At 72.7% G+C, this 114,960-nt stretch carries 93 protein-coding genes, 1 tRNA gene, 1 rRNA gene and 1 riboswitch (1 of these 96 only partly in view); of the genes, 66 read left to right on the forward strand and 29 right to left on the reverse strand.

Features of this window, described 5'->3' with window-relative positions:
* From rrf to IE295_RS00010, 3 genes are all read left to right on the forward strand, one after another.
* Positions 1-66 (forward strand): 5S ribosomal RNA (gene rrf, locus IE295_RS34620); the annotation flags it as partial.
* Positions 67-184: 118 nt separating this feature from the next.
* Positions 185-880 (forward strand): DegT/DnrJ/EryC1/StrS family aminotransferase, encoded by a 696-nt coding sequence (locus tag IE295_RS00005; RefSeq protein ID WP_190061298.1) that lies wholly within the window; start codon positions 185-187, stop codon positions 878-880.
* 48 nt (positions 881-928) lie between these two features.
* Positions 929-1,004 (forward strand) — tRNA-Thr (locus IE295_RS00010).
* Between the two features lie 45 nt (positions 1,005-1,049).
* Here IE295_RS00010 and IE295_RS00015 read toward each other — a convergent pair.
* A complete protein-coding gene (locus tag IE295_RS00015; protein WP_224322920.1) occupies positions 1,050-3,707 on the reverse strand; it encodes a SpoIIE family protein phosphatase in 2,658 nt (885 codons plus the stop codon).
* Positions 3,708-3,920: 213 nt separating this feature from the next.
* Here IE295_RS00015 and IE295_RS00020 point away from each other — a divergent pair, with 213 nt between their 5' ends.
* The 11 genes from IE295_RS00020 to IE295_RS00070 all read left to right on the forward strand — a co-directional run bounded on the left by IE295_RS00020 (position 3,921) and on the right by IE295_RS00070 (position 18,762).
* Positions 3,921-9,404 carry a HAMP domain-containing protein gene (locus IE295_RS00020; RefSeq protein WP_190061299.1) on the forward strand — a complete coding sequence of 1,828 codons (5,484 nt, stop codon included), beginning with the start codon at positions 3,921-3,923 and terminating at the stop codon, positions 9,402-9,404.
* A gap of 274 nt (positions 9,405-9,678) precedes the next feature.
* Positions 9,679-10,365 carry a response regulator gene (locus tag IE295_RS00025; protein ID WP_190061300.1) on the forward strand — a complete coding sequence of 229 codons (687 nt, stop codon included), beginning with the start codon at positions 9,679-9,681 and terminating at the stop codon, positions 10,363-10,365.
* A 116-nt stretch (positions 10,366-10,481) separates the two neighbouring features.
* Positions 10,482-13,220 carry a DNA translocase FtsK gene (locus tag IE295_RS00030; protein WP_190061301.1) on the forward strand — a complete coding sequence of 913 codons (2,739 nt, stop codon included), beginning with the start codon at positions 10,482-10,484 and terminating at the stop codon, positions 13,218-13,220.
* A 199-nt stretch (positions 13,221-13,419) separates the two neighbouring features.
* The gene (locus IE295_RS00035; protein ID WP_372478784.1) at positions 13,420-14,277 is read left to right on the forward strand and encodes a helix-turn-helix domain-containing protein; all 858 of its coding nucleotides are present in this window, start codon (positions 13,420-13,422) and stop codon (positions 14,275-14,277) included.
* A gap of 115 nt (positions 14,278-14,392) precedes the next feature.
* Positions 14,393-15,907, forward strand: a complete 1,515-nt coding sequence (gene rimO, locus IE295_RS00040; RefSeq protein WP_190061303.1) for a 30S ribosomal protein S12 methylthiotransferase RimO — start codon at positions 14,393-14,395, stop codon at positions 15,905-15,907.
* Positions 15,904-16,530, forward strand: a complete 627-nt coding sequence (gene pgsA / locus IE295_RS00045) for a CDP-diacylglycerol--glycerol-3-phosphate 3-phosphatidyltransferase (RefSeq protein WP_190061304.1) — start codon at positions 15,904-15,906, stop codon at positions 16,528-16,530. The genes rimO and pgsA overlap by 4 nt, the downstream gene beginning before the upstream one ends.
* Entirely contained in the window at positions 16,527-17,051 is a 525-nt protein-coding gene (locus tag IE295_RS00050) for a CinA family protein (RefSeq protein ID WP_372478785.1), read from the forward strand. Before pgsA ends, IE295_RS00050 begins: the two co-directional genes overlap by 4 nt.
* A 109-nt stretch (positions 17,052-17,160) precedes the next feature.
* Complete coding sequence (locus IE295_RS00055) at positions 17,161-17,544, forward strand: helix-turn-helix domain-containing protein (RefSeq protein ID WP_086566431.1); 384 nt, start codon at positions 17,161-17,163, stop codon at positions 17,542-17,544.
* A gap of 265 nt (positions 17,545-17,809) precedes the next feature.
* A complete protein-coding gene (locus IE295_RS00060) occupies positions 17,810-18,280 on the forward strand; it encodes a Dps family protein (RefSeq protein WP_190061305.1) in 471 nt (156 codons plus the stop codon).
* 11 nt (positions 18,281-18,291) lie between these two features.
* A complete protein-coding gene (locus IE295_RS00065; RefSeq protein ID WP_190061306.1) occupies positions 18,292-18,504 on the forward strand; it encodes a hypothetical protein in 213 nt (70 codons plus the stop codon).
* Positions 18,505-18,525: 21 nt separating this feature from the next.
* Entirely contained in the window at positions 18,526-18,762 is a 237-nt protein-coding gene (locus IE295_RS00070; RefSeq protein WP_190061307.1) for a hypothetical protein, read from the forward strand.
* Between the two features lie 62 nt (positions 18,763-18,824).
* Here IE295_RS00070 and IE295_RS00075 read toward each other — a convergent pair whose 3' ends face one another.
* The 3 genes from IE295_RS00075 to IE295_RS00085 are packed head-to-tail and all read right to left on the reverse strand — an operon-like array spanning position 18,825 to position 25,404.
* The gene (locus IE295_RS00075) at positions 18,825-19,628 is read right to left on the reverse strand and encodes a DNA-formamidopyrimidine glycosylase family protein (protein WP_190061308.1); all 804 of its coding nucleotides are present in this window, start codon (positions 19,626-19,628) and stop codon (positions 18,825-18,827) included.
* 42 nt (positions 19,629-19,670) lie between these two features.
* Positions 19,671-24,428: an ATP-dependent helicase gene (locus tag IE295_RS00080; protein WP_190061309.1), complete on the reverse strand. Its 4,758-nt coding sequence runs from the start codon at positions 24,426-24,428 to the stop codon at positions 19,671-19,673.
* Positions 24,429-24,474: 46 nt separating this feature from the next.
* Positions 24,475-25,404 (reverse strand): hypothetical protein, encoded by a 930-nt coding sequence (locus IE295_RS00085; RefSeq protein WP_190061310.1) that lies wholly within the window; start codon positions 25,402-25,404, stop codon positions 24,475-24,477.
* Positions 25,405-25,485: 81 nt separating this feature from the next.
* Between IE295_RS00085 and IE295_RS00090 the strand changes: the two genes are divergently transcribed.
* From IE295_RS00090 to recX, 4 genes are all read left to right on the forward strand, one after another.
* Positions 25,486-25,680, forward strand: coding sequence for a DUF3046 domain-containing protein (locus IE295_RS00090; protein ID WP_086566421.1), 195 nt, complete (start codon positions 25,486-25,488; stop codon positions 25,678-25,680).
* A gap of 88 nt (positions 25,681-25,768) precedes the next feature.
* Entirely contained in the window at positions 25,769-26,971 is a 1,203-nt protein-coding gene (locus IE295_RS00095; protein ID WP_224322922.1) for an AI-2E family transporter, read from the forward strand.
* A gap of 198 nt (positions 26,972-27,169) precedes the next feature.
* Positions 27,170-28,264 carry a recombinase RecA gene (gene recA, locus IE295_RS00100; RefSeq protein WP_190061311.1) on the forward strand — a complete coding sequence of 365 codons (1,095 nt, stop codon included), beginning with the start codon at positions 27,170-27,172 and terminating at the stop codon, positions 28,262-28,264.
* 2 nt (positions 28,265-28,266) lie between these two features.
* Entirely contained in the window at positions 28,267-28,875 is a 609-nt protein-coding gene (recX, locus tag IE295_RS00105; protein WP_190061312.1) for a recombination regulator RecX, read from the forward strand.
* On the opposite strand, the gene IE295_RS00110 is transcribed toward recX, so the two are convergent.
* From IE295_RS00110 to IE295_RS00140, 8 genes are all read right to left on the reverse strand, one after another.
* Positions 28,857-29,279, reverse strand: a complete 423-nt coding sequence (locus IE295_RS00110) for a rhodanese-like domain-containing protein (RefSeq protein ID WP_190061313.1) — start codon at positions 29,277-29,279, stop codon at positions 28,857-28,859. The genes recX and IE295_RS00110 overlap by 19 nt on opposite strands.
* Complete coding sequence (locus IE295_RS00115) at positions 29,276-29,815, reverse strand: cupin domain-containing protein (RefSeq protein WP_190061314.1); 540 nt, start codon at positions 29,813-29,815, stop codon at positions 29,276-29,278. The genes IE295_RS00110 and IE295_RS00115 overlap by 4 nt, the downstream gene beginning before the upstream one ends.
* A gap of 84 nt (positions 29,816-29,899) precedes the next feature.
* Entirely contained in the window at positions 29,900-29,986 is an 87-nt protein-coding gene (locus tag IE295_RS34355; RefSeq protein WP_372478799.1) for a putative leader peptide, read from the reverse strand.
* 32 nt (positions 29,987-30,018) lie between these two features.
* Positions 30,019-31,803, reverse strand: a complete 1,785-nt coding sequence (locus tag IE295_RS00120) for an FAD-dependent oxidoreductase (RefSeq protein ID WP_190061315.1) — start codon at positions 31,801-31,803, stop codon at positions 30,019-30,021.
* Between the two features lie 262 nt (positions 31,804-32,065).
* On the reverse strand, positions 32,066-32,935 hold the full coding sequence (locus IE295_RS00125; protein WP_190061316.1) for an amino acid ABC transporter permease: 870 nt from the start codon (positions 32,933-32,935) through the stop codon (positions 32,066-32,068).
* Positions 32,932-33,582 (reverse strand): amino acid ABC transporter permease, encoded by a 651-nt coding sequence (locus tag IE295_RS00130; RefSeq protein ID WP_190061317.1) that lies wholly within the window; start codon positions 33,580-33,582, stop codon positions 32,932-32,934. The genes IE295_RS00125 and IE295_RS00130 overlap by 4 nt, the downstream gene beginning before the upstream one ends.
* A gap of 49 nt (positions 33,583-33,631) precedes the next feature.
* The gene (locus tag IE295_RS00135; protein ID WP_190061318.1) at positions 33,632-34,552 is read right to left on the reverse strand and encodes a glutamate ABC transporter substrate-binding protein; all 921 of its coding nucleotides are present in this window, start codon (positions 34,550-34,552) and stop codon (positions 33,632-33,634) included.
* 153 nt (positions 34,553-34,705) lie between these two features.
* Positions 34,706-35,482 carry an amino acid ABC transporter ATP-binding protein gene (locus IE295_RS00140; protein ID WP_190061319.1) on the reverse strand — a complete coding sequence of 259 codons (777 nt, stop codon included), beginning with the start codon at positions 35,480-35,482 and terminating at the stop codon, positions 34,706-34,708.
* A 258-nt stretch (positions 35,483-35,740) separates the two neighbouring features.
* Here IE295_RS00140 and IE295_RS00145 point away from each other — a divergent pair, with 258 nt between their 5' ends.
* Both IE295_RS00145 and IE295_RS00150 read left to right on the forward strand, forming a co-directional pair.
* A complete protein-coding gene (locus tag IE295_RS00145; protein WP_190061320.1) occupies positions 35,741-36,439 on the forward strand; it encodes a response regulator transcription factor in 699 nt (232 codons plus the stop codon).
* Positions 36,440-36,451: 12 nt separating this feature from the next.
* Positions 36,452-37,861: a sensor histidine kinase gene (locus IE295_RS00150; protein WP_190061321.1), complete on the forward strand. Its 1,410-nt coding sequence runs from the start codon at positions 36,452-36,454 to the stop codon at positions 37,859-37,861.
* Positions 37,862-37,891: 30 nt separating this feature from the next.
* On the opposite strand, the gene IE295_RS00155 is transcribed toward IE295_RS00150, so the two are convergent.
* Positions 37,892-38,893 carry a TAXI family TRAP transporter solute-binding subunit gene (locus IE295_RS00155; RefSeq protein WP_190061322.1) on the reverse strand — a complete coding sequence of 334 codons (1,002 nt, stop codon included), beginning with the start codon at positions 38,891-38,893 and terminating at the stop codon, positions 37,892-37,894.
* A 78-nt stretch (positions 38,894-38,971) separates the two neighbouring features.
* Here IE295_RS00155 and miaB point away from each other — a divergent pair, with 78 nt between their 5' ends.
* Both miaB and IE295_RS00165 read left to right on the forward strand, forming a co-directional pair.
* Positions 38,972-40,498, forward strand: a complete 1,527-nt coding sequence (gene miaB / locus IE295_RS00160) for a tRNA (N6-isopentenyl adenosine(37)-C2)-methylthiotransferase MiaB (protein ID WP_190061323.1) — start codon at positions 38,972-38,974, stop codon at positions 40,496-40,498.
* A gap of 62 nt (positions 40,499-40,560) precedes the next feature.
* The gene (locus IE295_RS00165) at positions 40,561-41,283 is read left to right on the forward strand and encodes a class III extradiol dioxygenase subunit B-like domain-containing protein (RefSeq protein WP_190061324.1); all 723 of its coding nucleotides are present in this window, start codon (positions 40,561-40,563) and stop codon (positions 41,281-41,283) included.
* A gap of 79 nt (positions 41,284-41,362) precedes the next feature.
* On the opposite strand, the gene IE295_RS00170 is transcribed toward IE295_RS00165, so the two are convergent.
* Positions 41,363-41,605: an antitoxin gene (locus IE295_RS00170; RefSeq protein WP_190061325.1), complete on the reverse strand. Its 243-nt coding sequence runs from the start codon at positions 41,603-41,605 to the stop codon at positions 41,363-41,365.
* A 31-nt stretch (positions 41,606-41,636) separates the two neighbouring features.
* Positions 41,637-41,879 carry a hypothetical protein gene (locus tag IE295_RS00175; RefSeq protein ID WP_086566393.1) on the reverse strand — a complete coding sequence of 81 codons (243 nt, stop codon included), beginning with the start codon at positions 41,877-41,879 and terminating at the stop codon, positions 41,637-41,639.
* Positions 41,880-42,062: 183 nt separating this feature from the next.
* Here IE295_RS00175 and miaA point away from each other — a divergent pair, with 183 nt between their 5' ends.
* The 6 genes from miaA to hflX all read left to right on the forward strand — a co-directional run bounded on the left by miaA (position 42,063) and on the right by hflX (position 50,163).
* The gene (gene miaA / locus IE295_RS00180; protein WP_190061326.1) at positions 42,063-43,001 is read left to right on the forward strand and encodes a tRNA (adenosine(37)-N6)-dimethylallyltransferase MiaA; all 939 of its coding nucleotides are present in this window, start codon (positions 42,063-42,065) and stop codon (positions 42,999-43,001) included.
* A gap of 107 nt (positions 43,002-43,108) precedes the next feature.
* Positions 43,109-43,585 carry a hypothetical protein gene (locus IE295_RS00185; protein WP_190062331.1) on the forward strand — a complete coding sequence of 159 codons (477 nt, stop codon included), beginning with the start codon at positions 43,109-43,111 and terminating at the stop codon, positions 43,583-43,585.
* A gap of 54 nt (positions 43,586-43,639) precedes the next feature.
* A complete protein-coding gene (gene dapF / locus IE295_RS00190) occupies positions 43,640-44,530 on the forward strand; it encodes a diaminopimelate epimerase (protein WP_190061327.1) in 891 nt (296 codons plus the stop codon).
* A 222-nt stretch (positions 44,531-44,752) separates the two neighbouring features.
* Positions 44,753-46,885 carry a RelA/SpoT family protein gene (locus IE295_RS00195; RefSeq protein WP_190061328.1) on the forward strand — a complete coding sequence of 711 codons (2,133 nt, stop codon included), beginning with the start codon at positions 44,753-44,755 and terminating at the stop codon, positions 46,883-46,885.
* Positions 46,886-47,044: 159 nt separating this feature from the next.
* Positions 47,045-48,523: a M1 family metallopeptidase gene (locus tag IE295_RS00200; protein ID WP_190061329.1), complete on the forward strand. Its 1,479-nt coding sequence runs from the start codon at positions 47,045-47,047 to the stop codon at positions 48,521-48,523.
* A 137-nt stretch (positions 48,524-48,660) separates the two neighbouring features.
* Positions 48,661-50,163, forward strand: a complete 1,503-nt coding sequence (gene hflX / locus IE295_RS00205) for a GTPase HflX (protein ID WP_190061330.1) — start codon at positions 48,661-48,663, stop codon at positions 50,161-50,163.
* An 82-nt stretch (positions 50,164-50,245) separates the two neighbouring features.
* Here the strand turns inward: hflX and IE295_RS00210 are convergent, their stop codons facing one another.
* Positions 50,246-51,451: a trypsin-like serine peptidase gene (locus IE295_RS00210; RefSeq protein ID WP_190061331.1), complete on the reverse strand. Its 1,206-nt coding sequence runs from the start codon at positions 51,449-51,451 to the stop codon at positions 50,246-50,248.
* Positions 51,452-51,711: 260 nt separating this feature from the next.
* On the opposite strand from IE295_RS00210, the gene IE295_RS00215 reads away from it, so the two are divergent.
* The 4 genes from IE295_RS00215 to IE295_RS00230 all read left to right on the forward strand — a co-directional run bounded on the left by IE295_RS00215 (position 51,712) and on the right by IE295_RS00230 (position 58,112).
* Entirely contained in the window at positions 51,712-53,244 is a 1,533-nt protein-coding gene (locus tag IE295_RS00215; RefSeq protein WP_190061332.1) for a diaminobutyrate--2-oxoglutarate transaminase family protein, read from the forward strand.
* Positions 53,241-55,160 carry an IucA/IucC family protein gene (locus IE295_RS00220; RefSeq protein WP_190061333.1) on the forward strand — a complete coding sequence of 640 codons (1,920 nt, stop codon included), beginning with the start codon at positions 53,241-53,243 and terminating at the stop codon, positions 55,158-55,160. Before IE295_RS00215 ends, IE295_RS00220 begins: the two co-directional genes overlap by 4 nt.
* Positions 55,161-55,166: 6 nt before the next feature.
* Complete coding sequence (locus tag IE295_RS00225; protein WP_372478786.1) at positions 55,167-56,003, forward strand: GNAT family N-acetyltransferase; 837 nt, start codon at positions 55,167-55,169, stop codon at positions 56,001-56,003.
* A gap of 132 nt (positions 56,004-56,135) precedes the next feature.
* Positions 56,136-58,112 carry an ATP-dependent DNA helicase gene (locus IE295_RS00230; protein ID WP_190061334.1) on the forward strand — a complete coding sequence of 659 codons (1,977 nt, stop codon included), beginning with the start codon at positions 56,136-56,138 and terminating at the stop codon, positions 58,110-58,112.
* Between the two features lie 88 nt (positions 58,113-58,200).
* Here IE295_RS00230 and lexA read toward each other — a convergent pair whose 3' ends face one another.
* A complete protein-coding gene (gene lexA, locus IE295_RS00235) occupies positions 58,201-58,986 on the reverse strand; it encodes a transcriptional repressor LexA (protein WP_086570154.1) in 786 nt (261 codons plus the stop codon).
* Between the two features lie 648 nt (positions 58,987-59,634).
* Here lexA and nrdR point away from each other — a divergent pair.
* Both nrdR and IE295_RS00245 read left to right on the forward strand, forming a co-directional pair.
* A complete protein-coding gene (gene nrdR, locus IE295_RS00240) occupies positions 59,635-60,174 on the forward strand; it encodes a transcriptional regulator NrdR (RefSeq protein ID WP_190061335.1) in 540 nt (179 codons plus the stop codon).
* Between the two features lie 113 nt (positions 60,175-60,287).
* The gene (locus IE295_RS00245) at positions 60,288-63,164 is read left to right on the forward strand and encodes a vitamin B12-dependent ribonucleotide reductase (RefSeq protein ID WP_190061336.1); all 2,877 of its coding nucleotides are present in this window, start codon (positions 60,288-60,290) and stop codon (positions 63,162-63,164) included.
* A 50-nt stretch (positions 63,165-63,214) separates the two neighbouring features.
* Here the strand turns inward: IE295_RS00245 and IE295_RS00250 are convergent, their stop codons facing one another.
* Positions 63,215-63,589: a MerR family transcriptional regulator gene (locus IE295_RS00250; RefSeq protein WP_190061337.1), complete on the reverse strand. Its 375-nt coding sequence runs from the start codon at positions 63,587-63,589 to the stop codon at positions 63,215-63,217.
* Between the two features lie 101 nt (positions 63,590-63,690).
* On the opposite strand from IE295_RS00250, the gene IE295_RS00255 reads away from it, so the two are divergent.
* The gene (locus tag IE295_RS00255; protein ID WP_190061338.1) at positions 63,691-64,476 is read left to right on the forward strand and encodes an amidohydrolase family protein; all 786 of its coding nucleotides are present in this window, start codon (positions 63,691-63,693) and stop codon (positions 64,474-64,476) included.
* Between the two features lie 144 nt (positions 64,477-64,620).
* Positions 64,621-65,226 (forward strand): YdbC family protein, encoded by a 606-nt coding sequence (locus IE295_RS00260; protein WP_190061339.1) that lies wholly within the window; start codon positions 64,621-64,623, stop codon positions 65,224-65,226.
* 114 nt (positions 65,227-65,340) lie between these two features.
* On the opposite strand, the gene IE295_RS00265 is transcribed toward IE295_RS00260, so the two are convergent.
* On the reverse strand, positions 65,341-65,967 hold the full coding sequence (locus IE295_RS00265; protein WP_372478787.1) for a TetR/AcrR family transcriptional regulator: 627 nt from the start codon (positions 65,965-65,967) through the stop codon (positions 65,341-65,343).
* A gap of 132 nt (positions 65,968-66,099) precedes the next feature.
* Between IE295_RS00265 and IE295_RS00270 the strand changes: the two genes are divergently transcribed.
* The 5 genes from IE295_RS00270 to IE295_RS00290 all read left to right on the forward strand — a co-directional run bounded on the left by IE295_RS00270 (position 66,100) and on the right by IE295_RS00290 (position 70,766).
* Complete coding sequence (locus IE295_RS00270) at positions 66,100-67,731, forward strand: ABC-F family ATP-binding cassette domain-containing protein (RefSeq protein WP_190061341.1); 1,632 nt, start codon at positions 66,100-66,102, stop codon at positions 67,729-67,731.
* A gap of 34 nt (positions 67,732-67,765) precedes the next feature.
* Positions 67,766-68,425 (forward strand): histidine phosphatase family protein, encoded by a 660-nt coding sequence (locus IE295_RS00275; protein ID WP_190061342.1) that lies wholly within the window; start codon positions 67,766-67,768, stop codon positions 68,423-68,425.
* A gap of 11 nt (positions 68,426-68,436) precedes the next feature.
* Entirely contained in the window at positions 68,437-69,330 is an 894-nt protein-coding gene (locus tag IE295_RS00280; protein ID WP_190061343.1) for an ADP-ribosylglycohydrolase family protein, read from the forward strand.
* Between the two features lie 78 nt (positions 69,331-69,408).
* Entirely contained in the window at positions 69,409-70,110 is a 702-nt protein-coding gene (rnhB, locus tag IE295_RS00285; protein WP_190061344.1) for a ribonuclease HII, read from the forward strand.
* A 59-nt stretch (positions 70,111-70,169) separates the two neighbouring features.
* Positions 70,170-70,766, forward strand: a complete 597-nt coding sequence (locus IE295_RS00290; RefSeq protein WP_190061345.1) for a hypothetical protein — start codon at positions 70,170-70,172, stop codon at positions 70,764-70,766.
* Between the two features lie 61 nt (positions 70,767-70,827).
* Here IE295_RS00290 and IE295_RS00295 read toward each other — a convergent pair whose 3' ends face one another.
* Together IE295_RS00295 and IE295_RS00300 are read right to left on the reverse strand one after the other, a co-directional pair.
* Positions 70,828-71,406: a hypothetical protein gene (locus IE295_RS00295; RefSeq protein ID WP_190061346.1), complete on the reverse strand. Its 579-nt coding sequence runs from the start codon at positions 71,404-71,406 to the stop codon at positions 70,828-70,830.
* Between the two features lie 224 nt (positions 71,407-71,630).
* On the reverse strand, positions 71,631-73,796 hold the full coding sequence (locus tag IE295_RS00300; protein ID WP_190061347.1) for a RecQ family ATP-dependent DNA helicase: 2,166 nt from the start codon (positions 73,794-73,796) through the stop codon (positions 71,631-71,633).
* Positions 73,797-73,955: 159 nt separating this feature from the next.
* On the opposite strand from IE295_RS00300, the gene IE295_RS00305 reads away from it, so the two are divergent.
* The 7 genes from IE295_RS00305 to IE295_RS00335 all read left to right on the forward strand — a co-directional run bounded on the left by IE295_RS00305 (position 73,956) and on the right by IE295_RS00335 (position 84,504).
* Entirely contained in the window at positions 73,956-75,401 is a 1,446-nt protein-coding gene (locus IE295_RS00305; RefSeq protein ID WP_190061348.1) for a DUF4192 domain-containing protein, read from the forward strand.
* Positions 75,402-75,511: 110 nt separating this feature from the next.
* Positions 75,512-77,548, forward strand: coding sequence for a glycogen debranching N-terminal domain-containing protein (locus IE295_RS00310; protein WP_190061349.1), 2,037 nt, complete (start codon positions 75,512-75,514; stop codon positions 77,546-77,548).
* Positions 77,549-77,637: 89 nt separating this feature from the next.
* Positions 77,638-78,399, forward strand: a complete 762-nt coding sequence (locus IE295_RS00315; protein ID WP_190061350.1) for an NUDIX hydrolase — start codon at positions 77,638-77,640, stop codon at positions 78,397-78,399.
* Positions 78,400-78,535: 136 nt separating this feature from the next.
* Positions 78,536-80,332 carry an ABC transporter ATP-binding protein gene (locus IE295_RS00320; RefSeq protein ID WP_190061351.1) on the forward strand — a complete coding sequence of 599 codons (1,797 nt, stop codon included), beginning with the start codon at positions 78,536-78,538 and terminating at the stop codon, positions 80,330-80,332.
* 175 nt (positions 80,333-80,507) lie between these two features.
* Positions 80,508-81,446 (forward strand): FadR/GntR family transcriptional regulator, encoded by a 939-nt coding sequence (locus IE295_RS00325; protein WP_308013096.1) that lies wholly within the window; start codon positions 80,508-80,510, stop codon positions 81,444-81,446.
* Between the two features lie 385 nt (positions 81,447-81,831).
* Positions 81,832-83,394, forward strand: coding sequence for an RNA polymerase sigma factor (locus tag IE295_RS00330; protein ID WP_268255676.1), 1,563 nt, complete (start codon positions 81,832-81,834; stop codon positions 83,392-83,394).
* A 171-nt stretch (positions 83,395-83,565) separates the two neighbouring features.
* The gene (locus IE295_RS00335) at positions 83,566-84,504 is read left to right on the forward strand and encodes a S1 family peptidase (protein WP_190061354.1); all 939 of its coding nucleotides are present in this window, start codon (positions 83,566-83,568) and stop codon (positions 84,502-84,504) included.
* A gap of 151 nt (positions 84,505-84,655) precedes the next feature.
* Here IE295_RS00335 and IE295_RS00340 read toward each other — a convergent pair whose 3' ends face one another.
* Positions 84,656-84,886 (reverse strand): DUF7455 domain-containing protein, encoded by a 231-nt coding sequence (locus tag IE295_RS00340; RefSeq protein ID WP_071961820.1) that lies wholly within the window; start codon positions 84,884-84,886, stop codon positions 84,656-84,658.
* A 433-nt stretch (positions 84,887-85,319) separates the two neighbouring features.
* Between IE295_RS00340 and IE295_RS00345 the strand changes: the two genes are divergently transcribed.
* From IE295_RS00345 to IE295_RS00360, 4 genes are all read left to right on the forward strand, one after another.
* Positions 85,320-87,440: a DNA gyrase/topoisomerase IV subunit B gene (locus IE295_RS00345; RefSeq protein ID WP_190061355.1), complete on the forward strand. Its 2,121-nt coding sequence runs from the start codon at positions 85,320-85,322 to the stop codon at positions 87,438-87,440.
* A 149-nt stretch (positions 87,441-87,589) separates the two neighbouring features.
* Positions 87,590-88,054 (forward strand): DUF485 domain-containing protein, encoded by a 465-nt coding sequence (locus tag IE295_RS00350; protein ID WP_224322926.1) that lies wholly within the window; start codon positions 87,590-87,592, stop codon positions 88,052-88,054.
* Complete coding sequence (locus tag IE295_RS00355; RefSeq protein ID WP_190061357.1) at positions 88,051-89,646, forward strand: monocarboxylic acid transporter; 1,596 nt, start codon at positions 88,051-88,053, stop codon at positions 89,644-89,646. Before IE295_RS00350 ends, IE295_RS00355 begins: the two co-directional genes overlap by 4 nt.
* 125 nt (positions 89,647-89,771) lie before the next feature.
* Positions 89,772-90,029 carry a hypothetical protein gene (locus tag IE295_RS00360; protein WP_190061358.1) on the forward strand — a complete coding sequence of 86 codons (258 nt, stop codon included), beginning with the start codon at positions 89,772-89,774 and terminating at the stop codon, positions 90,027-90,029.
* Positions 90,030-90,032: 3 nt separating this feature from the next.
* On the opposite strand, the gene IE295_RS00365 is transcribed toward IE295_RS00360, so the two are convergent.
* Both IE295_RS00365 and IE295_RS00370 read right to left on the reverse strand, forming a co-directional pair.
* Entirely contained in the window at positions 90,033-90,713 is a 681-nt protein-coding gene (locus IE295_RS00365; RefSeq protein WP_190061359.1) for a response regulator, read from the reverse strand.
* Entirely contained in the window at positions 90,710-92,341 is a 1,632-nt protein-coding gene (locus IE295_RS00370; RefSeq protein WP_190061360.1) for a sensor histidine kinase, read from the reverse strand. Before IE295_RS00370 ends, IE295_RS00365 begins: the two co-directional genes overlap by 4 nt.
* Positions 92,342-92,638: 297 nt before the next feature.
* Here IE295_RS00370 and IE295_RS00375 point away from each other — a divergent pair, with 297 nt between their 5' ends.
* The 3 genes from IE295_RS00375 (at position 92,639) to IE295_RS00385 (ending at position 95,493) form a co-directional block, all read left to right on the forward strand.
* The gene (locus tag IE295_RS00375; protein ID WP_190061361.1) at positions 92,639-93,493 is read left to right on the forward strand and encodes an ABC transporter ATP-binding protein; all 855 of its coding nucleotides are present in this window, start codon (positions 92,639-92,641) and stop codon (positions 93,491-93,493) included.
* The gene (locus tag IE295_RS00380; protein WP_190061362.1) at positions 93,483-94,352 is read left to right on the forward strand and encodes an ABC transporter permease; all 870 of its coding nucleotides are present in this window, start codon (positions 93,483-93,485) and stop codon (positions 94,350-94,352) included. The genes IE295_RS00375 and IE295_RS00380 overlap by 11 nt, the downstream gene beginning before the upstream one ends.
* Before the next feature lie 76 nt (positions 94,353-94,428).
* Positions 94,429-95,493, forward strand: coding sequence for an ABC transporter substrate-binding protein (locus IE295_RS00385; RefSeq protein WP_372478788.1), 1,065 nt, complete (start codon positions 94,429-94,431; stop codon positions 95,491-95,493).
* Between the two features lie 18 nt (positions 95,494-95,511).
* Here the strand turns inward: IE295_RS00385 and IE295_RS00390 are convergent, their stop codons facing one another.
* Positions 95,512-96,423, reverse strand: coding sequence for a ferredoxin family protein (locus tag IE295_RS00390; RefSeq protein WP_190061364.1), 912 nt, complete (start codon positions 96,421-96,423; stop codon positions 95,512-95,514).
* Positions 96,424-96,568: 145 nt separating this feature from the next.
* Between IE295_RS00390 and IE295_RS00395 the strand changes: the two genes are divergently transcribed.
* Positions 96,569-97,615 carry a CobW family GTP-binding protein gene (locus IE295_RS00395; RefSeq protein WP_190061365.1) on the forward strand — a complete coding sequence of 349 codons (1,047 nt, stop codon included), beginning with the start codon at positions 96,569-96,571 and terminating at the stop codon, positions 97,613-97,615.
* Positions 97,616-97,737: 122 nt separating this feature from the next.
* Here the strand turns inward: IE295_RS00395 and IE295_RS00400 are convergent, their stop codons facing one another.
* Positions 97,738-100,194, reverse strand: coding sequence for a DNA gyrase/topoisomerase IV subunit A (locus IE295_RS00400; RefSeq protein ID WP_190061366.1), 2,457 nt, complete (start codon positions 100,192-100,194; stop codon positions 97,738-97,740).
* A gap of 222 nt (positions 100,195-100,416) precedes the next feature.
* On the opposite strand from IE295_RS00400, the gene IE295_RS00405 reads away from it, so the two are divergent.
* The 4 genes from IE295_RS00405 to IE295_RS00420 all read left to right on the forward strand — a co-directional run bounded on the left by IE295_RS00405 (position 100,417) and on the right by IE295_RS00420 (position 105,374).
* Entirely contained in the window at positions 100,417-101,766 is a 1,350-nt protein-coding gene (locus IE295_RS00405; protein WP_190062333.1) for a M16 family metallopeptidase, read from the forward strand.
* Between the two features lie 41 nt (positions 101,767-101,807).
* Complete coding sequence (locus IE295_RS00410; RefSeq protein ID WP_190062334.1) at positions 101,808-103,175, forward strand: M16 family metallopeptidase; 1,368 nt, start codon at positions 101,808-101,810, stop codon at positions 103,173-103,175.
* Positions 103,176-103,480: 305 nt separating this feature from the next.
* Positions 103,481-103,633: riboswitch (cyclic di-AMP (ydaO/yuaA leader) on the forward strand.
* A gap of 12 nt (positions 103,634-103,645) precedes the next feature.
* The gene (locus tag IE295_RS00415; RefSeq protein ID WP_190061367.1) at positions 103,646-104,431 is read left to right on the forward strand and encodes a M23 family metallopeptidase; all 786 of its coding nucleotides are present in this window, start codon (positions 103,646-103,648) and stop codon (positions 104,429-104,431) included.
* A 223-nt stretch (positions 104,432-104,654) separates the two neighbouring features.
* Positions 104,655-105,374 carry a GntR family transcriptional regulator gene (locus tag IE295_RS00420; RefSeq protein ID WP_190062335.1) on the forward strand — a complete coding sequence of 240 codons (720 nt, stop codon included), beginning with the start codon at positions 104,655-104,657 and terminating at the stop codon, positions 105,372-105,374.
* Positions 105,375-105,525: 151 nt separating this feature from the next.
* On the opposite strand, the gene IE295_RS00425 is transcribed toward IE295_RS00420, so the two are convergent.
* Entirely contained in the window at positions 105,526-105,807 is a 282-nt protein-coding gene (locus IE295_RS00425; protein WP_190061368.1) for an HPr family phosphocarrier protein, read from the reverse strand.
* Between the two features lie 153 nt (positions 105,808-105,960).
* Here IE295_RS00425 and IE295_RS00430 point away from each other — a divergent pair, with 153 nt between their 5' ends.
* The 4 genes from IE295_RS00430 (at position 105,961) to IE295_RS00445 (ending at position 111,311) form a co-directional block, all read left to right on the forward strand.
* Positions 105,961-108,729 (forward strand): bifunctional acetate--CoA ligase family protein/GNAT family N-acetyltransferase, encoded by a 2,769-nt coding sequence (locus IE295_RS00430; RefSeq protein WP_190061369.1) that lies wholly within the window; start codon positions 105,961-105,963, stop codon positions 108,727-108,729.
* Between the two features lie 79 nt (positions 108,730-108,808).
* Entirely contained in the window at positions 108,809-109,396 is a 588-nt protein-coding gene (locus IE295_RS00435) for a DUF5998 family protein (RefSeq protein WP_190061370.1), read from the forward strand.
* Entirely contained in the window at positions 109,396-110,604 is a 1,209-nt protein-coding gene (locus tag IE295_RS00440) for an alkaline phosphatase family protein (protein ID WP_190061371.1), read from the forward strand. The genes IE295_RS00435 and IE295_RS00440 overlap by 1 nt, the downstream gene beginning before the upstream one ends.
* A gap of 47 nt (positions 110,605-110,651) precedes the next feature.
* Positions 110,652-111,311: a thymidine kinase gene (locus IE295_RS00445; RefSeq protein ID WP_190061372.1), complete on the forward strand. Its 660-nt coding sequence runs from the start codon at positions 110,652-110,654 to the stop codon at positions 111,309-111,311.
* 21 nt (positions 111,312-111,332) lie between these two features.
* Here the strand turns inward: IE295_RS00445 and IE295_RS00450 are convergent, their stop codons facing one another.
* A complete protein-coding gene (locus IE295_RS00450) occupies positions 111,333-112,130 on the reverse strand; it encodes a VOC family protein (protein WP_190061373.1) in 798 nt (265 codons plus the stop codon).
* Between the two features lie 193 nt (positions 112,131-112,323).
* On the opposite strand from IE295_RS00450, the gene IE295_RS00455 reads away from it, so the two are divergent.
* Positions 112,324-113,163 (forward strand): sulfurtransferase, encoded by an 840-nt coding sequence (locus tag IE295_RS00455; RefSeq protein ID WP_190061374.1) that lies wholly within the window; start codon positions 112,324-112,326, stop codon positions 113,161-113,163.
* 58 nt (positions 113,164-113,221) lie between these two features.
* Here IE295_RS00455 and sepH read toward each other — a convergent pair whose 3' ends face one another.
* A complete protein-coding gene (gene sepH, locus IE295_RS00460) occupies positions 113,222-114,313 on the reverse strand; it encodes a septation protein SepH (protein WP_190061375.1) in 1,092 nt (363 codons plus the stop codon).
* A 360-nt stretch (positions 114,314-114,673) separates the two neighbouring features.
* On the opposite strand from sepH, the gene IE295_RS00465 reads away from it, so the two are divergent.
* Positions 114,674-114,960, forward strand: partial view of a hypothetical protein gene (locus IE295_RS00465; RefSeq protein ID WP_190061376.1) — the 5' end (the start) only. It continues 715 nt past the right edge of the window; the window shows 287 of its 1,002 coding nt (coding positions 1-287); the start codon lies at positions 114,674-114,676; its stop codon lies off the right edge, out of view.

Here is a 114,960-nt window from a genome sequence, read left to right on the forward strand (position 1 = left end):
GCTAAGCCTTTCAGCGCCGATGGTACTGCAGGGGGGACCCTGTGGGAGAGTAGGACGCCGCCGAACTAATATTAAAAAAAGCTCTGACGTGTGAACCTCGGTTCACGCGTCAGAGCTTTTTTGTTTTCACGATGAACTGTGCGGTGTCATGCGGCGTTAACGTCGCGCGGGCACCATCCGCGGCATGGGGACTGAAGAGCGGCTGGCAGCCGCAGGGGTGGGGCCCGGGGACGAGGTCGTCGTGCCGTCGTACGGGCCGGCCGCGGTCGCGGAGGCGGTTCGCGCAGTGGGGGCGCTGCCCGTCTTCGCCGACATCGATCCGGGCAGTTACTGCCTCGACCCGGCCTCGGTGGCCGGCGCCCTGACGCCACGTACCGCCGCCGTCGTGCCCGTACACCTCTTCGGTCACCCTGCCGACCTGATCGCCCTGCGGCTCGTCGCCGACGCCCACGGTGTGCTCCTCGTCGAGCCCACGGATGCCGCCGGCCTCACTCGTACGGACGCGGAGACGTCCCGGCGTCGGGCCAACGCCGCGTACCTCACCTCTCGTCTGACCGGCGTCCTCACGCCCGTGATCGCCGCTGAGGTGGGGCATCGCTACGACTCCTACGTCGTGCGTGTCCCCGGCAACGGCCGGCCGGACCGGGACGCCTTCGCGCGTGCTCTCCGCGCTCGTGGGGTGCGGTGCCGCGTGCCCGTACAGACGCCCGTGCACCGCATGCCGCCCTTTCGCCGGGAGTTGTGGCTTCCGGAGACCGAGCGGGCCGCCGACGAATGCCTTGCCCTGCCCGTGGACGCGGAGATGACGCGGCGGGACCTGCAGCGGCTGGTGTCGGCGTGCAACGCTCTGGGCGGACTCGTTCCCCTTGCCGCGGCCTAGGTGGTCAAAAGCCCGTACGAACATCGGGTATGCTTTATCTCGTTGCCGGCCCCAATAGCTCAGTCGGCAGAGCGTCTCCATGGTAAGGAGAAGGTCAACGGTTCGATTCCGTTTTGGGGCTCCATCACAAGAAGGCCCCCGCCATTCGGCGGGGGCCTTCTTGCTGTCGTCACTCCTGCGGTTCGGGCACGCGCATCGCGAGGATGGCCATGTCGTCCGAGGCCGGTTCGGCGGCGAAACGTTCGACCGCGCGCAGGATCCGCGCGGCGACGGCGCCCGCCGTGAGGCCCGTACACGTCGTCAGGACGTCCGTCAGGCCGTCGTCGCCCAGCATGCGCGTACCCTCGCGGCGCTCGGTGACGCCGTCGGTGACGCACAGCAGGACGTCGCCGGGGTCCAGCGTGACCGTCTGCTCGTACAGCTCGAGGTCCTCCATGACGCCCAGCAGCGGTTGCGGATCGGCCGCGGGCTCGACGGTGCCGTCCTGGCGCAGGCGCAGCGGGAGCGGATGGCCGGCGCAGACGACCTTCAGGAGGGCGCTGCCGTCGGGCTGGGGCCACAGTTCGCCGTAGAGGAGCGTGAGGAAGCGGCTGCGGGCGCCCTCGTCGAGGATGGCCGCGTTCAGCCGCTGCAGCACTGCCGGGCCCCCGAAGCCCTCGCGGGCCAGCAGGCGCAGGGCGTGGCGGGCCAGGCCGGTGACGGCGGCGGCCTCCGGTCCCGTGCCGCAGACGTCGCCGATCGCGAAGCCGTACGCGCCGTCGCGGATGGGGAAGAGGTCGTAGAAGTCGCCGCCGACCTCGTTGCCCTCGCCCGCCGCGCGGTAGATGACCTCGACCTCCACGCCGGGGACGTCCGGCAGTTCGGGCGGGAGGAGGCTGCGCTGGAGGCTCTGGCTGATGGCGGTGCGCTCGCTGTAGAGCCGGGCGTTGTCCAGCGCGAGCGCGGCCCGGCGGGAGAGGTCCTCGGCGAGTTCCAGGATCTCCTGGCGGAAGTGGTCGTCGGTGGGCTTGCCGAGCGTGAGCATGCCGATGACGCGGTTGCGGGCGACGAGCGGCAGGACGACCGTCTCCCCGCCGACCGCGGCCGCCGTGGCGAGTGAGGTGCCGGGGGCCGGCATGTTTCCCGTGGTGTCGGCGAGGCCGAGGCTGCGCAGTGAGGTGCGCAGGGCGGCGGAGTGGGCGGCCTCGGTGGGGGCGGTCCAGACGCGGGCGCCGGGAGTGGGGACCGGTTCGGGCGGGGCGACCTTGGCCAGCAGGGCCTTGAGGCCGTCGATGCGGTCCTCGTCCTCGTGCAGGACGTAGGAGAGCTCGGGCTCCGAGGACTGGTCGGCGATGGTGTAGACGGCGCACCAGGCGGCGAGGGTGGGGACGGTCATCTGGGCCATGAGGGCCAGCGTCTGGTCCCGGTCGAGGGTTCCGGCGAGCAGGTCGGAGGCCTCGACGAGGAAGGAGAGCGAGCCGCGGCGGAGGCGTTCCAGCTCGCCGAGGCGGGCGGATTCGACGGCCAGGGCGATGCGGTCGGCGGCGAACTGCAGGCGCAGGGCTTCTTCGTTGCCGTAGCGCCGGGGCGATTCGGCGGCGACGCCGAGCGAGCCGGTGAGGCGGCCCTCGACCTTGAGGGGCACGGTGACGACCGAGCGCATGCCGGTGTCGTTGAGGAGGGGCACGGCGCCGGGGACGGCGGCGAGGTCGTCGTGGACGGCGGGCATCCGGGCGGAGCCGTAGCGTCCGGTGCCCGCCTCGACGGGGACGCGGGCGAAGCGCTGGCGGGTGGAGGGCAGGCCGGTGGAGGCGCGGACCTCCAGTTCCGTCTCGTCGTCGGTGGCGAGCAGCAGATAGGCGGAGTCGCCGTCGAGCATGTCGCGGGCGCGTTCGACGGTGCGCTGGAGCAGTCCGTCGAGGTCGTCGGGGGCGGGGGAGCCGATGAAGACCTCGAAGGGGTCGGCGGAGGTGCCGCGGTCGCCGGTGCCCGAGTCGCCGGCGGAGGAGCGGGGCGGGCTCTGCAGGACGGCGCGCTCCTCGTCCCGTACGAGCAGGCAGACGGTCGAGGGGGCGCCCGCGGTGTCGCGGACGCGCAGGTGGGAGGCGTAGACGGGGATGACGCGGCCGTCGGCGCCCCTTATGCCGTAGGAGCCCTCCCAGCGGGAGAGGCGCAGGGCCTCGGCGATGCCGGTGGAGGTGCCGGGGGTGTGGGGCCAGGCGGCGAGGTCGGTCAGGGGCTTGCCGAGGATCTGGTCGTGGGTGAAGCCGAAGAGTTCGTGGGCGTCGTCGTTCCAGGCGGTGATGGCCCCGGTGTGGTCGATCTGGACGACGGCGACGCGGACGCGGGTGTCGGCGAGCGGGAGCGCCTCGGCGGGGAGGGCGGGGCCGGCGGAGCGGGTGCCGGCCGGGCGGTCGGGCAGGTCGAGGCGGAACCACACGGTCTTCGCGGTGGCGGTGTACTCGACGCCCCAGCGGGAGGCGATGGCCGCGCACAGGAGCAGGCCGCGGCCGCCCTCGCGGTCGACGCTGCCGAACTGGCGTCCGGGTTCCTGCAGCGGAACTTCGCGTTCGGGGTAGCGGTCCGCAACCTCCACGCGCACGCCGGTGTTCATACGTACGCAGAGCACGTCCGCATGAGTGCCTGCGTGGACGACGGCATTGGTGACGAGTTCGCTGGTCAGGACGACGGCATCGTCGATGATGTCGGGGAAGCCCCAGCCCTGGAGGGTGTCCCGGACGAAGGCCCGGGCGGCGGCGACCGAGCGTCCGACCGGCTCGAAGGTGGCGGCTGCCCGCGCGGTGATCACAGGTCTCCTCGTGTACGTCTCGGCGATCTGCTCACGCATGTGCAGCGCCCCTCCATTGCCCTGGCCGGATGCCAGGTTACTTACCTCCGCCAGGTCTGCGGATGGCGGTGCACAGGGATTCCACCTTGCGGGGTGCGGGTGGACCGTGTGCGATGCTGCCGACTGTTATGGCCTGGTAGGGCCGGGGTGAAACACTGGGAAAGCTCGAAGCGGAAGCCCGGCGAGGATGATCGACCCAGCGGGAGGGACACGGTGGAGTCTGGCGCAGCGGCGCGGGGCGCAAGCACGCGCGCGAAGGGCGGACGGTCCCGGCCCAATGGCACCACGGAGGTGGACGCCGCGGCGCTGAACCGGTTGCTGTCGGCGCTCGAGGCGATGCGCGACGGAAACTTCCGTAAGCGCCTGACGGTCTCCGGCGACGGCGTGATGGCCGAGATCGCCGCGGTGTTCAACGAGGTGGCGGACCGGAATCTGCAGCTGACCGGTGAGCTGGCCCGGGTGCGGCGGGTGGTCGGCCGTGAGGGGAAACTCACGGAGCGCCTGGAGGTCGGTGCCTGCGAGGGCGCCTGGGCGGCGGCCATCGACGCGTCGAACGCCCTGGTGGACGACCTGGTGCGGCCGGTGTCCGAGGTGGGCCGGGTGCTGTCGGCGGTGGCCGAGGGCGACCTGGAGCAGCGGATGGACCTGCGCTCCCAGGGCGCGGACGGCGCGGCGCATCCGCTGCGGGGCGAGTTCCTGAAGGTCGGGCGTACGGTCAACGGCCTGGTGGACCAGCTCTCGGCGTTCACCGACGAGGTGACCCGGGTGGCCAGCGAGGTGGGCACCGAGGGCAAGCTCGGCGGGCAGGCCCGGGTACGCGGAATGTCCGGTTCGTGGAAGGACCTCACGGACTCCGTCAACACCATGGCGTCCCGGCTGACCGCCCAGGTGCGTGACATCGCGCTGGTGACGACCGCGGTCGCCAAGGGCGACCTCTCCCGCAAGGTCACGGTCCATGTGGCCGGCGAGATGCTGGAGCTGAAGAACACCGTCAATACGATGGTCGACCAGCTGTCCTCCTTCGCCTCCGAGGTCACCCGCGTGGCCCGGGAGGTGGGCACGGAGGGCGAGCTGGGCGGCCAGGCGCAGGTGCCGGGGGTCGCCGGGGTCTGGAAGGACCTCACCGACTCGGTCAACCTCATGGCCGGCAACCTCACGGCCCAGGTGCGCGGCATCGCGCAGGTGACGACGGCCGTCGCGAACGGCGACCTGTCGCAGAAGGTCACGGTGACGGCGCGCGGCGAGGTCGCGCAGCTGGCCGAGACGATCAACCAGATGACGGAGACGCTGCGCACCTTCGCCGACGAGGTCACCCGGGTGGCCAACGAGGTGGGTGCCGAGGGCAGGCTGGGCGGTCAGGCGGCGGTGCCGGGGGCCGCGGGTACGTGGAAGGACCTCACCGACTCGGTGAACACGGCCTTCCGCAACCTCACCGGCCAGGTGCGGGACATCGCGCAGGTGACCACGGCGGTGGCCAACGGCGATCTGGGCCAGAAGGTGACCGTCGACGTCTCCGGCGAGATGCTGGAGCTGAAGAACACCGTGAACGGCATGGTGGACCAGCTCCAGTCCTTCGGTGCCGAAGTGACGCGCGTGGCGCGGGAGATCGGTGTCGAGGGCGAGCTCGGCGGTCAGGCGGCGGTGCCGGGGGCCGCGGGTACGTGGAAGGACCTCACCGACTCGGTGAACACCGCCTTCCGCAACCTCACCGGCCAGGTCCGCAACATCGCGCAGGTGACGACGGCCGTCGCGAACGGCGACCTCTCGCAGAAGGTCACCGTCGATGTCTCGGGCGAGATGCTGCAGTTGAAGAACACCGTCAACACGATGGTGGACCAGCTGTCGTCCTTCGCCGACCAGGTCACCAGGATGGCGCGGGACGTGGGCACGGAGGGCCGGCTGGGCGGCCAGGCGCGTGTGGACGGCGTCAGCGGCACCTGGAAGGAGCTGACCGACTCCGTCAACTTCATGGCGGGCAACCTCACTTCCCAGGTGCGGCAGATCGCCCAGGTGACCACGGCGGTGGCGCGCGGCGACCTGTCGCAGAAGATCGACGTCGATGCCCGGGGCGAGATCCTGGAGCTGAAGAACACCATCAACACGATGGTCGACCAGCTCTCCGCCTTCGCCGAGCAGGTCACGCGGGTGGCCCGCGAGGTCGGCACCGACGGCCGGCTCGGCGGCCAGGCGCAGGTCCCGGGCGTGGCGGGCGTATGGCGTGACCTGACGGACTCGGTCAACGGCATGGCGGGCAACCTGACCGCTCAGGTCCGCAACATCGCCCAGGTCGCCACGGCGGTGGCGCGCGGTGATCTGTCGCAGAAGATCGACGTGGACGCCCGGGGCGAGATCCTGGAGCTGAAGAACACCATCAACACCATGGTCGACCAGCTGTCCTCGTTCGCCGACCAGGTCACGCGGGTGGCCCGGGAGGTGGGCACTGAGGGCATCCTGGGCGGCCAGGCGGAGGTCCAGGGGGTCTCCGGCACCTGGAAGGACCTCACGCAGTCGGTCAACTTCATGGCCAACAACCTGACGTCGCAGGTGCGCAACATCGCCGAGGTGACCACGGCGGTCGCCAAGGGCGACCTCTCGAAGAAGATCACCGTCGACGCCAAGGGCGAGATCCTCGAGCTCGTCACCACCGTGAACACGATGGTCGACCAGCTGTCGGACTTCGCCGAGCAGGTCACCCGCGTCGCCCGTGAGGTGGGCACCGAGGGCCAGCTGGGCGGCCAGGCGCGGGTGCGCGACGTCACCGGCATCTGGAAGGACCTCAGCGACAACGTCAACCTGATGGCCAACAACCTGACCAGCCAGGTCCGCAACATCTCGCAGGTCGCCGGCGCGGTCGCCAACGGCGACCTCACCAAGAAGGTCACCGTCGAGGCGCGCGGCGAGGTCGCCCAGCTCGCCGACACCGTCAACACGATGGTCACCACCCTGTCGTCCTTCGCCGACGAGGTCACGCGCGTGGCCCGCGAGGTCGGCACCGACGGCATCCTGGGCGGTCAGGCGCGGGTGCCCGGCGTGAGCGGTACGTGGAAGGACCTCACCGAGTCGGTGAACTCGATGGCGTCCAACCTGACGGGCCAGGTCCGCAACATCGCCATGGTGACCACCGCCATCGCGCAGGGCGACCTCACCAAGAAGATCGACATCGATGCGCGGGGCGAGATCCTCCAGCTGAAGACGACCATCAACACGATGGTCGACCAGCTGTCCTCCTTCGCCGACCAGGTCACCCGCGTCGCCCGCGAGGTGGGCACCGAGGGCCAGCTCGGCGGCCAGGCGCGGGTGCGCGACGTCGACGGCACCTGGCGCGACCTGACGGAGTCGGTCAACGAGATGGCCGGCAACCTCACCCGCCAGGTGCGGGCCATCGCCGAGGTCGCCACGGCCGTGACCCGGGGCGACCTGAACCTCAAGATCGACGTCGACGCGGCCGGCGAGATCCTGGAGCTCCAGGACAACATCAACACGATGATCGCCAACCTCCGCGAGACCACCCTGGCCAACAAGGAGCAGGACTGGCTCAAGGGCAACCTCGCCCGGATCTCCGGCCTGATGCAGGGCCGCCGCGACCTGCAGGACGTGGCGGGGCTCATCATGAGCGAGCTCACCCCCGTCGTCTCCGCGCAGCACGGCGCGTTCTTCCTGGCGATGCCCACGGACCCGCAGGAGGCCGAGCGCGACGAGGACGCCTACGAGCTGCGGATGCTCGGCTCGTACGGCTACTCGATGGGCGCCATGCCCACCTCCTTCCGCCCGGGCGAGTCGCTCATCGGAACGGCGGCCAAGGAGAAGCGGACGATCCTGGTGGAGAACGTCCCGCCGGGCTATCTGAAGATCGCCTCCGGGCTGGGCGAGGCCCCGCCCGCCCATGTGATCGTGCTGCCGGTGCTGTTCGAGGGCCAGGTCCTGGGCGTGATCGAGCTGGCGTCCTTCCAGCCGTTCGCCCAGATCCAGAAGGACTTCCTCAGCCAGATCGCCGAGATGATCGGCACCAGCGTCAACACCATCAGCGTGAACACCAAGACCGAGGTGCTGCTCAAGCAGTCGCAGGAGCTGACCGAGCAGCTGCGCGAGCGGTCGGCCGAGCTGGAGAACCGGCAGAAGGCCCTGGAGATCTCCAACGCCGAGCTGGAGGAGAAGTCCGAACGCCTGGCCCGGCAGAACCGCGACATCGAGGTCAAGAACACCGAGATCGAAGAGGCCCGCCAGGTGCTGGAGGAGCGCGCCGAGCAGCTCGCGGTCTCCATGCGCTACAAGTCCGAGTTCCTGGCCAACATGTCGCACGAGCTGCGCACCCCGCTCAACTCGCTGCTGATCCTGGCCAAGCTCCTCGCCGACAACGCCGACGGCAACCTCTCACCGAAGCAGGTCGAGTTCGCCGACACCATCCACGGCGCGGGCTCGGACCTGCTGCAGCTGATCAACGACATCCTGGACCTGTCCAAGGTCGAGGCGGGCAAGATGGACGTCAGCCCGAGCAGGATCGCGCTGGTCCAGCTCGTGGACTACGTGGAGGCCACGTTCCGGCCGCTGACGGCGGAGAAGGGCCTGGACTTCTCGGTGCGGGTCTCGCCGGAGCTCCCGGCCACGCTCCACACCGACGAGCAGCGGCTGCTGCAGGTGCTGCGCAACCTGCTGTCGAACGCGGTGAAGTTCACCGACACGGGCGCCGTCGAGCTGGTCATCCGCCCGGCCGGCGCGGACGTGCCGGACACCATCCGGGAGCAGCTGCTGGAGGCCGGTTCGCTGCGCGACGCGGACGGCGAGATGATCGCCTTCTCCGTCACCGACACCGGCATCGGCATCGCCGCCAGCAAGATGCGGGTCATCTTCGAGGCGTTCAAGCAGGCGGACGGCACCACCAGCCGCAAGTACGGCGGTACGGGCCTGGGGCTGTCCATCAGCCGGGAGATCGCGCGGCTGCTGGGCGGTGAGATCGACGCGGCAAGCGAGCCGGGCCGGGGCTCGACGTTCACGCTCTACCTGCCGCTCAACCCGGGCGAGCTGCCGCCGCAGGCGTACCCGCAGCCGGAGTCCGACGGCACCGTCGCCGGCCTCGCGGCGGAGCCGGGCCGGCCCGAGATCGAGAGCTCGCCCGCACGGCAGGCCGCGGGGCTCGTCCTGCGCCGCCGCAGGGCCGCGCAGGCGGCCGGGCAGGCCCAGGCGCTGGCCGGGGCCGCCGCCGGCGAGGGCCCGGTCCCGGGCGCGCGGACGTCCCGTACGGGCGCCGCGCCGCACGAGCCGTGGCTGACCGGCGCCCACACCGGCGCGGGGGAGCCCGCGGAGACCGGTTTCAGCGGCACGTTCCACGGCGAGAAGGTGCTGATCGTCGACGACGACATCCGCAACGTCTTCGCCCTCACCAGCGTGCTGGAACAGCACGGGCTGTCGGTGCTCTACGCGGAGAACGGCCGCGAGGGGATCGAGGTGCTGGAGCAGCACGACGACGTCGTGGTGGTCCTGATGGACATCATGATGCCGGAGATGGACGGTTACGCCACGACGGCCGCGATCCGCCGGATGCCGCAGTTCGCGGGGCTGCCCATCATCGCGCTGACGGCGAAGGCGATGAAGGGGGACCGGGAGAAGAGCATCGATGCCGGAGCGTCCGACTATGTCACGAAACCAGTCGATACAGACCATCTTCTGACGGTGATGGAGCAGTGGATGCGCGCAGAGTGACGGAATCTCGTTCACTATTTGACGATCTGCTGACGGAGTGTGGCCGAGGACGTGTGGGGCACCGGTATTCGGGGAACCTTCTGGTCTCCCACCACGTTTCTGCTACGTGCACAGTGACATCGCGGTGACAGGGTGTGGTGACGGCCGGGGTGCGGCTACCATGACCGGCACAAGGACGGGCGGCGCAAGGGAGTCGTCCCCTGGGGCGGCGCCCGGTACTTCCCCCGGCTCTTCGAGCTGGGGAGACCCCAAGCCGGGACGAGGAGGACGGGGCATGGTGCAGAAGGCCAAGATCCTCCTGGTCGATGACCGGCCGGAAAATCTGCTGGCGCTGGAGGCCATCCTCTCGGCGCTCGATCAGACACTGGTGCGGGCATCGTCAGGGGAGGAAGCGCTCAAGGCGCTGCTGACGGACGACTTCGCGGTGATCCTGCTGGACGTTCAGATGCCCGGCATGGACGGCTTCGAGACCGCCGCGCACATCAAGCGGCGGGAGCGGACCCGGGACATCCCGATCATCTTCCTCACCGCCATCAACCACGGTCCCCACCACACCTTCCGCGGCTACGCGGCCGGCGCGGTGGACTACATCTCCAAGCCCTTCGACCCGTGGGTGCTGCGCGCCAAGGTCTCGGTCTTCGTCGAGCTGTACATGAAGAACTGCCAGCTGCGCGAGCAGGCCTCCCTGTTGCGCCTGCAGCTGGAGAGCGGCCAGTCCGGCCGCGGCGGGGCGATAGAACCCCAGGAGCCGGCCGGCCTGCTCGCGGAGCTCTCCGCGCGGCTCGCCGCCGTCGAGGAGCAGGCCGAGGCGCTCTCCAAACAGCTGGACGAGTCCGCCGACGCCGCCGCGGTCGCCACCGCCGCCCATCTGGAGCGCAAGCTCACCGGGCTGCGGCGGGCCCTGGACGCCCTGGAGCCCGGCACCGGCAGCGGCGCGAGCCCGCTCCCCGCGCCGAACTGACCCGTAGCCCCGCCCCTTGACGTCGTGTCACCCGTGTCACCACAGCATCACGACACGAATGGGTGAACGACCGGCCGCACGTGTACCGCAGGGCGGACACCGGTAATCTCGGCACCATGGCCTCACGTACGTCCGGCAAGGGTTCCCAGAGCACGGCGGGCAACTCGAAGCAGCGCGCCGGACGTCCCGGGGGCGCCGCCAAGAAGGCGCCCGCCAAGGCACCCGCGAAGTCACCCGCCAAGAAGGCGCCCGCCAAGTCCGCGGCCCGCCCGCCCGCGCGCAAGGCGGCCGCCAGGAAGCCCGCCGCCAAGGCGGCGCCCAAGCGGCCCGGCGGCGCCCGCCGCGTCGGAGCCGGGCTGGCGCACGGCGCCGGCGCGCTGTTCCGTGGCGTCGGCCGCGGCGCCAAGGGACTGGACCCGGCCCACCGCAAGGACGGCCTCGCCCTGCTGCTGCTCGGCGCGGCGCTCGTCGTCGCCGCCGGCACCTGGTCGACCCTCGACGGCCCGGTGGGCGACCTCATAAGACTGCTCGTCACCGGCGCGTTCGGCCGCCTCGACCTGGTCGTGCCCGTACTGCTCGGTGTCATCGCCCTGAGGCTCTTCCGCCACCCCGAGCGGCCCGAGGCCAACGGACGGATCGTCATCGGTCTGTCCGCGCTGGTCATCGGCGTCCTCGGGCAGGTCCACGTGGCCTGCGGGTCGCCCGGCCGCGGCGACGGCTCCCAGGCCCTGCAGGACGCGGGCGGCCTGATCGGCTGGGCCGCCTCCAAGCCCCTGCTGTACTCGGTCGGCGAGGTCCTGTCCGTACCCCTGCTGGCCCTGCTCACCGTCTTCGGGCTGCTGGTGGTCACGGCGACGCCCGTCAACGCCATCCCGCGGCGGCTGCGAGAGCTCGGCGTGCGGCTGGGCGTCGTCGAGCCCCGGCCCGGGGAGTACGACCCGAGGGCCGAGGAGGCCTACGCCGAGTACGACGACGAGTGGCGCGACGCGGCGCCCGCCCGCCGCCCCCGGCGCGCGCCCGCCACCGGTCCCGAGGCCGCCGAGGCGGAAGAGCTCGGCAAGCGCCGCACGCCGCGCCGGACGCCCGTGGCACCCCCGGCGGGCCGCGAGCCCGACGCGGTGGACATCGCGGCGGCGGCCGCGGCGTCGCTGGACGGAGCCGTCCTGCACGGCGTCCAGCCCTCCCCGCTCGTGGCCGACCTCAGCAGCGGGCTCTCGCCGGACGCCGGCCGGACCGGCGCCCCCGCGCCCGCCCGCGGCGCCGGACGCGCGGCACAGGCCGCGCCCGAGCCGACCCCCGCCGCCGTACCCGACCTCACCAAGCCCGCGCCCGAACCCACCGGAGGGCTGCCCGCGCGCGCCGAGCAGCTCCAGCTCGCCGGGGACATCACCTACTCCCTGCCCTCGCTCGACCTGCTGGAGCGCGGCGGCCCGGGCAAGGCCCGCAGCGCTGCGAACGACGCGATAGTGGCCGCGCTGACCAACGTCTTCGCGGAGTTCAAGGTCGACGCGGCCGTCACCGGCTTCACCCGGGGCCCGACGGTCACCCGCTACGAGGTCGAGCTGGGCCCGGCCGTCAAGGTCGAGCGGATCACCGCGCTCACCAAGAACATCGCCTACGCCGTCGCCAGTCCGGACGTACGGATCATCAGCCCGATCCCCGGCAAGTCGGCCGTCGGCATCGAGATCCCCAACACCGACCGCGAGATGGTCAACCTCGGGGACGTGCTGCGCCTGGCGGCCGCCGCCGAGGACGACCACCCCATGCTCGTCGCGCTCGGCAAGAACGTCGAGGGCGGCTACGAGATGGCCAACCTCGCCAAGATGCCGCACATCCTGGTGGCCGGCGCCACCGGCTCCGGCAAGTCGTCCTGCATCAACTGCCTGATCACCTCGCTGATGGTGCGCGCCACCCCCGAGGACGTGCGGATGGTGCTGGTCGACCCCAAGCGCGTCGAGCTGACCGCCTACGAGGGCATCCCGCACCTGATCACCCCGATCATCACCAACCCCAAGCGGGCCGCCGAGGCGCTGCAGTGGGTCGTGCGCGAGATGGACCTGCGCTACGACGACCTGGCCGCCTACGGCTTCCGGCACATCGACGACTTCAACGCGGCCGTGCGGGCCGGGAAGGTCAAACCGCCGGAGGGCAGCGGCCGGGAGCTCACGCCGTACCCGTACCTGCTGGTCATCGTCGACGAGCTGGCGGACCTGATGATGGTGGCCCCGCGCGACGTCGAGGACTCCATCGTCCGCATCACCCAGCTCGCCCGGGCCGCCGGCATCCACCTGGTGCTCGCCACCCAGCGGCCGTCCGTCGACGTCGTCACCGGCCTGATCAAGGCGAACGTCCCCTCCCGGCTCGCCTTCGCCACCTCCTCGCTCGCCGACAGCCGGGTCATCCTCGACCAGCCGGGCGCCGAGAAGCTGATCGGCAAGGGCGACGGGCTCTTCCTGCCCATGGGGGCCAGCAAGCCGGTCCGCATGCAGGGCGCGTTTGTGACCGAGGCCGAGGTGGCCGCCGTCGTCCAGCACTGCAAGGACCAGATGACGCCGGTCTTCCGCGACGACGTCACCGTGGGCACGGCGAAGAAGAAGGAGATCGACGAGGACATCGGCGACGACCTCGACCTGCTGTGCCAGGCCGCCGAGCTCGTCGTCTCCACCCAGTTCGGCTCGACCTCGATGTTGCAGCGGAAATTGCGTGTGGGATTCGCCAAGGCGGGCAGACTGATGGACCTGATGGAGTCGCGTGGCATCGTGGGCCCCAGCGAGGGCTCCAAGGCGCGCGATGTGCTCGTCAAGCCCGACGACCTGGACGGGGTCCTGGCGGTCATCCGCGGGGACGCCTCCTAGCCGCTGCAAAAGATCCCTGACCAACCGTTTCTCTCGAGCATGAGCGGAGTTGAGCGAGGGGGGAGGGGCGATGTGCCACCGCTGTTACGCCAGAGCATTCTGATGGCCTACAAAGTCCGGCTTCCCGCTTGCCCGACCGTTTCGCATCCCCCCTAGACTGAATCTCCAGCAGGTGGCTGCACGCTCGAAAGGCGCCCACGTGTCCATCGGCAACTCTCCAGAAGAGGATGACCGGCCCTCCGTCGAGGACGACCGGATCGAGGACGACCGGCCCTCCGTCGGACGATCCCTCCAGCAAGCCCGTATCGACGCCGGACTGACCGTGGACGAGGTCAGTTCGAACACCCGTGTACGCGTTCCGATCATTCACGCGATCGAACAGGACGACTTCACCCGTTGTGGTGGACGCGTCTACGCCCGAGGACACATCCGCACCCTGGCGCGGGCCGCCGGCATCGACCCCGCCCCGCTCGTCGCGCAGTACGACGCCGAGCACGGCGGCCGCCCCGCACCCACCCCCGCGGCGCCGCTCTTCGACGCCGAGCGCATCCGCCCCGAGCCCCGGCGGCCCAACTGGACGGCCGCCATGGTGGCCGCCATCGTCGCCGTCGTCGGCTTCGTGGGGTTCACCCTCTTCAACGGCGGAGCGGAGAGCGGCCCCATCTCGGCCGACCCGGCCTCCAGCAAGCCGTCCGCGGCGCCCAGCGTCAAGAAGGGCTCCAAAAAGGTCTCCGACCCCAAGGTGTCCGACCCCAAGGCCGAGGCGTCCGCCAGCGCCATCGCCGGCGTCCCGGCCAACAAGGTCACCGTCAAGCTGACCGCCGAGAACGGCCAGACCTGGATGTCGGCCAAGGACCACAACGGCAAGCTGCTGGAGGAGGGCGTGCTCAAGCGCGGCGCGTCCAAGACCTTCACCGACAGCAAGCGGATCGACCTGGTGCTGGGCAACGCCGGGGCCGTGCAGCTGTTCGTGAACGGCAAGGAGGTCAAGAACCTCGGCGACGACGGCCAGGTCCAGCGGCTGAGCTACACCCGGGGCGACCCCTCGGCGGGCTGACCGGGGCCGGGGGCGCACGACGCGGGGCGCGGCGGGCCGGTGGGTGATCAGGCTCTCCGCGCCCGTCGGCCACTCGGCAGCGGATGCGGCGCCGGGACAAAGTAGGCTGAGCCCTATGCCCGAACGCCGTACCGTCGCTCTTGTCACACTTGGCTGCGCCCGTAACGAGGTGGACTCGGAGGAGCTGGCAGGCCGCTTGGCGGCGGATGGCTGGGACCTCGTCGAGGACGCCGCCGATGCCGATGTGGCCGTCGTCAACACCTGTGGCTTCGTCGAAGCCGCCAAGAAGGACTCCGTCGACGCCCTGCTCGAGGCCAACGATCTGAAGGATCATGGCCGTACCCAGGCCGTCGTGGCCGTCGGCTGCATGGCCGAGCGCTACGGCAAGGAGCTCGCCGAGGCGCTCCCCGAGGCCGACGGCGTGCTCGGCTTCGACGACTACGCCGACATCTCCGACCGCCTCCAGACCATCCTCTCCGGCGGCGTCCACGCCTCCCACACCCCGCGCGACCGGCGCAAGCTGCTGCCGATCAGCCCTGCCGAGCGGCAGGGCGCGGGCCAGGGCGGCAAGGTCGCCCTGCCCGGCCACGCGCAGGCTGCGGCCGACGCCCAGCCGGCCGAGGAGGCCCCGGCCGACCTGCCGGAGGGCATCGCGCCGGCCTCCGGGCCCCGGGCGCCGCTGCGCCGCAGGCTCGAGTCCAGCCCCGTCGCCTCCGTGAAGCTCGCCTCCGGCTGCGACCGGCGCTGCTCGTTCTGCGCCATCCCCTCCTTCCGCGGGTCCTTCATCTCCCGCCGCCCCTCCGACGTGCTGGGCGAGACGCGCTGGCTCGCCGAGCAGGGCGTGAAGGAGATCATGCTGGTCTCCGAGAACAACACCTCGTACGGCAAGGACCTCGGCGACATCCGCCTGCTGGAGACGCTGCTGCCGGAGCTGGCGGCCGTCGACGGCCTGGAGCGCATCCGGGTCAGCTACCTGCAGCCCGCCGAGATGCGGCCCGGCCTCATCGACGTGCTGACCTCCACGGAGAAGGTCGCGCCCTACTTCGACCTGTCCTTCCAGCACTCCGCGCCCGGCGTGCTGCGCGCGATGCGGCGCTTCGGCGACACCGACCGGTTCCTGGAGCTCCTCGAGACGATCCGCGGCAAGGCGCCCCAGGCGGGTGCCCGGTCCAACTTCATCGTCGGCTTCCCCGGCGAGACCGAGGAAGACCTGGCGGAGCTGGAGCGTTTTCTGGTAGGGGCGCGCCTGGACGCCATCGGTGTCTTCGGCTACTCCGACGAGGACGGCACCGAGGCGGCCACGTACGACGGCAAGCTCGCCCCCGAGGTCGTCGCCGAGCGGCTGGCCCACATCTCCCGGCTGGCCGAGGAGCTCACCGCGCAGCGCGCGGAGGAGCGCGTCGGTGAGACGATCGAGGTACTCGTCGACCGTGTGGACGACGAGGACGGAGTCATCGGCCGCGCGGCCCACCAGGCTCCCGAGACCGACGGCCAGGTGCTGCTCACCATGGACGACGAGCCCGCGCCCGGCCGGATGGTCGTGGCCAAGGTGGTGGCGAGCGAGGGCGTGGACCTCATCGCCGAGCCGCTCGGGATCGAGGGCGGGTGTACCGAGGAGGCGGGCAGATGAGCGGACTCCCGGCCTCCGCCGCAGGAGGCCCGGCACCCACGACGGGCGTGCGGCCGGCCGGGTTGTGGAACATCGCCAACATCCTGACCATGGTGCGGCTGCTGCTCGTGCCCGGGTTCGTGCTGCTGATGATGCACGACGACGGCAAGGACCCGGCCTGGCGCTCCTTCGCCTGGGCGGCCTTCGCCATCGCGATGATCACCGACCTCTTCGACGGCCACCTGGCGCGCACCTACAACCTGGTCACCGACTTCGGCAAGATCGCCGACCCGATCGCGGACAAGGCGATCATGGGCGCGGCGCTGATCTGCCTGTCGGTCCTGGACGACCTGCCGTGGTGGGTCACCGGCGTGATCCTGCTCCGCGAGATCGGCATCACGATGATGCGGTTCTGGGTCATCCGGCACGGTGTCATTCCGGCCAGCCGGGGCGGCAAGCTGAAGACGCTCGCCCAGGGCGTGGGCGTGGGCATGTACATCCTCGCGCTCACCGGGCCGCTGGCCACCCTGCGCTTCTGGGTGATGGCGGTCGCCGTCGCGTTGACCGTCCTGACCGGTCTCGACTACGTCAAGCAGGCCCTGGTCCTGCGCCGGGCCGGGCGCTCCGGGAGTCCGGCGCGGTGAGTGCGGCGGTGGGCGGCGCCGCCGCGGACGTCCTGGGGGCCCTGCTGGCGCGCGACGAGACGGTGGCCGCGGCGGAGTCGCTCACGGGCGGCCTGGTCGCCGCCGAGCTGACCGCCGCACCGGGCGCCTCCCGCACGGTGCGCGGCTCGGTCACCGCGTACGCCACCGACGTCAAGCACGATGTGCTGGGCGTGGACGGGGTGCTGCTGGCCGAGCGCGGGGCCGTGGACGGCGACGTGGCCCGCCGGATGGCCGAGGGCGTACGGATGCTGCTGGGCGCCGACTGGGGGGTCGCGACGACCGGGGTCGCCGGGCCGGATCCCCAGGACGGCAAGGACGTCGGCACGGTGTTCGTCGCCGTCGCCGGGCCGCGCGGAGCGGGTGCCGTGCGACGGCTGTCGCTGGACGGCGGCCGCGCGGAGATCCGGGCGCAGAGCGTACGGGCGGTCCTCGCGCTGCTTATGCGCGAACTCACGGGGAACGCGAGGGCAAAGGATACGGAACACAACGGGGGGAATTGATGTTTGCAGCCCTGAGTGAACACGACATAGCTCCCCGCACGGCCGCACCCCGAGACGGTACGGTGGGGCGTGAAGGAACCGGATTCGCGGTCCAAGGAGGGAGCCACCGATGATTCTGCTCCGTCGCCTGCTGGGTGACGTGCTGCGTCGGCAGCGCCAACGCCAGGGCCGCACTCTGCGCGAGGTCTCCTCGTCCGCCCGGGTCTCGCTCGGATATCTCTCCGAGGTCGAGCGCGGTCAGAAAGAGGCGTCCTCCGAGCTTCTCTCCGCAATCTGCGACGCTCTGGACGTACGGATGTCCGAGGTCATGCGCGAGGTGAGTGACGAGCTGTCGCTCGCCGAGCTGGCGCAGTCGGCGGCGGCGAGCGAGCCGGTACCCGCGCCGATGCGGCCGATGTTCAATTCGGTGTCCGTGACGTCCGTGACGGGCGTTCCGGGGGAGCGCGTGACCATCAAGGCCCCTGCGGAGGCCGTGGACGTGGTCGCGGCCTGATCCGGGCAGACACAGCCTGGACGGCATCTGTTTCACGTGCAAGACCCCGGCCGGAACTTCCGGCCGGGGTCTTCGCATACCCGGGTCTTGCCTCTCCCGGCCGCCCGGGTCTTCGCGTCCCCCGGACGTCCGCTCTGCGCGTCCCCCGGCCGCCCGGGTCTTCGCGTCCCTGGGCCGGTTCGGCTTCCTCCGGCTGATTCGGTTTGGCTGTGCCATGGTGGGAAAAGCGGGCCATAGTGACACAACGGGGCGAAGGAGGAAGCGGATGTCTGTTGTGAAGAGCCCTCTGTCCGAGCAGGACCGCAAGATCGTCGGCGATGCCCTGCAGGGCGCGCTCGTCGACCTCGTCGATCTCTCGCTCGTGGCCAAGCAGGTTCACTGGAACGTCGTGGGCCCGCGGTTCCGCTCGGTGCACCTGCAGCTCGACGACGTCGTCGCGAGCGCGCGCACGCACGGGGACACGGTCGCCGAGCGGGCCTCGGCGCTCGGCATCACCCCGGACGGGCGGGCCGAGACGGTCGCCAAGACCAGCGGCATCGACCCCGTCGGGGGCGGCTGGATCAAGGACACCGACGCGGTACGGACCCTGGTGGACGCGCTCGGTGCGGTGATCACGCGCATGCGCGAGCGCATCGAGGCGACGGCCGAACCGGACCCGGTCACCCAGGACATCCTCATCGGCCTCACCGGCGATCTCGAGAAACACCACTGGATGTTCCAGGCCGAGGACGCCTGAGCGGAGCCCCCATGTGTGAGCACCCGGTGATCCGCTTCACGGATGAGCTGACGGTGGTCTCGGACCTCGACCAGGAGACGGCGGGAGTCTTCGTGCGCGCGGTCTACCAGGAGGGCGTCCGGGAGGGCGAGCAGCGCGTGGTCGTCGAGCTGCACCGGCGCGACCGGGAGATCGACGCGCTGGAGCGCGAGCTGGCCCGGCTGCGCGGCGAGCCGGCCGACTGAGGCCCGGCCGAGGAGGCACACATGGTCCGGCGGAACGTCCGGGGCCACCGGAAGCCCCCGGGGCCCGGTGTCAGGGTGCTCGCGTTGGTGGCGGGCGGGCTGTGGTGCTGGGCCGTCTTCCGGCTGCTGCTCCAGCCGGGACGCACCGGGCTCGCGGAAGGGCTGATCGCGACCGGCGGATGGGGGCTGAGCCTGCTGCCCGTGCACTGCTCCCCGCGCCGCGAACGCCGCCGGGACGCGCGGCCCGGGAAGCCCTGAGGGCGCTGAACCCCGACCGGGCGCCCGGGATCACCCGGCCGGCCCAGCGGCCTCCGGGGCGGTCAGCCGGTGGGCGGCGCGGGGCCCGTCTGGCAGTGGGGGCACCAGTAGGTGGAACGCTCCTGGCAGGCCGGGCCCTGCCCGGCGGCGAGGACCGGGGTGCCGCAACGGCGGCACGGCCGCTCGGCCCGGCCGTACACCCACAGGCGGCGGTCGGGGCGGGCGTCGGCCGTGGTGATGCGGGCGGTGCGCTCCTTGTTGGCCTCGAGCAGCTTCCGGGCGAGCGCGACCAGGCGGACCGGGTCGGGGAGGGTACCGACGGGCAGCCAGGGGGTGACGCGCAGCAGGAAGCACAGCTCGGACTTGTAGACATTGCCGATGCCGGCGAGGTTGCGCTGGTCGAGGACGGCCTCGCCGACGGTGCGGCCGGGGTCGGAGAGCAGCCGGCTGACGGCCTCCTCGGCGTCCCAGTCGGGGCCCAGCAGGTCGGGGCCCAGGTGCCCCACGACGGTGGACTCGTCGGTGGTGCGCAGCAGGTCCAGGGCCAGGAGGCGGTAGCCCACGGCGGTGTGACCGGAGTTGGCGAGGACGGCCCGGATCTGGTGGGCCGGGCCGCCGCGCGGTCGCTCACCGGGGGCGTGGATCCGCCAGGAGCCGTCCATGCCCAGGTGGGAGTGGAGGGTGAGACCCCCCTCGACGCGGGTGAGCAGGTGCTTGCCGCGCGGGACGACCTCGGTGACGGCGCGGCCGGTGAGGTCGGCGGTGGCGAGCTTGGGCACGCGCAGGTCGCAGCGGAGCAGCGGTTCGCCGGTCAGGGCGTGGTGCAGGTCCCGCGCGGTGCGCCAGACGGTGTCTCCTTCGGGCATGGGACATCTCCTTCGGGCCTGAGCCCATGATGTCGCCCTCGCTCAGGCGGCGCGCAGTCGCAGCCCCCGCGGTGTGGCGTGGAAGCCCGCCGACTCCAGGAGGGCCCCCAGCGGGGACGTCAGGGCGGCCGCGCCGTTGACGCGCTCGACGGTGACGGTGCCCAGGGCGCCCGCGCGGGCCGCCTCGGCCAGGGCGGCGGCCGCTTCCCGCAGGCCTGGGTCGTCGGCGCTCGCCGGGCCGTCGCCCTCCTGCTGCGGCCAGGCCAGCAGGGTCTTGCCGCCGCGCTCCACGTAGAGCGCCAGCGCGCCGTCGAGGAGGACGACCAGGGAGCCCGCCTTGCGCCCCGGCTTGTGGCTCGCGCCGGCGGGCGGCTCGGGCCAGGGCAGGGCCGCGCCGTAGGCGTTGGCCGGGTCGGCGGCGGCCAGCACCACCGCCCGGCGGCGGGCGGGCCGGTCGGACGGCGGCCGGACGTCCCAGGGCGCCTCGGGGGCGCCGCCGGAGCGCTCACGGGCCGTGCCGGCGGCCCGCAGCCGGTCGATGGCGCCGTCCATGGCGAACTGGGCGGCGCCCAGACCCTCGACGACGTAGCCGCGGCGGGCCTGGCCGCTCTCCTCGAAGGCCGCCAGGACGCGGTAGGCGGCGGAGAAGCCGCCCTCCACGCCCTCGGCTGCCACCGCGCCCCGGGTCACCACGCCGTGCCGGTCCAGGAGCGTACGGGCCAGGGCGTGCGCCCGGTGCGTGGCGTCCGGCTCGCGTTCGGGAAGCAGCGACCACCGTCCCGCGACGGTCGGGGGACCGCCGCGCGAGGCGGTGGGCCTGCCGGGAGGGGCGGGGGCGGCCGTACGGCCGAGGAAGGCGCCGTAGCGGCCGCGCGGGACCGCGCGCTTGGCGCGGTGGGCCGTGGAGCCTGCCGTACGGCCGGAGCCGAGGAAGGAGCGCAGCGGCGCGAGGGTGTCGTTGGTGAGGCGGCCGGTCCAGGCCAGGTCCCAGACGGCCTCGGCGATCCGGGCGTCGGTGCCGGCCGAGTCGCCGAAGTCCGGGGCCGCCGCGCGGACCCGGTCGGCGATCTGACGGAAGAACAGGCCGTAGCCGCCGGACAGGGCCTCCAGGACCGCCTGGTGCACCGGCGAGAGCTCCAGCGGGTGCGGTGCGGGCAGCAACAGGGGGGCCGCGTCGGCGAGCAGCAGGGAGACCCAGCCGTCCTTGCCGGGAAGCGCGCCCGCACCGGCCCAGACGATCTCGCCCGCCGCCGTGAGCTCGTCGAGCATGGCGGGGGAGTAGTCCGTCACCCGGGAGGGCAGGACGAGCTTCTCCAGGGCGGAGGCCGGCACCGGGGCGCCCTGCAACTGCTCGACGGCGCGCACCAGCCCGTCGACGCCGCGCAGGCCGTGCGCGCCGATGTGCTGCCACTGGGGGAGGAACGCGGCGAGGGTGGCGGGCGGCACGGGTTCGAGTTCGTGCCGCAGCGCGGCCAGCGAGCGGCGGCGCAGCCTGCGCAGCACGGCCGCGTCGCACCACTCCTGGCCGATGCCGGAGGGGTGGAACTCGCCCTGGACGATCCGGCCGGCCGCCGCCAGCCGGTGCAGCGCGCCGTCGGTGACGGCCGTGCCGAGGCCGAAGCGCCCGGCCGCCTGGGCCGAGGTGAACGGGCCGTGGGTACGGGCGAAGCGGGCCAGGAGGTCGCCGAGCGGGTCCTTGACGGGCTCGGTGAAGGCCTCGGGCACGCCCACGGGCAGGGCCGTGCCCAGGGCGTCGCGGAGCCGGCCGGCGTCCTCGACCGCCGCCCAGTGCTCCCGGCCGGCGATCCGCACGCGCAGGGCGCGGCGGGCGTTTGACAGCTCCTTCGCCCACAGCGGCTCGGCGCCGCGCTCGGCCAGCTCGGCGTCGGTCAGGGGGCCGAGGAGGCGCAGCAGGTCGGCCACGCTCTCGCGGTCCTTGGCGCGGCGGTCCTCGGTCAGCCACTGCAGCTCCCGCTCGAGCTCGGTGAGCACCTCCGGGTCGAGCAGCTCGCGCAGCTCGGCCTGGCCCAGCAGCTCGGACAGCAGCCGGGAGTCCAGGGAGAGGGCGGCCGCCCGGCGCTCGGCGAGGGGGGAGTCGCCCTCGTAGAGGAACTGGGCGACGTAGCCGAAGAGCAGCGACCGGGCGAACGGCGAGGGCTCGGTGGTGGTCACCTCCACCAGCCGGACCCGGCGGGACTCGATGTCCCCCATCAGCTCGGTGAGGCCGGGGACGTCGAAGACGTCCTGGAGGCATTCGCGGACGGCTTCCAGGATGATCGGGAACGAGCCGAACTCGCTCGCCACCTGCAGCAGCTGGGAGGCGCGCTGGCGCTGCTGCCACAGCGGGGTGCGCTTGCCGGGGCTGCGGCGCGGCAGGAGCAGGGCGCGGGCGGCGCACTCCCGGAAGCGGGAGGCGAACAGGGCGGAGGAGCCGACCTGGTCGGTGACGATCCGCTCGACCTCGCCCTTGTCGATGGTGACGTCCGCGGCCCCCACGGGGGACTGCTCGCCGTCGTACTCGGCGCCCTGCCGCGCCGGATCGGCGTCCAGCAGGTCCAGGCCCATCACGTCGGCGTCGGGCAGCCGCAGCACGATGCCGTCGTCGGCGTGCATCACCTGGGCGTCCATGCCGTAGCGCTCGGCGAGCCGGGCGCCGAGGGCCAGCGCCCAGGGGGCGTGCACCTGGGCGCCGAAGGGGGAGTGGACGACGACCCGCCAGTCGCCCAGCTCGTCGCGGAAGCGCTCGACGACGATCGTCCGGTCGTCGGGCACGTGCCCGCACGCGCCGCGCTGCTCGTCGAGGTAGGACAGGACGTTGTCCGCCGCCCACCGGTCGAGGCCCGCGGCGGTGAGCCGCTCGCGGGCCGCGTCGGGCGCGAGGCCCCCGATCTCCCGCAGGAAGGCGCCCAGCGCGCGGCCCAGCTCGAGCGGTCGGCCCAGCTGGTCGCCCTTCCAGAACGGCAGCCGGCCGGGCGTGCCGGGGGCGGGGGTGACCAGGACGCGGTCGCGGGTGATGTCCTCGATCCGCCAGGACGTGGTGCCCAGGGTGAACACGTCGCCCACGCGCGACTCGTAGACCATCTCCTCGTCGAGCTCGCCGACCCGGCCGCCGCCCTTCTTGGGGTCGGCGCCCGCCAGGAAGACCCCGAAGAGCCCGCGGTCGGGAATGGTGCCGCCGGAGGTGACGGCCAGGCGCTGCGCCCCCGGGCGGCCCGTGACCGTGCCGGCCACGCGGTCCCAGACCAGGCGGGGCCGCAACTCCGCGAAGGCGTCGGAGGGATAGCGTCCGGCGAGCATGTCGAGCACCCCGGAGTACGCGGACTCCGGCAGCGAGGCGAAGGGGGCCGCGCGCCGCACCAGGGCCAGCAGCTCGTCCACGTCCCAGGTGTCCATGGAGGTCATGGCGACGATCTGCTGGGCGAGCACGTCCAGGGGGTTGGAGGGCACGCGCAGCGACTCGATGGCGCCCTGCCGCATCCGCTCGGTCACCACGGCCGCCTGCACCAGGTCTCCGCGGTACTTGGGGAAGACCACGCCCGTGGAGACCGCGCCGACCTGGTGCCCGGCGCGGCCGACGCGCTGCAGCCCGGAGGCGACCGAGGGCGGCGACTCCACCTGCACGACGAGGTCCACCGCGCCCATGTCGATGCCCAGCTCCAGGCTGGAGGTGGCCACGACGGCGGGCAGCCGGCCCGCCTTGAGGTCCTCCTCGACCAGGGCCCGCTGCTCCTTGGAGACCGAGCCGTGGTGCGCGCGGGCGAGGATCGCGGGGGCTCCCCTGGCCGCCCCGGACTCGGCCATCAGCTCGGCGGGGGAGTGGTGCTCGGGCAGGGGCTCGCCAGTGGCGCGCTCGTAGGCGATCTCGTTGAGCCTGTTGCACAGGCGCTCGGCCAGGCGGCGGGAGTTGGCGAAGACGATCGTGGAGCGATGGGCCTGGACGAGATCGGCGATGCGCTCCTCCACATGCGGCCAGATCGACGGCTTCTCCTTGCCGTCGCCGCCCTCCTGCACGGGGGAGCCGCCCAGCTCCGCGAGGTCCTCCACCGGCACGACCACGGACAGGTCGAACTCCTTGCCGGACGGCGGCTGGACGATCTCCACCTTGCGGTGCGGGGAGAGATAGCGCGCCACCTCGTCGACCGGCCGTACGGTCGCGGACAGGCCGATGCGCCGGGCGGGGCGGGCGAGCAGCTGGTCCAGGCGCTCCAGGGACAGCGCCAGGTGGGCGCCGCGCTTGGTCCCGGCGACGGCGTGCACCTCGTCCAGGATCACCGTCTCCACGCCCGTGAGCGCCTCGCGGGCGGCGGAGGTGAGCATCAGGAACAGCGACTCGGGCGTGGTGATCAGGATGTCCGGCGGGCGCGTGACCAGCGCCCGGCGCTCGGCGGCGGGGGTGTCGCCCGAGCGGATGCCGACCCGGATGTCCGGCTCGGGCAGCCCCAGCCGCACCGACTCCTGGCGGATGCCCGTGAGGGGGCTGCGCAGGTTGCGCTCGACGTCGACGGCGAGGGCCTTGAGGGGGGAGACGTACAGCACCCGGCAGCGCTTCCCCCGCTCCGCGGGCGGCGGGGTGCTCGCCAGCCGGTCGAGGGAGGCGAGGAAGGCGGCCAGGGTCTTGCCCGAACCCGTCGGGGCGACGACCAGGACGTCCGAGCCCTCCCCGATCGCCCGCCAGGCCCCGGCCTGGGCGGCCGTGGGCGCGGTGAAGGCCCCCGTGAACCAGGCGCGGGTCGCGGGGGAGAACGCGTCCAGGGACGCGGCCGGGTCGTCCGCCGGAACGTGCTCCGTGTCGTTCGCCATGCCCCCCATCGTGCACCGCCCCACTGACAATGCCCTCAGGCGCAGGTCACGGGTGCTGGAGCGGGCGTCCGTACGCCCGCAGCGTCAGCAGCGCGTCGATGGTCACCATCGGCCGGCACTCCAGGAGCGTGCCCGGGGCCCAGGCCCGCCACAGCACCGGCCAGCCGCCGTCCGGCTCCTGGGCGGCGGCGAGGAAGTCCAGCGACCGTGCCAGCTCGGCGTCGGTGAACCAGGAGCGGGCCAGCGAGGCCGGCGTGCGCGCGTAGTCGTGCGGGAAGTGGTACTCGCCCGGCGCGTAGCCCTCCGGCAGGGGGTGGCCGTCCGCGTGCTCCGGGTCCAGGACCGCCAGCCGCTGCTCCCGCACGGCCCGGCCGAGCCGTTCGGCCGCCGCCTCCGCCCGGCCCCGGTCGGGCGCCCCGTCGAGGAAGGCGATGGCCGCCTTGACCTCGTACGGATGGGTCCGCGCCCCCTTGCCCAGGGCGTCGACGGCGGCCCAGCAGAAGTCGGTGGCCCGGAACAGCCAGGCGTGCCAGACCTCGTTGCGGTGCAGCAGCCCCACCACGGGGCCGGTGGCGAGCAGGTCGCTCGGCGGGTCGTCCACCACCGGGATCCAGGGGGCCGCCGGATAGCCGCGCAGCGAGGGGTGCAGGGCGGGCAGCGCGCCGTCCGGGGTGGAGACCGCCGTCAGATAGCGGCACACCCGCTCCACCCGCCGGTCCCTGCAGTGCCCGATCTCGTCCAGCACCCGCAGGGCGTGCGCGGTGTGCAGCGGCTGGCTCACCGGTCCGCGCAGATCGGGCTCCAGGGCGAACCCGAAGCCCCCGTCCTCGCCCTCGTACGCGGCCAGGGACGCCTCGACGGCGCCGGGGTCGCCGCCCAGGAAGTGGAAGGCGAATCTGCGCTGCTCCAGGACGCGGGCGGTGAGCCAGATGAAGTGTTCGGCACGGGCTACGGCGGATGCTCCGGATGGGGCCATGCACAAGACCGTAGGGCGGCCCGGTGCCCCCGGTCAGCGGCTCGTGCGCGGCTGCACTCTCAGGGGCGGGATACTTGGCCCATGCGGTTGACGGTCTTCTGGCAGCGAATGGCTGACTATTTCGGCGCGGCGTACGCCGACTCCTTCGCGCGCGATCACGTGATGTCCGAGCTGGGCGGCAGGACGGTGCACCAGGCACTGGACGCGGGCTGGAACGCCAAGGACGTCTGGCGCGCGGTGTGCAGGGCTCTGGAGATCCCCGAGGACAGGCGCTGACGCCTGCCCTGGTCCGCCCGGATGCCGTGAGGGTGCGTCCGGGTCGTGAAGCCGCAGTTCATTTCGTCCGATAGTCCACACTTGCTCCGTGGCAGCGACAGACGACAACGCCCCGGACGAGCCCCGACCGCCCCGGACCGCCGCCGACGACGCGCGCATGCCGCGCTGGCTGCCCCGCGCGGTGGTGGTGACCCTCGCGCTGTTCGCCTGCTTCCAGCTCGCGAGCTGGGCCTTCCACCAGCTCATCGGCCTCCTCGTCAACATCCTGATCGCGTTCTTCCTGGCGCTCGCCATCGAGCCGGCCGTCGACCGGATGTCCGCGCGCGGCATGCGCCGCGGACTGGCCACGGGCCTGGTCTTCCTCGCGGTGACCGTCGTCATCGTGGGCTTCTCCACGCTCCTGGGCTCGATGCTCGCCGGGCAGATCCAGACCATGGTGGAGAACTTCCCCTCCTACCTGGACTCGGTCATCCGGTGGATCAACCGGACCTTCCACACCCGTCTGTCGCGGCCGGAGATCCAGCACAGCGTGCTGCACTCGGACTGGCTGCAGAAGTACGTGCGCAACAGCGCCGGCGGCGTGCTGGCCGTCTCCGCCACGGTCCTCGGCGGGCTCTTCCAGCTGCTGACCGTCCTGCTCTTCTCGTTCTACTTCGCGGCCGACGGGCCCCGGCTGCGCCGCGCGCTGTGCTCGGTGCTGCCGCCGCAGCGGCAGGCCGAGGTCCTGCGCGCCTGGGAGCTCGCGGTCGCCAAGACCGGCGGCTACATCTACTCGCGCGCCCTGATGGCCCTGATCTCCGGCATCGCGCACTACGTCCTGCTGGAGGTGCTGGGCGTGCCCTACGCCCCGGCGCTCGCCGTGTGGGTGGGCCTGGTGTCGCAGTTCATCCCGACCATCGGCACCTACCTCGCCGGCGCGCTGCCGGTGCTGCTGGCCTTCACGGTCGACCCCTGGTACGCGGTGTGGGTGCTCGGCTTCGTCGTGGTCTACCAGCAGTTCGAGAACTACGTGCTGCAGCCGCGCATCACCGCCAGGACCGTGGACATCCACCCGGCCGTGGCCTTCGGCTCGGTGGTCGCGGGCGCCGCGCTGCTCGGCGCGGTGGGCGCGCTGGTCGCCATTCCGGCGACGGCGACGCTGCAGGCGTTTCTCGGGGCGTACGTCAAACGTTATGAGGTCGCGGCGGAGGTGGCGGACGCCGACCGCGGGCGCCGGCCGGGCCGGCGGGGGCGGCCGGGGGAGCGCCCCGCGTGGCTCGAGCGGTTGCGCAGGGCGCTGCGCAGGCACTGATCCGGGGCCGCGGCGGGCCGGAGTGGCGCGCTTGACAGCAAAATCGAACATCCATTCTTATGGGGTTCCCGGCCCCGCGGAGGCGCGAAATCCGCCGGGGTTATCCACAGGCCGGGGCGACGCCCGGGCGCATTGTCAGTGGCAGGCGTTAGCGTCGTGGACGTGAAGCGATCGACTCAAGCAAACCGGGTGGAACCCATGGCAGGCACCGACCGCGAGAAGGCGCTGGACGCCGCGCTCGCACAGATTGAACGGCAATTCGGCAAGGGCGCCGTGATGCGCCTGGGCGACCGGGCGAACGAGCCGATCGAGGTCATCCCGACCGGGTCGACCGCTCTCGACGTCGCCCTCGGCGTCGGCGGACTGCCCCGCGGCCGTGTGGTGGAGATCTACGGACCGGAGTCCTCCGGTAAGACCACCCTCACCCTGCACGCCGTGGCCAACGCCCAGAAGGCGGGCGGCACGGTCGCCTTCGTCGACGCCGAGCACGCCCTCGACCCCGAGTACGCCCGGGCCCTGGGTGTCGACACCGACAACCTCATCCTGCTGGAGATCGTGGACATGCTGGTCCGCTCCGGTGCCCTCGACCTGATCGTCATCGACTCCGTCGCCGCCCTGGTGCCGCGCGCGGAGATCGAGGGCGAGATGGGCGACTCGCACGTGGGTCTGCAGGCCCGCCTGATGAGCCAGGCGCTGCGCAAGATCACCAGCGCGCTCAACCAGTCCAAGACCACCGCGATCTTCATCAACCAGCTCCGCGAGAAGATCGGCGTCATGTTCGGCTCCCCGGAGACGACGACCGGTGGCCGGGCGCTGAAGTTCTACGCCTCCGTGCGCCTGGACATCCGCCGCATCGAGACCCTCAAGGACGGCACGGAGGCGGTCGGCAACCGCACCCGCGTGAAGGTCGTCAAGAACAAGGTCTCGCCGCCCTTCAAGCAGGCGGAGTTCGACATCCTCTACGGCCAGGGCATCAGCCGCGAGGGCGGCCTGATCGACATGGGCGTCGAGCACGGCTTCATCCGCAAGGCCGGCGCCTGGTACACGTACGAGGGCGACCAGCTCGGCCAGGGCAAGGAGAACGCCCGCAACTTCCTCAAGGACAACCCCGACCTCGCCAACGAGATCGAGAAGAAGATCAAGGAGAAGCTGGGCGTGGGCGTCAAGCCCGAGACCCCGGCGGCCGAGCCCGGCGCGGACGCCGCGGCCTCCGCGGGTGAGCCGGCCAAGTCCGTGCCCGCCCCGGCCGCCAAGTCCGCGGGGAAGGCCGCCAAGGCCGCGACCAAGAGCTAGCGGTGGCACAGCGAAGCGAGTGGCCCGAGCCACGCGAGCCTCGCGCGGACGCCCGTACGGGCGGTGGCGCCCACTCCTCGTCGAGGGCCGGGGGCGGAGCGCCACCGTCGCCGGAGGAGCAGGCGCGGGCGATCTGCCTGCGCCTGCTCACCGGATCGCCGCGCACGCGCAAGCAGCTCGCGGACGCGCTGGCCAAGCGCGGCATACCGCCCGAGACGGCGGAGGAGGTGCTGTCCCGGTTCGCGGACGTGGGCCTGATCGACGACGCCGCCTTCGCCGACGCCTGGGTGGAGTCCCGGCACCGCGGCCGGGGCCTGGCCCGCCGCGCCCTGGCCCGCGAGCTGCGCACCAAGGGCGTGGACTCCACGCTGATCGACGAGGCCGTCGGCCGGCTGGACGCCGAGCAGGAGGAGCGCACGGCCCGCGAGCTGGTCGAGCGCAAGCTGCGCTCGACCCGCGGCCTGGACCGGGAGAAGCGGCTGCGCCGCCTCGCCGGGATGCTGGCCCGCAAGGGATATTCCGAAGGCCTCGCCCTGCGCGTCGTGCGCCGGGCCCTGGAGGAGGAGGGCGACGACTCCGAGCTGCTCGACGCCTACCTGCCCTCGGACTGACGCCTGCCCTCGGACTGAAACGGCGCGGGGCGGTGTGTGACGGGCAGTCCCGCCGCCCGCCAGGCCTGGAAGCCCCCGGCCAGATCGGTCGCCCGGTGCAACCCCAGCCTGCGCAGCGAGACGGCCGCCAGCGACGACGCGTAGCCCTCGTCGCAGACCACGACCACCCGCAGATCATGGCCGGTGGCCCGGTCCGCGCGGTGGTCGCAGAGCGGGTCGAGCCGCCACTCCAGTTCGTTGCGCTCCACCACGAGCGCGCCCGGAATCGTTCCGTCGCGCTCCCGCAGCGCCGCGTAGCGGATGTCGACCAGCAGCCCGCCGTCGGCCTGGACGGCGGCGGCCTCGGCGGGGCCGAGGCGGTCGAGCTCCGCGCGCGCGGCGGCCAGCAGTTCCTCGACCCTCATCGCCATTCCTCCGCCCACTCCACCTGCTCGAGCCTGAGCACCTGACCGGTGCGGCTGTACCGCCGCATCATCGGCAGCGGCGGGTAATAGGCGTGCACCGACACCGCGTGGGCGTCGGCGGAGGCATTGAACACCTGATGCACATGGTGCGGGCCGAAGGCCCGGCCCTGGCCGCCGTCGAGCTGCCGCTCGCGGTCGACGCCGTCCGCCAGCTCCAGCAGCGTCCAGCCCTCGGTGGGCAGCTGGGCGGCCAGCGACTGCTCGGTCAGCCGTCCGGCCGCCGTGGCGAAGGCGCCGTGCGAGCCGCCGTGGTCGTGCCAGCCGGTGCCGGTGCCCGGCGGCCAGCCGATGAGCCAGGCGTCGCTGCCGCCCGGCCCCTCCAGCCGGATCCAGGTACGCCCCTCGGGGTCGAGGGGCAGCGAGGCAACGAGCCGCGCGTCGGCCGCCGTCCGGCGCGCGAAGTCGAGGAGTTCGGCCTCGACGGGACGGCCGGGCCGGGCGGAAACAGGCAGGGAGGCGCGTACGGGGGAAGACACAGGGAACCGTCCTGAGCGATCGCGAAGGAAGCGCGCGACGCCGGCACCCTGGGAGGGCGCGGCCGCGCGGGGTGGGGAAGCGGATCAACAGGACGGACGACAGACACAGCCCGCGTAGCGGACCAGGTCCAGATGGACCCTCCGCCAGAAACGCGCGCCGTCGTCAGTCACGCTCCGGAGTCAACCATGGTGGTCCGGGCCGGTCAACGATTGGCCGTAGCCTCACTGGTGGCTTCGTCGGGCGTCCCCTCGGCCACGCCCGGAGCACGCGCGGCCTCCCGCGCGCCGCCGCGCGCCGCGTCGGCGCACGCGTACAGCTCCGCGGGCCGGACCCCTTCCAGCGCGGCCACCAGGTGACCGTCCGGCCGCACCACCAGGACCGTGTGCGCGGCCGCGCCCGGATAGCCCTCGGCGACCAGCAGTTCCGCCCGCATCGGCAGCGCCGAGACGGCGGCCGCCAGCCGGGGCATCAGGCCGGCGCCCAGCCAGTGCCGCCGCTCCCACACTCCCGTGCCGGGCGCGACGAGCACCACCAGCAGATCCCCGCCCAGCCGGTCCCGCAGCCACACCTCCGAACCGTCCGGTGCCGTCACCGGAACGTCGGTCACCGGCGCCCCCACGTCCGTGCCCACCAGCACCGAGCTGGCCGGCGGGGCGGCGGGAAGCAGGGGCGTACGGGCGTACACCGGCGGCGCGGCCTGCGTCCCGCGCCCCAGGTGGCCATCGGTCAGCAGCGTGTCGTGACCGCGTACGGCGCCCGGCACGACCGTGCGCCGTACGGAGTGCCATCCGCCCTCGGCGCGCACCGCGGGCAGCGCGCGGTCGGCGGCGCGCAGCCGCTCCGCCACCGCGCCCCGGCGCTCGGCCTGATAGCTGTCGAGCAGCGCGTCCGAGGCGCCGTGGTGCCAGGCCAGCGCCAGCTTCCAGGCGAGGTTCTCGGCGTCCCGCAGCCCCTCGTCGAGCCCCTGGGCGCCCAGCGCCCCCAGCAGGTGCGCGGCGTCCCCGGCCAGGAAGGCGCGCCCGCTGCGCCAGCGGCGCGCGAGGCGGTGGTGCACGGCGTGCACGCCGGTGTCCAGCAGGTCGTACGCCGGTACCTCCCCGCACCACACCGACAGCGCGTCGCGGACGTGCTCGAGCAGCGCGTCGGGGGTCACCAGGCCGCCGTCCGGCGGCAGCAGCCAGTCCAGCCGCCACACTCCGTCCGGCAGCGGACGGGCCGTCACCTCGCGGCCGCGCGGCGGCGAGCGGTGCAGCACGGCCTCGCCCGGCCAGGGCAGCTCGACCCGGAGCGCGGCGACCGCGTGCCGCTCGACGGCCGTACGGCCCGGGAAGCGCGCGCCCAGCAGCTTGCGCACGACGGAGCGGGCGCCGTCGCAGCCGATCACATAACTGGCCCGCCAGACGGTGCCGTTGTCGCCGCGGGTGTGCACGGTGACGCCGGAGGAATCCTGCTTGACGATGGTCAGCCGGCTGTCGCGGACGATCCGCACGTCGGCCTCCTTGGCCAGCGCGGCGCACAGCTCCCGCGTCAGCGCGTGCTGGGGCAGGTGCAGCGGAGACGGTTCTGCCGCGCCTCCCGTGGTCGCGTCGTCCCCTGACGCCCCGGCCGCCCCGTCCTCACCGGCCGCCTCGAACATCTCGAGCTCACCGGGCTCCCTGGACTCCCCGGCCTCCTCGTAGCCCTCGGGCTCACCGGAGTTCACCACTCCACCCGGAGCCGCGAACGACACCCGCGTCACCACCGACCGCCGGCGCATCGTGCGCCACGCCGACCAGCGGGCACCCTCCGGCGTGGCGCACCCCAGCCGGTCCAGCAGCGCGGCGGTCTCCGGCCGCAGCACGGCGGTCCGGGCCAGGCGCCCGTCCTCCTGGCCCAGGGCCTCGGCGGGCGACTCGTCCAGCACCGTGACGGGCACCTCGTACCGGGCCAGGGCCAGGGCCAGCGTGAGCCCGACCGGCCCGGCCCCGACGACGATCACCGGGTCCACGGCACAGCTCCCCGAGCCCTGGTACGGACGGTGACCTGACCGTGTGCGTGGTGCGTACGGGACGTACGGGGACTGGCAGGGGGAAATCGGTGCGCGATCACAGAACGTATGCAACCCATTGCCGCTGCTTGCGTCAAGCGATCAGGGGCCTCGCCACGGCGCGCCGGACGCGTGCGCCCCGCCGGCCCGGGCGGGCCGACGGGGCATCAGCTGTGCGTTCCGCGCCGGGAGTCGGTTCCGGCGCGCCGGAGCCGCCCGGGGTTCACCCGTGGGCGCTGTCGCCCGTGAGCGCCGGGTCGTCGGCGGGCATCGCCGGCGGCGCGCCCTTGCGGGAGCGCTGTGTGCGCCGTTCGACCCAGGTGGCGACGGACGACAACGCCAGGCACAGCAGGATGTAGATCGAGCCGAAGACGATCACCATCGGGATGAAGGCGTAGACGCCGTTCACGGGCGGGGTCTGCTGTGCGAAGGCGCGGCCGACGAACAGCAGCTCCTCGTACAGGATGATGAAGCCGAGGGAGGTGTCCTTCAGGGTCACCACCAGCTGGCTGATGATCGACGGCAGCATCGAGCGGACGGCCTGCGGGACGAGGACGCTCGCCATCACCTGCGTCTTGCGCAGCCCGATCGCGTAGGCGGCCTCGCTCTGCCCCTTGGGCACGGCGTTGATGCCCGACCGGAAGATCTCCGCCTGCACCGAGCCGTTGTAGAGCACCAGCCCGATGATCAGCGCCCACATCGGGTCCGCCGTGAACACCGCCGCGTACAGCAGGAAGATCATGATGAGCAGCGGCATGGCCCGGAAGAACTCCACGACCACCGTGGCCGCCCAGCGGACGGGCTTGTGGTCCGACAGCCGGGCGGCTGCCAGCAGCGCGCCCAGCGCCAGTGAGAGCACCGCGGCGATCGCGAAGGTCTTGAGCGTGGTCAGCAGGCCGTCGACGATGCGCTGCTGGGTCTCGGCGTACTCGTAGTCGTCCCACAGCCCGGCCTGGAACTGCCCGGTGTCGTCCAGCCGGTAGAGGATGAAGCCGATCAGGGCGACGAGGGCGACCGTGGCGAGAGCGCCGTAGAGGCGGTTGCGGACCCGGGCCCTGGGCCCCGGGACGTCGTACAGGACGCTGCCGCTCATCGGGCCACCGCCAGCCGGTTCTCCAGCAGCCGGAAGAGGCCGCTGATCGTGAATGTGATGATGATGTAGCAGATCGCGATCCACAGGAAGATCACGTAAATGTTGTAGCCCGACGCCGCGTTGAGCGTCTTCTGCACCGAGCCGAGCTCGGTGACGTTGAAGCCCGACGCGATCGCCGTGTTCTTGGCGAGGGCGATCAGCAGGCTGCCGATGGGCGGGATCGCCGTCCGGGCTGCCTGCGGCAGCACGATCTGGCCGAGCGTCTGGCTGAAGGTCATCCCGATCGAGCGGGCGGCCTCCGCCTGTCCGACCGGGACCGTGTTGATGCCGGACCTGATGGCCTCGCAGATGAACGCCGAGGTGTAGCACCCCAGGGCCATCACCGCGAGCCAGAAGGAGTCCCAGCCCTTCAGGCCGAGCGCGGGCAGCCCCAGGGTGACCGCGAGGAAGAGCAGCACCAGCGGGGTGTTGCGCAGCAGCGTCACCCACGCCGAGCCGAATATTCGCAGCGCGGGCACCGGAGAGACGCGGAACGCCGCGATCAGGGTGCCCAGCACCAGGGCGAGCACTGCGCTGAGCGCCGTCAGCTCGACGGTGCCGAGGAAACCTTCGCGGAACATCGCGAAGTTGTCCGACAGAACGTTCACGTCACTTCTCCGGGTATCGCGTGGCGGTCATCCGGCACCGATCGCCGGGTCAGTAACGCTCGACGGCGGGCGGGTTGGGAGCGGCCGCTCCGGACTTGCCCAGCGTGGCGTCGTACGCCTTCTTCCAGTCGCCGTTCTTCACGTGGGCCTCGAGCGCCTTGTTGACCGCCTCGCGCAGCGCCGTGTCCTCCTTCTTCAGGCCGACGCCGTACGGCTCCTTGGAGAAGGTGTTGCCGACGACCTTCAGGGCGCCCTTGTTCTCGGCCGCGTAGCCCTTGAGGATCGAGTCGTCCGTGGTGACCGCGTCGATGGAGCCGTTGACCAGGTCCTGCACGCAGAGCTGGTAGCCCTGCTGCGCCTTGGCCTCGGCGACGCCGTACTTCTCCTCCTTGATCCGCTTGAGCGGGGTGGAGCCGGTCGCCGAGCAGACCTTCTTGCCCTTGAGGTCGTCGGGGCCCTTGATGGAGCTGTCGGCCTTGACCAGCAGGTCCTGGCCGGCGATGTAGTAGGGGCCGCCGAAGCCGACCTGCTTCTTGCGCTCGTCGTTGATCGTGTACGTGCCGACGTACAGGTCCACGCCGCCGCTGGCGATCTGCGTCTCGCGCGCCTCGGTGGGAACGGTCACGAACTTGATGTGGTCCTCGTCGAAGCCGAGGTCGGCCGCGATCATGCGGGCGATCTCGACGTCGAAACCGGAACGCTTCTTGGTGCCGGGGTTCTCGTAGCCGAGGCCGGGCTGGTCCGCCTTGGTGCCGATCGTGATCGTCTTGCCCTTGACCTTCGCGAAGACCGGGGAGTCCTTGACGTCGGCCGACGTGTTGACCTTGTACGTCAGCCCCGACGGCGCGGAGGCGCCGTCGGAGGCCTTGTCACCCTTGTCGTCGGGGCTGCCCGACTTGCCGCAGGCGGTCGCGGTCGCGGCGAGCGCCAGCACCACGGCGGCCGCTGCGGCGGTGTTGCGGAGCTTCATGAAGAACATCCTTTGCGTCTGCGGGGCGTTGGCGTCGGTTGCCGGTGCGACAACGGTGGGGGGAGAGGTTTGAAGGGAACCCGCCCGTAAACGGTGCGCGGTTCGCGGCGACGGCCGGACGCGGCGGTGCGCCGGTGGGGAAGAAGCGACGGTTCAGTGATGCAGGATCTTCGACAGGAAGTCCTTGGCCCGGTCGCTGCGGGGGTTGCTGAAGAACTGGTCCGGCCGCGCCTCCTCGACGATGCGGCCGTCCGCCATGAAGACCACGCGGTTGGCGGCGGAGCGGGCGAAGCCCATCTCATGGGTGACGACGACCATCGTCATGCCGTCCCGGGCGAGCTGCTGCATGACCTCCAGCACCTCATTGATCATCTCCGGGTCCAGCGCCGAGGTCGGCTCGTCGAAGAGCATCACCTTCGGGTCCATCGCCAGCGCGCGGGCGATCGCCACCCGCTGCTGCTGACCGCCGGACAGCTGCGCGGGGTACTTGTCCGCCTGCGCGCCCACCCCCACCCGGTCGAGCAGCGTCCGGGCCTTCTCCTCGGCCTCCTTGCGGGCCTTCTTGCGGACCTTGACCTGTCCCAGCGTCACGTTCTCCAGCACGGTCTTGTGCGCGAAGAGGTTGAACGACTGGAAGACCATGCCGACGTCCGAGCGCAGCCGCGCCAGCTCCCTGCCCTCCTGGGGCAGCGGCTTGCCGTCGATGGTGATCGAGCCGGAGTCCGTGGTCTCCAGCCGGTTGATCGTGCGGCACAACGTGGACTTTCCGGACCCCGACGGCCCGATGACGACCACGACCTCGCCACGCGCGATGGTCAGGTCGATGTCCTGGAGCACATGCAGCGCGCCGAAGTGCTTGTTGACCTTGCTCAGGACGACCAGTGCGTCCGCGGCGGGTGCCGCGTCCTTGGTCACCGATATCTCGCTCATCGGCGTTCCTCGCTCCGTCCTCCTCGGTTGGGGTGGACCCTAATGAGCGGCAACGAGCAGCGTCATTACATCTGAGCTGAAATTGAGCATAACGATCCGGCCTCAAACGGACACTGAGCGTCAACAGGACACCCGGGGGCGTACGGGCGTACCGGCTGCATAACAGAAGCCCCCGCGAGGGCAGGAACCCCTTGACGCAGCGGCCATCCATCGGCGTGGATGCGGTGTTGCCGCACCACAGCCGCCCGGAGGGGGCCCATGAGACTGCTGCTCGTGGAGGACGACGACCACGTCGCCGCCGCCCTGTCCGCCGTACTGGCCCGGCACGGCTTCGAGGTGACCCACGTGCGCAGCGGAGAGGACGCCCTGCAGGCGCTCCTGCCGGGCGGTGGCGTGCCCTTCGGCGTCGTCCTGCTCGACCTGGGGCTGCCCGATCAGGACGGGTTCGAGGTCTGCGGCAAGATCCGCAAGCGCACGGCCACGCCCGTCATCATGGTGACCGCCCGCTCCGACACCCGCTCGAAGATCCACGGGCTGAACCTCGGCGCCGACGACTACGTGGTCAAGCCGTACGACACCGGCGAGCTGCTCGCCCGCATCCACGCCGTCGCCCGGCGCACCCCGGCCGCCGAAGCCGGCCGGCCGCCCGAGCCCGGCGGCCCGGAGGCCCTGAGGCTGGGCCCCCTGACCATCGAGCTCCCCAACCGCCGCGTCTTCGTGGACGGCGCCACCGTCCCGCTCACCCGCAAGGAGTTCGACCTGCTGGCGCTGCTCGCCCAGCGGCCCGGCGTCGTCTTCCGCCGCGAACAGATCATCAGCGAGGTCTGGCGCACCAGCTGGGAGGGGACCGGGCGCACCCTCGAGGTGCACGTCGCCTCGCTCCGCTCCAAGCTGCGGATGCCCGCCCTCATCGAGACGGTCCGGGGCGTCGGCTACAAGATCGTCGTCCCGGCGTAGGCACGCGAGACCGTGCGCACCCGACTCCTTCCGCTGCTCATCGTCCTCATGGCGGGCGTGCTGCTGGCCCTCGGCTTCCCGCTCGCCGCCGGCTTGGCCGCCGTGCAGCAGCAGGGGGTGGTCATGGACCGCATCGACGACACCGCCCGCTTCGCCTCGCTCGCCCAGTACGTCCTGGCCACCCCGTCGCCCGGGCCGGCCGACGCCATGGACGAACGGCTCCTCGCGCTCCACTCGGAGCTCGGCCGCTACGAGGAGCTGTACGGGATCCGGGCCGGGGTCTTCTACCGCACCGGAGCGCCCATGGCCATCGCGCCCTCCAAGTGGGCCCTGCCGCTCGAGGGCGAGGTCCGGAAGGCCTTCCAGGAGGCGCTCGCCGGGCGCCGCAGCAGCGACCCCGGGCAGGTCTGGCCCTGGCGGCACAACAGGCTCACCGTCGCCTCGCCCGTCATCCGCGACGGGGACGTCGTCGCGGTGGTCGTCACCCACTCGCCCACCGGGCGGCTGCGCTCGAGGATCCTGCACGACTGGCTGCTGCTCGGGGCCGGGGAGACGGCGGCGATGCTGGTGGCCGTGGCGGCCGCGTTCCGGCTCACCGGATGGGTGCTCAAGCCCGTGCGCACCCTCGACGCCGCCGCCCACGGCATCGCCACCGGGCGGATGAACTCCCGCGTGGCGGCCGACAACGGCCCGCCGGAACTGCGCCGCCTGGCCCGCTCGTTCAACGAGATGGCCGACAACGTCGAGGAGGTCCTGGAGCAGCAGCGCGCGTTCGTCGCCGACGCCTCGCACCAGCTGCGCAACCCCCTCTCGGCCCTGCTGCTGCGCATCGACCTGATGGCCCTGGACCTCCCCGAGGGCCACGAGGAGATCCTCTCCGTGCGCGCCGAGGGCAAGCGGCTGGCCCGCGTCCTGGACGACCTGCTGGACCTGGCGCTGGCCGAGCACGCCGCGAGCGACACCCAGCTCACCGACATAGCCGAGATCGTCACCGACCGGGTGGGCGCCTGGTCCCCGGTCGCGAGCCGCGAACGGGTCGCCCTGGCCTACAGCGGCCCCTCCGCGGTGACCGGCTGGGCGGACCCGATCGCCCTCTCCAGCGCCCTCGACGCCGTCGTGGACAACGCGCTGAAGTTCACGCCCGCCGGCGCCCGGGTCGACGTCGGCGTCGCGGTCGTCGGCGACCGCGTCCACATCACGGTCGCGGACCACGGCCCCGGCCTGACCGAGGAGGAGCTCACCCGCATCGGCGACCGCTTCTGGCGCAGCGGCCGCCACCAGAACGTCTCCGGTTCGGGCCTCGGCCTGTCCATATCCCGCGCCCTCCTGGCGGCGGGCGACGCCACGCTCACCTACGCGCCGAACGAGCCGAAGGGGCTGCGGGCGACGATCGCGGTGCCGCGCCACGGCCAGGGCCACTGAAGGGGTCCGCCCCGTGACGGGGGACACGTTTCAGGGCTTGACCGAGACGTAATAGCGACGGGCCCCCTCGTGCAGCTGCAGCGGGTCCGTGAAGATCGCCGTGCGGAGGTCCACCTTCTGCGCGGCGTGCACCTTGGTGCCGATGCGGTCACGGCTCTTTATGACCGTGCGCGTGATGTTCTCGGTGAGCTCGGGGTCGGTCTCGTCCGTCGTGACGAGCAGATTGGCCACCGCGATCGTCTTCACGGCGTCCGTCGTGGCACCGAACTCCGGATAGGCGTCCGCCGGCATCATCGCCGCCCGGTAGAAGCGCGTCTGCCGCCCCTGCGCGAGCAGCGGCCCGATGAGGTCGCCGAGCTGGACCAGCCGCAGCGGCACCCGCTCGCCGAGGGTCTGGATCGCGTTGGTCGGCAGGCCCCCGGACCAGAAGAACGCGTCCAGCTCGCCCTTCTCCAGCAGCCCCGGCATCCGGTCGATGCCGACCCGCACCGCGGTGATGTCCCGGTCGAAGTCCAGACCGGCCGCCTTCAGCAGCCGCCGGGTGATCAGCTGCACCCCCGACGCGTCCGCGCCCACCCCCACCCGCATGCCCCTGAGGTTCCGCGTGGACCGCACCGGCGAGTCCTTGCGCACCACGAGCTGCATGTAGTCGTCGTACAGCCGGGCGCAGGCCCGCAGCCGCTCCGCGCCCGGCTGCCGCTCGTCGCCGTAGGTGCCCACCGCGTCGGCGGTGGCCAGGGTGAAGTCGGCCCTGCCGCTCGTGAGCTGCCGCAGGTTGTCGACCGAGCCCTCGCTGTTCCGCAGGCGCACCTCCAGGGCCGGCAGGTCCCGCGCCAGGTCCTCCTTCAGGAGATCGCCGTACTTGGCGTAGACGCCGGTGGGCACGCCCGTCGCCACCGAGATCCGGCCGCTCGGCGTGGGGGCCGCGTCCGGCGGCAGCAGCCACCACATCAGCAGCGCGAGCACGGCAGCGGCCACCACGCCCGTCTGGACGGCGCGGCGCCTGCCCGGGAGTGCGAGTCGTGGGGCCATGCGCGGATACTGCCAGGCCGTCCCCCCGCGATCCAGGCTTCGGGAGGAGCTTCGCCGGGCACCGCCTACCCTTGTTCCATGACCAGCAGCGACCGGAGCCAGGTAGTGGACGTTAAGGGAACATACGAGGTACGCACTTACGGGTGCCAGATGAACGTCCACGACTCCGAGAGGCTCTCCGGCCTGCTGGAGGACGCGGGCTACGTCCGCGCCCCCGAGGGCACAGCCGAGGGCGACGCGGACGTCGTCGTCTTCAACACCTGCGCGGTGCGCGAGAACGCCGACAACAAGCTCTACGGCAACCTCGGCCGGCTCGCCCCGATGAAGACCAAGCGGCCCGGCATGCAGATCGCCGTCGGCGGCTGTCTCGCCCAGAAGGACCGCGAGACCATCGTCAAGCGCGCCCCCTGGGTCGACGTCGTCTTCGGCACGCACAACATCGGCAAGCTGCCCGTGCTGCTCGAGCGCGCCCGCGTCCAGGAGGAGGCGCAGGTCGAGATCGCCGAGTCGCTCGAGGCGTTCCCCTCGACGCTGCCCACGCGCCGCGAGAGCGCGTACGCCGCCTGGGTCTCCATCTCCGTCGGCTGCAACAACACCTGTACGTTCTGCATCGTCCCCGCGCTGCGCGGCAAGGAGGAGGACCGCCGTCCCGGCGACATCCTCGCCGAGGTCGAGGCGCTCGTCGCCGAGGGCGTCAGCGAGATCACCCTGCTCGGCCAGAACGTCAACGCGTACGGTTCGGACCTCGGCGACCGCGAGGCGTTCTCCAAGCTGCTGCGCGCCTGCGGCGAGATCGAGGGCCTGGAGCGGGTCCGCTTCACCTCCCCGCACCCGCGCGACTTCACCGACGACGTCATCGCCGCCATGGCCGAGACCCCGAACGTGATGCACCAGCTGCACATGCCGCTGCAGTCCGGCTCGGACACCGTGCTGAAGGCGATGCGCCGCTCGTACCGCCAGGAGCGCTTCCTCGGCATCATCGAGAAGGTCCGCGCCGCCATGCCGGACGCCGCGATCTCCACCGACATCATCGTGGGCTTCCCCGGCGAGACCGAGGAGGACTTCGAGCAGACCATGCACGTGGTCCGCGAGGCGCGCTTCGCGAACGCCTTCACGTTCCAGTACTCCAAGCGCCCCGGCACCCCAGCCGCGACCATGGAGGGCCAGATCCCCAAGGAGGTCGTGCAGGCTCGCTACGAGCGTCTGGTGGCCCTCCAGGAGGAGATCTCCTGGGACGAGAACAAGAAGCAGGTCGGCCGCACCCTGGAGGTCATGGTCGCCGAGGGCGAGGGCCGCAAGGACGACGCCACGCACCGCCTCTCCGGCCGCGCGCCCGACAACCGCCTCGTGCACTTCACCAAGCCCGACGAGCCGGTCCGCCCGGGCGACGTGGTGACCGTCGAGATCACCTACGCCGCCCCGCACCACCTGCTCGCCGAGGGCCCCTCCAAGGCCGTGCGCCGCACGCGCGCGGGCGACGCGTGGGAGAAGCGCACCGCTGCTGCCGCCGCCGAGCCGGCCGGCGTGATGCTGGGCATCCCGACCGTCGGCGCGCCCGCGCCGACGCCGGCCCCCGCCACCTCGGGCTGCGGCTTCACCGGCTGATTCCGCGCGCCGCCCCGGGTCCGCGCCGACGGCGGGCCCGGGGTGGGGCGTATCGTTCCGGCATGCTCGTCGCCGCTGCCGTATGCCCCTGCCCGCCGCTGCTCGTCCCGGAGGTGGCCGCCGGGGCCGCCCCCGAACTGGACGCCCTGCGGGCCGCCTGCCTCGACGCCGTGGCCGTGCTGGCGGCCGCCCGGCCGGACCGCCTCGTCGTCGTCGGCCCCGCCGCGACCGAGGGCCGCGGAACGTACCGGGAGGGTGCCGCCGGGTCCTTCCGGAGCCTGGGCGTCGACCTCGACGTGCGGCTGGGACGGGACGGCGAGGCGGGCGAGCCGGAGGACGACCGGCAGCTGCCGCAGTCCCTGGCCGTGGCCGCCTGGCTGCTGGAGCGCACCCGCTGGGCGACGGCGCCCGTGGAGGGTCTGGGCGTCGGCGAGCGACTGGAGACCGAGCGCTGCCTGGGCGCGGGCCGCGAACTGGCGGACGGGGCCGGGCGCGTCGCGCTGCTGGCGATGGGCGACGGCAGCGCCTGCCGGACCGTGAAGGCGCCCGGCTACCTGGACGAGCGGGCCGAACCCTTCGACGCGGAGGTGGCGCGGGCCCTGGGGGCCGCCGACACGGCCGCGCTGGCCGCGCTGGAGGCGGAGCCGGCGCACGAGCTCAAGGCCGCGGGACGGGCGTCCTGGCAGGTCCTGGCGGGCGCGGCGGAGGGCGCCGGGCTGAGCGGTCAGCTGCTCTACGACGACGCGCCGTACGGCGTCGGGTACTTCGTGGCGAGCTGGTCCTAGCGGTCCGGGGCGGGGCCCCGGCACGGCGACGGCCGCGGAGCGCGCTCCACGGCCGGCCGCCGACGAGGTGTGCGGAAGATCAGGGCCGGGAGTCCGTACCGCCGCCCTTGCCGTCCTTCTCGGCGAGGTGCCCGAGGGCGTCCTTGGCCTTGCTCGTGCCGGTCCGGATCTGGCTGTGGTACTTGCCCTTGGTCTTCTCGTCGACCACCTGTGCGGCCTTTTCCAGCCCGCGTTCGATCCTGGCCTCGTGCTGCTGCGCGAGATCGCCGACCTTGCCCTTCAGCGGACCGAGCCTGGCCTTGAGATCGTTCAACAGCCCCATGGTGATCGCCCCTCGTCTTTCCTTGCCAAACCTACTTGCGGGCGCCCTCACCGGCCTCGCTGTCGGCCGCCTTCTCCGCGGACTGCTGCTTGGGGATCTCCACTCCCTCGGCCGCCTCGTCCGCGGCGTCCTCGGCCTTGGCCTCGGCCGCCTCCTCGGGCTTCTCCTCCGCCGTCTCGGCGACGTCGGTGGATTCCGCCGTCCGAGTGGCAGTCGCGGCCTCTTCCGTTGACGCCGGCGACTTCTTGCGGAGAAGCCTTGCAAACACGCCCATATCTACTCCATTACCTTACTGGTGTGAGCGAAATCCCGTGTCGCCCGGGGCGTCCCATGGCGCCGCCGGCGAACACCGGTCCGCGAACCGGCTCTCGGAACCTCGCAACAGGCAACGAACCCGTCGGCGTCGCGTCACGTCGCTCGTTCGTGGGGCGGTCGTGAGGTTTGGGACACTGATCGGGTGAGAAACGCAGCCCCCGCACCCCGGGTCATCGCCGTCGTCGGTCCCACGGCGGCCGGCAAGTCCGATCTCGGCGTCGCCCTCGCCCAGCACCTGGGCGGAGAGGTCGTCAACGCCGACTCCATGCAGCTCTACCGCGGCATGGACATCGGCACCGCCAAGCTGACCCTGGAGGAGCGGCAGGGCGTGCCGCACCACCTGCTCGACATCTGGGACGTCACCGAGGCCGCCAGCGTCGCCGAGTACCAGCGGCTGGCCCGGATGGAGATCGACCGACTGCTCGCCGAGGGCCGCACCCCGGTGCTCGTCGGGGGCTCCGGCCTGTACATCAAGGGCGCCATCGACGCCATGGAGTTCCCCGGCACCGACCCGGCCGTCCGGGCCCGGCTGGAGGCCGAGCTCGAGGAGCTCGGCCCGGGCGCCCTGCACGCCCGCCTCGCCGGGGCCGACCCCGAGGCCGCCCGCGCCATCCTGCCGGGCAACGGCCGGCGCATCGTGCGGGCCCTGGAGGTCATCGAGCTCACCGGACGGCCCTTCACGGCGAACCTGCCCGGCGAGACGCCCGTCTACGACGCCCTGCAGATCGGCGTCGACGTCGAGCGGCCCGAGCTGGACGAGCGGATCACCGTGCGGGTGGACCGCATGTGGGAGGCGGGGCTCGTGGACGAGGTGCGCGCGCTGGAGCGCGAGGGCCTGCGCGAGGGGCGCACGGCATCGCGCGCCCTCGGCTACCAGCAGGTGCTCGACTTCCTCGCGGGGGAGTGCACGGAGGAGGCAGCGCGGGCCGAGACCGTACGCGCCACCAAGCGCTTCGCGCGCCGTCAGGACTCGTGGTTCCGGCGGGATTCGCGCGTCCACTGGCTCAGCGGCGCGGCCGACCGGCGCACGGAACTCCCCGGGGAAGCGCTGGCGTTGGTCGAACGGGCGATTACAGCCTGATCACGTGATGGCATCGGGACGCTCCGCGCGCCGTGCAGGCCTCGTCCGACGTGCCATCATCAAGGCTCGATCGAGCCGTGAAGTGCGAGTTGGGAGGGCGCGTGGCGATGGAGGCCGGCCCTCGTGACAGACCGCAGCAGCCGCCGCGCGGGGGGCACCTCCCGCCGGTGGCCGGGGGAGAGCCGGAAACGCTGACTCCGGACGGTCCTGACGACACCGTCGAGCCCGTACCGGAGGCGACGGCGCCCGCGTCGTTCCGCGAGCTGCGGCCGCCGCGCAGGCTGCGCGTCTGGCAGCTCGCGCCCATCGTCGTCCTCGCCGCCGTCGGCTCGCTGATGTTCGCCTTCCCGCTCGCCTTCGAGTTCGGCGACGGCGGCCCCGTGGTGGCCATGCTCGGCCTGCTCATCAGCTGCTGCGCCGCGGGCTGGGGCGTGATGGCGGCCCGCCGCGTCGGCTACACCTGGCCCGGCCTGCCGCCCCGCGGCTCCGGGCGCCGCCCGGACTGGCGCTACGTGGCCTCGTACACCGCCGTGGTCATCGTGGTGGTGGTGCTCGCCGTGTGGCGGGTGGCCCGGCTGCGCTGAGGCTCCGACGGGCCCGGGGAGGCGTTGTCGCAGGTCCCCCGTACCATCGAAGACGTGAGCACCGCGCAGATCGCCTTCCTCAAGGGTCACGGCACCGAGAACGACTTCGTGATCATCCCTGACTACGACGGCCGGATCGAGCTGTCCCCCGCCGACGTCGCCCGGCTGTGCGACCGACGGGCCGGGATCGGCGCCGACGGCGTGCTGAGGGTCGTGCGCTCGGCCGCCCACCCCGAGGCGCGGGCCATGGCCGACGAGGCCGAGTGGTTCATGGACTACCGCAACAGCGACGGCAGCGTCGCCGAGATGTGCGGCAACGGCACCCGCGTCTTCGCGCGCTACCTCCAGCGGGCGGGCCTCGCCGGGGAGGGCGACGTCGCGATCGCCACCCGCGCCGGAATCCGCGGCATCCACATCGCCAAGGCCGGCCCCGACGGCGAGCCGGGCGACGTCACGACCATCATGGGCCGGGCCGTGCTCCCCGGGGGCGAGGTCACCGTCACCGTCGACGGCCGCACCCGCCCCGCCACCAACGTCAACATGGGCAATCCCCACGCCGTCACCTTCGTCGACGACCTCGCCGACGCCGGGCACCTGCTCACGGCCCCGGCCGTCAGCCCCGCCGCCGCGTACCCGGACGGCACGAACGTCGAGTTCGTCGTCGACCGCGGACCGCGCCACGTCGCCCTGCGGGTCCACGAGCGCGGCTCCGGCGAGACCCGTTCCTGCGGGACGGGCGCCTGCGCGGTGATGGTCGCGACGGCCCGCCGGGACGGTGCCGACCCGGCCGTCCTCGGCCACCCGGTGACGTACACCGTGGACGTGCCCGGCGGCCGTCTCGTGATCAGCGAGAGTCCGGACGGCACGGTCGAGATGACCGGCCCCGCCGTGATCGTCGCGGAAGGCGTGCTGGACGCCTCCTGGTTCGGCCGGGCCACCGCCTGACGCGTTTTCCGGCTCCCGGCCTTCCGGTTCCGGCCCGGCCTCGGGCCGGGTCCGGCGCGCTTGCGGAAGAGGTGCCGCCCTTTCCGGGGACGGGCTCCCTCGAATGGGTGATCCGGTTCACTCTGGGCGAGAGCGGGTGAGCGGTGCGTGATGGGCTCGGTAGCATCAAGCACCGGTCTGGAGGCGTGAGCCGACCGCCGGTCGACGCTGCCGGAGGTGCCCATGAGCGCAGAGGCCACGAACGAAGGTGCTCCCGGCCGCAAGCGCGGCCGCCGCATCGACCTGAGACGGCTCGGACGGGCGGCGCTCAGCGGATCGGGCGCCCGCGGCCGGCTCCCTGATGCCATCGACCACGTCGCCAAGGTCCATCGGAGCCACCATCCCGGCGCGGACCTCGGCATCCTGGGCCGCGCCTACGCCCTGGCCGAGTCCTCCCACCGGGGCCAGACGCGCAAGAGCGGCGAGCCGTACATCACCCATCCGCTGGCCGTCACCCTGATCCTCGCCGAACTGGGCGCCGAGACCACCACCTTGACCGCGTCCCTGCTCCACGACACCGTCGAGGACACCGAGGTGACGCTCGATCAGGTGGGGGAGCAGTTCGGCGCGGAGGTGCGCTTCCTGGTCGACGGGGTCACCAAGCTGGAGAAGGTCGACTACGGGGCCGCCGCGGAGCCCGAGACCTTCCGCAAGATGCTCGTGGCCACCGGCAACGACGTCCGCGTGATGTCCATCAAACTCGCCGACCGGCTGCACAACATGCGCACCCTCGGGGTGATGCGCCCCGAGAAGCAGGCCCGCATCGCCAAGGTCACCCGCGACGTGCTGATCCCGCTCGCCGAACGGCTGGGCGTGCAGGCGCTGAAGACCGAGCTGGAGGACCTGGTCTTTGCCGTCCTCCACCCCGACGAGTACGCCCGCACCCGCGACCTCGTCCTCGCCCACGCCGGCCGCCCCGACCCCCTGCAGGCCACGGCCGCGCGCGTACGGGCCGTCCTGCGCGAGGCCGGCATCGCCGCCGAAGTCCTCGTCAGGCGCCGTCACTTCGTCTCGGTGCACCGGGTGCTCCTCAAACGCGGCCGGCCGACCGGGGCCGACCTCGGGCGGCTGCTCGTGCTCGTCGCGGAGGACGCCGACTGCTACGCCGTCCTGGGCGAGCTGCACACCTGCTTCACGCCGTTCATCTCGGAGTTCAAGGACTTCATCGCCGTCCCCAAGTTCAACCTCTACCAGTCGCTGCACACCGCCGTCGCCGGCGAGGACGGCCACGCGGCCGAAGTGCTCATCCGCACCCACCAGATGCACCGGGTCGCCGAGGCGGGCGTCATCGCCCTGGGCAACCCCTACGCCGCCCCCGAGGCCCCCGACGCGGCCGACGGCGAGCGCGCCGACCCCACCCGGCCCGGCTGGCTGTCCCGGCTGCTGGAGTGGCAGCGGGCCGCCCCCGACCCCGACACCTTCTGGACCTCCCTGCGCGACGACCTCGCCCAGGACCGGGAGGTCACCGTCTTCCGGGCCGACGGCGGAACGATCGGCCTCCCGGCGGGCTCCAGCTGCGTCGACGCGGCGTACGCGCAGTACGGCGACGGCGCCCACCACTGCATCGGCGCCCGCGTCAACGGCCGGCTGGCCACCCTCAGCACGGTGCTGCGGGACGGCGACACGCTGCACCTGCTGATGTCCCCCGACACCGCCTCGGGGCCCTCTCCCGACTGGCTCGAGCACGCCCGTACGCCCGCGGCCCGCATCGCCATCGACAGCTGGCTGGCCGCCCATCCCGCCCCCGAGCCCACCGCCCCGGCGCCCGCCGCGCCCCCGGCCCCCGTGCCGCCCCGGCCCGCCCGGCGCTCCGGCGCGCCCGCCGCCCGCGGGCCGGTCGCCGTCGTCGCCGAGGGCGAGGCGCCGCCGGGCGGGAGCGTGCGCCTGGCGGGCTGCTGCACGCCCGTGCCGCCGGACGAGATCACCGGCTTCACGGTGCGCGGCGGGGCGGTGACCGTGCACCGGGCGCAGTGTCCCGTCGTCGGCCGGATGGTCACCTCCGGCCGGCAGCCCGTGCGGGTGCGCTGGAGCAGCCCGGACGTCGCCGGAACGGGCGACTACAGGGTCACCCTGCGCGCCGAATCGTTCAGCAGGCCGCATCTCCTCGCCGACCTCACCGAAGTGATCGCCGCTGAGGGCGCCGCCGTCATCTCCGCCGCGGTCGAGCCGCCGCACGAGCAGCGCGTCCGGCACACCTACACCCTCCAGTTGCCGGACGCGGCGCTCCTGCCGGAGCTGATGCGGGCCATGCGGCGCGTGCCGGGCGTCTACGACGTCGAGCGGGCCGGCCGGGCGGTGGCCGCGGCGCCCCTGTAGACGCGGACGGGACGGCCGCGCGCGGACCGAGCAGACGGAGCAGTCCCCTGCCCGCAGAGTGCTGATACGACACTCGTACCACCATGCGAGACGCTCGTACGGGTGGGACCGCGCCGCGCCGCCGCTCGTGGACCGCCGGGCGCTGGTAGCGGTGGACGCATGCCGTACTCACCCGGGGGCCGCTCCCCTCAGCGCCGTCAGTCCCTGCGCCGCCGTGCCGTCCTGGTCGCGGCCGCGGCCACCCTGGTCCTCGGAGCCGCCGCGCCGCCCGGCCCGGCCGCCGTGGGAATCGGCGACCGGCTCTTCCCGCACCTGGGCAATCCCGGCTTCGACATCGCCTCCTACGACATCTCCTTCACCTACCGCGCCAACAACCAGCCGCTCGACGCGGTGACCAGAATCGTCGCCCGCGCCACCTCCCGGCTGGAGCGCTTCAACCTGGACTTCACCCACGGCACGGTCGGCAAGGTCGAGGTCAACGGCGTCGCCGCCCAGTACGCGGCCGCCGGGGAGGACCTGGTCGTCACCCCGGCCCAGGCGCTGGCCTCCGGCGGGTCCTTCACGGTCACCGTCCACCACACCAGCGACCCGCGCGGCGAGGGCGAGGGCGGCTGGGTGCCCACCGCGGACGGCCTCGTCATGGCCAACCAGGCCGACGCCGGCCACCGCGTCTTCCCCGGCAACGACCATCCCTCGGACAAGGCCCTGTTCACCTTCCGCGTCACCGCGCCCAAGGAACTGACGGTCGTTGCCAACGGACGGCCCGCCGGCCGCAGCACCGAAGGGGCGGACACCACCTGGGTCTACCGCACGCTCCACCCCATGGCCACCGAGCTCGCCCAGGTGGCCATCGGCCGCTCCGCCGTGCCCCAGCGCTCCGGCCCGCACGGGCTGCAGCTGCGCGACGTGGTCCCGGCGGAGGACCAGAAGGAGCTCGACACCTGGACGGCGAAGACCCCCTCCCACATCTCCTGGATGGAGGGAAAGGTCGGGCAGTACCCCTTCGAGAACTACGGCGTGCTCATCGCCGGCGCCTCCACCGGATTCGAGCTCGAGACCCAGACCCTCTCGCTCTTCGAGCGGGACCTGTTCGTCAAGCCGGGCTTCCCCGCCTGGTACATCGAGTCGGTCATGGTCCACGAGCTGGCCCACCAGTGGTTCGGCGACAGCGTCAGCCCGCGCCAGTGGTCCGACCTCTGGCTCAACGAAGGCCACGCCACCTGGTACGAGGCGCTGTACGCGGACGAGAAGGCGGGCCGCAGGCTCCAGGACCGCATGCGCGCCGCCTACGGCCTCTCCGACCAGTGGCGCGCCGACGGCGGACCGCCCGCCGCCCCCAAGGAGGCGGTCCCCGGCAAGAAGATCAGCATCTTCCGCCCGATCGTCTACGACGGCAGCGCGCTCGTGCTCTACGCGCTGCGCCAGCGGATCGGGGCGGCCGCCTTCGACCGCCTGGAGCGCACGTGGGTCGCCCGCCACCGCGACTCCGTCGCCACCACTGCGGACTTCGTCGCGCTGGCCTCCGAGGTGTCCGGCCGCGACCAGTCGGGCTTCCTGAAGCCCTGGCTGTACGGACAGAAGACCCCGCCCATGCCCGGCCACCCCGACTGGAAGGCGGCAGCCCGGAAACCCGCGTGACGGCCCGGCGGGGGCGTGGGACCATCGACGGGTCGGCGAGGCCGCCGGCCCCGGGAATCTCCGGGGCCCTCCGGGCGTTGCCGACCATGAGAGCCCTCGACGCGAGGGCGCCAGGTACCGACGACGTAAAGGATCAAATGACCTCCTCTTCTTCCCTTCCCCAGGACCGGCAGGACCGGCAGAGCCTCCCGGAGAGCCTTCGGGCCGACGCCCTGATGGAAGAGGACGTCGCCTGGAGCCACGAGATCGACGGAGAGCGCGACGGCGAGCAGTACGACCGCTCCGAGCGCGCGGCGCTGCGCCGCGTGGCGGGACTGTCCACCGAGCTCGAGGACGTCACCGAGGTCGAGTACCGGCAGCTGCGCCTGGAGCGCGTGGTGCTGGTCGGCGTCTGGACGTCCGGAACGGTCCAGGACGCCGAGAACTCCCTCGCCGAGCTGGCCGCGCTCGCGGAGACCGCGGGCGCCCTCGTCCTCGACGGTGTCGTCCAGCGGCGCGACAAGCCGGACCCGGCCACGTACATCGGCTCGGGCAAGGCGCAGGAGCTGCGGGACATCGTCCTGGAGACCGGCGCCGACACCGTCGTCTGCGACGGTGAGCTCAGCCCCGGCCAGCTGATCCACCTCGAGGACGTCGTCAAGGTCAAGGTGGTCGACCGGACCGCCCTGATCCTCGACATCTTCGCCCAGCACGCCAAGTCCCGCGAGGGCAAGGCCCAGGTCTCGCTGGCCCAGATGCAGTACATGCTGCCGAGGCTGCGCGGCTGGGGTCAGTCGCTGTCCCGGCAGATGGGTGGTGGTGGCTCCGGTTCGTCCGGCGGCGGCATGGCCACCCGTGGTCCCGGTGAGACCAAGATCGAGACGGACCGGCGGCGGATCCGCGAGAAGATGGCGAAGATGCGCCGGGAAATCGCGGAGATGAAGACCGGCCGCGACATCAAGCGCCAGGAGCGCCGGCGGAACAAGATCCCGTCCGTCGCCATCGCCGGGTACACCAACGCCGGCAAGTCCTCGCTGCTCAACCGCCTCACCGGCGCGGGCGTGCTGGTGGAGAACGCCCTGTTCGCCACCCTCGACCCGACCGTGCGCCGGGCCGAGACGCCGTCCGGCCGGCTCTACACCCTCGCCGACACCGTCGGGTTCGTCCGGCACCTGCCGCACCACCTGGTCGAGGCGTTCCGCTCCACCATGGAGGAGGTCGGCGACTCCGACCTGATCCTCCACGTGGTCGACGGCTCGCACCCGGCTCCGGAGGAGCAGCTGGCCGCCGTCCGCGAGGTGATCCGCGACGTGGGCGCCCTGGACGTGCCCGAGATCGTCGTGATCAACAAGGCGGACGCCGCCGACCCGCTCGTCCTGCAGCGGCTGCTGCGCATCGAGAAGCACTCCATCGCGGTCTCGGCGCGCACCGGCCAGGGCATGGAGGAGCTGCTCAAGCTGATCGACGCCGAGCTGCCGCGGCCCGCCGTGGAGCTCGAGGCCCTCGTGCCGTACACCCACGGCTCCCTGGTCGCGCGGGCCTACGCCGACGGCGAGGTGATCTCCGAGGAGCACACCCCGGAGGGCACGCTGATCAAGGTCCGGGTGCACGAGGAGCTCGCCGCCGAGCTCCAGCGGTACGTACCCGCCGCGCGTTCCTGACCGGCCGCGCACAAGCAAGCGGAAGGCCCGCCCCGACGACCGTCGAGGCGGGCCTTCCGCTTGTGCGTATTCGGGTGCGCGCCTAGCGCTTGTTCGCGAACTTCTGGCTGAGCGCGTCGTAGACGCCCTTCGCCTCCGTGCCCAGGCGCGGGCCGGCCAGCCAGGTGCTGTTGGACGGGCCGATCGAGGTGTTGGAGACCAGCACCGCCTTGCCGTCGGGGCCGGGCGCGAACCAGCCGCCGCCGGAGGAACCGCCGGTCATCGTGCAGCCGATGCGGTACATGGTCGGCTGCGACGGCTCGATCGTCAGGCGGCCCGGCTTGTCGATGCAGTCGTACATCTTCTGGCCGTCGAAGGGCCGCGCGGCCGGGTAGCCCCAGGCGCCCATGCTGCGGATGGACTTCACCTGCGGGGTGCTGAAGTCGACGGTCAGGGCGTTGCCCACCGTCTCCTCCAGGGACTTGCCGTTGCCGCCCTCGGACTTCACGTGCAGCACGGCGAAGTCGTACGGGGCGCCCGCGCCACCGGTCTCGGCACCCTGGGAGATCCACTGGCCGGACGTCTGCGCCCAGTCCGCCCACCACACGCCGTACGGCGCGATGTCCGTCACCGGCGCGCTGTTGACCTGCGCGGCCGGCAGGCCCTTGTCGTTGTACGACGGCACGAAGGCGATGTTGCGGTACCAGCCGCCCTTCTTGCCGGCGTGCACGCAGTGGCCCGCGGTCCAGACCATGTTGGACTTACCGGGGTGCGCCGGGTCCTTGACGACCGTCGCCGAGCAGACCATGTGGCCCTCGGGGCTGTCGAAGAACACCTTGCCCACCGGCGCGGCGTTGTTGTGGTACGGCAGATTGACGGCCTTGGCCTGCACCGGGCGCGGCTCGGGGTCGGTGACGCCCTGGTCGCTCGAGCCGCTGCCGGGCACCGAGCCGGGGGCGCCCTGGGTGGCGAGCGTCTTGTCGCTGGAGCGCGCGTCCTTCATCGTGTCGGGCTTCCAGTGGCCCTCGATGATGGGGTTGATGAAGTCGCGGGCCTCACGCACCCACTGTTCCTTGTCCCAGTTCTTCCAGGCCCCGTCCTTCCACTTCTTCTTCCACTTCTCCAGGTCCTGGCTCGGGATTCCCTTCGGCAGGCTGGGGAGCTCGTCGCCCTTCTGGCTCGCGGCGGCGCTGGGCTTGGTGTCGCCGCCCGAGGCCTTGTCGTCGGACGGACCGCACGCGGTGGCGGTCAGCGCCAACGCGGCGGTCAGGGCGGCGGCGGCCAGGGCCGGCCGGCGTGTCGATGGCATGGAGTGGACTCCCCCTGTGATCTGTACCTGTTGCGGACGAATGCCCGCTCTGCGTGCGGAATGTTGTGAACTTGTCATGCACCGCCCCGGCGAGGGGCAGGGCCACACTATGCCGGTGCCGGGGGAGACGGACGAGGGCGGGTCCGCGGTTCCGCTGTGAAGGATCTTGTGTTCCGGCCGTGATCCGCAGCTCCCGGCGTCGTTGGTACGTACGGGGGACACACGACCGTCGTTCAGCGGCAGGAGGAGGCAACCGAGCCGTGGCCCTGACTCAACTACCGTCGCCCGTACCGCCCACGGGCGCTCCGGCCGGCCACGAGGGCATCCTTCGACGGCAGTCGGCGCGCGAATCGGCGGCGCGCACGTACGCCCGCTCGCTGCCCATCGTGCCGGTCCGCGCGCGCGGACTGACGATCGAAGGGGCCGACGGCCGCCGGTACCTCGACTGCCTCTCCGGCGCCGGAACGCTCGCCCTCGGCCACAACCACCCCGTGGTGCTCGAGGCCATCCGCTCCGTCCTGGACTCCGGCGCCCCGCTGCACGTTCTGGACCTCGCCACCCCGGTGAAGGACGACTTCACCAGCGAGCTGTTCGCCACCCTGCCACGCGGACTGGCCGAGTCCGCCCGCATCCAGTTCTGCGGACCGGCCGGCACCGACGCGGTGGAGGCCGCGCTCAAGCTCGTACGCACCGCCACCGGCCGGGAGGGACTGCTGGCCTTCACCGGCGCCTACCACGGCATGACGTCCGGCGCCCTGGCCGTCTCCGGCGGAGCGCCGAACGTACGCGTGACCAGACTGCCGTTTCCACAGGACTACCGCTGCCCCTTCGCGACCGGGGGCGAGGCCGGCGAGGGCCTGGCGGCCCGCTGGACGGAGAGCCTGCTGGACGACCCCAACAGCGGAGTCCCGGCACCGGCCGGAATGATCGTCGAACCCGTGCAGGGCGAGGGCGGCGTGCTGCCGGCGCCCGACGGCTGGCTGCGCCGCATGCGCGAGATCACCGCCGCCCGCGGCATCCCGCTGATCGCCGACGAGGTGCAGACGGGCGTCGGCCGGACCGGCGCCTTCTGGGCCGTCGAACACAGCGGGATCGTCCCCGATGTGATGGTCCTGTCCAAGGCCATCGGCGGCAGTCTCCCCCTCGCCGTCATCGTCTACCGCGACGAGCTCGACGCCTGGCGGCCCGGCGACCACGCCGGCACCTTCCGGGGCAACCAGCTGGCCATGGCGGCGGGCACGGCCACCCTGAAGTACGTCCGGGAGAACGCCCTGGCCGAACGGGCCGCCGCGCTCGGCGAGCGCATGCTGGACCGGTTGCGCCCCCTGACCGCGGAACACGACTGCGTGGCCGAGGTGCGCGGCCGCGGGCTGATGCTCGGCGTCGAAATCGTCGACCCCGAGGGCCCGGCGCAGGACACGTACGGATCCGGGTCCGCCGGGTCCGTGGCCGCCGAGGCCGCCGGGTCCGGGTGCGGTGCGCCCGACTCCGGCGCCGGCCCCCGGACCGAGCCGCTGCCCGCCGCGCCCGCGCTGGCCGCCGCCGTGCAGCAGGAGTGCCTGAGCCGCGGGCTGATCGTCGAGCTGGGCGGCCGGCACGCGTCCGTGGTCCGTCTGCTGCCGCCGCTGACCATCACCGACGAACAGGCGGAGGCCGTCCTCGACCGCCTCGCCGAAGCCATCGCCGCGGCCTCGCGCACCGGCCGCCGGATCCCCACCCCCCGAACGCCGAAGGAGGCAGGCGCCGCGACCCCGGCCGGAACGCCGTCCACCCGCGCGCCGCACACCGCATGAACGCGTCCCGCCCCACCGATGCGTCCCCGGCCGGCCAGGGACTGTCCTCCGCGGTGCCCCGGCCGGGCGGCCACCGCGGCGACCCACCGGAGCCGGGCCCGCACACCCCCGCCGACCCGCTGGACCACTCGGACCCGCGCGTGGCCGCCGACGCGGCCGCCGTGGAGAACCTGCTGCGCTGCTGGGTGCGCGAGAACGACATCCCCCGCCCCCACGGCGACATCCTCTACCTCCCGCTCAACGCGTCCGGGATCCCGCTGAGCGTGCCGGTGCGCTACTGGTCCCGCACCGGCTGGCACCGCTTCGGTCAGGTCACCCTCACGGGCGGCCCCGACGACGCCCCGGCCTTCGACGCCGTCACCCTGGCCGCCCTGCTCGGCCGCGAGGCCGCCCACCGCGCCGCGCAGGCCGGGCACGCCCCCGCCGACGGCGGCGCCGAACTCGTCGCCCGGGTCGCCGACTCGGCCCGCCGCACGGCCGTCTTCCTCGCGGACCGGCGCGAGCGGCCCGCCGACCCCGACGACGGGAACCTCTTCCTCCACGGCGAACAGTCCCTCCTCCTCGGGCACCCCCTGCACCCCACGCCCAAGAGCCGCGAAGGCCTCTCCGACGCCGAAGCGACCGGCTACTCACCCGAGTCACGGGGCCGCTTCCCGCTGCACTGGCTGGCCGTCCACCGTTCCGTACTGGCCGCCGACTCCGCCTGGACCGAACGCGGCCGCGCGGTCGACGCGCCCACCCTCGCCGCCCGCATCGCCGGACCGGGGCTGGAACTCACGCTTCCGGACGGCACCGTCGCCCTGCCCATGCACCCCTGGCAGGCCCGCGACATCCGTCACCGCCCCGACGCTGCCCGCCTGTTCGACGCCGGACTGCTGCAGGACCTCGGCGCCCACGGCGAACCCTGGTACCCCACCTCCTCCCTGCGCACCGCGCACCGGCCCGGCGCACCCGCCATGCTCAAGTTCTCCCTCGGCCTGCGCATCACCAACTCGCGCCGGGAGAACCTCCGCAAGGAGCTGTGGCGCGGCGTCGAGGTGCACCGGCTGCTGCGCAGCGGTCTCGCCGAGCGCTGGCGGGCGGCCTGCCCCGGCGGCCTCGGCTTCGACATCGTCCGCGACCCCGCCTGGCTTGCCGTCGACACCCCCGACGGCGCCCCGCTTCCCGGGGTCGACGTCGTCATCCGCCACAACCCCTTCGGGCCCGGCGACGACGCCGTGTGCGTCGCCGGACTCACCTCGCCCCGGCCCTGGCCCGGCACCGCGACCGCCGCCGGGCAGCCCGCCATGAGCTCGCGCCTCGCCCGGACGATCGCCCGGCTCGCCCACCGCACGGGCCGGCCGGGGGGAGCCGTTGCCACCGAGTGGTTCCTGCGCTACCTGGACGCGGTCGTCCGCCCCCTGCTGTGGCTCGACGGAGAAGCGGGCATCGCCCTGGAGGCCCACCAGCAGAACACCCTCGTCCTGCTCGACACCGACGGCTGGCCGGTCGGCGGGCGCTTCCGCGACAACCAGGGCTACTACTTCCGGGAGTCCCACCGCGCCGCGCTCACCCGCCGGCTGCCCGCCATCAGCAAGGAGAGCGACACCTTCGTCCCCGACGACGTCGCCGACGAAAGGTTCTTCTACTACCTCGGCATCAACAACGTCCTCGGGCTCATCGGCGCCTTCGGTGCCCAGCGCCTGGCCGACGAGGAGATCCTGCTGGCCGCCCTGCGCCGTTTCCTCAAGGACTCCCTCTCCGGTCCGTCCCCCACGAGCTCGTCGCTCCCCGGGCACTTCCTCGAGGCGCCGAGCCTGCGCTGCAAGGCCAATCTGCTGACCAGGCTGCGCGGCCTGGACGAACTCGTGGGGCCGGTGGACACGCAGTCCGTCTACGTCACCGTCGCCAACCCGCTCGCGGCATCGGCGGGGTGAGGGCGGATGAGCACCGAGAGGGACGACGGCCGCATCGCCCCCGCCTTCGACCCGTTGACCGACCCGCTGCCGGACGCGCTGACGGGCCGGCTGCCGGACCCGCTGACCGGTCTGCTGCCTGATGCGCCGCGTGACCCGTTCGCCGCGCCGGACCCGTTCGCCGGGCCGGCCGGAGCGGACATCGCGGACACGCTCGAACTGCCCCTGACCGACGGGCTCATCGACTTCCTCGCCTACGAACGCCAGGGCACCCCCGGGCCGCCACCCGGGCCCGACCTCCTCGACGGCGTCGCCGGCTGGGGGGCCGTCGGTACGGAAGCGGGCCCCTTCCGGCTCGTACCGGTCGGCATCGAGCGCGACATCCGGCTGATCGGCCAGTGGATGAACGATCCGGCAGTCGCCGCGTTCTGGGGGCTGTCCGGCCCGGACGGCGTGATCGCCGACCATCTGCGGGTCCAGCTCGACGGGGACGGCCGGAGCGTCCCCTGCCTGGGAGTCCTCGGCGGCATCCCCATGAGCTACTGGGAGGTCTACCGCGCGGACCTCGACCCCATCGCCCGCCACTACCCCTCCCGGCCGCACGACACCGGCATCCACTTCCTCCTGGGCAACGTGGCCGACCGGGGGCGGGGCCTGGGCACACTGCTGCTGCGGACCGTCTCCGACCTCGTGCTGGATCACCGGCCCTCCTGCGGCCGGGTCGTCGGCGAGCCCGATCTGCGCAACACTCCGTCCCTCGCCGCCTTCCTCGGCGCGGGCTTCCGGCTGTCCGGCGAGGTGCAGCTGCCCGACAAGCGCGCCGCCGTGATGATCCGCGATCGTGTCCTGCGCGCGGTGCTCTGACGCGGGGCGTTCCGCCGCCACCCTGACCGGGCGGCGGCGGGCGGCGTTCCCGCCGGTTCGAGGGCTCTGCCGTGTGCCGGGAGGGCCGTCCCGGCACACGATGTCAGTGCCGCCCCGTAGGCTGACAGCGCTATGACTGCCACCTCGCCTACTCTCACCGAACTGCTGCACGCGGCCGTCTCCGCCGTCGGGGGCACCGAGCGGCCCGGCCAGGTCGCGATGGCCGAAGCCGTCTCCGCGGCCATCGACGGCAATTCCCATCTGCTCGTGCAGGCGGGCACCGGCACCGGTAAGTCGCTCGGCTACCTGGTCCCGGCCCTCGCGCACGGTGAGCGCGTGGTCGTCGCCACCGCGACGCTCGCGCTGCAGCGGCAGCTCGTCGAGCGCGATCTGCCACGGACGGTCGACGCGCTGCACCCGCTGCTGCGCCGCCGCCCGGAGTTCGCCATGCTCAAGGGCCGGTCGAACTACCTCTGCCTTCACCGGCTGCACGAGGGCGTGCCGCAGGAAGAGGAGGAGGGGCTGTTCGACCCCTTCGAGGCGGCGGCCCCGTCCAGCAAGCTCGGCAAGGACCTGCTGCGGCTGCGCGACTGGGCGGACGAGACCGAGACCGGCGACCGGGACGATCTCACGCCCGGCGTCTCCGACCGCGCCTGGTCGCAGGTGTCCGTGACCTCCCGGGAGTGCCTGGGCGCCTCCAAGTGCGCGTACGGCGCCGAGTGCTTCGCCGAGGCGGCCCGCGAGCGGGCCAAGCTGGCGGAGGTCGTGGTCACCAACCACGCCCTGCTCGCGATCGACGCGATCGAGGGCGCGCCGGTGCTCCCCGGCCATGAGGTGCTGATCGTCGACGAGGCCCATGAGCTGGTCTCCCGCGTCACCGGCGTCGCCACCGGCGAGCTCACCCCCGGCCAGGTCAACCGCGCGGTGCGGCGGGCCGCCAAGCTGGTGGACGAGAAGGCGGCCGACGCGCTGCAGACCGCGGCCGAGAGCTTCGAGCGGCTGATGGAGCTCGCCCTTCCGGGCCGGCTCGAGGAGATCCCCGAGGACCTGGGCTACTGCCTGATGTCCCTGCGCGACGCCGCCCGCACGGTGATCACGGCGCTGGGCAACACCCGCGACAAGTCGGTCCAGGACGAGGACGCGGTCCGCAAGCAGGCCCTCGCGTCCGTGGAGAACATCCACGCGGTGGCCGAGCGGATCGTGGAGGGCTCCGAGTACGACGTCGTCTGGTACGAGCGGCACGACCGCTTCGGCGCCTCCCTGCGCGTCGCGCCGCTGTCGGTCTCCGGGCTGCTGCGGGAGAAGCTCTTCAACGAGCGGTCCGTGGTGCTCACCTCCGCCACGCTCAAGCTGGGCGGGGACTTCAACGGCGTCGGCGCCTCCCTGGGGCTGGCCCCCGAGGGCGTCGAGGGCGAGGACCTCCCGGAGTGGAAGGGCGTCGACGTCGGCTCGCCCTTCGACTATCCCAAGCAGGGCATCCTCTATGTCGCCAAGCACCTCGCGCAGCCCGGCCGCGAGGGCACCCGCGGGGACATGCTCGACGAGCTGGCGGAGCTGGTGGAGGCCGCCGGCGGACGGACGCTGGGGCTGTTCTCGTCGATGCGGGCCGCGCAGGCGGCCGCCGAGGAGCTGCGCGGACGGCTCGACGTGCCGATCCTGCTGCAGGGCGAGGAGACGCTCGGCGAGCTCATCCGGAACTTCGCGGCCGACCCGCGCACGTGCCTGTTCGGCACCCTCTCGCTCTGGCAGGGGGTCGACGTCCCGGGGCCGAGCTGTCAGCTGGTCGTCATGGACCGGGTGCCGTTCCCGCGCCCGGACGACCCGCTGATGAGCGCCCGCCAGCGGGCCGTGGAGGAGAACGGCGGCAACGGCTTCATGGCCGTCGCCGCGACGCACGCGGCGCTGCTGATGGCTCAGGGCGCGGGCCGGCTCGTACGGGCCTCGGGGGACCGGGGCGTCGTCGCGGTGCTGGACCCCCGCCTGGCCACCGCCCGCTACGGCAGCTTCCTGCGGGCCTCGCTGCCCGACTTCTGGTACACCACCGACCGTAACCAGGCGCGGCGCTCGCTGGCCGCCATCGACGCGGCGGCCAGGGCCGAGGGCCGCTAGAACCCGGCCTCGCCAGGGCCTCACCTGGCGCAGAGAAAAGCCCCGGAACCGGCGCAGTGGTTCCGGGGCCGGTCTTCCGGCGGTGGTCTCACACGCGCCGCAGCACCGCCACGACCTTGCCCAGGATCGTGGCGTCGTCGCCGGGGATCGGCTGGTAGGCCGCGTTGTGCGGGAGCAGCCAGACGTGGCCGTCCTCGCGCTTGAAGCGCTTGACCGTGGCCTCGCCGTCGAGCATGGCGGCCACGATGTCGCCGTTCTCCGCGACCGGCTGGCGGCGCACCGTCACCCAGTCGCCGTCACAGATCGCGGCCTCGATCATGGAGTCGCCGACCACCTTGAGGACGAAGAGCTCTCCGTCACCCACCAGCTGGCGGGGGAGGGGGAAGACGTCCTCGACGGACTCCTCGGCCAGGATCGGGCCACCGGCGGCGATGCGGCCGACCAGGGGAACGTACGAGGCGGCGGGCTTGCCCGAGGTGTCGGTGGGCTGGGTGCTCGGCTGATCGGAGCCGCGTACCTCGTAGGCCCGGGGACGGTGCGGATCCCTGCGGAGGAAGCCTTTCCGTTCGAGGGCCATGAGCTGGTGGGCGACGGACGAGGTGCTGGAGAGCCCCACCGCCTGGCCGATCTCGCGCATGGAAGGTGGGTATCCACGGCGCTGGACGGAGTCCCGGATGACCTCGATCACGCGGCGCTGCCGGTCGGTGAGCCCGGAGCTGTCGGCGCGGATGCCCGGCGGCCGCCCGGGGAGCGATCGGGCCGGCTTCTGCCCCTCGGCGTTCATGGCTGCGTCATTCATCGGGTGTGCCTGGTCGAGTCGGTTCTGGGAGCGGTCCTGGGCGGTGATGGTGGCGCTGTCTGCGGTGGTGGTCACGTCGGCCCCTCTCGAGATGTTCTCCCTAGCTGGACAACGGTAGTTGCTTTCGAAAGGTTGCGCCAAACACACGTTCGAGTGAAATATCGAGGATCGGCTGACGTGATCAAGGGAGAGGGTGTACGAGCGGAGATCAATTCGCCCCATTACGGTAACCTCCGGCACGAAGCCCAGGGGACCGGACCCCGTGTCCGACGGGCCGCTGCCGGAGCGCGCCCGGGCCGGGCGGTAGCCGGACATTAGCCGATTCGGGACCTGCCGGACGGCACCGCGCGGCGTCGCCGCGCCCTGGGTCCAGTGTGTCACCCACGCGTCGTCGGCCCGCCCCCGGGCCCGGCGCGCAGGCACGCCTCCCGCCCCGCCGACACGACACGCGCTGGGCGCCGGTTGGGTGCCTGGCACCAGATCTAGTGCTTTGATGGCGACGGCTACCCACAAGTTGTGGTCGGTGCCCCCTCCTGGTCATCCCCAGTGGTGGCCATCGCCTATGCTGGGGGCTGCCCGGCGAGACCCCTGACGGGGACCGCCGGTGCCGGAGGCGTACGCACCTGTCGGTATTTGTCGATGTTCATCGGCGTTCGGCGGCGTTCGTCAGCGGTTTTGGACGTTGTTTCGAGGTTCCTCGAGGGTGAAGGAGGGTGGAGAGCGATGCACTGCCCCTTCTGCAGGCACCCCGACAGTCGAGTCGTCGACAGCCGGACCACCGATGACGGCTGTTCGATCCGCAGACGCCGCCAGTGCCCCGACTGCTCCCGCCGGTTCACCACCGTGGAGACCGCGTCACTCATGGTCATCAAGCGGAGCGGGGTCACCGAGCCCTTCAGCCGCACCAAGGTGATCTCCGGAGTGCGCAAGGCGTGCCAGGGGCGACCGGTCACCGAGGACGCCCTGGCCCAGCTCGGCCAGCGGGTCGAGGAGGCGGTGCGCGCCACGGGCAGCGCCGAGCTCTCCACGCACGACGTCGGGCTCGCCATACTCGGCCCGCTCAAGGACCTCGACCTCGTCGCGTACCTGCGCTTCGCGTCCGTCTACCAGGCGTTCGACTCGCTCGAGGACTTCGAGGCCGCGGTCGCCGAGCTCCGCGCCGGCCTGTGCGAGGACGGCGGCGCCGGCGACGGCTGCGTGCCGGTCGCGGCCTGCCGCGCCGGGGGCGGCGAAGTCCCCGCGCCCGCTCCGGCCGCCGACTAGCGGCGACCAATCCAGACCTGCCCGGCGCGCTGAGCGCAGCCGGGTGACAGAACACATCGCGCCCCGGAAGAATTAGGCGCATTAGGGCGTTTTTGCCCGAAGAGGGAGGCGGCATGACCGAGACGACGAGCGGCTCCGCGCGAGGTTCCCGCTCCAAGGGAAACAAGGGCGGCAAGGGGCTGCGGATCGAGCGCGTCCACACCACCCCCGGCGTGCATCCGTACGACGAGGTGGTCTGGGAGCGCCGGGACGTCGTCATGACCAACTGGCGCGACGGCTCGATCAACTTCGAGCAGCGTGGCGTCGAGTTCCCCGACTTCTGGTCGGTGAACGCGGTCAACATCGTCACCAGCAAGTACTTCCGCGGTGCCACCGGCTCCCCCCAGCGCGAGTCCAGCCTCCGCCAGCTGATCGACCGCGTCGTGCTCACCTACCGCAAGGCCGGTGAGGAGCACGGGTACTTCGCCTCCCCGGCGGACGCCGAGATCTTCGAGCACGAGCTGACCTACGCCCTGCTGCACCAGGTCTTCAGCTTCAACTCGCCGGTCTGGTTCAACGTCGGCACCAAGCAGCCGCAGCAGGTCTCCGCCTGCTTCATCCTCTCCGTCGACGACTCCATGGAGTCCATCCTCGACTGGTACAAGGAAGAGGGGATGATCTTCAAGGGCGGCTCCGGCGCCGGCCTGAACCTCTCCCGCATCCGCTCCTCCAAGGAGCTCCTGTCCTCCGGCGGCAACGCCTCCGGTCCCGTCTCCTTCATGCGCGGCGCCGACGCCTCCGCCGGAACGATCAAGTCGGGCGGCGCCACCCGCCGCGCGGCCAAGATGGTCGTCCTCGACGTCGACCACCCCGACGTCGAGGCCTTCATCGAGACCAAGGTGAAGGAGGAGGAGAAGGTCCGCGCCCTGCGCGACGCCGGCTTCGACATGGACCTGGGCGGCGAGGACATCACCTCCGTCCAGTACCAGAACGCCAACAACTCCGTCCGCGTCAACGACGAGTTCATGAAGGCCGTCGAGACCGGCTCGAAGTTCGGCCTGCGCGCGCGGATGACCGGTGAGGTCATCGAGGAGATCGACGCCAAGGGCCTCTTCCGCAAGATGGCGGAGGCGGCCTGGGCCTGCGCCGACCCGGGCATCCAGTACGACGACACGATCAACCACTGGCACACCTCGCCGGAGACGGGCCGGATCACCGCGTCCAACCCGTGCAGCGAGTACATGCACCTGGACAACTCCTCGTGCAACCTCGCCTCCCTCAACCTCATGAAGTTCCTCCGCGACGACGACCAGGGCAACCAGTCGTTCGACGCCGAGCGCTTCGCCAAGGTCGTCGAGCTGGTCATCACGGCGATGGACATCTCCATCTGCTTCGCCGACTTCCCGACCGAGAAGATCGGCGAGACCACCCGCGCCTTCCGCCAGCTGGGCATCGGCTACGCCAACCTCGGCGCCCTGCTCATGGCCACCGGCCACGCCTACGACAGCGACGGCGGCCGCGCCCTGGCCGGCGCCATCACCTCGCTGATGACCGGCACGTCCTACCGGCGCTCCGCCGAGCTGGCCGCGGTCGTCGGCCCGTACGACGGCTACGCCCGCAACGCCGACGCCCACCAGCGCGTCATGAAGCAGCACGCCGACGCCAACACCTCCGCCCGGCGCATGGACGACCTGGACACCCCCGTCTGGGCCGCCGCGACCGAGGCCTGGCAGGACGTGATCCGCCTCGGCGAGAAGAACGGCTTCCGCAACGCCCAGGCCTCCGTGCTGGCCCCCACCGGCACCATCGGCCTGATGATGGACTGCGACACCACGGGCGTCGAGCCGGACCTGGCGCTGGTGAAGTTCAAGAAGCTCGTCGGCGGCGGCTCCATGCAGATCGTGAACAACACGGTCCCCAAGGCGCTCAAGCGGCTCGGCTACCAGCCGGAGCAGGTCGAGGCGATCGTCGCCCACATCGCCGAGCACGGCAATGTGATCGACGCCCCGGGCCTGAAGGCCGAGCACTACGAGGTCTTCGACTGCGCCATGGGCGAGCGCGCGATCTCCGCCATGGGCCACGTGCGCATGATGGCCGCCGCGCAGCCGTTCCTCTCGGGCGCGATCTCCAAGACCGTGAACCTGCCCGAGTCGGCCACCGTCGAGGAGGTCGAGGAGGTCTACTTCGAGGGCTGGAAGATGGGCCTGAAGGCCCTCGCGATCTACCGCGACAACTGCAAGGTCGGCCAGCCGCTCTCCGCCAAGAAGAAGGAGAAGGAGGAGGCCAAGGCTCCCGCGGCCGCCCCCGTCGCGGAGAAGGTCGTCGAGTACCGCCCCGTCCGCAAGCGCCTCCCCAAGGGCCGCCCGGGCATCACCACCTCCTTCACGGTGGGCGGCGCCGAGGGCTACATGACCGCCAACTCCTACCCGGACGACGGTCTCGGCGAGGTCTTCCTGAAGATGTCCAAGCAGGGCTCGACCCTCGCGGGCATGATGGACGCCTTCTCGATCGCCGTGTCGGTGGGCCTGCAGTACGGCGTGCCGCTCGAGACCTACGTCTCGAAGTTCACCAACATGCGCTTCGAGCCGGCCGGCATGACGGACGACCCGGACGTGCGGATGGCGCAGTCGATCGTCGACTACATCTTCCGCCGCCTGGCGCTCGACTTCCTGCCCTTCGAGACCCGCTCCGCCCTGGGCATCCACTCCGCCGAGGAGCGCCAGCGCCACCTGGACACCGGTTCGTACGAGCCGACCGACGACGAGGTCGACGTCGAGGGTCTCGCCCAGTCGGCCCCGCGCCACGTAGAGCCCGCGAAGCCGGAGGCCCCGGTCCAGCCGGCGGCCGCCGCACCGGCCCCGAAGCAGGTGCACAACTCCACCGAGCTCGTGGAGATGCAGCTGGGCCTGAACGCCGACGCGCCGCTGTGCTTCTCCTGCGGCACCAAGATGCGCCGCGCGGGCAGCTGCTACCTGTGCGAGGGCTGCGGCTCCACCAGCGGCTGCAGCTGACCGTGAGCCCTCATCGGGCGTGAATTAGCTGCTCAGGTGGGGTGTCGACGTCATGTCGACACCCCACCGGGCGTTTCGGCTTGTTCGGCTGCCGCAATGGCCCGTTGCAGGGTCCGGCGAGCCTGCGCCAATTCGTCCGCGCGCCGGTCGAGGTGGGCGAGTCGGGCATGCAGCTTGTTCAGTACTCCCGGGCACGGACGCAGCGCGCCGTCCGCGAGGGCGCAGGGCAGCACCTGCCGGATCACACCGGTGGACAGGCCGGCCGCCAGGAGGGCGCGAATCTGCCCGACCGTCTGCTCGGCGGCATCGTCGTAGTCGCGGTATCCGTTGGCCTGACGGGTCGAGGCGAGAAGGCCGACGCTTTCGTAGTAGCGGAGGAGGCGCTCACTCGTCCCGGTTCTCTTGGCCAACTGCCCAATCAGCATCGTTTCTCCGCGGAGCTTGACCTTGCCATGGTGTCAACCTTCAACGATGGGGCCGGCGGCGGCATTCCGTCGCCGTTACCGGTCCTGACCAGGAGAAATCGTTGATCATCGACGCGCACAGCCATGTCCACGATCCCGTGCACAGCCACATCGCCCTGCTGGACGAGGCAGGAGTCGACCGGGCCGTGCTCTTCGGCACCCGGCCGCATCCCGAGCGGGCCACCGATCTGGCCTCGCTCCGGCGCGAAATGAGTGTGCTGGGCGAGACGATCAATGGACGGTCCGACGGTCCGGACAGCCACGAGGCCGCGAGGCGGGAACTCGAGTCGGCGTGCGCGGCATACCCCGGGCGTTTCATCGGCTTCGGCAAGGTTCGCCTGGACCTGCCGGCCCAGCAGATCGCGGCGGACGTCGAGCGGGAGATCGTCGGCCGGGGCTTCGCGGGCATCGGCGAGCTGACGCCGCCGCCGGACGAGGCCGGTCGGATCGAGCCGGTCCTGAGGGCAGCCGCCGATCACGGCGGGCTGCCGGTCGTCGTGCACGGGTTCGCGCCGACCACGGCGGGTGACCTGGCGACCCTGGCCGGTCTCGCGCGCCGCCATCCGACCGTCCCCCTGGTGATCAGCCAACTCGGCGGACCGAACTGGCTGACGGCCATCGAGCTGGCCAGGGAAACCCCGAACATGTACCTGGACCTGTCGACGGCCAACGTCATCTTCGCGGTGAAACTGGCCATCAACGAGGTACCTGACCGCACACTGTTCGGTTCAGACGCCCCCTATGGCGACCCGGTTCTCGCCCGCGCCACCGTCGAACGCGTGACCCGACCGGGTGCGCTGCGCGATCGCGTCCTCGGCGGCACCCTCGCGGAGCTGCTCGGTCTCTGACGGCACGCGCGGCTCCGGCCGTGCGGTCTCGGTCTGTGCGGTCTCGGTCCGTGCGGTCTCGGTCTGTGCGGTTTCGGGCCGTCCTGTCGGGTGTACTCCTCGCGTACGTGACCCACGCCACTGCCGGGGCCGTACGATGGGTCGGTGCTGGTCAAGTGGATTCGCTGCACCGTGGTGGACCGCCGGGGGTTCGAGCGGGGGCAGCGAAAGTGGGCGGGACTGCTGGGCGAGCCCGGATTCCGGGGGCAGGGCGGCGGCTGGAGCCGGGCCCGCCCTGACGTCGTGCACCTCTTCGGCTTCTGGGAGAGCCGGGCCTTCTACGACTCCTTCATGGCGCGATCGCACGACAGACTGGCGGCCGCGCAGGCCGGCACGTACAAGAACATCCAGGTGCGGCTCTTCGAGCACCGCTTCGATGTGAAGGTCGGTTTTCAGCCGCAATTCGCGGACGCGGACGTGGTGCGGTTCGCCCACTGCCGGATCCGCGAGGACCGCGTGGAGCACTTCACGCTCATGCAGGAGAAGGTGTGGAATCCGGCGATGGCCGGTTCCCCGGGCATGCTGCGGGGGGTCTTCGGGGAGGCGCCCGGCCAGGAGTTCCTGGTGCTGTCCCTGTGGAACTCCGAGGCCGAGCACGGAAAATACCGGGCCGACCGGGTCGAGCGCCTCGGCCTGCGGGCGCAGACCGAGGCCGATGTCGCGGCGATCACCGGTGATGTGGTGAAGATAGAGCAGTCCTGGACGGTGTGACTCCGGGCCCGGGCTGTCCGGGAGCGGCGTGGCACGGCTCGGTGCGGGTCGGTTCGTCGTGCTCGGTTCGTCGTGCTCGGTCGTGCTCGGTGTGGCGTGGTCGGCTGGGCGCGGTCAGGTTCGTGAGGCGTAGGTCCCGGCCCGGATCGCGGCGAGTGCGGCGTCGGCGGCCTGGTGCGCGGTGGCCGCGTCCAGGGGTTCGCGGGTGATGAAGAGCCGGAGGAACACGGGCGCGGAAACGGCCCGCACGACGGCGCCCGCATCGGTGCCGGGCGGGGCCTCGCCGCGCTCCACGGCCCGCTCGACCAGCGGTGCGCAGCGCGAGAAGCGCTCGGCGTAGAAGCCGCGCAGCGCGTCGGCGGCGCGTTCGGACTGGAAGGCGGCGGCGATGAAGGCGGTGGGGGCCGCCGCGCCCGCCGGGTCGGTGAAGGTCTCGACGATCTCGAGGGCGAGGGCCCGCAGGTCACCTTCGAGCGATCCCGTGTCCGGTGGGGTCCAGCTGTCCTCGCCCGCGAAGTCCAGGGCGTCGGCCACCAGCCCTTCGACGCCGCCCCAGCGCCGGTAGAGCGTGGTCTTGTGCACGCCCGAGTGCTCGGCGACGTACTCGATGGTGAGCCCGGGGTAGCCGTGCTCGACGAGGCCGGCGAGGACCGCGTCGCGGACGGCGGCGCGGGTGCGGGCGGTTCGTCCGCCGGGACGGACCGTGCCCGGAGCGTTGGAGGACGGGTTCTCCGAAGGCAATTGCAACTCCAGTTGTGTTAGTGGGGGCGCTATGCCATGCTGAGGGTAACGCAACTTCGGTTGCGTTTGCTGTCCTCGCGGGCGTGCTTCACCGCCCGCGGCCATCGCTTGTTCGTCCTCGGGGGGTCGTCCATGCCTGCTCAGCTTTCTCTGCGTGATGTGTCCGTCAGCCGAGGAGACCGCCTGCTGCTCGACGGCGTGTCCCTCTCTGTGCGACCGGGGGAGCGGATCGGCGTCGTGGGGGAGAACGGCGCGGGCAAGTCCACGCTCCTGCGACTGCTGGCCGGACTCGAACGGCCTGCGGACGGCACGGTGGTGACGTCGGCCGGCGGCGGCATCGGCCACCTGGGCCAGACGCCGGCCCTGCCCATGGACAGCACGGTCGCCCAGGTGATCGACGCCGCGCTCGCCGACCTGCGCGCCATGGAAGGCAGGCTGCGGGAGCTGGAGGCCGGGCTCGATGCCGCGGGCGCGGAGGCGCTCGCCGAGTACGGGGAGGTGCTCACCGCCTTCGAGGCCCGTGGCGGGTACGAGGCCGACGCCCGGGTCGACAAGGCCCTGCACGGACTCGGCGTCGCCCACATCGCGCGCGAGCGGCGCCTGGGGAGCCTGTCGGGCGGCGAACAGGCCCGGCTGGGACTCGCCTGCCTCCTCGCCGCCGCGCCCGAGGTGATGCTCCTGGACGAGCCGACCAACCATCTGGACGCCGCGGCCCTGACCTGGCTGGAGGACAGCCTGCGGGCGCATTCCGGCACGGTGGTGGCCGTCTCCCACGACCGGGTCTTCCTCGAGCGCGTCGCCACCGCCGTGATCGAGGTGGACGCCGACCGGCGCACGCTCGTCCGCTACGGCGGAGGCTACGCCGGGTACGTCGCCGGGCGCGCCGCCGCCCGCGGCCGGTGGGAGCAGGCCTACGCGCGCTGGTGCGCCGAGACGCAGGCGCTCGTCGAGGCCGCCGCGACCACGGCCCGCGACGTCGCCGTGGGCCGCGCGATCAAGGACGGCAACAAGATGGCGTACGACCGCAACGGGGGCCGTGTGCAGTCCTCCGTCTCGAGCCGCGTGCGCAACGCGCACGAGCGCCTGCGCAGGCTGCGGGAGGAGCCCGTGCCCCGCCCGCCGGACCCCCTGCGGTTCGCCGCCCGGCCCGAGGCCGGTGCCGCCGAAGGGGAGCTGGTCACGCTCGAAGGGATACGCGTCGGCGACCGGCTGACGGTCGACGCGCTCACCGTCCGCGCCGGCGGGCGGCTGCTGGTCCACGGCCCCAACGGAGCCGGGAAGACGACACTGCTGCGGCTGATGGCCGGCGCCGCCCATCCCGACACCGGCACCGTTCGCCGCCGAGGACGCATCGGATACCTCGCCCAGGAGATACCCGTCGACCGGCCGGCGGAGCGACTGGCCGACGCCTTCCGGCGCGGACTGCCGGGCGATGCCGAGGAACAGCGGGAGCTGCTGCTGTCGTACGGCCTCTTCCGGGAGCGCGACCTGCACGTGCCCGTCGGCTCCCTCTCGGTCGGGCAGCGCCGCCGCCTCGGCCTCGCCCGGCTGCTCGCCCGCCCGGCGGACCTGCTGCTCCTCGACGAGCCCACGAACCACCTCGCCCTCGGCCTCGTCGAGGAGCTCGAGCAGGCCCTGGCCGCATGGCCCGGCGCCGTGGTGATCGTCTCCCACGACAGGGCGCTGAGCAGGCGCTTCGCCGGCGACAGGTGCGAGATCCGCGACGGCCGGACGCTGATCACGCCGGCCGGGCCGGGGGCGTGAGGCGCCCGCTCTCCGTTCGAATTAGGGTGGCGGCATGTCACGGCCCCGGCGCATCGTCCTCATCCGGCACGGAGAGTCGGAGGGCAATGTCGACGACACGGTGTACGAACGGGAGCCGGACCACGCCCTGAGCCTGACGGAGGCCGGCCGCAAGCAGGCCGAGGAGGCGGGAGTCCGGCTGCGGGAGCTCTTCGGGGACGAAGAGGTCTCCGTCTACGTCTCGCCCTATCGCCGCGCCCACCAGACCCTCCAGGCACTGGCACTCGACCCGCGCCGCATCCGGGTCCGCGAGGAGCCGCGGCTGCGCGAGCAGGACTGGGGGAACTGGCAGGACCGGGACGACGTCCGCCGCCAGAAGGCCTACCGCGACGCCTACGGCCACTTCTTCTACCGCTTCGCCCAGGGCGAGTCGGGTGCCGATGTGTACGACCGGGTGGGTGCCTTCCTGGAGAGCCTGTGGCGCAGCTTCGACGATCCCGGCCATCCGCCGAACGTTCTCCTGGTCACCCACGGCCTCACCATGCGGCTGTTCTGCATGAGGTGGCTGCACTGGAGCGTCGCCGAGTTCGAGTCGCTGTCGAACCCCGGCAACGCCGAGACGCGGATGCTGGTGCTCGGGCAGGACGGCCGCTATCACCTGGACAGGCCGTTCGAGCGCTGGTGCACCCCTGAATCGTATGGCTTCACCGGTTAGAGTTCGCTGCGATGAGCGCTGACCGATTCCACCGAGCCCTGGCGAGTCTGCGAGGGCTGGCCGTGGGTGACGCCCTCGGCTCCCAGTTCTTCGTCCCCGCCAACTATCCGTCGCTCAAGCGCCACGAGCTGCCGCCCGCCCCGTGGCGCTGGACCGACGACACCGAGATGGCCTGCTCCGTGCTGGCCGTCCTCGCCGAGCACGGCCGCATCGACCAGGACGCCCTCGCGCGCTCCTTCGCCGAGCGCCACGACTTCGACCGCGGCTACGGTCCGGCGGTCAACCGGATGCTGCGCCTGATCAGGGAGGGCGGCGACTGGCGTGAGCTTGCCGCCGGGCTGTTCAAGGGGCAGGGGTCCTGGGGCAACGGCGCCGCCATGCGCATCGCCCCGCTGGGCGCCTGGTACGCGGACGACCCGGAGCAGGCGACGCACCAGGCCGAGATCTCGGCCTACACCACCCACCAGCACCGCGAGGCCGTGGCCGGGACCATGGCGGTGGCCGCGGCGGCGGCCATCGCCGGCGACCCCTCCCGGACCGTCGCCCCCGAGGCGCTGCTGGACGGCGTGATCGCGCTGGTGCCCCGCAGCGCGGTCCACGCCGGGCTGCGCCGCGCCCGCGACATGCTCGACTACGCGGACGTCACCACCGTGGCCGCGGTGCTGGGCTGCGGGCGCCGCACCAGCGCCCATGACACGGTGCCCTTCGCGCTGTGGGCGGCGGCCCGCCATCTCGACTCGTTCGAGAAGGCGTTCTGGACGACGGCGCGGGCCGGCGGGGACGTGGACACCACGTCCGCCATCGCCTGCGGCGTGGTCGCCGCGGCGGAACGGGGCGCTCCGCCGGAGGGCTGGCTGCGCGACACCGAGGCGCTCCCCGCCTGGCTGCCGGACGCCCCGCGCTGACCGGAGGGCGGCCGGGGAAACGAGGAGTGGGGGCGGGGCGGGACAGCCCGGCGCCAGGGGCGTAACCTTACTGGCGCCATGCCCTACCAACCGCCTACCCACAGCGTCGAGCGCTCTCTCCGAGCGACGACCGGAGCAAAGATCGTCGCCGGTGTGGACGAGGTCGGCCGAGGGGCCTGGGCCGGTCCGGTCACCGTGTGCGCCGCCGTCACCGGCCTGCGCCGCCCGCCGGAGGGTCTCACCGACTCCAAGCTGCTGACCCTCAAGCGCCGCACCGCCCTCGCCACGACCTTGGAGAGCTGGGTCACCGCCTACGCCCTCGGCGACGCCTCCCCGGGGGAGATCGACGAGCTGGGCATGACGGCGGCGCTGCGGCTGGCGGCGACCCGCGCGCTGGAGGGCCTGCCCGTCCGGCCCGACGCGGTGATCCTCGACGGCAAGCACGACTACCTCGGCGACCCCTGGAGGGTCCGTACGGTCATCAAGGGCGACCAGTCCTGTGTGGCCGTCGCGGCGGCCTCCGTGATCGCCAAGGTCAGGCGGGACGCGATGATGGCCGAACTGGGTGCCGTCCACGCGGACTTCGGTTTCGGGGACAACGCCGGATACCCCTCCCCGGTGCACCGCGCCGCCCTGGAGGAGCTGGGCCCGACCCCGCACCACCGGCTGTCCTGGGCCTACTTGGACGCGCTGCCGAAGTGGCAGCATCTCAAGAGGGTGCGCATCACCCCCGACAACATGGCTTTGGAGGCCGGTGGCCAGCTCGGCTTCGACTTCTGAGTGGCCCAAAACGCCACCCGCCGACGCGACTCGCACCGGCGTTTGATAAATATCGACTCATGCCTCTCATCCCCGAGGAGCCTCAGATTCACGAGAGTGTCCCGGGTCCCCGCGCAGTTCCGGCCCCCGGCCGCACCGCGCCGACCCCCCGCCCTGTTCCTGGTCCCCGCCCGGCCCCCACGCGGTCCGGTCCCGGCTCCCCGCGCGGCCCGGTGCCGGCCCCGCCCCGGCCCGCCCCGCGCGCGGCGACGGCGGACGCCCCGGCGTCCACCGCGCAGATCCAGCTGATACCCGCGTCCGTCGAGGGTGCCCTGGACGCCGCGGACGAGGCCATCGACCTGCTGCTCGACACCGGCCGGACGCCCGGCGAGGTGCTGGTGCTCACGACCGGCGACCCGCACCCGTGGGCGGCCCACGAGCTGTCCTTCGGCGAGGCGTCCTACTGGGCGCAGCACGACGCCGGCGACGACGTCTTCTACGCGGCCGCCGACGCCGAGCGGGCCCGCCCGCGCCCGGTCGTGGTCGTGGTCGTCAACGGCGGCACGGACGCCGCGGTGGCCCGCGCGCTGCCCGCGGCGATGTCCCGCGCCGGCGCGCTGCTGATCGTCTGCGGCGATCCCCAGCGGGTCAACACCCTCCTGGCCGCGGGCGTCTGACGGGTGATTCCGGTGGCCGGCCGTCCCGTACGGGGCTGATCGGCCGCCGTGACCCGTCCCGTCACCGCGCGACCGCGCGGCGGTACGCCCCGCCCGGACCGCCGCCGGATCCGGCGCGCAGGGGCGGGCGGACGGACGAGTGCGGCTGACGTCCGTTGCGGCCCTCGCCGAGGATCTGCCAGCCGGCGGCGGTGAGTGTGATGTACGCGCCGCAGCGCAGCCCGTGCAGGGTGCAGGCGTCGCGCAGTCCCCACATCCAGGCGCCGTCCTCCTCGGTCCAATGGGCCTCGCCCTCGCGGCAGTAGAGCAGGACGGCCGTGCGGACCGGGGACCGTCTGCGCAGGTCGTGCGGGATGACCCGGCGCAGCTGGGACAGGAGCGCGTTGCGCAGCTCCCAGCCGTCGGCGGCCCCGGTCCGGCGTACGAAAGAGGCACTCGCCGCGAGCCGTTCGTCCGGGTGGAGGACCGCGACGACGGCCGTGGACGACACCGGCAGGTGACGGTCGTACAGGCCGGTGACGACCTCGCGCGGATTGCGCAGCAGCGGAATGCCGGACGCGGCCCATTCGGCGGGTTCGAGCAGCCTGCCCAGACGGGAAGCGGAATCGGCGGACAACGGTGGGGCGAAGCCGAGGGCCATGATTCTCCCTTCGTCTGCACGCCCACGGTCCGGGGCGGGAGGTCAGGCGGGGGCGCGTGCCGCAGCGGCGGTCCCGGCGGGCCGGAGACGGGCGCGAGCGGGGGACCACGTCGATTCTCCCGGCCCCACCGGCCCTGCGGCAACGATCAATTGACGCCAGTGACCGGTATCCGACGGTCGGCCCTCCACATTCCGCCCGGCCCCGGACGCACCCCGCCCCCACCTCACCCCTGGACAGCCAGGACCAGCGGAAACACCTCCTGCGCACCGTGGCGTCGCAGCATTCGGGCGGCTACCGCGAGCGTCCAGCCGGTGTCGGCCAGATCGTCCACGAGCAGCACCGGCCCCTTGGCCGAGGCCAGCGCCTGCGCGAGGGCGGGAGGAACGGTGAGGGCCCCGTCCAGGACCTTCAGGCGCTGCGCGCTGTTGGTGCGCGGCGCGCGGGTCTCCGTCTCCCGGTCCCCGTACTCGACGGTGCCCAGGAGCGGCATGCGGCCGACCGACGCGATGCGTTCGCCGAGGGAGTGGATCAGCCGTGGCCGGGTGCGGGAGGCGACGGTGACGACGCCCACCGGGCGGGCCGGCGCTCCGGGTGCTCCCGACGCCCAACCGCCGGGCCCGCGCGCCCAGTCGGCGAGCACGGTCACCACGGCGTCCGCGACATCATCCGGAATCTCTGAGTCCGGTGCCTGCGGTGCCAGCAGGGGCCGCAGGCGATTGCCCCAGCCGATGTCCGACAGCCGCCCGAGCGCCCGGCCGGGAGCGGCCTGCTCGCCGGCGGGAATGCGGCCCTTGAGGTCCACGCCGACCGCGGGCATGCCGGTCGGCCACATCCGCCGCGGCTCCACCTCCACACCCGGACGGCCCAGCTCTCCCCGGGAGGCGTCCAGCGCCCCGGAGGACACCTCGGCGGTGAACCGGGGCCCCGCGCAGTTGTCGCACCGCCCGCAGGGAACCGCCTGCTCGTCGTCCAGCTGCCGCCGCAGGAACTCCATGCGGCATCGCGTGGTCGTGGCGTATTCGCGCATCGCCTGCTGCTCGGCCTCGCGCTGCCGGGCGACCCAGGCGTACCGCTCGGCGTCGTAGACCCACGGCGCGCCCGTCGCCGTCCAGCCGCCGCGCACCCGGTGCACCGCGCCGTCGACGTCGAGGACCTTGAGCATGGTCTCCAGGCGCGAGCGGCGCAGCTCCACCTGCGGCTCCAGGGCGGGCAGGGACAGGGGCCGGTCCGCGGCGGCCAGCACGTCCAGCGTGCGCCGGACCTGCTCCTCCGGCGGGAAGGCCAGCGAGGCGAAGTACTTCCAGATCGCCTCGTCCTCGCGGCCGGGCAGCAGCAGCACCTCGGCGTGCCGCACGCCACGGCCCGCCCGGCCCACCTGCTGGTAGTAGGCGATGGGGGAGGAGGGCGAGCCGAGGTGGACCACGAAACCGAGGTCCGGCTTGTCGAAGCCCATGCCCAGCGCGGACGTCGCGACCAGCGCCTTGACCCGGTTCGCGAGGAGGTCCTCCTCGGCCTGCTGCCGGTCGGCGTTCTCCGTCTTGCCGGTGTACGGGGCCACGGTGTGCCCGCGCCGGCGCAGGAACGCCGTGACCTCCTCGGCCGCGGCGACGGTCAGGGTGTAGATGATGCCGGAGCCCGGCAGCTCGTCGAGGTTGTCGGCGAGCCAGGCCAGCCGGTGGGCGGCGTCGGGCAGGCTCAGCACGCTCAGGCTGAGGCTCTCCCGGTCCAGCGGCCCGCGCAGGACGAGCGCCTGCTCCGCTCCCTCGCCCGTGCCCAGCTGCTCGGCGACGTCGGCGGTGACGCGCGCGTTGGCCGTGGCGGTCGTGGCGAGCACGGGCACGCCCGGCGGCAGGTCGGCCAGCATCGTGCGCAGCCGGCGGTAGTCGGGCCGGAAGTCATGGCCCCAGTCGGAGATGCAGTGCGCCTCGTCGACGACCAGGAGCCCGGTGGCGGCGGCCAGCTTGGGCAGGACCTGATCGCGGAAATCGGGATTGTTGAGCCGCTCGGGGCTCACCAGCAGCACATCGACCTCGCCCGCGGCGACCTCGGCCTGGACCGTGTCCCACTCCTCGGTGTTGGAGGAGTTGATCGTGCGCGCGTGGATGCCCGCGCGCGCGGCCGCCTCCACCTGGTTGCGCATGAGCGCCAGGAGCGGGGAGACGATCACCGTGGGACCGCTGCCGCGCTCGCGCAGCAGCGCGGTGGCGACGAAGTACACCGCCGACTTGCCCCAGCCGGTGCGCTGGACGACCAGCGCCCGGCGCCGGTCGGCGACGAGGGCCTCGATCGCGCGCCACTGGTCCTCGCGCAGCTTCGCCGTGCCCGTGGTGTCCCCGACGAGACGGGCGAGGACATGGTCTGCCGAGGTGCGGAGGGCTTCGTTGGTCATGCCCCCATGCAACACGAGGGCACTGACAAAGCGCGAATGGGCGGCCGCGGCCTGTGGAAAACCCGGCGGGCGGCATTGTCCACAGGATTGGTAAGACCATCATTCCGGAGTTATCCACAGGCCTGGCGGGCCCGGGCGGAACCACGGGACTCTCGGGCCATGACCCAGCGCGATGAATCAGCCCGCCCGTCCGCCTCCTCCGCCGCCCCGTCCCCCGCGTGGGACGCCCGGACCGAAACGCAGATCACCCTCCGCAGCCCGGCCGAACTGGCCGACGCCCTGCCTTACCTGATGGGCTTTCATCCAACTGACAGCGTCGTGCTCCTGGCCCTGCACGGCGAGCGCGGACGCTTCGGCGGGCGGCTCAGGCTCGGCATTCCGCGCAACAGCGAGGAGTGGCCCGAGGTCAGCGACCAGCTCGCCGAGACCCTCGTCGCCGGATGCGTCAAGAGGGGTGCGCGCCCCGACGGCATCGTCCTGTTCCTGTGCCAGGACCCCAGGACGGGGGAGAGCGGACGCGAGGTGATGGAACGCCTTCGCCCGCTCGCCCAGAGCCTGCGCCTCGCCTGCGGAGGGCTCGACGTGCCCGTGTACGAAGCACTGTGCCTGTCCGACGGCCGGTTCTGGTCCTACTGCTGCCCCGACGAGCGCTGCTGCCCGGCCGAGGGCACGCTCCTGGCCCTCCCGGGCACCTCGGTGATGGCGGCGGCCGCCGCCTACGCGGGGATCCAGGTGCGCGGGACGCTGCGCGAGATGGAGGCCCGCTACGCCCCGCTCGTCGGCGAACGCGCCCGGGAGCAGGAGTCCGCCCTCGACGCCGCGGCCGCCGACCTCATCCCCCGGATCCTGGGCGGCACGGGAGGCGCGATCCTGCGCCGCGAGACGCTGGACCTCGCGGACCTGGTCGTGGAGCGGTTCCACGCGGCGCCGCCGCTCGCCGTGCCGGCGGAGGCCGATGCCCGGGACGACGCGCTCCTCGCCGGCGACGAGGCGGCGGCCATCGTCCTGGGCCTCCAGGACCGCGTCACCCGCGACCGGGCGGCGGAATGGATGGAGGGCCCGCGGGCGGCGGCGGTGCTGCGCGTCTGGCGCGCCCTCGCCCGGCGCTGCGTGCCGCCGTACACCGAGCACGCGGCCGCGCCGCTCACCCTCGCCGGCTGGGTGGCGTGGTCCACCGGCGACCAGCCGGAGGCGCGGATCGCCCTGAGCCAGGCCCTGGCCGCCGACCCCGAGTACCTCTTCGCCCAGCTCCTCCACCGGGCCTGCAACGACGGCATGGACCCGGAGCCCCTGCGCCGCTGCCTGCGCGGCGAGCGCCGTGGCCGCGGTGCGCCCCCGGCCGCGGGGACCGGGACGGACACCGGCACGGACGCCGTGGCGATGACCGGGGCGATGGCCGGAGCGGGCGAGCCGGATGACGGCCTGGAGGAGGCCGGCCCGGCCGGCCCCGCCTCCGTCGTTCCCGCCGCGGGCGCCGCCTCCCCAGGGCCGGGCGGCCCCTCCCGGCCGGGGGGTGCGAGCGGTCCGGCGGGAGTGAAGGGGCCCGCCGGGAAGGCGCGTACGCGCCGCCGCGCCGGGCAGCGGGGCGTGCGGGGGCGGCAGTGAGCCGACTCCGGGCCGGCCACCGTGACCTCGCCCAGCCCGCCGACGTTCACCTGAGTGGCCCTCACTCGTTGTCGGTCATCCAGGTCCGCGATGCCCAAGGGAGCAGACAGATGCGAGGCATTGCGCCCAACGGTCCTTCGCTCAGCCGCCCCGTCCCGCCACAGCGCACCGCCCCCGGCCGGGCCCAGGGACCGCGGCCCGTGCACGAGGCGCTGATCTGCGTCGCACTACCCGCTCTCGCGATCTCCGGCACCCAGGGGCAGCTCACCGGAGGAGGGCTGGACGGCTTCTACCGCGGCGGACGCAGACTGCTCGCCCGGTGCCGGGTGCGGGTGGGCGGGATCGAGCCGGTGCCCGTGCAGGGCCGGATGCTCGCGGCGGACCGGGCCCGCTTCGTCGGCACCGTACGGACCGCCGCCGACGCCGGGCCCGATCCGGCCGTCACCGTGGAACGGCTGCGCGATGCCACCGGCGTCGAGCGCATCACCCTGCGCAGCGCGGCCGTCCGGGAGCTTCGGCTCGTGCTCGAGGTGTCCCTGGGCACCGATCTCGCCGAGCTGGGCGCCGTCGCCGCAGGACAGGCCGGGCCGGAGATCCCGGCCGCCGTGCACGGCTCCGGGCTGCGCTGGTCGGCGCCCGGACTGCGGGCGGTCGTCAGTGCCGACCCCGCGCCGGGGGACGTCCTGGCCTCGGCCGGCCTGCTCTGCTGGGAGATGGATCTGCCGCCGGGCGGTTCCCGGAGTGTCGAGCTGCGGGTCCGGGCCGAGCGGCCCGGCAGGCCGCGCGGGCCCGAGCCCGCCCAGGGCGGCAGCGCCGCGCCGCCCTGGGGCGACGCCGAGGCCGACGGGGACGATCCCCGGGCCGCCGCGTTGCTGGCGGCGAGCCTCGAGGACCTGCGGGCACTGCTGGTGCGCGACCCCGCCCACCCGGGCGAGGTCCATCTCGCCGGGGGCATCCCCTGGCGCTGCGGGCACCTCTCGCCCGCCGAGGCGCTGTGGGCGGCGCGCATGATGCTGCCCCTGGGCGTGCGGCTGGCCGCCGGGACGCTGCGCGCGCTGGCCCGCACGCAGATGCCCGGACCCGGCCCCGACCGCGGGCTGATCCCCGGCGCGCTGCGTCACTCGGGAGCGCATCTGCCGCCCGGCTGCACGGGGGTCGAGGCGACGCTGCTCTTCCCCGTGGTCCTGGCCGAGGCCCGGCGGTGGGGGCTGGCGGAGCAGGAGACCCGTTCGCTGCTGCCCGCGGCCGAACGGTGCCTGGACTGGCTGAGGACGGCCGTCGGGGACGGGGAGTACCTGGCGGATCCGGCCCCGGCGGGTCCGTACCGCTGCGAGGTCCAGGCCCACGCCCACCGGGCCGCGCTGCTCGGCGCGGACCTCCTCGAGGCGCACGGTCGGCCCGGCGCGGAGGGGCTGCGGGAGTGGGCGGGCGCCCTGCGGCGCCGCTTCCGGGAGGACTTCTGGGCCGACGACATGGCCGGCGGCCGTCCCCTGGCCGCCGTGGCCCCCGACGGCCGCCGGATACCGCACCTGGGATCCGCCGCCGCGCACCTGCTGGACACCGGCCTGCTCGGGGCGGGCGGCCACGCCCCGGGGCTGCTCGACGCGGTCCGGACCGAGCAGCTCGCCCGGCTGTTCGGCGGGCCCGCCCTCGATTCCGGCTGGGGCCTGCGCAGCCTGGGCGCGAAGGAGCCGGGGCACAATCCCTTCGGGCACCGCAGCGGAGCCGTCCGGGTCCATGAGACGGCCGTCGCGGTGGCCGGCCTCTTCGCCGCCGGCTACGAGAACGAGGCGCAGAGCCTGCTGTGGGGAGTGCTCGACGCCGCCGAGACCTTCGGCCACCGGCTGCCGGAGATGTACGCGGGGGAGCAGCGCACCACCGGCAGTGCTCCGTTGCCGCACCCGGCGGCCTGCAGGCCGGCGGCCGTCGCGGCGGCGGGGGCGGTGCAGCTGCTGACCTCGCTGGCCGGCATACGCCCGGACGTGCCCGCCGGCAGCGTGGCCGTACGGCCGCCGCGCAGCGCTCCGCTGGGCGAACTGCGGCTGACCGGTCTCCGCGTCGCCGACCAGCCGTTCGCCGTACGCGTCAGCAGGCTGGGGCTGGGCATGGTCGAGGAGGCTGCCGACGGCCTGCAGTTGGGGGTGTGAGCGTGGTGTGCGCCCGACTGCCCGGCGAGCTGTCGACGGGCGTCGGACAAGCTCCTGTTTATCGTCAGGCAGACGACTATGATCGCGTCATGCCCTACGACCCGTCGGCCTTCCCGCCCTTCGCTGTCACCGTCGACCTGGTCGTGCTCACCGTGCGGCGCCACGCGTTGTGCGCGCTGGTCGTCCGCCGCGGTGAGCCGCCGTACCAGGGCCGGTGGGCCCTGCCCGGCGGATTCGTACGGGGCGACGAGGACCTGGCGACGGCGGCGGCGCGTGAGCTCGCCGAGGAGACGGGCCTGCAGGCGCACGACCCGGATGGCCCGGTGGTGGCGGGCGACGCCCACCTCGAACAGCTCGCCACCTACGGCGATCCCAAGCGCGATCCCCGGATGCGGGTGGTCAGCGTCGCCCACCTCGTGCTGGCGCCGGACCTGCCCGCCCCGCGCCCCGGCGGCGACGCGCGCAGCGTGCGCTGGGCGCCCGTGGAGGACCTGCTGGACCAGGAGGCGGGGTACGGCCGCGACGGCGAGCAGGAGGCTCCGCTCGCCTTCGACCACGCCCGCATCCTCGCGGACGGGGTGGAGCGGGCCCGGTCCAAGATCGAGTACTCGTCCCTCGCCACCGCCTTCTGCCCTCCGGAGTTCACCGTCGGCGAGTTGCGGCGGGTCTACGAGGCGGTGTGGGGCGTGGCCCTGGACCCCCGGAACTTCCACCGCAAGGTCACCGGCACCCCCGGCTTCCTGGTGCCCACGGGAGGGACCACGACACGCCAGGGCGGCCGCCCCGCGCAGCTCTTCCGGGCCGGCGGCGCCACGCTCCTCAACCCGCCCATGCTGCGGCCCGAGGCCTAGCGGCCAGGGCGGAGGCGCCGGGCTCGCTCGCGCACCGGCGGGACACGCGTGATGGAAGAGGCCTACGTTGCGTAGCAAATAGGACATATCGGGTTACGGTGCTGCGGTACGGTCCCGCCGTCCCGCGAGTGAAGCCATGATCCAGGCCATCGGACTCACCAGCGTCCCCCGCCGCAACCAGACCCCCGCCGTCGACGACCTCACCTTCGAGGCGCGCCCGGGGCGCGTCACCGCCCTGCTCGGCGCCCCCGGAGCGGGCAAGACCGCCGCCCTGCGGCTGATGCTGCGGCTCGAGCCGGGCCGCGGCGTCACGCTCTTCCGCGGCCGCGCCCTCGACCGGATCCCCCACCCCACCCGCGAGATCGGCGTCCTCCTCGGCGACGTCCCGGGCCACCCCGGCCGCACCGCTCGCGGCCACCTCCGCATGCTCAGCGCCGCCGCCGGGGTCCCCGCCGAACGCGCCGACGAGGTGCTCGACGTCGTCGGCCTCAGCGGCCTCGCCGACCAGCGCCTCGGTGACTTCTCGCTCGGCATGGACCGACGCCTCGGCGTCGCCGCCGCGCTCCTCGGTGACCCCCACACGCTCGTGCTCGACGAGCCCGCCCGCGACCTCTCGCCCCGCGAGACGGCCTGGCTGCACGGGTTGCTGCGCGGCTACGCCGCCCAGGGCGGCGCCGTCCTCGTCACCTCCGGCGACCCCATCGAAGCGGCGCGGCTGGCCGACCAGGTCGTCACCATCGACCAGGGCCGCCTGATCGCCGACCAGGAGGCCGCGGCGTTCGCCGGTTCCCGGCTGCGGCCCCGCGTCGCCGTCCAGTCGCCCCTGGCCAACCGCCTCGCCCACGTGCTCGCCGCCGAGGCCGACACGGCGCACGAGACGGCGGGCGCGCCCCCCGTGGAGGTGGTGCACGAGGGCGGCAGCCGGATCTGTGTCTACGGCAGCAGTTGTGCCGCCGTGGGGGAGGCCGCCTACCGCCACGGCATCCTGGTCCACCGCCTGGTGGAGGAGGTCGCCGACACCGGGCCCGTCACCCCGCTCCAGCGCGCCGACGGCCGGGGCGAGGCCCCCGGCTCAGAGGCCCCCGACTCGGAGGCCGTCGGCTCCGAGGCCGCCGAGGCGATCGCGGCGGGCGCCCCGCCCCGGCCGCATCCTCCCCTCCCGGCCCCCGGGCCCGTCTGGCCCCTGCGCTACGAACTGCGCCGGGCCATGGGCGTGCGCACCGGCTGGACGGTGGCCGCGGTCGCCCTCTTCGCCTCCCTGCTCGCCTCCGTGCTCCTCGCCCGCACCGGCGCCGCCGCGGACCTGCGCCTGCTCACCGGCTGGCCCTCGTGGCTGCCCCTGCCACCGGCCGCCTTCGGGGCGGGGCTGCTCGGGGCGCTGGCCTTCGGCCAGGAGTTCCGCTATCCCGCGCTCGCCCCCGACCAGGGCACCGTGCCCCGCCGGCTCGGCCTCCTCGGGGCCAAGCTCGCGGTCACGGCCGCCGCCGCCCTTCTCCTCGCCCTCACGGCCATCGCCCTCGACGGTGCCGCGCTCCGGCTGCTCTTCGGCGGATCCGTCGCCCTCCCGCCCCCGGGCTGGATCACGATGCTCGCCGGGTCGGCCGGGCTCGGCCTGGGCTGCGCCTGGGCGGGCCTGCTCGCCGCGGGCCTGTTCCGGTCCACGGCCCTGGGGCTGGTGGCGGTGCTGGCGGTGCCGACGGTGGTGGTCCCCGTCCTGGGCGGCGTGCTCTCCCAGCCGGCCGCCCGGTCGCTGATCGGGCTTCCGGAACGGCTGCGCTCGGCCGCCGTGGTGCAGTGGCCGGCCGGACTCGACCAGGGCGTCTCGGCGGCGCTGCGGCTGATGTCCCAGCCGATCGGCTGGGCGCTCGCCCTCTGTCTGACGGGACTGCTCGGGGCCTACGTCCTGACGGTCTTCCGTGGCCGCCCGAGGTGATGGCTGTGCTATTGCGCCATGCCGGACACGAGGGAACGCAGAGTGACAATCAGCCTGGAGGGGGCGCAGGAGAAATCCCATTACCGTCACGCTCCGCAGTTGCCCCGCCTCGTACGGTGCCCTTTTCTGTCCGTTTGGGCGTCAATTGTGAGGTAATGGGCGATCACCCTTTCGTGTGCTTTTCACCAAAGACCTCAAGGGGCTTCGAGGTGTCGCCGACAAAGGAAGCGTGAGTACCCTTGCGCACACCATGATGACCGCGGCTCGTCCCGCCGACTCCGGCCTCGCCGGTCCGGGCGAGCTAGACCGCTACTCCTACGCGGAGGCCTCCGGGGCCGACCGCGGCGCCGTGCCCACCTGGGACGGCGAGACGGAGCTGAGCCGGGCCGGCCGCCGCGCCGCCGGCAGCCGGGGCCGAGGGCTGCACGGCCAGCTCGTGCAGCAGCTGGGCCAGATGATCGTCTCCGGCGACCTGGGGGCCGACCGCCCGCTGGTCCCCGAGGAGATCGGACAGCGCTTCGAGGTCTCCCGCACCGTCGTCCGTGAATCCCTGCGCGTCCTCGAGGCCAAGGGCCTGGTCAGCGCCCGCCCCAACGTCGGCACCCGGGTCCGGCCGGTCAGCGACTGGAACCTCCTCGACCCGGACATCATCGAATGGCGGGCCTTCGGGCCACAGCGAGAGGACCAGCGCCGGGAGCTGTGCGAGCTGCGCTGGACCATCGAGCCGCTGGCCGCCCGGCTCGCCGCCGGTCACGGCCGCGAGGACGTCCAGCAGCGGCTCGCCGACATGGCCGAGATCATGGGCCACGCCCTGGCCCAGGGTGACTCCCTCACCTTCGCGCGCGCCGACGCCGAGTTCCACTCCCTGCTGCTGCAGGTCGCGGGCAACCGCATGCTGGAGCACCTGTCCGGCATCGTCTCCGCCGCCCTGCACGTCTCCGGGGCCTCGGCCGGCGGCTGTGACCGCCCCACCGAGGCGGGTGTCGGCCTGCACCTGCGGATCGTCGACGCCGTCGGAGCCGGTGACGGCACCGGGGCGGAGGCGGCCATGCGGCAGCTGCTCATCGCCCACCCCGAGGTCGAGCGAGTGGTGCCCGCCCCGCGCGAGCACTGAGCGCGGGCGGGATCGCAGGACTCGGGGGCGGTTCGTGCGGGACCGCTCGTCCAGCGCGCGCGTGCGGCCGTACGCGCGAGCCGGACGGGCCGTTCCGCACGGCCGTGCGCGACGGCCGCAGCGGTGATCTGTCCGCTTCATCTGTCTTCGCCCGCTATGTGGTGTGACTCGGGCCACGGGGATTGGGCGTAACGCTCCTTGAGGCAGCGCGATGACTAAAGAGGTGGTAGCCGCGGAGGGAATACAGGCCTCGCTCGAGGTGCTGTGTTGCTCTGCACTATCGCCCGCGCCGTCGGTTCATCCATTGCCGGCGGTCGTCGGAGCCGGTCGCCCGTCACAGGGGCCCGGGTCCGGAAGCCGTTTCCATCGTTCCGAGAGGTTGTTCGTGTCGGCCAGCACATCCCGTACGCTCCCGCCGGAGATCGCCGAATCCGAGTCTCTGATGGCGCTCATCGAGCAGGGAAAGGCCGAGGGGCAGATCGCCGGCGACGACGTGCGTCGGGCCTTCGAGGCTGACCAGATTCCGCCAACCCAGTGGAAGAACGTTCTGCGCAGCCTCAACCAGGTCCTCGACGAGGAGGGTGTGACGCTGATGGTCAGTGCCGCAGAGGCGCCCAAGCGCACCCGCAAGAGCGTCGCAGCGAAGAGCCCGGCGAAGCGCACCGCCACCAAGGCCGTCTCCTCCAAGACGGTCACGGCGCGGCAGTCGTCTTCCTCGGCGTCCACGACGTCCTCGGCGTCCGCCCAGGGCGCGTACGACGGCGAGGCCGACGAGGCCGTGGCGCCCGCCAAGAAGACCGCGGCCAAGAAGGCCGTGGCGAAGAAGGCGGTGGCCAAGAAGACCACCGCGAAGAAGACGGCGGCCAAGAAGACCGCCGCCAAGAAGGACTCCGACGAGCTTCTCGACGACGAGCTCCTCGACGAGACCCCCACCCCGGGCAAGGGTGACGACGAGGACGAGAGCGGCGAGACCAAGGGCTTCGTCCTGTCCGACGAGGACGAGGACGACGCTCCCGCGCAGCAGGTCGCGGTCGCCGGTGCCACTGCCGACCCGGTCAAGGACTACCTGAAGCAGATCGGCAAGGTCCCCCTGCTCAACGCCGAGCAGGAGGTCGAGCTCGCCAAGCGCATCGAGGCCGGTCTGTTCGCCGAGGACAAGCTGGCGAACTCCGACAAGCTGGCCCCGAAGCTCAAGCGCGAGCTGGAGATCATCGCCGAGGACGGCCGGCGCGCCAAGAACCACCTCCTGGAGGCCAACCTCCGTCTGGTGGTCTCCCTGGCCAAGCGCTACACCGGTCGCGGCATGCTCTTCCTGGACCTCATCCAGGAGGGCAACCTCGGTCTGATCCGCGCCGTGGAGAAGTTCGACTACACCAAGGGCTACAAGTTCTCCACGTACGCGACCTGGTGGATCCGCCAGGCGATCACGCGCGCGATGGCCGACCAGGCCCGCACCATCCGTATCCCGGTGCACATGGTCGAGGTCATCAACAAGCTCGCGCGCGTCCAGCGCCAGATGCTCCAGGACCTGGGCCGCGAGCCCACCCCGGAGGAGCTGGCCAAGGAGCTCGACATGACCCCGGAGAAGGTCATCGAGGTCCAGAAGTACGGCCGCGAGCCGATCTCCCTGCACACCCCGCTGGGCGAGGACGGCGACAGCGAGTTCGGTGACCTCATCGAGGACTCCGAGGCCGTCGTGCCGGCCGACGCGGTCAGCTTCACGCTCCTGCAGGAGCAGCTGCACTCCGTCCTGGACACGCTCAGCGAGCGCGAGGCCGGTGTGGTCTCCATGCGCTTCGGTCTCACCGACGGTCAGCCGAAGACCCTCGACGAGATCGGCAAGGTCTACGGCGTGACGCGTGAGCGCATCCGTCAGATCGAGTCCAAGACGATGTCCAAGCTGCGTCACCCGTCGCGCTCGCAGGTCCTGCGCGACTACCTGGACTAGGTCCGACCACCCGGACTGGATCCGACTACCCGGACCAGCTCCGACCGCTTCACCGCCGGGCCCGGTTCCTCCTCTCGGAGGGGCCGGGCCCGGCGGCTTTCCGGATGCGCTCCCGGACGCACGGTGTGACGCTGGGTAGGCTCAGCACTCCACTGCGTGGGGAGAATCCGTATGCGCGCCCTGAGGTACCTGCTCGTCGGAGCGGTCGTGCTGCTGCTCGCGGCGCCCGCCCCGGTGCGGGCGGGGGATCACAGGGTGGTCGGGGGCGTGGCCGTGAAGGTGTCCGACGTGCCCTGGATGGTGGCCCTGGGGAGCCGGGAGCGGTTCGGGGACGTGCGGTCCGGCCAGTTCTGCGGCGGGGTCGTGGTGGGGCCCAGGACGATCGTGACGGCCGCCCACTGCCTGAGCCGGGAGGTCCTGGGCGTGGACCCGGCCGAGGCCAAGGACCTGCGGGTGATCGCCGGGCGCGCCGACATGCGCGGCTCCGGGGGCGTGGAGGTGCCGCTGCGGTCCACGTGGGTGAATCCCGAGTTCAACATGGAGACCAACGCCGGCGACGTGGCCGTCCTCACTCTGGCGGAGCAACTGCCGGGCAGCCGTCCGCTGGGCATGGCACCGCAGGGCGACCCGGCCTACGAGCCGGGCACGGCCGCGGGGGTCTACGGCTGGGGCGACACGACAGGCCACGGCTCGTACTCGCAGACGCTGCGGGCCGCGCGCGTGCTCGTACTGGAGGACGCGCTGTGCCGCAAGGCCTATCCGGGCGGCCCGGAGGGCACGTACAGCCCGGAGACGATGCTCTGCGCGGGGCTGCGGATGGGCGGCCGTGACGGGTGCCAGGGGGACAGCGGAGGGCCTCTGGTGGCCCGGGGACGGCTGGTGGGCCTGGTGTCCTGGGGGAGCGGCTGCGCCCAGCCGGGCCATCCAGGGGTCTACACGCGCATCTCCGCGGTCGCGGCCATGGTTCGGGCCCACAGTGCCGAACCCCTGCCCGAGAACGTCCCTCCGGCGAAACTGCCGCCTCCGGCGGCCCCGCCCGCCTCACCGCCCGCGCCGCAGACCGTTCCCGCGCCGTCACCGGCGCCGCGCCCGGGCCTGGTGGCGCGGTGAGAGCGGCGACCGCCACGGCGGTACCGGCAACCGGATGCGGGTACGAGAGCGGGCGGCCTCCCCCTCGGGGGGAGCCGCCCGCGGCTGTCCCGCCCTGGGCGGCGGGACCTCGCTCGTCGTGGATGCGATGGGTCGGCGTTCGACCGGGGACTCAGCGGTCCTCGTCGGACGCGGACGCCGGGACGGCCGTGAGCCGCTCCGTCTCGTCCTGTATTTCCGCGGCGATCTTCTTGAGTTCTGGCTCGAACTTGCGACCGTGGTGGGCGCAGAAGAGCAGTTCACCGCCGCTCATGAGAACGACGCGCAGGTAAGCCTGAGCGCCGCACCGGTCGCAGCGGTCTGCGGCCGTCAGCGGGCTCGCGGGGGTCAGAACAGTAGTCACGTCGCCTCTTCTCTAGCTCGACGAGCTGTCGTACCAGGGTCAACATCCAACCAGGCCGAAAACGTTCCCGCTCGTGGCTTTTCCTCGAAAGTTCCTTCCGAGTGGGCCGGATCTTGACGTTTGGCGGCGAATGAGCCGTATTGCGTTGGCTTACGGTTTCACGTCGCTGGGGGCTGTCGTCCTCCCCGGCCGGCTTGCCGGGTTGTTCTTGAGGACGTGCCCGGAGCCTAAATGGTTCATGCCTCGAAGGGAACGTGATGTGCATGTCACTCCATCGAGGTATCGAACATCTGATCGACTCTCGATTAGCATGGTTGTTCTCAAGGGTCGCGGCACAAAGGCTCTACCAGGCCTCGGTACCCTCTGAACGGCGAACGAGCCACCCATGTGCCCGAACTCGGGCCAGACAGAAATTCAGCGAGGAGCGAACCGCGTGACCGCCGATACGTCCGTGCCGTCCACTGCGTTGCTGACCGGGGCAGACCGGGACGGATCCAACTACACCGCGCGGCACCTGCTCGTCCTCGAGGGTCTCGAAGCCGTCCGCAAACGGCCGGGCATGTACATCGGCTCGACCGACAGCCGCGGCCTGATGCACTGCCTCTGGGAGATCATCGACAACTCCGTCGACGAGGCCCTCGGCGGCTACTGCGACCGCATCGAGGTGATCCTCCACGACGACGCCTCGGTGGAGGTGCGGGACAACGGCCGGGGCATCCCCGTGGACGTGGAGCCCAAGACCGGGCTGTCGGGCGTCGAGGTCGTGATGACCAAGCTGCACGCCGGCGGCAAGTTCGGCGGCGGCTCGTACGCCGCCTCCGGCGGTCTGCACGGCGTCGGCGCCTCCGTCGTCAACGCCCTCTCCGCGCGCCTGGACGTCGAGGTCGACCGCAACAGCCGCACCCACGCGATCAGCTTCCGCCGGGGCGTCCCCGGCATCTTCACCGAGTCCGGCCCCGAGGCCCCCTTCGACCCCGCCAACGGTCTGCTCAAGGGCAAGAAGGTGCCCAAGACCCGCACCGGCACCCGGGTGCGCTACTGGGCCGACCGCCAGATCTTCCTCAAGGACGCCAAGCTCTCGCTGGAGACCCTCTACGGACGGGCCCGGCAGACCGCCTTCCTGGTGCCGGGGCTGACGATCGTCGTCCGCGACGAGCGGGGCATCGACGGCGGGGAGCCCACCGAGGAGACCTTCCACTACGACGGCGGCATCAGCGAGTTCTGCGAGTACCTCGCCCAGGACAAGGGCGTCTGCGACGTGCTGCGGCTGTCCGGGCAGGGCACCTTCAAGGAGACCGTGCCGGTCCTCGACGACCGCGGCCACATGACGCCCACCGAGGTCACGCGTGAGCTCGGCGTGGACATCGCCCTGCGCTGGGGCACCGGCTACGACTCCACGGTGAAGTCCTTCGTCAACATCATCGCCACCCCCAAGGGCGGCACGCACGTGGCCGGATTCGAGCGGTCGATCACCAAGACCGTCAACGAGGCGCTGCGCTCGGCCAAGCTGCTGCGGGTCGCCGAGGACGACGTCGTCAAGGACGACGCCATGGAGGGGCTCACCGCGGTCGTGACCGTGCGGCTGGCCGAGCCGCAGTTCGAGGGGCAGACCAAGGAGGTCCTGGGCACCTCGGCGGCCTCCCGGATCGTGGCCAATGTGGTGGCCAAGGAGCTCAAGGCGTTCCTGACCTCCACCAAGCGGGACGCGAAGCAGCAGGCCAGGGCCGTGCTGGAGAAGGTCGTCGCGGCCGCCCGGACGCGCATCGCCGCCCGGCAGCACAAGGAGGCCCAGCGCCGGAAGACCGCGCTCGAGTCCTCCTCGCTGCCCGCCAAGCTCGCCGACTGCCGCAGCGACGACGTCGAGCGCAGCGAGCTGTTCATCGTCGAGGGCGACTCGGCGCTGGGCACCGCGAAGCTGGCGCGGAACTCCGAATTCCAGGCGCTGCTGCCGATCCGCGGCAAGATCCTCAATGTCCAGAAGTCGTCGGTCTCGGACATGCTCAAGAACGCCGAGTGCGGCGCGATCATCCAGGTGATAGGAGCCGGGTCCGGCCGGACCTTCGACATCGACGCCGCGCGGTACGGCAAGGTGATCTTCCTCGCCGACGCCGACGTGGACGGCGCCCACATCCGCTGTCTGCTGCTCACGCTCTTCCAGCGCTACATGCGGCCGATGGTGGAGGAGGGCCGGGTCTTCTCGGCGGTGCCCCCGCTGCACCGGGTGGAGCTCACCCACCCGAAGAAGGGCCAGGACAAGTACATCTACACCTACTCCGACAGCGAGCTGCGCCAGACGCTGCTGGAGCTGGAGCGCAAGGGCGTCCGGTACAAGGAGGGCATCCAGCGCTACAAGGGCCTGGGCGAGATGGACGCCGACCAGCTCGCGGAGACCACGATGGACCCCCGCCACCGCACCCTGCGCCGGATCAACATCAGCGACCTGGAGGCCGCGGAGCGCGCCTTCGACCTGCTGATGGGCAACGAGGTCGCCCCGCGCAAGGAGTTCATCACCAACTCGGCCGCCACGCTGGACCGCTCCCGCATCGACGCCTGACGGCGCGCCGGGCCCGGGCACGTCCCGGGTCCGGCCCCTGCGCTGTTCACCTGATGGGGTGAACGTCCCGCTGTGAGCGGGGCCGGATCTTCTCGGTCTGTCCATTCTTGGGCACGCGGCCAACCGGGTCGGCGACCGAGGAGTGTTCTGTGGACGAGAGCGACGGCCGCGCTGCCGTAACGGTTCAGCGGAGCGGCGCGCCGACGGCGGCGGCCGGGACCGCGCCCGTACGCGACGCGGCGGGCGGCATCTACGACGAGGTCCACCGCAGCCCCGCCTTCCGGGAAGTGCGGCGCCGCTACCGCCGGTTCGTCCTCCCCGCCACCGCCGCCTTCCTCGGCTGGTACCTGGCCTACGTGCTGGCGGCGACGCTGGCGCCGGGCCTGATGGCCCGGCCCGTGGCCGGCGCGGTCAACGTGGCGATGGTGGCCGGGCTCGCCCAGTTCGCCACCACCTTCCTGCTGACCTGGGCGTACGCCCGTCACGCGCGGCTGCGCCGGGACCCGGCCGCCATGGAGCTGCGCTGGGCGGTCACGCTGGAGACGCTGCCTGCCGGCCGTCCGGAGCGGCTCGCGCTCACGGCGGGCACCCCGGAGCGGGAGAGCCTGCGGTGACGGGCCCTCACCAGACCTCGGCACTGGTGCTGTTCAGCGTCTTCGTGGTCGTCACGCTGGCCATCGCCACCTGGGCCGGACGCGAACGCCGGGGGTCGGCGGAGGAGTTCTACGCGGGCGGACGGCTGTTCTCTCCCCTGGAGAACGGTTTCGCCATCGCCGGTGACTACATGTCCGCCGCCTCCTTCCTCGGCATCTCCGGCCTCATCGCCCTCTACGGCTACGACGGCATGCTCTACTCCGTCGGCTTCCTCGTGGCCTGGCTGGTCGTGCTCTTCCTCGTCGCCGAACTCGTCCGCAACTGCGGCCGCTTCACCCTCGCCGACGTCCTCGTCGCCCGGCTGCGCGAACGCCCGGTCCGCATCGCCTCCGGCGTCTCCTCCGTCACCGTCTCCGTGCTCTACCTCGTCGCCCAGATGGTCGGCGCGGGCAGCCTGGTGGCACTCCTGCTGGGCGGCACCGGGGACCGGGCGCGCGGCTGGACCGTCGTCGGCGTCGGGGCGCTGATGGTCCTCTACGTCACGCTCGGCGGGATGCGGGCGACCACCTGGATCCAGATCGTCAAGGCCGTGCTGCTCATGGGCGGCACGATCACCCTGACCGTGCTCGTCCTGGTCCGCTTCCACGGCGACCTCTCGGCCCTGCTGACCACGGCCGCCGACCGCAGCGGTCACGGCCGCGACTTCCTGGCGCCCGGCCTGAAGTACGGCCGCGACCTCACCTCCCGGCTGGACTTCATCAGCCTCGGCCTCGCCCTCGTCCTGGGTACCGCGGGGCTGCCGCACATCCTCTCGCGCTTCTACACCGTGCCGACCGCCCGCGCCGCCCGCCGCTCGGTCGTCTGGGCCATCGGTCTCATCGGCGGCTTCTACCTGATGACCATCGTGCTCGGCTTCGGCGCGGCCGCCGTGCTGGGCGGCGACGCCGTGCGGGCCGCCGGCTCCGCCGGCAACACCGCCGTCCCCCTGCTCTCCCTCGACCTGGGCGGCGGCGCGGGGTCCACCGGAGGAACGATCCTCTTCGCCGTGGTCGCGGCCGTGGCGTTCGCCACCATCCTGGCCGTCGTCGCCGGGGTCACCCTCGCCTCCTCCGCCTCGGTGGCCCACGACCTCTACGCCTCACTGAGCCGCCGCGGAGCGCGCGGGGCGCACGGCGAGGTGGCGGTCGCCCGCGTCGCCGCGGCCGGCACCGGAGCGGTCGCCATCGGGCTCGGGCTCCTCGCACAGCACCTCAACGTCGCCTTCCTCGTGGGCCTCGCCTTCGCCGTCGCGGCCTCCGCGAACCTCCCCGTGCTGCTCTATTCGCTCTTCTGGCGGCGCTTCACCACCCGCGGCGCGGTCTGGTCGGTCTACGGCGGGCTGGTTCCGGCCGTGCTCCTCGTCGTCCTCTCGCCAGTGGTCTCCGGGGCCCCCGGCGCGATCTTCCCCGGCCTGGACTTCGCGCTCTTCCCCCTGGAGAACCCCGGCCTGGTCTCCGTCCCCGCCGGTTTCCTCGCCGGCTGGCTCGGCACACGGCTCTCGCCCGTCCCCGCCGACCCGGCGGCCCACGCGCGGACCGAGGTGCGGGCGCTGACCGGCGCGGGGGCGGCGTGAGCGCCTACGGTCCGCGGCCGGGCGGAAGTCGGCCGATTCGGTCCGGGCGGAAGAGCGCCCACCGGCTTACGGCGGGGGACGGCCGCTGATAGACGTGGGGCACACGCGAGCGAAGGAGTGTTCCCATGCGCACGTTCGTCGCACCACTCGCCTCCCTGCTGCTGGCCGGCGCGGCGGGCCTGACCTTCAGCGCGCCCGCCGCGGCCGCGCCGACGGCGCCGGCTCCGGTGGCCCAGGAGTGCCCGTCCGTCTGCACGGCCGACTACGACCCGGTCGTCTGCAGATTCTCCAACGGCTTCATCGGAAGATTCACCAACGAGTGCTTCGCCCACGTCTACGCCTGTCAGCGCAACCTGAAGATCCTCTCCTGCGCGCGGATCTGATCCTCACTGCCGGCCCGCCCAGGCGTAGCGGTGTTCGGGCCGGCCCGTCTCCCCGTAGCGCAGCGTCAGGCTGAGCCGGCCCGACTCCTCCAGCCGCTTGAGGTACCGCTGGGCGGTGGAACGGCTCAGTCCGGAGCGTTCCGCCACCTCGTGCGCCGACAGCGGCCGTGCCGCGTCCGAGAGCACCCGGCGTATCAGGTCGGCGGTCGGCGCGGAGTGGCCCTTGGGCAGGGGAGCGGTCGCCGAGGCGGTGCGCAGGGCGCCGAAGATCCGGTCGACCTGGTCCTGCCCCGCCTCGCCGGCGCCGTCGAGCGTCCGGCGCAGCCGCGCGTACGCCTCCAGCTTCACCCGCATCCCCGGGAAGGTGAACGGCTTCACCAGATACTGCAGCGCGCCGTAGCGCATCGCCGTCTGGACGGTGGCGACGTCCCGGGCCGCGGTGACCATGATCACGTCGGTGTGGTGGCCCAGCTGCCGGACGCGGCGCACCAGCGACAGGCCCGTCTCGTCCGGCAGGTAGTGGTCGAGCAGCATCAGGTCGATGCCGCCGCCCTCCAGCGCCTCGAGCGCCTGCGCGGCGTTGTGGGCCGTCGCCCGGACGCGGAAGCCCGGCACCCTGCTGACGTAGGCCGCGTTGATCTCGGCGACGCGGAAGTCGTCGTCCACGACCAGGACCTCGATCAACGGTTCACTCCTTCGGGTACGCGCGTCTCCTGCGCCGGCCGCGGCCGCAGCGCCTCCGGCAGCTCCACCGTGAACACCGCCCCGCCGCCGGGCCGTTCACCCACCCGGGCCGAGCCGCCGTACCGCTCCGCCAGCCGCCGTACGAGCGCGAGCCCGAGCCCCCGGGGGCGGTGGGGTGCCGCCTCCTTGGTGGACCAGCCGTCGGCGAACACCAGCTCCCTCGCCTCCGCCGGCACGCCCGGCCCGTTGTCCGAGACCGTGAGCACCACCGTGCCGCCCGCCGCGCGCAACTCCACCTCCACGAAACCCTCCGTACGCCGCCGCCCGGCCACCGCGTCCAGCGCGTTGTCCACGAGATTGCCCAGCACCGTGACCAGGTCCCGGGGATCCACCACACGCTCCGGCAGCCGCGTCGCCGGGCTGACGCGCAGCGCCACGCCACGCTCCGCCGCGACCGCCCCCTTGCCCACCAGCAGGGCGCTGACCAGCGGCTCGCGTACCCGCTCGGTGACCTGTTCGGCGGTGGCCCGGTGCGCCCCGGTCACCTCCGCCACGAACTCGACGGCCTCGTCGTACAGCTCCAGCTCCAGCAGCCCGAGCACGGTGTGCATGCGGTTGGCGTGCTCGTGGTCCTGGGCGCGCAGCGCCTCGGTCAGCCCCCGGGTGCCGTCGAGCTCCCGGCCGAGCTGTTCCAGCTCCGTACGGTCGCGCAGCGTCGCGACGGTGCCGCCGTCGGAGGTGTCCATCCGGTTGGCGACCAGGACGCGCCCGTCGCGGACGGTGAGCAGGTCCGTGCCGCGCACGCGCCCCGCCAGCACGTCGGCGGTCCGGCCCGGCGGCAGGACCGCGTCGAGCGGCCGGCCGATGGCGTCCGGGCCCAGCCCGAGCAGGCGCCGCGCCGCGTCGTTGACCAGGCGCACCCTGCCCCGCCGGTCGAGGGCGACCACGCCCTCGCGGATGCCGTGCAGGATCGCCTCGCGCTCCTGCAGGAGCGCGGAGATCTCGGAGAGCTCGATGCCGTGGGTGCGCTTGCGCAGCCGCCAGGAGACGGCGAACGCGGCCAGCGCGCCGACTCCGAGCGCCGCTCCCGCGTACATGAGGATGCCGGGCAGGGCGTGCAGCAGGACGTCGCGGACGTCGCCGTAGGCGATGCCGACGGAGACCGCGCCGACGATGGCGCCCTCGGTGTCGCGCAGCGGCACCTTGCCGCGGGCCGACCGGCCGAGGGTGCCGTTCTCGATGCCCGTCCACTCGCGGCCGGCCAGGGCCGGGCCCGGGTCGGTGCTGACGTGCCGGCCGATCCGGGACGGGGTGGTGTGGGAGAAGCGGATGCCCCGGGTGTCGACCACGACGACGTAACTGGCGTCCGTGGCCAGGCGGATGCGTTCCGCGGCGGCCTGGACCGGCCCCTCGGGGTCGGGCCGGCCCGCCAGCAGGGCCCGGGCGATGCCGGGCTGCGCCGCGGTCGCCTCGGCGATGGCCAGGGCCCGGCGTTCGGCCTGCTGGTCGAGCTGGGCGCCCAGCGGCGCCAGGAAGAGCCCGACGGTGAGCGCGGTGACGCCGGTGGTGATCAGGAGCTGGACCGAGAGAACCTGCGCGAAGACGCGGCGGGGCCACCGGGGGCGCATACGGGTGCCTTTCGTCTTCCGGGTGCGGGCCGTCGAGGGGTGCGGCTCGGCGGGCGCGCGAACCATCGACGCGCACTGAACGTAGCCGGGGGATGGCCGTTTGTGTCGCTCCCGTGTCACTTTTGTTGTTCTATCGCGAGCAAAACGAGCAGAACAGACTTCGTGCGCTCAAGTCGCACAGCGCTCACAAGACTGCCCTTGCCTCCCGGGCCGCTCCTAACGTCCACCACCGGTCGCCCCGCACGGCAGCGCGGCGCCGAGGACCACCGAACGACGGCCGGCAGCGGAGGCGGACGGATGAACAACGGCACGGCGAACGCCCATCCACCGGGCGGCGCCCCGGCGATCGAGCTGCGCGGCGCGACCAAGGCGTTCCGTACGCCCTCCGGTGCGCTGCACACGGCCGTACGCGATCTTGATCTCACGGTCGGGCAGGGCGAGTTCGTGGCCGTGGTCGGCCCGACCGGCTGCGGCAAGTCGACCACGCTCACGCTGGTCAGCGGCCTGGAGGAGCCCACCGAGGGCGAGGTGCTGGTCGGCGGCGAGCCGGTCTCGGGGATCAGGCCGGAGGTCGGCTTCGTCTTCCAGCAGGACGCGCTCTTCCCCTGGCGGACCGTGCTGTCCAACGTGATGGCCGGGCCGCGCTTCCGGGGCGAGCCGAAGGCGCGGGCGCGCGAGCGGGCCCGCGACTGGCTGGGCCGGGTGGGCCTCGCGGCCTTCGAGGACCGCTACCCGCACCAGCTCTCCGGCGGCCAGCGCAAGCGGGTGGCTCTCGCCCAGACCTTCGTGGGCGATCCGGCGATCCTCCTCATGGACGAGCCGTTCTCGGCGCTCGACGTGCAGACCCGGGCCCTGATGTCCGACGAGCTGCTGGAGCTGTGGGGCGGTTCGCGCTCCGACGGCAGGAAGGCCTCGGTCGTCTTCGTCACCCACGACCTGGAGGAGGCCATCGCCCTCGCCGACAAGGTCGTCGTGATGACGGCAGGCCCGGCCACCGTCAAGCAGGTCTTCCCCATCGGCCTGCCCCGGCCGCGCAAGGTCGAATCGGTCCGCCTGGAGCCGCAGTTCATCGAGCTGTACCGCGAGATCTGGTCCTGCCTGGGCGAGGAAGTCCGCATCACCCGTGAGAGGGGCGCCTCCCATGGCGCCTGAGTCCATCACCGCCACGATCATCACGGACAAGCGCGTCCGGGGGCGTACGGAGGCGCGGGCACGCGCGGCGCGCAACCGCCGGCTCCTCGTCCTCGGCGCCCGCGTGCTGCTGCTCGTCGTCCTGCTCACCGCATGGGAGGTGCTGGCCCGCACCAAGGTCATCGACCCCTTCAACTTCTCCATGCCGTCCAGGATCTGGGACCAGATCGCGCAGTGGACGCTGCACGGCACCGCCCAGGGGTCGCTCGGCGAGCAGATCTGGTACACGCTCTACGAGGCCCTGCTCGGCTGGATCACCGGAGTGGCGGGCGGCGTGGTCCTCGGCATCGCGCTCGGCCGCGTCCGCTTCCTCGCCGACGTCCTCGGCCCGTACATCAAGGTCCTCAACGCGCTGCCGCGCATCGTGCTCGCGCCGATCTTCCTCATCTGGTTCGGCCTGGGCCCCGCCTCCAAGGTCGCCTCGGCCGTGGTGCTGGTCTTCTTCCCCGTCTTCTTCAACGCCTTCCAGGGCGCTCGCGAGGTGGACCGCCACCTCGTCTCCAACGCCCGCATCCTCGGCGCGAGCAATCGTCGCGTGACCCTCCAGGTGGTCATCCCCTCCGCCACCTCGTGGATCTTCACCAGCCTCCACGTCAGCTTCGGCTTCGCGCTCATCGGCGCGATCGTCGGCGAGTACATCGGCGCGACCAAGGGCATCGGCCTGCTCGTCGCCTCCTCGCAGGGGACCTTCAACGCCGCCGGCGTGTACGCGGCGATGGTCATCCTCGCCGTCGTCGCGCTCCTCGCGGAGGGGCTGCTGACCTTCGCGGAGAAGCGGCTCTTCCGCTGGAAGCCCGGCTCGCCCGGCAGCGAGCGGTGACTCCTCCACCGACCACGTCACACCCCCCACAGCGAATCCCGCTGATGTCCCGCTCACTCACCCAAGGAATTCGATGATGCGTACGTTCGGCACCCTCGCCAAGGTCTCCGCGACGGCCCTCGCGGGCGTGATGTGCATGGCGCTCTCCGGCTGCGCCGACGAGTCCTCCACCGAGGGCAAGAGCTCCGCGGCCAACGACTCGTCCTCCGGCGAGACCGTGAGAATCATGGTCGGTGGCCTGGACAAGGTCATCTACCTCCCGGCGGTGCTCACCCAGAGACTCGGCTACTTCAAGGAGGAGGGAGTGACGGTCAAGCTGCTCTCCGAGCCCGCGGGCGTGCAGGCCACCACCTCCCTGGTCTCCGGCGACGTCCAGGGCGTCGTGGGCTTCTACGACCACACCCTCGACCTGCAGGTCAAGGGCAAGCAGGTGGAATCGGTGGTCCAGCTGGCCCAGACGCCGGGCGAGGTGGAGGTCGTCTCCAAGGAGGCCGCCGCCGGCATCGCCTCGCCCAAGGACTTCAAGGGCAAGAAGCTCGGGGTGACCGGCCTCGGCTCCTCCACCGACTTCCTCACGAAGTACCTGGCGGTGAAGAACGGGGTGAAGGTCAGCGACTTCACTCCCGTGGCCGTCGGCGCGGGCCAGACCTTCATCTCCGCGCTCGAGAAGGGCTCCATCGACGGCGGCATGACCACCGACCCGACCGTCGCCCAGATCCTCGCCAAGAACTCGGGCAAGGTGCTCGTCGACATGCGCACCCCCGAGGGCGCCAGGGCCGCGCTCGGCGGCCTCTACCCCGCCTCGAGCCTCTACATGAACACCGACTGGGTCAACAGCCACAAGGAAACCGTCCAGAAGCTGGCCAACGCCATGGTCAAGACCCTCAAGTGGATGTCCGAGCACTCGGCGGAGGAGATCGCGGCCGAGATGCCCGCCGACTACGCCCAGGGCGGCAGGGACCTCTACGTCAAGGCGATCCAGAACACCCTGCCGATGTTCACCAAGGACGGCGTGATGCCCGCCGACGGGCCGAAGACCGTCCACGAGGTCCTCAAGTCCTTCAACCCCAGCCTCAAGGACGCCTCGGTGGACCTGAAGAAGACCTACACCACCGAGTTCGTGGAGAAGGCCGCCGGCTGAGAGCGGCCCCGGCGGCCGTCAGGCCCGGACCACCGGGACGACGGCGACGACGTCCATCCGGGCCGGGGTGCCGAGCGCCCTGCCGCACGACTCCGGGCGCGGCGGCTCGGCCGCGCCCTGCTCCACCTCCACCCGCCAGGCGCGTCCGTCGCGGTGGGCGACGGTCACGGTCCAGCGCGGCGCCGCGCCGTCGGTGGCGGTGACGTCGAGCGCGTCCGCGCCCTCCTCGCCGGTCAGCGCGCGCACCGCGAGCTCGGCGGCCTGGCCGGGGCGGTCCCAGGCCGAGCGGCCCCGGCAGTTGTGGGTGACGATCCGGCCGTCGCGTGCCGCCTCGAGCGCGTCCTTGACGTCGTGCGCGGTGGCACGTCCGTAGGCGTAGCCGTACGGCAGGACGAGCAGCGTCGGCGCGAAGCGGTGACCGCCTATGTGGGTGACCTCCCAGGCCTCGGTGCCGCCCGAGGCGGCCAGCTCGGCGGCCAGCGGCCGGCCGAGCAGGGCGCAGCAGCGGTCCCGCTTGCCGTTGGTGCAGACGAAGGCCAGGGGGGCGCCCTCGTAGGCGTCCCACAGGCCGCCGTGCTCGCCCGCCCCGAGCGCCGCGAGGTCCAGCCCGAGCAGCTCGGCGGGGTCGGCGATGCGGGTCGTACGGATCCAGGAGCGGCCGGGGGCCGTGTGGGCGACGAAGACCCGCTGGCGGGCCGGCTCGTGGCAGTCGGCGTGCCGGCCGGGGCGGCGGATGAGCTGGACGCGCACGCCGGTGTCCTTCGCGGCCCGGTCCAGGGCGCTGCCGACGGCGGGGTCGAGGTGGCTGGAGGCGAGCGCGTCCGAGCCCCAGGGGCCGGGCTGCTCGATCAGTAGCCACGTCCGCGCGGGCGCGGCGGTACCGGCCAGGGGCTCGGTCAGCAGTCGGGAGGCGGTCGCGCACGTGCTCACATAGGTGAGCCTAACCTGACCTCGGGCCGATGCGACACTTGAGCCGGTCGATTCGTATGAGGAGTCGCCCCGGACGGACCACGGCGAGGGCCGGACGGGCGAGCGGACCGGCCACCGCACGGATGCGACGACGGAGGGCGTTCCCTTGGCCAAGCGACAGATCCCGGTCATCGTGCTCGCGGGGTTTCTCGGGTCCGGTAAGACCACCCTGCTCAACCACCTGCTGAGCAGGAGCGGCGGCAGCAGGATCGGCGCGATCGTCAACGACTTCGGCAGCATCGAGATCGACGCGATGAGCGTCGCCGGACAGGTCGACTCCATGGTGTCGCTGGGCAACGGCTGCCTGTGCTGCGCCGTGGACACCAGCGAGCTGGACGTCTTCCTGGACCGGCTGGCCCGCCCGGCGGCCCGCATCGACGTCATCGTCATCGAGGCCAGCGGCCTGGCCGAGCCGCAGGAACTCATCCGCATGATCCTGGCCAGCGACAACAAGAGCATCGTCTACGGCGGCCTGGTCGAGGTGGTCGACGCGGCCGAGTTCACCGCCACGCGCGAGCGGCACCCCGAGCTCGACCGCCACGTGGGCATCGCCGACCTCGTGGTGCTCAACAAGGCCGACCGGATCGGGGACGAGGCGCGGGAGGAGCTGCTGACCACGCTCGCCGGGCTCGCGCCCGGCACGCCCGTCGTCCCCGCCGCGTACGGCCGCGTCGACCCGGAGTTCCTCTTCGACCGCAAGCCGCGCGAGGAGCGGAACGAAGCGATCCGGCAGCTGTCGTTCGAGGACCTGTGCACCGGGGACGACGACCACGATCAGGACCACCACGGCCACGGCCACCTGCACGCCGGCTACGAGAGCGTGGAGTTCGCCTCCGACGAGCCCATGCACCCGCGCCGGCTGATGGAGTTCCTCGACAGCAGGCCCGAGGGCCTCTACCGCGTCAAGGGCTTCGTCCACTTCGGGGTGGCCGGCCACCGGCAGAAGTTCACCCTGCACGCGGTCGGCGACTTCCTGCGCTTCTACCCCTCGCCATGGGCGCGCTCCGAGAAGCGCGCCACCCGGCTCGTCATGATCGGCAGCGGCATCGACGCCCCGGCCCTGCGGGACGGCATCGAGGCCTGCCGGGACACCGCACCGCAGGAGACCGACGACCACAGCATGTGGGGCGTCCTGCGGTACGCGCAGTCCTGAGCCCGTACGGGCGTTCCAAGCCTGTACTCGCGCTCCTGAGCCCGTACGGGCGGTCCTGGGCCCGTACGGGCGGTCCTGGCCGGCCCCCACCGGGGGCGGGCCAGGAGCCCTGCGACCGGGGCCTAGACCGGGCCCGCGACCGCGGCCACCGGAACGACCAGGGGCGTCCCCGAGCCGTCGCGGCGCGGGTCGGGCTCCGGCAGGGCGGCCGGCGTGCCGTTGGCGGTCGCGGCACGGGCCGGGCCGGCCCCGGCCCAGGCCAGCACCAGGCAGTCCTCGCCCTTGAGGAAGCGCTGGCAGCGCACGCCGCCCGTGGCCCGCCCCTTGCGGGGGTACTGGTCGAACGGCGTGAGCTTCGCCGTCGCCTCCCAGGTCGCACCGGGCAGCCCGCCCCGGGCGCCGGCGACCGTGAAGACGGCCGCGTCCTCGGCGGGGTCGACGGCCGTGAACGAGATCACCTTCGCGCCGGACGACAGCTTGATGCCCGCCATGCCGCCCGCGGGACGGCCCTGCGGGCGCACCTGCGCGGCCTGGTAGCGCAGCAGCTGGGCGTCGTCCGTGATGAAGACCAGGTCCTCCTCACCCGTGCGCAGCTCCACCGCGCCGACGATGCGGTCGCCGTCCTTGAGGGAGATGACCTCCAGCTCGTCCTTGTTGGCGGGGTAGTCGGGGACCACGCGCTTGACGACGCCCTGCTCCGTGCCGATGGCGAGTCCCGGCGAGGACTCGTCGAGCGTGGTCAGGCACACCACCCGCTCGCCGTCCTCCAGGGACAGGAACTCCGAAACCGGCGCGCCGCCCGACAGGTTCGGCGGGGCCGCCGTCTCCGGCAGCTGGGGCAGGTCGATCACCCGCAGCCGCAGCAGCCGGCCCGTCGACGTCACCGCGCCCACCTCGCCCAGGGCGGTCGCCGGGACCGCCGAGGCGATCACGTCGTGCTTGACCCGCTTGGTGTCGGCCGCCCCGTCGAACGGCTCGCCCGTGGCCGTACGGGCCAGCAGGCCGGTGGAGGACAGCATCACCCGGCACGGGTCGTCCGCGACCTGCAGCGGCATCGCCGCCGCCGGGACGCCCGCCGACTCCAGCAGCACCGTGCGCCGGTCGGTGCCGAACTTCTTCGCCACGTCCGCCAGTTCCGAGGAGACGAGCTTGCGGAGCTCGGTGTCGGACTCCAGGATCCGGGTCAGGTCCGCGATCTCGGAGTTCAGCCGGTCCCGCTCGGACTCCAGCTCGATCCGGTCGAACTTCGTCAGGCGGCGCAGCGGGGTGTCGAGGATGTACTGCGTCTGCGTCTCGGAGAGCGAGAAGCGCTCCACGAGTGACGCCTTGGCCTCCGCGGCGTTCTCACTCGATCGAATGATTCGGATGACCTCGTCGATGTCGATGAGCGCCACCAGCAGGCCCTCGACCAGGTGCAGCCGGTCCCGCCGCTTGCCGCGCCGGAACTCGCTGCGCCGTCTGACCACCTCGAAGCGGTGGTCGACGTAGACCTCCAGCAGCTCCTTGAGGCCCAGCGTCAGCGGCTGGCCGTCGACCAGCGCGACGTTGTTGATGCCGAAGGACTCCTCCATCGGCGTGAGCTTGTAGAGCTGCTCCAGGACGGCCTCGGGGTTGAAGCCGTTCTTGATCTCGATGACCAGGCGCAGGCCGTGGGCGCGGTCGGTGAGGTCCTTGACGTCGGCGATGCCCTGCAGCTTCTTGGAGCCGACCAGGTCCTTGATCTTGGAGATCACCTTCTCCGGACCCACCGCGAAGGGCAGTTCGGTGACGATGAGGCCCTTGCGGCGGGGGGAGACGTTCTCCACGGAGACGGTGGCGCGGATCTTGAACGTGCCGCGGCCGGTCTCGTACGCGTCCCGGATCCCGCTCAGGCCCACGATCCGGCCACCCGTGGGCAGGTCGGGGCCGGGGACGTACTTCATGAGCGTGTCGAGATCGGCGCCCGGGTGCCGGATCAGGTGCCGGGCGGCGGCGATGACCTCGCCCAGATTGTGCGGCGGCATGTTCGTCGCCATGCCGACCGCGATGCCGGACGTGCCGTTGACCAGCAGGTTCGGGTAGGCGGCGGGGAGGGCGACGGGCTCCTGCTCGCTGCCGTCGTAATTCGGCGAGAAATCGACGGTGTCCTCGTCGATCGACTCGGTCATCAGCGACGTCGCCGCCGCCATCCGGGCCTCGGTGTAACGCATCGCCGCGGGCGGGTCGTCGTTGCCGAGCGAGCCGAAGTTGCCGTGGCCGTCGACCAGCGGCACCCGCATCGAGAAGGGCTGGGCCATGCGCACCAGGGCGTCGTAGATCGACGCGTCGCCGTGCGGGTGGAGCTTGCCCATCACCTCGCCGACGACCCGGGCGCACTTGACGTACGCCCGCTCCGGGCGCAGCCCCATCTCGTTCATCTGGAAGAGGATGCGGCGGTGGACGGGCTTGAGGCCGTCCCTGGCGTCCGGCAGGGCGCGGGAGTAGATGACCGAGTAGGCGTACTCGAGGAAGGAGCCCTGCATCTCGTCGACGACGTCGATGTCGAGGATGCGCTCCTCGAAGTCTTCCGGCGGCGGGGTCTTCGTGCTGCGGCGGGCCATCGCGGCTGCTGCTCCTTCGATCGATTGCCGAGGCGGGTCTGACGCCGACCATTGTGGACCGCGCCACTGACAACCCCGACCGCGACCCGTCCGGGAAGGGTGGCGGGGGCCGGGAACTTCTCCGGATGTCAGCGCGCTTGCATACAGTGACAGCACTGTTCATCACGCGAGTCGTCGCGAGGCACCGCGGGATCTCAAGAGATCGAAGGGACGTACATGCCCATGGGTCACACGGCCACGCAACAGGCCGCCGCCGGCGGTCTGACAGCGACCGAGCACCGCCTGGCCAACGGCCTGCGGGTGGTCCTCTCCGAGGACCACCTCACGCCGGTGGCCGCGATCTGCCTCTGGTACGACGTCGGCTCGCGCCACGAAGTCAAGGGCCGTACCGGCCTCGCCCACCTCTTCGAGCACCTGATGTTCCAGGGCTCGGCGCAGGTCAAGGGCAACGGCCACTTCGAGCTGGTGCAGGGCGCGGGCGGCTCGCTCAACGGCACCACCAGCTTCGAGCGCACCAACTACTTCGAGACCATGCCCGCCCACCAGGTGGAGCTGGCCCTGTGGCTCGAGGCGGACCGGATGGGCTCGCTGCTCACCGCGCTCGACGACGAGTCCATGGAGAACCAGCGCGACGTCGTCAAGAACGAGCGCCGCCAGCGCTACGACAACGTGCCCTACGGCACCGCGTTCGAGAAGCTGACGGCCATGGCCTACCCCGACGGCCACCCCTACCACCACACCCCCATCGGCTCGATGGCCGACCTGGACGCCGCCTCCCTCGAGGACGCGCGCGCCTTCTTCCGCACGTACTACGCGCCCGGCAACGCCGTCCTCTCGGTCGTCGGCGACATCGATCCGGAGCAGACGCTCGCCTGGATCGAGAAGTACTTCGGCTCCATCCCCTCGCACGAGGGCAAGCAGCCGCCGCGCGACGGCAGCCTGCCGGACACCATCGGCGGGCAGCTGCGCGAGGTCGTCCGCGAGGAGGTCCCCTCCCGCGCGCTGATGGCCGCCTACCGCCTGCCGCACGACGGCACGCGCGAGGCGGACGCCGCGGACCTCGCCCTGACCGTCCTCGGCGGCGGCGAGTCCTCCCGTCTGCACAACCGCCTCGTGCGCCACGACCGCTCCGCCGTCGCCGCCGGCTTCGGCCTGCTGCGCCTGGCCGGCGCCCCCTCCATGGGATGGCTGGACGTCAAGGCGTCCGGCGGCTTCGAGGTGACCGACATCGAGGCCGCCGTCGACGACGAGCTGGCCCGCTTCGCCGTCGAGGGGCCCACCCCGCAGGAGATGGAGCGCGCCCAGGCCCAGCTGGAGCGCGAGTGGCTGGACCGCCTCGCCACCGTCAGCGGCCGCGCCGACGAACTGTGCCGCTTCGCCGTGCTGTTCGGCGACCCGCAGCTGGCCCTCACCGCCGTCCAGCGCGTCCTGGACATCACCCCCGAGGAGGTGCAGGAGGTCGCCAAGGCCCGGCTGCACCCCGACAACCGCGCGGTGCTCGTCTACGAGCCGACCGCGCCCCAGGCCGACGCCGGCGCCGACAAGAACGAGGAAGAGGAGACGGCTCAGTGAGCGACGCCGCAGCCGCGAGCACCCCGGGGACCGCGCCTTCGATGGTGTTCCACCCCCAGCCCAAGCCCGGGCAGGCCACTCCCTGGGCCTTCCCGGCCCCCGAGCGCGGGCAGCTGCCCAACGGCCTGACCGTGCTGCGCTGCCACCGCCCCGGCCAGCAGGTCGTCGCCGTCGAGATCTGCCTGGACGCGCCCCTGGAGGCCGAGCCCGAGGGCCTCGACGGCGTGTCCACGATCATGGCGCGGGCCTTCTCCGAGGGCACCGACAAGCTCAGCGCCGAGGACTTCACCGCCGAGCTGGAGCGCTGCGGCGCCACCCTCGACGCGCACGCCGACCACGAGGGCGTGCGCCTGTCCCTGGAGGTCCCGGCCTCCCGGCTGCCGAAGGCCCTGGGCCTGCTGGCCGACGCCCTGCGCGCCCCGGCCTTCCCGGACAACGAGGTCGAGCGCCTGGTCAACAACCGCCTCGACGAGATCCCGCACGAGCTGGCCAACCCCGCCCGCCGCGCGGCCATGGCGCTGTCCGCCGAGCTCTTCCCGGCGGACTCCCGCATGTCGCGGCCCCGCCAGGGCACCCAGGAGACCGTCGAGCGCATCGACGCCGCCTCCGTGCGCGCCTTCTACGAGGCCCACGTCCGCCCGGCCGCGGCCACCGCCGTCGTCGTCGGCGACTTCACCGGCGTCGACCTCGACCAGGCGCTCACCGAGTCCCTCGGCGCCTGGACCGGCGCCGCCGCGCAGCCCCGCCCCGTGCCGCCGGTCACCGCCGACGACACCGGCCGCGTGGTGATCGTGGACCGCCCCGGCGCGGTCCAGACCCAGCTGCTGCTGGGCCGCGTCGGCCCCGACCGGCACGACCGCGTCTGGCCCGCCCAGGTGCTCGGCACCTACTGCCTGGGCGGCACGCTGACCTCCCGCCTGGACCGCGTCCTGCGCGAGGAGAAGGGCTACACCTACGGCGTCCGCTCCTTCGGCCAGGTCATGCGCTCCGCCCCCGACGGAACGGGCATCGCCCTGCTGGCCATCAGCGGCTCCGTGGACACCCCCAACACCGGTCCGGCGCTCGAGGACCTGTGGAAGGTGCTGCGCACCCTCGCCGCCGAGGGCCTGACCGAGGCCGAGCGGGACGTGGCCGTGCAGAACCTGGTGGGCGTCGCCCCGCTGAAGTACGAGACGGCCGCCGCCGTCGCCGGCACCCTCGCCGACCAGGTCGAGCAGCACCTGCCGGACGACTTCCAGGCGCGGCTGTACGAACGCCTCGCCGACACCGGCACCGTGGAGGCCACGGCCGCCGTCGTGAGCGCCTTCCCGGCCGGCCGTCTCGTCACGGTCCTCGTCGGGGACGCCTCCGAGATCACCGAGCCCGTCAAGGCGCTGGGCATCGGCGAGGTGACGGTCATCCCGGCCTGAGAACCGGGCTGAACCAGCCGGAACGGGTCCGACCGGCCCGAACCGGCCCCGGCCGCCCGGCAGACGCCCTGACAGGGGCTCAACCCCCCTGTGCCGCAGGGCCGCTGAGCCGGACATTGCCGGACAACTGAGGCGCGTGGGTCCAGCGAGACCCACGCGCCTCCTTTATGCCCGATTTCGCGCAGTGGTTGCACGTTGGTCGTGTGGCGTACGTCATAAAAGCCCGGATCTGTTTGCCGTTCGAATCTGACGCCGATTAGCGTCAGGGCGGCAGTCCGTCAGATCGGAGCCGCATCCGCGGTCCCGGGCAGCCATCGCCGAGTCCCCGAAGCACCAGCGAGGGGAGCCGGGGACCCACAGTCCCTGGGGTGAATCGGCCCCCTTTCACGAGGGAGCCGTAGGAGACCTTCCTGCTCCGAACCCGTCAGCTAACCCGGTAGGCGAGAGGGAAGGAAAGGATTCGCCCAGCCATGGGGAAGCACCGTCGTCCGAGCAAAGCCGCGCGCGTCAGCGCCAACGTCGCGGGCATAGCCACCCTCACCGCCGCCGGTGTGGTCGCCGGCGTCGCCGCCCCGGCCTTCGCCGCCTCCGACGACTCGCGTGGTCCCGAGGACACCGGGCTGACCCAGGCCGTCGTCATCAGTGACGTCATGGCCGACAACGTCGACGCCCAGGCCGAGACCCAGCGCAGCGCCGCCGACGAGGCCGCCGCCCGCCTCCAGGCCGAGGAGACCGCCAAGAAGAAGGCGTCCGAGGCCAAGGAGCGCCACGCGGAGGCCGAGCGCAAGCTCAAGGAGGAGCGCGACGCCAAGGAGCGTGCCGCGCGTGACGAGGAGCGCAAGCGCCTGGGCACGTACGTGAGCCCCCTCGACGGCTCCTACGTCTCCACCTCCTACAAGGCCTCCAGCGGCCTGTGGTCCTCCGGCAGCCACACCGGCATCGACCTCCACGCCGAGACCGGCTCCTCGGTCCACGCGGTCGCCGCCGGCACCATCGTCGAGGCCGGCTGGGGCGGCGCGTACGGCAACAACGTCGTCATCAAGCACAACGACGGCACCTACACCCAGTACGCCCACCTGTCGTCGCTCGACGTCTCGGTCGGCCAGACGGTCACCCCGGGTCAGCAGATCGGCCTGTCGGGCGCCACGGGCAACGTCACCGGCCCGCACCTGCACTTCGAGGCCCGCACCGGCGCCGGCTACGGCTCCGACATCGACCCGATCGCCTACATGAGCGCGCACGGCGTCAGCCTGTAAGGCCCCGCAGCCTTCCCGGCACCGCTTCGCACAAGGCCCCGGCCCCCGGCCGGGGCCTTGGCGTTCTCCGGTGCCGTCGGCGTTGGCCAAAAAATATCCATGAATCCCCGGCACCATCGGAAATCGCGGGGGATTGCCATAGAGTCGCTGAACGGATGTCAATCGGCCGCGCATCGCGGGAGATTAAGTCGTGAGGCGGAGGTACAGCCATGCGGGGCCGTACGTGAACGGCGGTGGTGAAGCGGCACACGGGAGCCGCCGTATTTCCGCGCACGCCGTGTGCACGGCGATTCGCGACGACATCGTCTCCGGGGTTTTCCCACCCGGCAGCCGGCTCATCGAGGAACTCCTCGCCCGCCGTTACGGCGTCTCCCGGGTGCCCGTGCGCGAGGCGCTGCGCACCCTGGCCTCCGAGGGTTTCGTCACCACCCGCCGGCACGCCGGGGCCTGCGTCGCCGAGCCCACCGAGCAGGAGGCGGCGGACCTCCTCGACGTCCGCGCCCTGCTGGAGCCGCTGGGGGCCGCGCGCGCCGCGCAGCGGCGCACCGAGGCCCATCTGAAGGTCCTGCGCGGCCTGGTCCGGCTGGGCCAGGAGCGGGCCCGCGCGGGCCGCACCGGCGAGCTGCGGCCGCTCGGCGACTGGTTCGACGAAACCCTGGCCCAGGCCTCCGGCAGCCCCAGCCTCGCCACGCTGCTCACCCAGCTGCGGCGCAAGATCGCCTGGGTCTACGTGGCCGAGCCGCCGGCCCGGCCCCTGGAGGCCTGGGAGGCGTGCGGTGCGCTCGTGGACGCCGTGGCCCGTGGTGACGCCGAGCGCGCCCGGGCGCTCGCCGCGGCCCGCGCGGACCGCAGGGCCGGTGAATTCCGCCCGCGCCGTGCGCAGGTCGCGCAAGCGGTGCGCCCGCCGAAACAATCCGTAAACACCGCGGGTGTCCGTTCTTAACAACCCGCCGCTATTCATGGAGAAATAGCGGCCGGGAATTCGTGGCGGTCCCCGGCCGCGCATACGACGACGGGGCCGCGGCGCCCGCCCGGGCCGCCGCGACCCCGTCGTGTGCCCGCCGTGCGGCGGCGGGCCGGGTGATCCGGATGGATCAGACGGTCTCCGGGAGCTCCTCGAGCCCCTCGCCGACCAGCTTGGCCAGACGGTCGAGCGCGGCCTCGGCGCCCTCCGCCTCCGTGGCGAGCACGATCTCCTCGCCGCCCTGGGCGCCCAGGCCCAGCACCGCGAGCATGGAGGCGGCGTTGACGGGGTTGCCGTCCGCCTTCGCGATCGTCACGGGGACGCCGGCGGCCGTCGCCGCACGGACGAAGATCGACGCGGGTCGGGCGTGCAGGCCCTCGGCCCAGCCGACGTTTACGCGGCGCTCAACCATGGTGTTGCCCTTCAGGTCGGGTGAGGTTGTCTAGACCATTGTCGCACGGTGCGCGCGGTGCCCCGGCGCGCGCCCGGGGCAGGGCCGTGCGGCCCCGACGGGTGGGCCGGACGCCGCCTGATGACCGTCGGCGCCCGGCCTTACGCTGGCCCCATGCACACGCCGTCCGAGCACGCCTACCCCGCCCACTGGGAAGCGGATGTCGTCCTCCGTGACGGCGGCACCGCACGGATCCGCCCCATCACGCCCGACGACGCCCAGCGCCTGGTCAGCTTCTACGAACAGGTCTCGGACGAGTCCAAGTACTACCGCTTCTTCGCGCCCTACCCCCGCCTCTCCGACCGGGACGTGCACCGCTTCACCCACCACGACTACGTCGACCGGGTGGGCCTGGCGGCGACCGTCGGCGGCGAGTTCATCGCCACCGTCCGCTACGACCGCATCGACGCGAACGGCATGCCCTCCTCCGCCCCGGCGGACGAGGCCGAGGTCGCCTTCCTCGTCCAGGACGCCCACCAGGGCCGGGGCGTGGCCTCCGCCCTCCTCGAACACGTCGCGGCCGTCGCCCGCGAACGCTCCATCCGGCGCTTCGCCGCCGAGGTGCTGCCCGCCAACACCAAGATGATCAAGGTCTTCACGGACGCGGGCTACACCCAGAAGCGCAGCTTCGAGGACGGCGTCGTCCGCCTCGAGCTCGACCTCGAGCCCACCGACAAGTCGCTCGCCGTCCAGCGCGCCCGCGAGCGGCTCGCCGAGGCCCGCTCCGTCCAGCGCCTGCTCGCCCCCGGCTCCGTCGCCGTCGTCGGCACCGGGCGCCGCCCCGGCGGCATGGGCCGGACCGTCCTGAACAACCTGCTGGCCGGTGGCTTCACGGGGCGTGCGTACGCGGTCAACCGGTCCTTCCCCGAAGACCTTTCGGTGCTCGAGCCGGAGGGCGTCCCCGCCCACCGCTCCGTGCTCGGCATCCAGGAGCCCGTCGACCTCGCCGTCATCGCCGTGCCCGCCGAGCACGTGCCCTCCGTCGTCGCCGACTGCGGCGAGCACGGCGTCCAGGGGCTCGTCGTCCTGTCCGCCGGATACGCCGAGAGCGGCCCCGCCGGCCGCGACCGCCAGCGCGAGCTGGTCCGCCAGGCCCGCTCCTACGGCATGCGCGTCATCGGCCCCAACTCCTTCGGCCTGATCAACACGGCCGAGGGCGTCCGGCTCAACGCCTCCCTGTCGCCCGAGCTGCCCGCCGCCGGACGCGTCGGCCTCTTCAGCCAGTCCGGGGCCATCGGCATCGCCCTCCTCTCGGGGCTCCACCGCCGCGCCGCCGGACTGGTGGGCCTGTCGACCTTCGTCTCCGCCGGCAACCGCGCCGACCTCTCCGGCAACGACTTCCTGCAGTACTGGCACGACGACCCCGACACCGACGTCGCCCTCATGTACCTGGAGTCGATCGGCAACCCCCGCAAGTTCGCCCGCCTGGCCAGGCGGACCTCCGCCCGCAAGCCGCTGGTCGTCGTCAAGGGCGCGCGGCACGGCGCCGCCGCACCCGCCGGCCACGCCGTGCGCACCACCCGCATCCCCGACGCCACCGTCTCCGACCTGCTGCGCCAGGCCGGCGTCATCCGCGTCGACACGGTCACCGAGCTGGCCGACACCGGGCTGCTCCTCGCCTCGCAGCCGCTGCCCGCCGGCCCCCGCGTGGCCATCCTCGGCAATTCCCAGTCGCTGTCCCTGCTGACCTACGACGCCTGCCTCACGGACGGGCTGCGCCCGCTGCTGCCCCGCGACCTGACCACCGGCGCCGCCCCGGCCGACTTCCGCGTCGCCCTGGCCGAGGCCCTCGCCGACCGGGCCTGCGACGCCGTCGTCGTCACCGCCATCCCCTGGGTCGGCGGCGCCTCGGCCGCCGACCTCGCCGCCGCCGTCCGCGAGGCGGTCGCCCAGGCCTCCCCGGAGGACCCCAAGCCCGTCGCCGTCGTCCACCTGGAGATCCCCGGCCTCGCCGAGGCGCTCGCCGCCCCGCCGGACGCCGCCTCCGGGAAGGACCCCGCGCCCGCCGTCCGCATCCCCGCCTTCCCCGCCGCCGAGCGGGCCGTACGGGCCCTCGCCGAGGCCGTGCGCTACGCCCGCTGGCGGCGCCAGGCCGCCGACCCCGGCCGCGTGCCGGAGTACGAGGACATCGACGAGAACGGCGCCGCCGCCGACATCGACGTGCTGCTGCGGGCCCACAACGCCACCGGCCCGCGCGCCGTGACGCTCTCCGCCGCCGACACCCAGCGCCTGCTCGCCCGGTACGGGATCGCCGTGCTGCCCGCCCTGCCCGCACCCGACCCCGACGGCGCCGTCCGCGCCGCCCACCGGCTCGGCTTCCCCGTGGCCCTCAAGCCCACCGCGCCCCACCTGCGGCACCGCGCCGACCTCGGCGGCGTCCGCCTCGACCTCGGCGGCGAGGCGGAACTGCGCCGGGCCTACGCCGAGTTGACCGACCTGCTCGGCACGCCCGAGGAGCTGCGCCTGGTCGTGCAGTCCATGGCCCCGCGCGGCGTCGACACGGTCGTACGGGCCGCCATCGACCCCGCGGCCGGCGCCGTGCTGTCCTTCGGCCTGGCCGGCGCCCCCTCCCTGCTGCTCGGGGACACCGCCCACCGCCTCGTGCCGGCCACCGACCGCGACGCCGCCGAGCTGATCCGCTCGGTGCGCACCGCGCCCCTGCTCTTCGGCTGGCGCGGCTCCACGCCCGTCGACACCAAGGCCCTGGAGGAGCTGCTGCTGCGCGTGTCGCGGCTGGTCGACGACCACCCCGAGGTCGTGGGCGCCGACCTGGAGCCCGTGATCGTCGCCCCGCACGGCGTTCATGTGCTCGGCGCGTCCCTGCGCCTCGCGCCGCCGCCCGCCCGCACCGACGTGGGCCCGCGCAGCCTGCCCTCGTACTGACCCCGCCCGGCCGGATCCGTCCCTCCCGCCGGGGAAGGCCCCGGCAGGAGGGCCCCGTACGCCCCGTAGAATGGGGCGTATGGCGAAGACCGGTACGACGACCCAGGGGCTGCGCGCAGCTATCGAGCGCAGCGGCTATTACCCGGCTCTCGTGGCCGAGGCGGTGGAGGCCGCCGTGGGCGGGGAGCCGGTCGTGTCGTACCTGGTGCACCAGGAGACGACCTTCGATTCCAACGAGGTCCGCCGCCACGTCACGGTCCTGGTCCTGACCGGCACCCGATTCATCGTCAGCCACACCGACGAGCAGGCCGCCGACGGCACGTCGCCGTCGCCCTACGCCACCACCTCCACCGAGTCGGTCAAGATCGACCGGATCTCCTCGGTCGTGCTCAGCCGCGTCGTGGCCAACCCCGAGGCCTACACCCCCGGCACCCTGCCCCGCGAGGTCGTGCTCACCATCGGCTGGGGCGCGGTCTCCCGCATCGACCTGGAGCCCGCCGCCTGCGGCGACCCCAACTGCGACGCCGACCACGGCTACACCGGCTCCTCCACCGCCGACGACCTGAGCCTGCGCGTCAGCGAGGCGGGCGACGGGCCGGACACGGTGCGCCAGGCCCTCGCCTTCGCCCAGTCGCTCTCCGAGGCCACCGCGGCGACCGCCCGCTGATGTCCCATCCCGCATTCGCCGGCTCCGCCTGGTCCGAGCCGGCCCCGCTCGACCCGCGCCACGCCCCGCTGCCCCGCTACGGCACCGGCTCCCTCGCCGACCTGCTGCCCACGATCGCGGCCGGCCTGGGCGTCCCGGGCATGTCGGGCGCCATGGAGCTGGCGCCCGCCGACCGGGTCTGCGTCTTCCTCATCGACGGCCTGGGCTGGGAGCTGCTGCGCGCCCACCCCGACGAGGCGCCCTTCCTGCACTCGCTGCTGCCGTCGTCCATGAACGGCACCGGCGAGCCCATGACCGCGGGCTTCCCGTCCACCACGGCGACCTCGCTCGCCTCGGTGGGCACGGGCCTGCCGCCCGGCGCCCACGGCCTGCCCGGCTACACCGTCGCCGACCCGGCCACCGGCGAGCTGATGAACCAGCTGCGCTGGCGCCCCTGGACGGACCCGCACGCCTGGCAGCCCTACCCCACGGTCTTCCAGCGCGCCGACGCCGCCGGCATCGCCACCTGCCAGGTCTCGGCCCCCGACTTCCAGCACACCCCGCTGACCAAGGTCGCGCTCAGCGGCGGCACCTTCCACGGCCGCCTCTCCGGCGAGGAGCGGATGGACTTCGCGGCCGACCGGCTCGCCGCCGCCGACCGCTCGCTCGTCTACACCTACTACAGCGAGGTGGACGGCAAGGGGCACCGCTTCGGCGTCGACTCCGAGGAGTGGCGCGGCCAGCTGATGTACGTGGACCTGCTCGCCCGGCGCCTGGCCGAGCAGCTGCCGCCGCGCTCCGCCCTGTACGTCACCGCCGACCACGGCATGATCGACATCCCGTTCGACCCGGAGTCGCGCATCGACTTCGACGAGGACTGGGAGCTGCGCGCCGGCGTGGCCCTGCTGGGCGGCGAGGCCCGGGCCCGGCACGTCTACGCGGTGCCGGGTGCGGCCGACGACGTCCTGGCGGTCTGGCGCGAGGTGCTCGGCGAGCAGATGTGGGTCGCCGGGCGCGACGAGGCGATCGAGGCGGGCTGGTTCGGCCCGCCCGGCGAGGGCGTCGACGACCGGGTGTACGCACGGATCGGCGACGTGGTCGCCGCCGCCCGCGACGACATCGCGATCGTCGCCACGGAGACCGAGCCCAACGAGTCGAGGATGATCGGCCTGCACGGCTCGATGACGCCCGTCGAACAGCTCGTGCCGCTCCTCGAAGTGCGCTCCTGATCTTCTCCCCACCCCCCCCACGACAAACGAAAGGCATTGGCCTTCCCATGCCCGAGCTGGTGTTCTTCTCCGGAACAATGGACTGCGGAAAGAGCACTCTCGCTCTGCAAATCGAGCACAACCGTTCGGCCCGCGGCCTCCAAGGCATGATCTTCACCCGCAACGACCGCGCGGGCGAGGGGAAGCTGTCCTCCCGGCTCGGCCTGGTGACCGACTCCGTCGAGGCCGGTGAGGGCTTCGACTTCTACGGCCACCTCGTCGCGCACCTCTCCAAGGGCGGGCGGTGCGACTACGTGATCGCGGACGAGGCGCAGTTCCTCGAGCCCGAGCAGATCGACCAGCTGGCCCGGATCGTCGACGACCTCGACCTCGACGTCTTCGCCTTCGGCATCACCACCGACTTCCGCACCCGGCTCTTCCCCGGCTCCCGCCGGCTGATCGAGCTGGCCGACCGGGTGGAGGTGCTGCAGGTCGAGGCGCTGTGCTGGTGCGGGGCCCGGGCCACGCACAACGCCCGTACGATCGGCGGACAGATGGTCGTCGAGGGCGCCCAGGTCGTCGTCGGCGACGTCAACCAGCCGGAGACCGTGGTGGGTTACGAGGTGCTGTGCCGGCGCCATCACCGCCGCCGGCTGACGGCCGCCGCCGCGCGCGCCGCCGCCCTGTCGCCCGATGTGCTGCCGGTGGACCCGGACGGATCCCGCTAGCACCGGACGAGGGTCGCGCGGTCAGGGCGCCGAAGACAGCAGCGAGAAGACCGCGCCCTCGGGGTCGGCGACCTTCGCCACCCGGCCGGCCGGTCCCGGCGCCGGCGCGTCCAGCACCCGTCCGCCCAGCTCGGTGACCCTCCGGGCCGCGTCGTCGACGTCCGTCACCTCGAAGTACGTCATCCAGTGCGGCTGCTCCAGCTCGGGCCCCGCACCGCGGATCGCGGCCACCGGCCGGCCGTCCACGTGCAGGGTGACCGCGTCGGAGTCGACCGTTCCCGCCGCCTTGCTCTCGTAGCCGAACAGCGCGCGGTAGAACTTCAGTACGACGGCGGCCTCGTAGGTCACCAGCTCGTGCCAGACCGGGGCCCCCGGCATGCCCTTCGGCCCGGAACCCGTCAGCCTGCGCCCCTGCCAGACGCCGAAGGCCGCGCCCGCCGGGTCCGTGGCCAGCACCAGCCGACCGGCGTCCTCGGCCGACAGCGGGCCCACGCCCACGGTGCCGCCGCAGCAGTGGATCCACTCCGCGCACACGTCCGCGTCGTCGCTCGCCAGATAGGTGGTCCAGGCGCCCGCGAGTTGACGGTCCGGCGGGAGTTCACCGATTCCGGCGACATCCCGCCCGTCCAGGGTGGCCCGTACGTACGGGCCCAGTTGGCGCGGGCCGGGGCTGTAATAGCTCCAGCCGAACAGTCCGCCGTAGAACTCCTCGGTCGCCTCCAGGTCGTGCACCAGGAGACTGGTCCAGCAGGGGGTGCCCGGTGTGTGGCGCCGGGTCTCCTCCTCGCTGGTCTCGGAGGATCCCCATACCTCGGTCATCGTCAGTCGCTCCTCGGACCGTCGTGGTGGCCGCGCTCCCGATCCGGTCGCGGGCTTCGCGGTTCCCGCAGGAGGATGCCCGAATTCGCGTTCCGCTTCTGTGTCCGCGCCGTCGCCGTTCAGTATCGATCAGCATCGCGGCGTCTGGCCAGGGGGCCGTTCGGCGCAACGCCGGGTACGCCAGGATGGGGGTATGGACGCCATCATCAGCGCAACGGAATGGGCGAGCGAGTCGGCCGGCGAGCGGCCGCCCACGCTCCTGGACATCCGCTACGTGCCCGGGGGACCGCCCGGAGCGCCGGAATACCGGGCCGGGCACCTCGCCGGCGCCGTCTACGTGGACCTGGACTCCGAGCTCGCCGGGGCGCCGGGGGCGAGGGGCCGTCACCCGCTGCCGGACGTCGCGGAGTTCGGCGCCGCGATGCGCCGCGCGGGAGTCCGGGCGGACCACCCGGTCGTGGTCTACGACGGGGGACTGGGATGGGCGGCCGCGCGGGCGTGGTGGCTGCTGCGCTGGGCCGGTCACCCGTCCGTACGGGTCCTGGACGGCGGGCTCGCCGCGTGGACCGCGGCGGGCGGGGCGCTGACGACCGAGGTGCCGGCCGTGACGGAGGGCGACTTCACGCCGCGGCCGGGGGCCCTGCCGCTGCTCGACGCCGACGGCGCGGCGGCGCTGGCACGCCGGGGACTGCTGCTGGACGCGCGGGCGGGGGAGCGCTACCGCGGCGAGGTCGAGCCACTGGACGCCGTCGCCGGCCACATCCCCGGCGCGGTCTCCGCGCCCACGGCCGACAACGTCGGCGAGGACGGCCGCTTCCGGCCGGCGAAGGACCTCGCGGAACGGTTCGGGGAGCTCGGGGCGGCCGACGCCACGGAGGTGGGCGTCTACTGCGGCTCGGGCGTCTCCGCCGCCCATGAGGTGCTCGCGCTGGCGGTGGCCGGCATTCCGGCGGCCGCCCTGTACGTGGGTTCGTGGAGCGAATGGTCGTCCGACCCGGGCCGTCCCGTGGCGACGGGGGCCCTGCCGGGCTGAGGTGCGTACGGCAAGGCCCCTCCCCGCCGCGGCGGGGAGGGACCGTGCTTCGCTCCCGCTACTCCTGCTTCTTGCGGCGCGTGCCGAAGACGATCTCGTCCCAGCTGGGGACCGCCGCCCGGCGGCCCGGGCGGACGCCGTCCGCCTCCGCCTGGCGGTCCGTGGTGCCGATCAGGCGGTCGCGGTGGCCCGCCACCGAGCGCGGCATGAGCACGTCCGCGTACGCGGACCCCGCGCTGGCCGCCGGAGCGGGCGGCTCCACCGCCTCCGTCTCCTCCGAGGGCGGGTCGGCGGCGACGGACGGGGGCGCGGAGGGGGGCTCGGGGACGACCATGTCGCCCCGGAAGCTGGGCACCGCCTCGAGCAGGCTGGTCAGCGAGTCGCGTTCCTTGCCCGTCTCCTCCGCCGGCGTGTCGCCGGAGGAGGCCTCCGGCTCCGTCGGAGCGCCGGAGCCCTGGCGGTCCCGGTCAAGGGAACGATCCAGCGGCCGGTCGCGCGGCAGGCGCGCGATCCGCGGCACGAAGGGGAAGCTCGGCTCGGGCGTGTCGTCGGTCTCGCCGATGAGCGCGCGGGCCTCGTCGTCCAGCGCCTGAACGATCCGGCGCGGCGGGTCGTACGTCCAGCTCGCGGCGCGCGGCTCACCGGAGGCGCGGTAGACGAGCAGGACCTCCCACGTGCCGTCGTCGCGGCGCCAGGAGTCCCACTGGGCGCTGTCCTTGTCGGCGCCGCGCAGCACGAGCCGCTCGGCCACGGACTCGCCGAGCGGCGGGCCGGTGTTCTCGCCGGGGCGGCGCACGGGCGTCTTGCGGGCGCGCTCGGCCATGAAGGCGCGCTCGGCGAGCACGGGGCCCTCGAAGCGCCGCACCCGCTCCACGGGGATCCCCGCGAGCTGTGCGACCTCCTCGGCGGAGGCGCCGGCCCGGATGCGGGCCTGGATGTCTCTGGGGCGGAGGTGACTCTCCACCTCGATCTCGATCTGCCCCAGACGCGCGCGGTCGTTGCGCACGGCGGCACGGAGCCGCTCATCGATGGGCAGCGTGTACTCCGTGCTGTCCGCAGCCTTGAGAACCAGCCGTGTGCCGTCGTTGGAGACTGCCACGACACGCAGTTCGGGCATGGGGACCTCCCGGGTGGTGCCTGCCGACGTCACCTGCGTCGCTGCTTCCGCTAGTCGAGTGTGGCCTGCCCGGGTAGCAGCCTGCCACAACATTGCCGAGTTGACGGGGCGAGAGCCGCCCGGGCCCCCGTCCCGTGGTTCCGGGCAGCCGGACGGGATATTGGGGCCAGGGCTCGTCACAGTACTCCATTCGGGCCACTGGGCGTGGATCGGCGCGCCAGGGAAGTTCACCTGCGACAAGGGAGTTGGAATGCGCCCCTTGAGAGGGGGGCTTGCGCGTGGGCTGGGTGGTGGTGTCGAGGTTCACACAATCGCCCGATTCGGAACCGTTCGTTAGGCTCGAATGTCCCTTCTAGCTGCAAGAGGGGCTGAACCGACCTACAGGGGCTGGAGATGGACGACAAAGGCGAAAGTGAGGCAAAAACGAAGGGCAAGCGTCTCGATCTGAGCGTCGCGCAGGTGTCCGGCAGTGCGCTGGCGGCGGTGGTCGCCGCCCTGCTCGCGGGCAAACTCGGTGTATACGGCACGGTCATTGGTGCCGGTGTCGTCAGCGTGGTGGCCACGACCGGTGGCACGGTCTTTCACCACGTGTTCAAACGTACGGGCGAGCAGATCCGCGAGGTGACCGCCGTGCAGGCGGAGCCCAGGCTCCGCCAGGTGCCGCTGCGCGACGCGGGCCG

Source organism: Streptomyces griseocarneus, assembly GCF_014655595.1.
GTDB classification, from domain to species: domain Bacteria; phylum Actinomycetota; class Actinomycetes; order Streptomycetales; family Streptomycetaceae; genus Streptomyces; species Streptomyces griseocarneus.

What these genes read in the sequence shown, in the direction of transcription:
- IE295_RS00135 (WP_190061318.1), bottom strand. Translation starts at nt 34,552, where the DNA reads ATGAAGCTCCGCAACACCGCCGCAGCGGCCGCCGTGGTGCTGGCGCTC.
- IE295_RS00015 (WP_224322920.1), bottom strand. Translation starts at nt 3,707, where the DNA reads ATGCGTGAGCAGATCGCCGAGACGTACACGAGGAGACCTGTGATCACC.
- IE295_RS00055 (WP_086566431.1), top strand. Translation starts at nt 17,161, where the DNA reads ATGATTCTGCTCCGTCGCCTGCTGGGTGACGTGCTGCGTCGGCAGCGC.
- IE295_RS00305 (WP_190061348.1), top strand. Translation starts at nt 73,956, where the DNA reads ATGACCCAGCGCGATGAATCAGCCCGCCCGTCCGCCTCCTCCGCCGCC.
- IE295_RS00090 (WP_086566421.1), top strand. Translation starts at nt 25,486, where the DNA reads ATGCGGTTGACGGTCTTCTGGCAGCGAATGGCTGACTATTTCGGCGCG.
- IE295_RS00405 (WP_190062333.1), top strand. Translation starts at nt 100,417, where the DNA reads ATGGGTCACACGGCCACGCAACAGGCCGCCGCCGGCGGTCTGACAGCG.
- IE295_RS00450 (WP_190061373.1), bottom strand. Translation starts at nt 112,130, where the DNA reads ATGACCGAGGTATGGGGATCCTCCGAGACCAGCGAGGAGGAGACCCGG.
- IE295_RS00085 (WP_190061310.1), bottom strand. Translation starts at nt 25,404, where the DNA reads ATGGCCCCATCCGGAGCATCCGCCGTAGCCCGTGCCGAACACTTCATC.
- IE295_RS00165 (WP_190061324.1), top strand. Translation starts at nt 40,561, where the DNA reads ATGCTCGTCGCCGCTGCCGTATGCCCCTGCCCGCCGCTGCTCGTCCCG.
- IE295_RS00030 (WP_190061301.1), top strand. Translation starts at nt 10,482, where the DNA reads ATGGCCTCACGTACGTCCGGCAAGGGTTCCCAGAGCACGGCGGGCAAC.
- IE295_RS00075 (WP_190061308.1), bottom strand. Translation starts at nt 19,628, where the DNA reads ATGCCCGAAGGAGACACCGTCTGGCGCACCGCGCGGGACCTGCACCAC.
- IE295_RS00140 (WP_190061319.1), bottom strand. Translation starts at nt 35,482, where the DNA reads ATGAGCGAGATATCGGTGACCAAGGACGCGGCACCCGCCGCGGACGCA.
- pgsA (WP_190061304.1), top strand. Translation starts at nt 15,904, where the DNA reads ATGAGCGGACTCCCGGCCTCCGCCGCAGGAGGCCCGGCACCCACGACG.
- nrdR (WP_190061335.1), top strand. Translation starts at nt 59,635, where the DNA reads ATGCACTGCCCCTTCTGCAGGCACCCCGACAGTCGAGTCGTCGACAGC.
- IE295_RS00320 (WP_190061351.1), top strand. Translation starts at nt 78,536, where the DNA reads ATGATCCAGGCCATCGGACTCACCAGCGTCCCCCGCCGCAACCAGACC.
- IE295_RS00230 (WP_190061334.1), top strand. Translation starts at nt 56,136, where the DNA reads ATGACTGCCACCTCGCCTACTCTCACCGAACTGCTGCACGCGGCCGTC.
- IE295_RS00440 (WP_190061371.1), top strand. Translation starts at nt 109,396, where the DNA reads ATGTCCCATCCCGCATTCGCCGGCTCCGCCTGGTCCGAGCCGGCCCCG.
- IE295_RS00410 (WP_190062334.1), top strand. Translation starts at nt 101,808, where the DNA reads ATGGTGTTCCACCCCCAGCCCAAGCCCGGGCAGGCCACTCCCTGGGCC.
- IE295_RS00220 (WP_190061333.1), top strand. Translation starts at nt 53,241, where the DNA reads ATGAACGCGTCCCGCCCCACCGATGCGTCCCCGGCCGGCCAGGGACTG.
- IE295_RS00245 (WP_190061336.1), top strand. Translation starts at nt 60,288, where the DNA reads ATGACCGAGACGACGAGCGGCTCCGCGCGAGGTTCCCGCTCCAAGGGA.
- IE295_RS00290 (WP_190061345.1), top strand. Translation starts at nt 70,170, where the DNA reads ATGCCTCTCATCCCCGAGGAGCCTCAGATTCACGAGAGTGTCCCGGGT.
- IE295_RS00170 (WP_190061325.1), bottom strand. Translation starts at nt 41,605, where the DNA reads ATGGGGCTGTTGAACGATCTCAAGGCCAGGCTCGGTCCGCTGAAGGGC.
- IE295_RS00275 (WP_190061342.1), top strand. Translation starts at nt 67,766, where the DNA reads ATGTCACGGCCCCGGCGCATCGTCCTCATCCGGCACGGAGAGTCGGAG.
- miaB (WP_190061323.1), top strand. Translation starts at nt 38,972, where the DNA reads ATGACCAGCAGCGACCGGAGCCAGGTAGTGGACGTTAAGGGAACATAC.
- IE295_RS00155 (WP_190061322.1), bottom strand. Translation starts at nt 38,893, where the DNA reads ATGGCCCCACGACTCGCACTCCCGGGCAGGCGCCGCGCCGTCCAGACG.
- IE295_RS00280 (WP_190061343.1), top strand. Translation starts at nt 68,437, where the DNA reads ATGAGCGCTGACCGATTCCACCGAGCCCTGGCGAGTCTGCGAGGGCTG.
- IE295_RS00445 (WP_190061372.1), top strand. Translation starts at nt 110,652, where the DNA reads ATGCCCGAGCTGGTGTTCTTCTCCGGAACAATGGACTGCGGAAAGAGC.
- IE295_RS00400 (WP_190061366.1), bottom strand. Translation starts at nt 100,194, where the DNA reads ATGGCCCGCCGCAGCACGAAGACCCCGCCGCCGGAAGACTTCGAGGAG.
- recA (WP_190061311.1), top strand. Translation starts at nt 27,170, where the DNA reads ATGGCAGGCACCGACCGCGAGAAGGCGCTGGACGCCGCGCTCGCACAG.
- IE295_RS00315 (WP_190061350.1), top strand. Translation starts at nt 77,638, where the DNA reads ATGCCCTACGACCCGTCGGCCTTCCCGCCCTTCGCTGTCACCGTCGAC.
- IE295_RS00225 (WP_372478786.1), top strand. Translation starts at nt 55,167, where the DNA reads ATGAGCACCGAGAGGGACGACGGCCGCATCGCCCCCGCCTTCGACCCG.
- IE295_RS00375 (WP_190061361.1), top strand. Translation starts at nt 92,639, where the DNA reads ATGAACAACGGCACGGCGAACGCCCATCCACCGGGCGGCGCCCCGGCG.
- IE295_RS00065 (WP_190061306.1), top strand. Translation starts at nt 18,292, where the DNA reads ATGTGTGAGCACCCGGTGATCCGCTTCACGGATGAGCTGACGGTGGTC.
- IE295_RS00145 (WP_190061320.1), top strand. Translation starts at nt 35,741, where the DNA reads ATGAGACTGCTGCTCGTGGAGGACGACGACCACGTCGCCGCCGCCCTG.
- IE295_RS00360 (WP_190061358.1), top strand. Translation starts at nt 89,772, where the DNA reads ATGCGCACGTTCGTCGCACCACTCGCCTCCCTGCTGCTGGCCGGCGCG.
- IE295_RS00185 (WP_190062331.1), top strand. Translation starts at nt 43,109, where the DNA reads ATGGAGGCCGGCCCTCGTGACAGACCGCAGCAGCCGCCGCGCGGGGGG.
- IE295_RS00310 (WP_190061349.1), top strand. Translation starts at nt 75,512, where the DNA reads ATGCGAGGCATTGCGCCCAACGGTCCTTCGCTCAGCCGCCCCGTCCCG.
- IE295_RS00125 (WP_190061316.1), bottom strand. Translation starts at nt 32,935, where the DNA reads ATGAGCGGCAGCGTCCTGTACGACGTCCCGGGGCCCAGGGCCCGGGTC.
- IE295_RS00195 (WP_190061328.1), top strand. Translation starts at nt 44,753, where the DNA reads ATGAGCGCAGAGGCCACGAACGAAGGTGCTCCCGGCCGCAAGCGCGGC.
- IE295_RS00080 (WP_190061309.1), bottom strand. Translation starts at nt 24,428, where the DNA reads ATGGCGAACGACACGGAGCACGTTCCGGCGGACGACCCGGCCGCGTCC.
- IE295_RS00380 (WP_190061362.1), top strand. Translation starts at nt 93,483, where the DNA reads ATGGCGCCTGAGTCCATCACCGCCACGATCATCACGGACAAGCGCGTC.
- IE295_RS00415 (WP_190061367.1), top strand. Translation starts at nt 103,646, where the DNA reads ATGGGGAAGCACCGTCGTCCGAGCAAAGCCGCGCGCGTCAGCGCCAAC.
- IE295_RS00295 (WP_190061346.1), bottom strand. Translation starts at nt 71,406, where the DNA reads ATGGCCCTCGGCTTCGCCCCACCGTTGTCCGCCGATTCCGCTTCCCGT.
- IE295_RS00385 (WP_372478788.1), top strand. Translation starts at nt 94,429, where the DNA reads ATGCGTACGTTCGGCACCCTCGCCAAGGTCTCCGCGACGGCCCTCGCG.
- hflX (WP_190061330.1), top strand. Translation starts at nt 48,661, where the DNA reads ATGACCTCCTCTTCTTCCCTTCCCCAGGACCGGCAGGACCGGCAGAGC.
- IE295_RS00435 (WP_190061370.1), top strand. Translation starts at nt 108,809, where the DNA reads ATGGCGAAGACCGGTACGACGACCCAGGGGCTGCGCGCAGCTATCGAG.
- IE295_RS00005 (WP_190061298.1), top strand. Translation starts at nt 185, where the DNA reads ATGGGGACTGAAGAGCGGCTGGCAGCCGCAGGGGTGGGGCCCGGGGAC.
- IE295_RS00430 (WP_190061369.1), top strand. Translation starts at nt 105,961, where the DNA reads ATGCACACGCCGTCCGAGCACGCCTACCCCGCCCACTGGGAAGCGGAT.
- IE295_RS00300 (WP_190061347.1), bottom strand. Translation starts at nt 73,796, where the DNA reads ATGACCAACGAAGCCCTCCGCACCTCGGCAGACCATGTCCTCGCCCGT.
- IE295_RS00210 (WP_190061331.1), bottom strand. Translation starts at nt 51,451, where the DNA reads ATGCCATCGACACGCCGGCCGGCCCTGGCCGCCGCCGCCCTGACCGCC.
- IE295_RS00250 (WP_190061337.1), bottom strand. Translation starts at nt 63,589, where the DNA reads ATGCTGATTGGGCAGTTGGCCAAGAGAACCGGGACGAGTGAGCGCCTC.
- IE295_RS00025 (WP_190061300.1), top strand. Translation starts at nt 9,679, where the DNA reads ATGGTGCAGAAGGCCAAGATCCTCCTGGTCGATGACCGGCCGGAAAAT.
- IE295_RS00370 (WP_190061360.1), bottom strand. Translation starts at nt 92,341, where the DNA reads ATGCGCCCCCGGTGGCCCCGCCGCGTCTTCGCGCAGGTTCTCTCGGTC.
- IE295_RS00175 (WP_086566393.1), bottom strand. Translation starts at nt 41,879, where the DNA reads ATGGGCGTGTTTGCAAGGCTTCTCCGCAAGAAGTCGCCGGCGTCAACG.
- IE295_RS00270 (WP_190061341.1), top strand. Translation starts at nt 66,100, where the DNA reads ATGCCTGCTCAGCTTTCTCTGCGTGATGTGTCCGTCAGCCGAGGAGAC.
- IE295_RS00335 (WP_190061354.1), top strand. Translation starts at nt 83,566, where the DNA reads ATGCGCGCCCTGAGGTACCTGCTCGTCGGAGCGGTCGTGCTGCTGCTC.
- IE295_RS00110 (WP_190061313.1), bottom strand. Translation starts at nt 29,279, where the DNA reads ATGAGGGTCGAGGAACTGCTGGCCGCCGCGCGCGCGGAGCTCGACCGC.
- IE295_RS00425 (WP_190061368.1), bottom strand. Translation starts at nt 105,807, where the DNA reads ATGGTTGAGCGCCGCGTAAACGTCGGCTGGGCCGAGGGCCTGCACGCC.
- rnhB (WP_190061344.1), top strand. Translation starts at nt 69,409, where the DNA reads ATGCCCTACCAACCGCCTACCCACAGCGTCGAGCGCTCTCTCCGAGCG.
- IE295_RS00455 (WP_190061374.1), top strand. Translation starts at nt 112,324, where the DNA reads ATGGACGCCATCATCAGCGCAACGGAATGGGCGAGCGAGTCGGCCGGC.
- rimO (WP_190061303.1), top strand. Translation starts at nt 14,393, where the DNA reads ATGCCCGAACGCCGTACCGTCGCTCTTGTCACACTTGGCTGCGCCCGT.
- IE295_RS00060 (WP_190061305.1), top strand. Translation starts at nt 17,810, where the DNA reads ATGTCTGTTGTGAAGAGCCCTCTGTCCGAGCAGGACCGCAAGATCGTC.
- IE295_RS00200 (WP_190061329.1), top strand. Translation starts at nt 47,045, where the DNA reads ATGCCGTACTCACCCGGGGGCCGCTCCCCTCAGCGCCGTCAGTCCCTG.
- IE295_RS00070 (WP_190061307.1), top strand. Translation starts at nt 18,526, where the DNA reads ATGGTCCGGCGGAACGTCCGGGGCCACCGGAAGCCCCCGGGGCCCGGT.